Source organism: Mesorhizobium sp. B2-7-1, from assembly GCF_006440735.1.
GTDB lineage: Bacteria > Pseudomonadota > Alphaproteobacteria > Rhizobiales > Rhizobiaceae > Mesorhizobium.
This window is the reverse complement of the sequence record NZ_VFUA01000016.1, coordinates 1-87845: the sequence shown is the minus strand read 5'-3', so window position 1 is coordinate 87845 and position 87845 is coordinate 1. Positions and strand designations below refer to the sequence as shown.

The window sequence follows — 87845 nt, the reverse complement described above, 5'->3', positions numbered from 1 at the left end:
CGTCGACGCCGCCGACGAGCGCGGAGCCGACACCGCCTCCGACCTCCCAGCCCGCGCCGACAACCTCAGACGCGACGCCGCCGACGACGACCACGGACCCTTCTCACAGCGATCACGTCATCCATGGCGGCAAGGGCAACGACACTTATCATATCAACAATGCGCATGACAAAGTCATGGAAGCTAACGGTGGGGGCTTCGACAAAGTGATGGCCTCGGTCAGCTACGCCCTGTCCACCGGCTCGCATATTGAGCAGATCTCCACCGCCAGGACGGGCGGCAAAGCCGCCATCGATCTGACGGGCAACGAGTTCGGCCAGACCATCCTCGGCAACAACGGCGACAACAAGCTGAACGGCGGCGGCGGGTCGGACCTGTTGAAGGGTTACGGCGGCCACGATGCCTTCGTGTTCAACACGGCCCTTGGCCCGAACAATATCGACAGGATCGCCGATTTCAACGTTTCGCGAGACAAGATCTATCTGGACCACGCCGTGTTCGCTGGGCTTCAGGAGGGAGCGCTTGCGGCAGGCAGTTTCCATGCCGGTCATAGTGCGCATGATGCGAGTGATCGCATCATCTACAACAGCACGACAGGAGCACTCTCCTTCGACGGCGATGGAATTGGCGGCCACGCGCAGACTCAATTTGCGAGCCTGGCACCGCATCTCCACTTGGGCGAAAGCTCCTTCCTCGTAACCTGACAAGGCGCCTTGCCGGTAGGAGCGACCAATGCTCCTGCCGGCCGTGGAGACCGGATTTAGGTCCTTCACGGTATAAGCAAGTTGGCAAGGCCGAAGTAATCCGAGCTGAATGGAGCTAGGCTCTCGGCTCTCGGCTGTCGGCGTTCAGCCTTCCCGTATGATCCCTGCGATCGGTAACTGCCGCATCCCCTGGACATCAAGTCCACCTTTGAAATTCCATGATCGCTGCGTCTGCGGGGCCGGAGCCCTCCGCTCACGGGAACATTTTGCCGCGATCGAGGTTGATGGTTGTGGTGGCGGGACAAGGGGTGCGGGAGGATGGCATGCCCAACTACGAGGTCGAAGAGATTTTCGCGGGAAAGGTGATCATCTCACATCGGATCGCTGCGCCAACGCCATTCCGGGCTGCAAAGCTCGCAACGAATCGGGACGTTACGCTGCGGAACTCTGAAGTCCGGTGGATACGGGTCTTTGAGGAAGACCGACGGCACCGGGCCTATGAATACACTGTCATCGAGCGACCGCAGCCTGCATCGCGCGCTGGGCCATCATAGAACCTCGGCGTCCCGTCGGCGTCGCATTTGGAATCAGCTTCCTCCGAGGAGCAATGCTGTAGCTCCGCTTTCCACGCTCAATAGCGGGTAAGATCTCTCGTCCAGCCCAGCGGCAAACCGCCTGCGCGATTATCGTCTACCCCGCATCGGTTGCCGACACCCATTGCCCTGATCACCGCGCCGAACCGGCTGGTCCCCTCATTCGAACAGACGAGGACAACTCTAGGGGCCGCCCGTAGCTTTGATGGCCTACTGAACGCATTCCGCAGAGACGGCGGGCCATGAGAGACCATCCAAGTTCCAGCCATTTCGGGCAGCTGGGGACCGCAGCTTTTTTGGGAGTGGCGAAATGAAGCCGCACCTGGTCTGTGTCGGCGGCGAGGATCACGCGCTCAGAATTCCATTTTTCATGGAGGTGCGCGACAGGGGCTTTCAGATCACGGCGGTTTCAACCTGCGACGGCGCCTCGTTCCTAAGACATGGGATCGCGCACAGGCGCTATGGATTTGACCGCTTCAGCAGCGGCGGCGGGAAAGCAGGCGTGATCAGGATGCTTCGCGGATTGATGGCGGAGCTGCGGCCCGACATCGCGCAGAGCTTCGACACCAAGCCTAATCTGTTGACCCCACTCGCGGCGCGAGGGCAGGTGCCGGTCGTTCGGACGATCAACGGATTGGGCTGGACGTTCTCATCGCATGCGCCGCGCGCGTTGATGCTTCGGCCGGTTTTCTGCGGCCTGCAGTGGCTGGCATCGTCCTGGACTGCAGCGACAGTGTTCCAAAATCGCGAAGATCAGACGTTTTTCGAAAAATATCGGCTGCTCGGATATAGCGAAAAGCGTATCATCGCCGGATCCGGCATCGACATCGGCGCATTCGCGGCTGCGAGGCACCTTGGGCCGTCGGCCGCGACGATGCGTCAGGAATTCGGGCTTCAATCGGCCGAAGTCGTGATGTTCGTCGGCCGATTGACCCGTCAGAAGGGGATTCCGACCCTCCTCAAGGCCGTGCCAAAAGTTCTCGCCAAAAGGCCGAATGCGCGCTTCGTGTTGATTGGGCCCCGGCAATCCGAAGGGCCATTCGCCGTCGAAGAGTCGGAAATTCGACGACTTGGCGCAGATGTAGCCGTGCTGGGAAAACGCCAGGACGTTCCCGCGCTTCTGGGCATGGCTGATGTATTCGCCTTTCCAACCGAATACCGCGAGGGAATTCCGCGCGTACTGCTGGAGGCCGGGCTTGCAGGCCTGCCCATTGTAGCCTCGAGGATGCCAGGCTGCACCGATGTCGTCCAGGATGGGTGGAACGGCTATCTGGTCGCGCCGCGCGATCCGGAGGCATTGGCAGATTGCATCGTCGACCTGCTCTCGGATCGCGAGCGCGCCAAGGTCATGGGTGGCCGCACCGCCGCGCTTGTCAGGGAGCGTTTCGCCCTCGCAGGGGTGGTCGACCAATATTGCGACCTCTACAGGAGCGTTCTGGCGGCCAAGGCCAGGGGCGGCCTTGCGCAATCACCGGCGACGGACCGCGTCGCCAAGCGCCGATTGGGCGAGGCGCGCCGATGACGAGGGATGCATTGCTCGCCGCGGGCGTCGCCTTGTCGTTCGCATCTCAGATATCGGTGCCAGGTTTGCCATTCGGTTACGGCGAGCTTTTCCTGGTGCTCTGGATCATGCTGTCGGTCGGCCGGATATTGGCGGGCGGCGCCATCGAAGCGACACCGGCCTTTCTACAATTGGCGAAGTTCTGGACACTCCTGTCGCTGACTTTGGCGATCGGCACGATCGTTGGGTATTCCACCACGGTGCTTTACCTCACCGGGCTGGCGCATGATGCGATCGCCTATGCGCTGTTGGCGAGCGTCACCTGCCTTGCGGCATTGGAACCCGACGCCGAGTTCCGTCTGCGGCGAAGCGCCTGGTGGATGATCGTAATCGCCGTCGGCGTCTTCATGGTCCAACTCGGACTCGCCTGGGGTTGGATCCACCAGTCCCGAATAGATCCGTGGTACTGGGATCGCCTGCGTGGCTGGTCGGAGAACCCAAACCAGCTCGCCCTCTATTGCGCGGTCTTCGGCCCATTGGCGCTGCATCTCGCTGTGACCACCAACAGCCGTTGGGCCAGGTTCCTCGCGCTCTCCAGCCTTATCCCGATCTTTTATGTCGGACGGCTGACCAAGAGCGACACCTATCTCTACACGACCGCTCTGAGCGGCCTCGTCTTTCTTGGACTGCGGCTCCGCGCATGGTTCGCATCCGGCGCAAACAGAGCCAGTCTTTCCAGGCAGATTGCGCTTTTGCTGATTGTCGGTGCCGTTCCGTTGGTCGTCGCGGCTGCACCATATGCGATCGCCGAGGAGAGCAGCGTGGCGCAGTTCGCCAAGAGCCTCACCAAGGATGGAGGCGGCGAAGCGACCACAGAGACATTTGATCTACGGGTCTTTCTGTGGGGCGAGGCGATCGAAAAGGGATTGGGGTCCTGGTCGCTCGGCCTTGGTCCCGGCCCGCATCTGGAACGTCCGCCGGTCGCGGACAGGCAGTTTTTGGAGCGACCATTCGAAGCCCACAACACAATCCTCGATCTCTACCTTCAGGGCGGTCTGGCGGCGGTCTTGGCTTTGGTGTGGATTGTCGCATCAGCCGCCATGTCCGCCTGGCGAAGCCGGTTCGACGCGCTGTCGGTGCTTCTTGCTTCGGTGGTCGTCTTCAGCATGCCACATCTGACCATCCGCCATCCGATCGTGTGGTTCGCGCTGACGTTCTGTCTGGTTGCGGGGATGCGTCCCGACACCCGGCTGCGCCCCCAGCATGCAAGGGCAGCGTGATGTGTGGGATTGCTGGAATTCTGATCTCTCCGGGGCAAATGGACCCAAGGTCGCTTGAGGCGATCGGGCCGATGACAAGGTCGCTTCAGCATCGCGGGCCGGACGGTGAGGGGCTGTGGATGGATCGTGGCGCCGGCATTGCCTTGGGCCACCGGCGGCTTGCCATCGTCGACCTGTCAAGTGCTGGGCACCAGCCAATGCGCTCCGCCAGCGGCCGATATGTGATCACCTTCAACGGCGAGATTTATAATTTCCGCGACATGCGGCGTGAACTCGAGGGCGCCGGTCAGCAATTCCGTGGCACCGGCGATACCGAAGTCCTGTTGTGCGCCATCGAGATGTGGGGCCTTGAGTCCGCGCTGAGGCGCTGTGCGGGGATGTTTGCCTTCGCGTTGTGGGATCTAAAGACCAGGACCCTTCACCTCGCCCGGGACCGGATGGGCAAAAAGCCGCTCTACGTCGCCCTGGCCGGGCGTGCCCTGGTCTTTGCGTCGGAGCTCAAGGCAATCAGGTGCTTTCCGCTCTTCTCTCCAGAGCTCGATCTTGATGCCGCCGGCGCCATGCTTTCGCAGGGATGGGTGCCGGATCGAAAATGCATCTGGCAGAATGCCTTCAAGCTGCCCCCTGGTTCCCTGGTCTCGGTCACATCCACGGATCTCGCTCAAGCGGGCAGTGCGGCATCGATTTTCCAGCGCGTCGAACACTGGTGGTCGCCGGCCGAAGTTGCCATTGGGGGCCGCAAGGACCCCGTAGACGGCAGCGACGACGATTTAACCGATGAGCTCGACGCGCTGCTTCGGCTCGCAATTCGCGAGCGGATGATCGCCGATGTGCCTCTGGGCAGCTTTCTGTCCGGCGGGATCGACAGTTCCACGGTCGTGGCTCTGATGCAGGCTCAATCCGGAAGTCAGGTGCGCACTTTCACCATCGCATTCGCGGAGGGGGGATTTGACGAGAGCGGTTATGCGGCCGATGTGGCAAAACATCTCGGCACCGAGCATACGGAGCTTCACCTTTCGCCTGAGGCGGCACGCCAGGTCATTCCGGAACTGCCCCGGATATGGGACGAGCCATTCGCAGACGAATCGCAGATACCGACGCTGCTGGTGGCACGGCTCGCGCGCCAGCATGTGACGGTTGCCCTGTCGGGCGACGGCGGTGATGAGTGCTTCGCCGGCTATGGGCGCCACTTCATGGCGGATCGGCTGAGGCGGCAACAAAGCGTTCCCTTGCTGGTGCGGCGCGCGGCAGCCGCGGGCCTGGACTTGCTGGCCCGTGCAGCACGCGAGGATATACTGGGCAGACTGCCCCTTGCCGCAAATGTCCGCCACATGCTGCGCCGCGACCGGCTCAATCGTTTCGCCGGCTTGCTCAGCGCAAGGCATGAAGACCAGCTGTATCAGCGGCTGATAGCGACACCGACCGCAAACCTGGCGCGCCATAATCGGTCCGCATCGGTAGCCGGCGCGCCGAAACTCGACGGATTGCTGTCGCGCGTTCTCTACGACGACATGGTCGGTTATTTGCCAGGCGACATACTTGTGAAGTTGGACCGCGCGACCATGGCCAACGGGCTTGAGGGCAGGTGCCCGTTGCTTGACCACAGGGTTGTCGAGTTCGCCTGGCGCCTGCCGTCGCATGCAAAAGTGCGCAACGGCAAAGGCAAGTGGATCCTTCGCAATCTGCTGCGTCGTCACCTTCCAGACCGGCTGATCGACCGGCCGAAGCAAGGGTTCGATGTTCCGGTTGGTGCATGGCTGCGGGGTCCGCTGCGCAATTGGGCGACCGATCTTCTCGCAGAGATCCGGCATGATGGCGACGTGCTGGACAGCGCCAACGTAGGCGCCTGCTGGCGCGATCACATGCGAGGACAGGATCGCTCACGCGAATTGTGGTCCGCGTTGATGTTTCAGGCCTGGCGCAACGAGGCAAGGCGAGCCCCTCTCGTCATCCCACCACGCGAACTCGACACGGCAGGAGTGTGAAAATGGCAGGTTCCGCCGTCAGCCGGATGAAGCTTCCGCGAGCCGCCGCTCAGCCTGCCCCAGCAGTGGTCGAACACAGGGATCGCATGCGGCCGCCGCGCGAATATCAATCACCTACGCCCACGCATGAACTGACGGCTGTCATGGCACGAAGAAAATGGCTGATCCTTGCCTTTGCGCTTGTGGGCGGGATCCTCGCGGCGCTTATAGGCCTGGCTCGGCCCGTGATGTTCGAGGCCACCAGCCAGCTGATAATCGATCCGCCGTCGCGCAGCTCGCTTGCTCCCGGTGGATCCTCCGCACAGGACCTGATTGATTCCAGTATCGACGATCATATCACCATGCTGTCGTCGCAAGGCCATCTGCGTCGCGTCGCGACGGCGCTGCATGATATGGAGACCGTGGCGCCGGGGCAGGGCACACCAAAAACCCAAACGCCCGGTCGAAACTCAGGTCCGGCGGCGACAACAAGGTCACGTGCTGCCGAGCTCATCGAGCGACTTTGGCCGCAGAGTGCGCAAGCGGCGATCGACCCCGACCTGAAGTTGCTGAGGAATAGGATAAGGATTGGGCAGGAATTGCGCTCGAGGGTGATCTCTGTCGCTTTCGCTGACGAAAATCCGGCGCGGGCTGCCATGGTGGCCAATACATTCTCGCAAGTCTATATCGACGACCTCGCGAAAAAGCGGCAGGCCGAGGATGGGCTGGAACTCAAGGCAGTGGCTGCCAGCCTCCCGGCTGTTCAAAGCGATCTCGTCACGGCGACCGATCGCCTGGAGCAATACCGGTTGAGCCATGGAGCCGTCGATCAAGGTGCGGCCGACAACGCAGCCAGGGAACGGGCTGATCTCAGCCAGCAGATATCGATGTCCAAGGCCGATCTCGCGGCAATGGAATCGCGCCTCCAGCGTATCCGGGATCTTCGCAAACAGGGTGCGCCAGTCGCCTCGTTGGCCGAAGCTATGGGCGTGCCTGACCTGGCCGACCTTGCGGCTCGCCAGGCCAAGGCGCCGGCGGATAAGGATTTGAGTGCGAGGATCGACAACGAGATCCAGCAGGGCCTGGCGAGTGTCGAGACCCAGGCGAGCACCTACCGGGCGCAGGTCGATGCCCTGGAAGATCGAAAAAATGTTCTCGACGTTGTCGTAGCCGACACCGCCAGCCGGCTTTCCGGCTTGCGCGCGTTGGAACCCCAGGTCAACCTGCTAACCCAAAGATACAACGAGCTCCTGAGCCGGCAGCAGGATCTGACGCGGCGCATCGCCGCTCCTTCGGCGGGCGTCTCGATCCTTTCTCCGGCGTGGCCTCCGGCCAAGCCGCAAACCCTCCCGCCGATTTTCCTGGTGCCGCCGGGGATGATTGCGTTCGCTATACTTGGCGCGGCCTTCGTTCTGTTCCGCAGCAGGTTCAATCGCACCCTGCGTGGCGAGGCGGAGACCGAAGCCGCTCTCAGGGTGCCCTGCGTTGGTCTTATTCCTGAACCTGGCAAGATCGTCCTGAAGCAGTTGCGGGAATTGATCCTGGATCAACCCAAATCAGCCTACAGTCGTGCCGTGACGTCGCTTTTGGTTACGGCGGCGCCAAATCAAGCCAGGGCACGTTTCCCACACACCATCCTTGTCACCTCCAGCTTGCGCCATGACTGTGCGAATGAGCTTGCTTGGAGCCTGGCGCTGGCCGCTACACGGTTGGGCCGCCCGGTTCTTCTGATCGACCTCGAGCGCACGCATCATCCGCTCACGCAAGAATTCGTTCGTCAGGGCGGCGGACCGAAGGCTCACCGGTCGTTCGGCGATTTTGTCCGCGATCGCTGTAGTCTGGAGGATGCAGTTGTGAGCGTGCCCGGCGCGGGCGTCGACCTGATGACCGTTGCGCCTGCCGAAGATTTGCTTGAGCTTCTTGCGCGCGCGGACAGCCTCGAATGCAGGGATGAGCTGCAGGCTGAATACAGCCTCGTCATCATCAACGGGCCGTCCGGCCTTGTCGGCCCGGAAGCGAGCCTCCTGACAAGTTGGGCGGACGCGATCCTTCTCGCCATTCGCTGGGACAAGACGTCGCGCGATATCGCTCGCGGCGTTTTGGAGCTGCTTCAAAGGGATCGCGCAAGCTCAACTGCCATCGGGAGCGTCCTTACCCGGGTCAATCTCAAACGGCATGCCAAATATCGGTTCCGTGACAGCGGGAACCTGTTGCTTGCGCGGATATCGTGAGTCCGGCCGCGAGGCGCCATGTCGAGTGCTGAGTCGTGATCGTCGAGCTCTTCGGTCCGCCCGGTTCGGGCAAGACGTTTTTCGCCCACGTTCTTGCCAGCAGATTGCGCGAGGACGGATACCGAGCCGAGGTTGTCCGCAGTTACCGACCGGCGATCAGGTCCGGGCCACTCGATCTGGGCGTCTTCCTGTTCGTCGCAAGAATCGTCTCGGCGACCATCTCCACGGCCCATGTCATTTTTTTCCCGCGAAACGGCGCGTCAAATCTATCGAAATCCCTTCTGATGCTCAGAGCGATACCCCCGAAAAAACCAATCTGGCGTGCACGGATTTTGCAACAGATACTAAAGCTGTCGCACGCGTGGGATCGAGCCAGGCTGGCTCAAGATATTCTCGTCTTCGACGAGGGTTATGTTCAAGCAGTTGGATCTCTGGCGTCGCTCAACGGGAACGCGGACAAAGCCAATCTCGAAACGGTGCTAAGCAATATACCGGTTGCGGATCTCACGATCAGAGTTGTGGTGCCGCGAGCGACGGTGGCGGCTCGTCTTCGCCGGCGCATGGAAAGCGAGCCCCCGGGGGAGCGACTCTTCGAGGCCGATTTCGAAGTCAATATGCGTTCCCTGAGCGTGTTCAAGACGATAAGCGATATGCTTGCCATGTCAGGGCGGGACGTCATCTATGCGAGAACTTCAAGTCAACGCTCGACAATCAAAAGCATGCAGGTCGTCGAGCAGGCGATTATCGCCAAGTACGTGCTGGGGCAAAATGGATGGTGAGCGCCAGCGGGTTGCGCAGTCATCCGAAACACTGGAACTCTACGGACCATAGTCGAGCGCCTTGCAGTCATCCCATCTGCGGATCAAACTCGACCAGCAGCAGATAGTTGCCGGTCGCTAACAGCGCCTCGTCACATTCGCCACCGACAATTCATCCCCCTCATTGCGGACTCGAACAGGCATTGGGACGCTCGCCATCATTCACCTGAATGATGGCGCGGAGCGCCTGCCTCCGTATGCTCTCACCCCAGTCGTCAGCCGTTTCTCGGAATCGCGAACCAATGTCCCACAGCGACTTTCTGAGATCCAGGGAGGGGCGAATAGCAGCAAGCCCGATTGGCAAGATCGTCCGCGCGGCGAGCGGTGTTTCGGCAATGGCGATTGCAGGGCAACTCACCCTGGTCGCCACCATTCCGATATTGGCCCGCCTCTATTCCCCCGCCGACTTCGGGGTCTTCACGATCTATCTCTCAACGGTGAACATACTCGGCGCGGTCGCGGCGCTGCGCTTCGAGCCCTCACTCTACGGGGTCAAGGAAACCGAACAGACCTACGTCACCGTAAAGCTGATCGTGCTGGCCGTATTGACGACTGGTGTCCTGACCTTTGCGGTCGGACAATTGCTTTTGAGCCTGGCGCCTGCGCACCTTAGACATCTGTTCTGGCTCGTTCCGATTGGGATGAGCGGCGCCGCCCTCGTCGAGACGATGAATTGCTGGGCCTTGCGCGCGGGTCTGCTGCGCGATTTCGCTTTCGGCCGGTTGATCCTGCCTGCCACCATGGCGCTGCTGCAATTGGTTTTTGGCCTTGCCCATCTCGGGGGCGAAGCGATGGTGCATGCGCATGTCCTCAGTCAGTTCATTTTTCTCGCGTTCCTGGGCTTTCGCATTCTGAGTTGGGACGACGTGCGTGGCATCTATCGAGCGCCATGGAGAAACGCCCTCGACAAGGCAGCCAGGGAATACAAGTTCCCATTGTTCGATATCCCCGCGACCCTCGGCAGCTATGCCATCAACAATCTTCCGGCAATTCTCGTGGGTTCGTTGTTCGGCGCAGCTTTCGCCGGCTACCTCGGCGTTGCGACACGACTGGTGACCGGGCCCATCGTGCTGATAGCCACCCCGCTAAGCAACGTATTCGTCGCCGAAGCAAACAAGTGCAACGATCGCGGGCATATGCTCGGCGTCGCGCGTGGTCTCCTGATCCTGGTCACGGGCCTCGCTGCGTTGCCGATACTGGCGCTTGGGCTGACTGCTCCGTATCTTGTCGTCCCGCTCCTGGGCGAGGCTTGGATCCCGACGGCTCAAATCATGACTGCCTTGGCGTTCATGGGCGCCATGCAGGCCTTGTCGACTCCGCTTAGCGAAGTTCCCGCCCTGTTGCGACGGCAGGAGGTGCGGCTCGTCGTCGACGCGGCGCGGATGGTACTTGTCTTTGCTCCGCTGCTCGCCGGCGCCAAGGTGGGGTGGGAACCTATCGACGTCATCTATCTCATGGCCATTGGCGGGATGGTTGGGTTTGCCATCAAAACCGCGGTGTCATTGTACCTTCTGAAGCGGAGCACCGAACCGGCAAGGGCAACCCTGCCGAGCCCGCATCCAATCGCGAGGAAACAGCACGATGAGGCTCCTGTTGAGTAGCGGCGCGCGTCGCGAAGGAACCGTGCCTTCCGCAGAACCGGTGACCGCCAGCAAAAGTGAGACGAAACTGTCGGCGCTTAGTCCTGTGCCCGATTTCGCTCACGCTTCCGACGCGACACCCGCACGTCCGTTCATTACCGTCGCCGTCCCGACATATCGCCGGCCGGACACCATTCGACGCACCATCGACAGCGTCGTGGGGCAGGATTTTTCCGACTGGGAACTTGTCGTCAGCGACGACGAAGGACCAAAAGGGCCGAGTTGGCCCATCTTGGAGGAGTATGCACGAAGCGATCCGCGCATCCGAATTGTTGAAAACCAAAGAGGCAGGGGGCAGGTGGAGAACACCAACAACGCCATGCTTGCCTGCACTGGCAAGTGGATCAAGTTGTTGCATGACGACGATTGGCTGGCCCCTGGAGCTCTGAAAAAGTTCGCCGAGGTCTCGACAAAATATCCGTCGGCAGCGTTCATGACCTGTGCGGCTCATGTTGTCGAGGAGAACCGGGTTGTAACGCGAACGGATCCGCCGGAGGAGAACCGGGTTTCGCTCTATTCGAGCCAGGAGTGCCTGACTGATCTCTATCTCGTGCGCATGACACGGAGCCTCGGCATCATACCTTCGACGCTCCTGATCAACGCGGCCGTAATTCACGCCGGATGTCAGATGCGCGCACACAAATCCATCCCTGCCGGCGTCGATCAATTGTTCTTTGTCGATCTGGCCCGTTACGGCGAGATGGTGGCGATCAACGAAGGTCTGATCTTTTATGATGCGACGCACCACCCGAGCATAACGACGTCGAAGAGCTACGAGGACGTGGACGAGGTCACTCTTGCCGTCAAACAGCTCAATTGGCATCTGATCAAGGACAGAAAGGGCCTTCCAAAACCCGAGTCGCTCTTGCGTGCGTTGCGGGTCGCTCGCATCCCGGCCAGGTTCCGACATCAATCTTTGCGAACGACGATGCGAGACGCCGTGCAGATCCTTCGACCGTCCGTCATGAAGATCGCGAACCAGTACGTCCTGGAATATTTGTTCAAAATCCGCCCAAAACTCGGCCCGGTGCAGAACCTTAAACGCTGATGCGACCCTTCAGAGATGCTGGGCCCGTTACAGGAGTGTGCGTAAATGCGTCTAGGACGTTTCACCGTTTCACGGAAACGGCGAAACGTCCTATCTTCTTGTTTTTTAAGCAATTCCGAACGGAAAGCCGCTCACACTTTTCCTAGAATTTCTTTAGACAAGGAGTTGGAGCGGTTCGTCGTTTCCGCGAAACGCTCGACGCAACGTAGAGCGGTGGTGCGTTTTCGCAAGACGCGGCCGCGCCAGATGATCGGAAGGTTTCCTGCACTACGGCAGCACCGAGATGCGCCCCAGAAGAGCGACTAGTTCCGCTTGGCGCCTCGTCTCCGTCTTGGCAAACAGCGAGGCGAGCTGGGTGCGGATCGTGGTCCGGCTGAGCCGGCTGCGCTCGGCAATTTCCAAGGGGGCATCGCCACTCGCCAAGCGCAACGCCAAATGCGTCTCGGCGCCGGTCAATCCGAACATCTTCCGTAGGGTCTCTGGATTGGGCCCTGTTCTCGGCTGGCGATCGAGGAGTGCCACAATGATCGACCCATTGGGGGCGACAACGCCTTCTTCAGTCATGACAACGGGTCGGTCGCCGGCGCTGCGGATCACGATCCAGCACAGCGATCCGGCAGCAAAATGAGCAGGCACGCCAGCTATCAGACTCCTCAGTGCCGCCGATAGGTCACTGGGCGGATCCAGAGAATCCTCACAGGCCTTGAGGATGGTTTCAGCGGCCTCATTCCATTCGAGCACCCTCTTTGCCTCACTCAGCACCAGCCACCCGCATCCAATGCGCTCGAGCATGCCGGTTATCGAATTAAGGCACGGCCGCACATATGCGCCAGTTGTGACCGGCTTGATGGTTTTACGAGAGGCGCTCCGAGCGAAGGCCATGGTTGTTCGGCTGCCAGCCGCGATCGTGCCAGACCTCGCGATCAACCTCGCGTCATTCCGCCCGCTGACCAGATTCATGGACCATCCATCCCTTGCTCTCTATATCTCGGCTATCAGAGCTTGACGACAGACAGCCGGACGATTGGGTGCTGGCTTCATAAGACCTCGGATTTTGGCGGTCTGAAAGCAAGCAGACGTACTAGCTGCCCACTCGACGGCCTAACCTCAATGACCTAGACCAAAGGTTGTAGTTAGGTTGGACGAGTTGTTGAGGAGGTCCAATCCTGTCGCCAACGCACTTGGCCTCGATGGCTGTCCTGGTCGCTACGCTGCTCTTTGAGGTAGCTATTTTCCTCACGGGCGGCGTAGACCCGGCCTTCCTCGAATTTGTTCCCGCTATTGTTGTCATCGCTTTCCTTGAAAACCGTCTGGTGGCGGTCGGATCAACGGTTTTGATGGCGGCTGCCGGCTTGGGTGCCAGGACAATTATGGATGGCCAGTCCCCCGCCGATCAGTGGGTGCGCGCAATCCTGCTTGCGCTTGCCGGGGGGATGATCGCCTTCCTTTTCGATCAGTCCAGGCGAAGCTTACAGGCCGCACTGGACGTCAAGCTCGCCCCGGTCGAAGCTGCAGCGTCGCGTTACCGCGGGGCTTTCGAACGAGCCGAGCTGGGCTTTGCGACTGTGAACGACAGAGGAGAATTGCTGTGGCTGAACAAACGCCTCAGCGTGTTGCTTGGTTACCCCGAAGACGAGCTTGTCGGGCGGCCCATAGATGAAGTTGTCCATCAAGATGATCGAGCGCTACTCAAGAATTCGCTCGTCGCCTTGGTACCCGACGCGCCGTGGTTCAGCTCGGAAACGCGCCTGATCAGAAGCGACGGCGGCACAGTTTGGGCTTGGTTGACGCTTTCTCTTTCTGCGTCGGACACGGTGCCGTCGGACAGCCTGTTTGTGGTCGTAGATGACATAACCGAGCGAAGAGCCGCCCGCGAAGCGCTCGTAGCTCAAAACGAATGGCTCGATCTCGCATTGTCTGCCGGCCGGTTGGGCACCTGGCGAATAGACTATGGCCAGGATGCCATTTCGGGCTCACGGCAGTTTTGGGAAATTCTTGGATTGCCCCAGATGGCATTGCGCCCCCTTTCCGATCTGTCTTCAATCGTCCATCCAGCGGATTGGGATAAGCTCGCATCGCCTCCAGGAACCAGCCGGCGGGGGCCCAATTACGACGTGGAGATTCGTCTCAAGCGACCCGACGGCCAAGTCCGTTGGATCGCCTTGCGGGGACGTGAGGAAAACCATGATGGCCGAGACCAGCGCATTGGCATAGCCGCGGATTTGACCGAGCGCCGTCAAACCACGCTGCTGCGCGCGGCGGTAAGGAAGCAAGAAACCCTGATGCTTGAACTCCGCCATAGGTTTAGCAATCTGTTCCCTGTCATCACCGCGATTGTGAAGATGCAGGATGCGACAGAGGGCAACATCGTCAAATTCAAAGATACCCTCGTCGAGCGAATTCGCGCGCTTGAGGCGACGCACATGCTGCTCACGCGCGGTGCGGATGGGTCATCCACCATTCGGGACTTGGTCGTTCAGGAACTCCAGCCCTTTTCGAAAGATGGCAAGACGATAATCACGGGTCCTGACATCAAGATTTCAGGCGGAGCGGCGGAGAGTTTTGCAATGATCATCCACGAACTCGCAACCAATTCGATCAAGCACGGCGTGCTCGGCGATGCTCAGGGCAAGGTTGAGGCACATTGGGCTTTCGCCGCAGGCGGAACAGGCGACGAGATCGTTTTTGAGTGGATCGAAACGGGCCGCCGCACGGCTCCGATCAAGCGCCAAGGTTTCGGATCGATGGTTCTTGGGGTCGACGGAACGCCCCTTGTCGGTCATTCCTCGCAATTCGAAGTCAGGGAGGACGGGTTTCGATATTCACTTCGGCTGTCGTCCAAGGAAGTTCAAGCGTAGCTCACACCGTTCCCAGCCAGGTCTTTATCAGAACCGCCGCTTCCGTTCGGTTTCGAACGCCCAATTCTCGCATGATCGCCGCCGCGTGGATCTTCGTCGTAGCCTCGGCGATGTCGAGGTCTCGCGCTATCTCCTTGTTGGAATATCCTTCCGCCATCAGCCTTAGTACATCCTTTTGCCGGGATGTTAGTCTTTCGAGTGCGCCGGCGCCGGCGCTGCTCCCATGACGGATATCAAGCGGCTGTTCGTGGCTCAAATGCCGGGACAGGAGCGCCGGCACGTAGATGCGGCCTGACAGAATTTCCCTGACCGCCAGGACGACCTCTTCGTCACTTTGCGATTTCACGATATAACCGTGCAGCCCGACATTGAGAGCGGTCAGGATTTCGGAACGTGAATCGTTTCCCGAAACGATCGCAAAGCGCGTGTTCGGGTAGGCAGCCAAAACATCGCCAATCACCTCCTGAGAGAAGAGCCCTGGCATGTTCAGGTCGAGCATCGCCAAGCTGACGCACTCGTGTTCGGCAAGAAGCCCAATCACGGCATCGAAGCACGTGGCCTCAAATATCTCGACGCCTTCAATGCCGGCAGTCAACGCCAACCGTAAGCCACGCCTGTAGAGACCGTGATCATCGGCGATGACAATTTTGTACATTTTACCCCAACGCAGACACTTTCGGCCCGGGGACTATGGCTCACGTCCAGAACGTTTTTGCCTACGAACTAATTCTGTGACGATGCGGGACCTGTCCGCCAAACCGGAACCCAACAGAAATGTGCCTCTTCCGGCCGGAAACGCTACTCTGCGTTTACCATAATGCAAAGTCGGACCTTGGTCCCTAGCCATGCGGCGTCCGCATCCCGGCGCAGGCTCCAACGCCGCCTGCTGTCCCGATATCGCTCAGTTGGGCGTGCCATTCGAACGCACGACGACAGACCTACAGGCCCAGCGTATTTCTCGGTCAATTCGGAGCGCGTCCGGCAGATCGGGTGGCGGGACCCCGTATAGCCGCACGTGAGCTTCCGGATGCTGAGCTTGATTGTTGGCCTGTGTCGGCCGTGTGTGCGCAGGGAGTATCAAATGAAAGCGGTTATCCAATGCGGTGGAATGGGCATGCGTCTGCGCCCGTTCACATCGGTTCTGCCGAAGCCTCTGATGCCTATCGGTGCCCGGCCGGTGCTTGAATTGCTGCTCAAATGGTTGCGGCGCAACGGCATCGAGAACGTTTACGTGACGACCGGCTACCTCGGTCATCTGATCCGCAGCGTGTGTGGCGACGGCTCGCAATGGAACCTCAAGATACGCTATACCCAGGAAATGGAGCCGCTCGGGACCATCGGCCCGCTCTCTCTGATCAGGGACGAACTGGATGAACCGTTTCTGGTGCTCAACGGCGATGTGCTTACCGACCTGAGCCTCAGCCGTTTCGTGGCGGCGCACCGGGCTCACAAGGATCTGGTCACCATCGCTACGGCAGCGCGCGTCACCAAAATGGACTTTGGCGTTATCGACGAGGTCAATGACACCGTCCAGGTGTTTCGCGAAAAGCCTGCGCTCACGCATCTGGTGAGCATGGGGATTTACTGCATGAATCCAGCCGTTCTGCAGTTCATTCCATCGGGCATCCCCTTCGGCTTCGACGATCTCATGCTGCAAATGCTCCAGGATGGACAGGTCGTGCACGTTTACAAGCACGAGGGACTTTGGCTGGACATCGGCCGCGTCGAAGACTTCCAGAAGGCGCAAACGGTTTCCTGGGAGGAGCAGTCGGCTTCGATCGAGGTCGCCGCGGCTGCAGCCTGAGGCTATCGAGGTCCGCGTGAGTTCGCCGGGAGGTTGGGATGCTCTTGGTTAGTGCCCCCATGCTGGGTGTGCCGGAGAAAGCCGCTTTGTCGAAGGTGATCGACAGCGGTTGGCTGACGATGGGCGAGCGCGTCAGGGCATTCGAAGAAGCGTTCGCTGCGGAGCATGGCGCTGATGACTGTGTCGCCGTCAGCTCCTGCACCGCAGCTCTCCACCTCATTCTCTATGGACTTGGGATCGGGCCTGGCGACGAGGTTCTGGTGCCTTCATTGACCTTCGTGGCGACGGTAAACGCAGTCTTGTATGTCGGCGCCAAGCCGGTCTTCGTCGACATAGAGTCCGATGATGTGCCTCTGATGTCGGTCGAAGATGCGGAGGCAAGCTGCACCTCCCGCACTAGGGCTGTGATCCTCGTCCATTTTGCAGGCTATCTCGCAAACAAACAGGAGTGGCAGGCATTCGCCAGCGTGCGAGGGCTCTATATAATCGAGGACGCCGCGCATGCTCCCGGCCTGAAAGAGGTTGGGACCTTTGGCGCGGGAGCGGCGTTCAGCTTCTACGGCAATAAGAATATGACCACCGCCGAAGGCGGCGTGGTTATTACGCGCGATCCCGATTTACGGGAGAAGATCCGCCAAGCGCGTGGCCATGGCATGACCACCAGCACACGTCAGAGACTGAACAGCCGCACGCCGCAATATGATGTGACCATGCTGGGCTTCAACTATCGCATGGATGAAATGAGGGCTGCCATCGGCTTGGTTCAACTGCGCAATCTGCAAGAATGGAACGAAGTCAGACGCGTCCTTGTCACATTGTATCGGCGTCTTATCGCCATTCGCTGTCCGGCCGTGTCGATGCCGTTTGCCGAACCGCGCACCTCTGCCTATCACATCATGCCGATCCTCTTACCTCGTTACGTCAACAGGCAGGAGGTCATTGATGAACTGCGGGCGCAGGGCATACAGACAACAATTCACTATCCACCTTTGCATCAAATGACGCTCTATCGGGAACTCTTTCCCGGAGTTCACCTGCCGCGCACGGAGGACTTCGCCGACCGTGAACTGACCATTCCGCTGCATCCGCAGATCACATCTCCCGTGGCTGAGGCAGTCGTGGACGCCCTGGCATCCGCCCTCAACAGCTGCGCCCGGGCAGGGACAGCAGCATGAACGCGTTCGGCATGCCCATTGGCCGGCTTGCAATGCGCCGCGTAAGTCATGGACTTGGCCGACGCGCCATGGACATCATTGCCGCGTTCCTCGGCCTGATTGTCCTATCGCCGATGATGACGCTTATTGCAATGGCGCTGCTGCTGGAGGGCGGGCGACCGGTGCTCTTTGTTCAGCCGCGCATCGGCGCCGGCGGTCAGCTTTTCCGCATGTACAAGTTCCGAAAATTCTATCCGCGCTGTGATGCTGGAGGCTTTGCGCTGACACTTGCTAACGATGAGCGCATGACGACGGTGGGCAGGTTTCTCGCTTTCAGCAAGATGGATGAACTGCCGCAGTTGTGGAACGTCCTGAAAGGGGAAATGGCCCTGGTCGGGCCGCGTCCGGAGAGTTTGCCATTCGCCGACTGCTTCAGGGATGGCTACGAAGCTGTCCTGCAATACAAGCCAGGCTTGTTCGGCCCTGCTCAGATCATGTTTCGCCACGAGGCACTTTTTTATCCTCAAGGCGTCGAGCCGACCGCTTTCTACAAGGAAGTCCTCTTTCCGGCCAAAGCCAGGATCGATCTTTCCTACTATGCGCGCCGGACCATCGTATCGGACGCGGCACTGATCGTTCGAGGCGTCTTCATCGTCCTTGGCATGGCCGTGGAGCGTCCAGGCGATACGTGAGCTCTCCTCTGTTCGTTCGCGGCATTCGCAAAATCAGGGTCTAAATGCTGCAGGGGATCGTCTGTCATGACCTACAAGGGCAAAAGAGTTCTGGTCACCGGCGCGGATGGGTTCATCGGATCACACCTGACGGAAGCCCTGGTGCGTGGCGGGGCCGATGTGACGGCCCTGGCTCTCTACAATTCATTCGACAGCCACGGATGGCTGGACGATCTTCCGGACGATATCCGCGGGCAGCTTAAGCTTGTCCGCGGCGACGTCCGCGACAGCGCGTTCCTGAACCGGATCGTCCGCGGCCAGGCCGTGGTGTTTCATCTCGCGGCCTTGATCGCCATCCCGTATTCCTACGCAGCCGCGCAGTCCTATGTCGAGACCAACATCATGGGCACCGTGAATGTCCTGGAAGCGGCTCGCCAGTGGGATACCGAGCGCGTGGTGCATACTTCCACAAGCGAGGTTTACGGCACCGCCTTGACCATGCCGATCAGTGAATCCCACCCGTTGCAGGGGCAGTCGCCGTACTCGGCTTCCAAGATCGGAGCCGACATGATGGCGGAGTCCTACGCGCGCTCGTTCGACGTCCCGGTCGTCCTGCTTCGTCCATTCAACGCATTCGGGCCGAGGCAAAGCGAGCGCGCAATCGTTCCGACCCTTATCAGGCAGGCGATCGACCCAAAATGCCCGGCCATCATGGTGGGGGATACCAGTCCGATACGCGACCTTACCTTTGTGGAAGACACTGCCGCGGCGTTTCTGAGCGCAGGTTCCGCCGAACTCGAATTCGGCCATGCCTACAACGCCGGAAGCCAGCGTGCCGTGACCATTTCGGACGTGCTGGATCTGGTCGTGGAGTTGAGCGGCGCCAACAAGCCGGTCCATCGCGACGAGAGCCGGTTGCGCCCGCAAAATTCCGAGGTCCGGGCGCTGCTGGCGGATTCATCCCGGCTCGAGCGCGCGGCAGGATGGAGAGCGCAAACGGACTTGCGCGAAGGCCTGAAACGGACCATCGCGTGGTGGCGCGCGCGTCTCAACCAGGGGCTGGTGCGTCATGAGATGGGCTACATGACATGAAGCAGCCCGCGCTTCCCGCCGCATTACTGCTGGTTTGCGTTGCCGCGCTTGTCGGCCTGCGGACGGCAGGGGGGCATGGAAGCAACGATTCCACCGGCTTCGTGGCGCCCGTGATGATGGATTTGCCTGACTATCTTCGTCCCGCCGCCGACCCCGCATTCGGCACGAGCATTGTCCGCATCACCAAGCCCGGCGCTCTTGGAAATGGCGTCGTCTGCGGCCCCAAATATTGCAGCCATCGCTATTCGAGCGCCCAAGCCTGGAACGCGGACCAGACATTGCTTCTCCTCGACAATGGCTGCAACGGAATGTGCTTTCTCGACGGGCACACCTACGTGGCGCTGTTTTGGCGCAAAAGAGGGGGCGAGTGCGAGTGGCATCCTCGAAATGCGGAATTGATGATCTGCGTTCAGGACCGGGCGGTCTCGACCTGGGCGCCACGAACCAACCACGACGATATCCTTTTTACATCTCCCGATTATCACGATCTGCAGTTCGGCCCGTCGAAAGGCAATCCCAGCCGGGACGGCAGCCGCATCGCGGTCCGCGCGGTCCGCAAGGACGGCGCGGACGTCGTCTTTGCCTTTGATCTGAACCGGCGGCAGAAATTTCCAGACATCGATCTTTCTCAGGTTCCCGGAACGGCCAGCTCCTGCACGATCTCCCCGCTCGGGACCTATATCCTGTGCTTTCAGAACCTGTTGGACGGTACGGAGCAGCGCGCAATCTTCACGGTCGACGGCACTGTGAGCCAAAGATGGACCGACAACCATCGGCCCGGTCACGGGGATCTGACCGTCGACGCCGATGGCAGCGAGGTCTATGTCGGCGTAAGCAAATCCAACCCCGACAAGTTCCAGGTCATCAAGCGCAGGCTGTCGGACGGGAAAGCGACCTCCCTTACCGCCTATGGCCAGGCGGAGCATGCGTCGGCCCGCGCCGTTGCCAGGGGCGATTGGGTCTTCCTCAGCTTTGGCGGCGATCCTGACGCGGTATCGGCCAATCCTGGCTGGGCTCCCTATGCGCGTGAGGTGATCGCCCTTCGTATCGATGGCAGCGGCGCCGTGCGCCGTATCGTGCAGACGCGGAACCCTCCCGCCGACTATTGGAGCGAGACGCATGCCTCGCCTTCTCCGGACGGCTCCCAGGTGATCTGGTCGAGCAATTGGGGCGTGCCGGGCGGTCCGGTCTACGAATTCGTCTCGCGCCTTGACTGGAGCGAACACAAAAGCCCGAAGGAGATTGTTGCCAATGACCAGCCTTAGCCGGTTCTCCATTGCGGTGCTTGCGGTCTTGGGCACCGCGCCTTTGGCTGCGGCGGCCGATACGTCGACCGTCTATCGGATTTCGCCCGGCGATGCGGTCGAGATCGGAATAGCATCCATTTCCGACCGGACGCAACGCGCCGTCGTCCAGGTGGACGGCACGATCGTGCTGCCCGATGTCGGCGCGGTCTCGGTCGGCGGCCTGACACCGCCGGAATTGCAGACGCGCATGCAAACGATCCTGCCGACCAAGCTCTTTCACATCCGCATGCCCGACGGCCGCGAACAGATAGCGGTCGTAAGGCCGACCGACGTGACGGCGATTATCGCCGAGTATCGCCCGATCTATGTGACCGGCGATGTGCTCACTCCCGGACAACAGGCCTACCGCCCGTTGATGACAGTGCGACAGGCGATCGCGGTCGCCGGCGGTTTCAGCCTGTTGCGAGCCCGGACTAACCAGGCGGGCCCGGACCCGACGGATCTGCGACGCGATTACGAGATGATCTGGGGAGAATATACCAGGGACTACTTCCACAGCGCGCGCCTGCGCGCGGAGCTGGACAAGCAGGAGAACTTCGACACGCAGCCCCCGCAAGGATCGCCTCTTTCCCCAGCGCTGGCGGCGGGGATAGCAAAGGCTGAAGCGGAAGCGCTCAAGCTCTCCCTTGATAATTTTAAGCAGGAGCAGAGCTTCGTCGAAAAGGGCGCCAAGGATGCCGCGACGCAGATCGACACGCTGATGAAGCGCGCGCAGGATGAAGCGGATGGAGTGAAGGCCGACGAAGAGGACCTGGAGCAGGTCACCAAGGCGTTCAAGGCCGGCAACCTGACGAACAACAGGCTGGCCGACGTCCGGCGCGCCGTTCTGCTGTCGTCCAGTCGGGCGCTGGAAACATCGGTCGAGCTGATGAGAACACAGCGCCAGCAGGAAGACTTTGCCAGACAGCTTGAGCGCAACGAGAACCAGAGGCGCCTTGGTCTGCTGAACGAATTGCGGGACACCGAGGTTCGCCTGGCCGACATCGGCACCAGGCTTCGCGCCGCGAGCCAGAAGCTGCAGCCCGCGGGTGCGACCGCTGCGCCTCTGTCAATTGCCGGCGAAACAGTTCGAGCTCAGATGACGATCGTTCGCAATGTCGATGGGCAATGGCGCAAGCAGGCCGCCGACGAAGACGCCGAGGTGACGCCGGGAGATACGATCGAAGTCCGGTTCAGCAACGAGCTGGAAAGCGCGGCGGCGCAATAGGCACTGGTATTTTTGCGCCGATCGGCGGTCGCCTGCATTTGGAGCGGAGGCAAGCCTTGAGCGAGGATATCGACGTCGCTGAGGCCTATGGCAGAGGCAACGCGGTCTTCATGGGAATGGAGATGCTCGTTGCTTGCGGTGCGCTTGTCCCGCGGCCGGAAACCGAGCTGTTGGGCTCGACCGCGGTCAATGTCTTGCATGAAATGAAGCTGCCGACGCCGCGCGTCGTCGATATGTGCTGTGGCGCCGGCAATCTTGCTTGCGCCATCGCCCATCATGTTCCGACGGCGCGGGTCTGGGCAAGCGATCTTACCGATGGATGTGTCGCGGTGGCGCGCCGGAATGTCGTCCACCATGGGTTGGCCGATCGGGTGTCGATTCACCAGGGCGATCTGTTCGAAGCGCTGGCCACGCCCGTCTCTCCAGGCTCGATTGACGTTGTCGTCTGCAATCCGCCCTACATCTCGGAGAAACGGCTTCAGGGCGACCGCTCCCACCTGGTCACTCTCGAGCCGCGCGAGGCCTTCGCGGCCGGCCCTTACGGCATCGCCATCCACCTGCGTGTGGTGAAGGATGCCCTGCGGTATCTGCGGCCCGGCGGCGCCCTCCTGTTCGAGGTCGGCCTCGGCCAGGATCGCCAGGTCGCAAGCCTGTTCGAGCGCAGCAGGAGCTATGAGGGTATCCGCGGCATCATCAACCGCGCCGGCGAGGCGCGTGTCGTACTCGGATATACCAAGTCGCAACACTGAACGCCTCGCAGGTCGGGCTCATCTCCTCTTGCGGGCGATGAACTGCGCTATTCCCTGGATAGAATCGAGGTTCTGCGGCAGGAGCTCACTGTCTTCCACAATGACGCCAAAGGTCTCTTCGATGAAGCCGATGACCTCGAGCACGCCGGTGGAATCGACGATGCCCTGATCGAGCAGCGATTCCGTGGCGCTGAGCGATTTCACGTCGGCGATGTAGAAGTTCGAAGCCAGGAAATCGCGAATTTGTTTGGTGTAAATGTCGCCCGCGGGGTTCGTTGCCAAAATCGTATCCATAACCCACCCTCCGATAAAGACCAAATACGGTCGCGCCATCCAACAGGGCGCTATGACAGAGCCACCTTCTTGAGTTTCCCTGTGTCCGTCCTCGGCAGGCTGGGCACAATGACGATAGACTTCGGGACCATGAAGTTTTCCAGCCGCTTCTGGCATTCCATCTGAAGCTGCCGCTCGCCGACAATCCGGCCTTGCTCGATCACGACGAACGCCTTCACCGCCTGGCCAAGAAGCTCGTCGGGGACACCGACCACCGCGGCCTCCTTGACGCCGGAGATGTTCACCAGCACGTTTTCGACTTCCTTCGGCGCGACCTTCTCGCCCCGGGATTTTATGATCTCATCGGCGCGCCCGATGAAATAGAGATAGCCGTCGGCGTCCATTCGGCAGTAGTCTCCAGTGTAAAGCACCTGCTCGCCCGGCAAGGGGCCGGGCTTGAGCTTCCTGGCGGTCGCTTCCGGCTTGCCCCAGTAGCCCTTCATCACCGTCGCACCCCGGATGACAAGCTGTCCGACCGTCCCGGGCTCGACCCGATGGTCGTTGTCGTCGACGATCCACATCTCGGTGTTGGGGATTGCGATACCGACGCTCAGAGGTTTTCGCGCGAGCTCTTCCGGCGGCAGATAGGTGCAGCGCTTGCACTCGGTGAGCCCGTACATCGAATAGATGCGGGCGCCGGCAAACAGCTCCTGGAGCATGGTGATGTGCTTGAGCGGCAAGGCGGCGGCGGTGTTGGTGACATAACGGATGTTCGAGAAGTCGTGATTCTTCAGCGACCTGAGTTCCGCCAGCGAGGCGAAGATCGTGGGCACCCCGGGAAAACCTGTGATCCTCTCGTCCTTGATGACCTGAAGGATCTGCGCCGGGAAGGCGAAGGAGCGTTCGAGAACCAGCCGAGCGCCGGTGCGGAACGCCATCAGCATCTGGTAGAGGCCGTAGTCGAAGGCGAGGGGCAGGACGTTGAGAATGACCTCGTCCTCGCGAAGCTCCAGATATGACGCTATCGAGGTGCATGCCGTCGTCATGTTGCGATGCGTCAACATCACGCCTTTGGGTTCGCCTGTGGACCCGGACGTATAGATAATGGCGGCAAGATCGATGTCGATCGATTTGCGTGCCGGCGCAGCGGGCTCTTTCACGGCGGCCGTTTCCCAGCGCATCGCGTGCGGCAGCCGGCTGAGCTCGTCGTCCTCGATCGGTCCCGACACGATCACCTTGCGCAGCGAACCGCAGTTGTGCACCGGTCCATCGAACACCGATCGCAGATGCTGGTCGGTGATCAGTGCCGCCGGCCGGCAATCATTGAGCAGGTAGTCGAGCTTCCCGCTTTTGGTGAGCGGATTGACGACGCACACGACGGCATTTGCCTTCAGCACCGCCCAGAAGCTGACGACTGTCTCCATCGTGTTGTCGGCGAAGATCATCACGCGGTCGCCGCGCCGCACGCCGGCGGTCTCCAGACGCCGCGCAATTCCATTCGAGCGCTCATCGATTTCGGCATAGGTGAACCGTTGCCTGTTGCAGACCAATGCCACCTTGTCGCCAAGCCGGCCGGCGGAATGGGTCAAATAATCATGCAGGAGCGGTACGGCATCGTGGATCATGCTGGCATCTTTTCCCGATGCTCGTAGTCGACGTCGATCTTGAGATCCGGGTTCGTCACGCCGGCTGGGCGGGTCGCGACAAACTGCTGGTGGAGAAGCTGCGTCGACAGCACGCCCACCAAAGCCATATTGTCGGAGTTCGACATATCGCCGTCACCAGTTCTGGCCTGGCACTTCCCGACCAGGCGGGCCACCGATTGGGGGTCGAAGACACCGGCTGCACGCAACGCCCTCTCGGACAATGCTTCACGAATGTACGCAGGCGCGTCGGTGGCGAAGAAGCTCAGCGCATTCGGTGCCCGGTAGGGCTGCTTCTTTCGGGCGACGACCTCAGGCGGCAGGATCGGCGCCGCGGCGCGCTTCAGCACGTGCTTCTCGTCGAGGCCGCGCAGCTTGTAGGCATCCGGAAGCGCATTCGCCAAGCTGACGACGTTGTCGTCGAGGAAGGGAAAGCGGCCCTCGATTGAGTGAGCCATCAGCATCCTGTCGCCCTGCGAAGAGAGCAGATAGCTCGACATCAGCGTCCGGATCTCCAGATACTGGTCCTGGGCGAGCGGACTCCAGCGCGGAAATTCGACCGGTAGCGTCGAGATCAGTTCGCTCACCGCATCGCGGCGTTCGGAAGCGGCCCGCATCTCAGGGCAGAACAGGCGCTTGATGGCGCTGGTCGTGCGCCAGCGCGTGTCATGCGCAAAACCGGCTGCGGCGTGGGCCTCCATATTGCGGCCGAAGAATTGCCGGGCCAATGCCTGCTGACGAACCGGTGAGCGTGATAGATACGGATAGAGCCGTTCCAGCAGTCGGGCGCGTTTTGTCGAAGCTGGCTGGCGTCCCCAGAAGCGGCGTACTTTGCCCTCGCGGAACAGGTCATAACCAGCAAACATCTCGTCAGCGCCTTCGCCGGTCAGCACGACTTTGATGCCGCGTTCCCGCACGAGCCTCGACAGCAGATAGAGTGGTGCCGGCGCGGTTCTGAGGATCGGCCGCTCGGTGTGGCGGATCACCTGGGGAAAGACCGCCGCTATATCGCTGCGGGAAACAACTATTTCGTGGTGCTCGCTGCCCGTCATGTCCGCGACGAGCCGCTGGAATTCGGTCTCGTCATATTCGGCATCGGCAAAACGCAGCGAGAAGGTCTGGAAACGCTCGCCGGCGAAGCGCCGTCCGAGCGTGGCGACCAGCGAACTATCCAGTCCGCCCGACAGATAACAGCCAACCGGCACATCGGCCTGCAAAATTCGCAATGCCGTTGCGGCTTCGAGAGCCAGCCGCACCTCCTCGACCGCCTCGTCCAAAGAGCCGCTAAATCGGCCCTGGCCGCGACCGGGGCCTTCCGGGAAGCGCGGTCGCCAAAATGGATATTCTCGCGCCATACCCTTGTCGTAGATGCGCACATGTCCGGGCGGGAGTTCCCGAATGCCATGGAACACGTTCTGCGGAGCGACGGCCGCCCACATGGTGAAGGTCCCATCGATGCCAGCCGGATCGAACGCGCGCGGGATCGCTGCCTCGGCCGCGAAAATGGCTTTGACTTCGCTCGCAAAGAACAGGCGGCCGCCATGCTCGCAAAAATGCAGCGGGCAAATGCCGTAGCGATCGCGCGACAACACCAGCCGGCCGGCGGCCGGGTCCCATATCGCCAGCGCCCATTGACCGTTCATACGCTCGAAGGCTGCCTGACCCCACTCCCGATAGGCGTGCAGGATGACTTCAGTGTCGCTGCGTGTGCGGAACCGATGGCCGAGGGCGAACAGCCTGTCGCGCAGTTCAAGATAGTTGAAAATCTCGCCATTGAAGACGATCCACGCCAGACCGTCGCAGTCGGCGAGGGGCTGCTGCCCGTGCCGAAGATCGACGACCGACAAGCGGGCATGCGCCAGCCCGGCGCGTCTGTCGCGGTAGAGTCCCCGTTCGTCGGGACCGCGATGGGCAACCGCGCCAGCCATGCGCAACAATGCTTCGCGCGAAGGCGGTTCGGCGGTGGCGTTCAGCGCCAGTATTCCGGCGATCCCGCACATCGGCCTCAGTCCACATCCATCGGCACGGACGGCAAGGGCCGGGCATGCAGATATCGCGCCGCCCGGCGCTTCGCCTCGATGTCCTTGAAGATCTTCTCGACCTGGCCGCCGGTGAGGTCCGTAGCGGCTGCGACCTCGTCGGCACATAACCCATGGTTGACGCCGTAGAGACATAGATCCGTCAGCTGGTAAGGCAGCGCGAAGTAGAATTCCTCCTGGCTTTGGGCCATGGAGAATGTGTCGGTGGTCGGCGGCCTACGGCGGATTTCTTCGTCCACCCCGAGATGTTCAGCCAGCTGGTAGACCTGTGTTTTGTAGAGGTGCACGATCGGCATGACGTCGGCGATGCCGTCGCCCTGCTTGACGAAGAAACCCTGGTCGTATTCGAGCCGGTTCGGCGTTCCGGCAACGGCGTAGCCGAGGCGGTCCGCATGATAATATTCGGTCATCTTGCGGATGCGCTGCTTGTAATTGGTCGCCGCGACGATCTGCAGATAGGCCGCCAGGGGCAGCCGAACCGTGTTGACCTCGCCCTCCGGGTTCTGAACCGTAAGGCGGGTGATGTTAAGGCCTTGGCTCTCCAGAACCGAGGTCAGCACTAGCTTGCATTTCCATCCTTCATCATAATCGGGAACGACGGAGCGGATGGCCTCGATCTGTCGGCGATACGCGCCTATGGCATCAAGCGCGGGGGCTATATCTTCAACCAGAGTATCGATGCCGAGCTGGGCTGCGATGACACGTCCAAGCCTCAGCGAGTCGCCGGAGGAATCCCGTTCCGGCATGAATACCCCCAGCACCTTGTCCCTGCCGAAGGCGCGCACGCACAAGCATGCGACGACGGAACTGTCGATGCCCCCCGACAATCCGACCACCACCCCGCGCCGCCGTAGCATGACCAGAACCTGCTCGCGCGTCGATGAGACGATGCGGTCCGCCTCCGCGCCGGCGTCCAATGCCAGTACTTCCTTGGTGAATCCCGAGATCACGTCGACTGGCCCTCCAACTGCAGAGTTTCGGCCGTCGTATATGTTTGCAAAACGGCCTTCTCGATCAGCGGACGGTTGGTCGCGACGTGGGGCTCCACGACCAGATCGATGTGTGTGCCGACGATCGGAACCACTTTCAGCTCACCAAACACCCGATCCCACCCGATGGCGCGGGACATATCCGGGCGGGCGCAGCGAAAAAGGGTTCCTTGGATCGGAAGCGCGGTCTTGGGCTTCACCAGCCAGCGGAAAAACGCCTGCGCCCGCAATACTTCCTGCAGCTCCAGCTTGATCCTGAAACACGCCCCATTGAACTGGCCTTCGGTGTACCGGTCGATGGCGAGCGCGAGGCGTCTTTCGTAGCCCAATCCGACCGCGATCTTCGCCAGGGCACGGCAGGCTACGCGATGGAACGAGATGCGGTTGGACCGCAGCCGGCGCACCGTACGGGTGACCGTGTCCCACAGGCGGCTTCGCTCGCCCTCAAGGCTTGTGTCGAGGATGCCGACGAACTTGACCGACCGTCCGGCCCCCAGCAGACGGACCGCGACCTCCAAGGCGACCGCCCCGCCGAGCGAGTGGCCCAGAAGCCTGACATGTCCCGACGGCTGAGCGCGGCTGACTTGCTGGAACGCGGCGTCCGCCATGCTCGCGAGGTCATTCTGTCCGGCGAGGATGAATGCAAGGCCAGGGTACCTGATTGGAACCACTTTTGCGGTTTTTCCCATGGCGGAAGCAAAGGCGGCAAGACTTGGACCGTAGCCGACGGAGCCGGGAAACAGGAAAAGCAGCGGCGGATTGTGCTCGGGGGCGACTTTGCCAGACGAAGCCGCCTGCGCTGCGACGACAGCCCTCACCATCTCGCCTGCGCTCATCCCGACCGTGAAGCTCTCAAGCCCAAGTTCCTGGCCGGTGAGATTCTCGATCTCCATCACGCAATGCAGTAACTTCAGCGAGTCTCCACCAGCCTCATCCCACCTGCCCACGGCTGCGCGCGTGTTGAGGACCTTGATCCATGCCTTGCCCACCACCTGACTTACTGCCGGATCGAAACCGGGATTTGGCGGATCGGCGGCGGTGGCCGGCCTCCTGGCAAGGAAGTCCATCTTTGCAAGCTTGGCCAGGTCGATCTTTCCGCCACTAAGGCGGGGGATATCACTCACGCGATGGAGCCGCAGCGGCCGCAACGGTTGAGGCAGCGTGTTTGCAATCAACTGGCGCAGGTCACCGACAAAGCTCTGGTTCGCGCCTTCGCTTGGAACGGCGAATGCGACAAGTTCGGTCGCCTCCGTCACGATTGCCACAGCGTCCTGAACCGATGGGGCGGATCGCAGCACCATTTCAAGCTCGGCCGGCTCAATACGTCGCCCGTTGATCTTTATCTGCCGCCCCTTACGGCCAATGATCCTCAGCAGACCATCACCGTCCAACCGCACGAGATCACCGGTCGGAAAAATCCGCTCGCGCGCGTTGTCGGAATCCGGATCGACAGGGATGACGGCGCCGTTTTCCCAGTGCCCGAGGAGGACATAAGGGCTCTTGATCACGAGTTCCCCCGTCTCACCGGGCGGAACGACGTGTCCCTCTTCGTTCACGATCGAGAATGCGATCCCGGGCAAAAGGCGGCCAACCGGCACGTCGGGCTCAGTGTTCGGCGGCTCCGGCGGCAGGAACCACTGCGATCCTGTCGTTTCTGTCGACGAATAGCCTATCTGGACGAGGCAATGCGGCGGGACGGCTTTGCGCAGAAGAGCGATGTCGGTCCAAAGCACTTTCTCGCCCCCCACACGGACAATTCTGAGCGAGCTGAACGTATCGGCAGCCACATCTGCCATCAGAGTTCGAAGCAAGGCCGGCACGAGATAGGTGACGGTCACGCCCTGGTCTTTCATCCTCGCGCGAACGCCGCGCAGGCCTACCGCTTCCAACTCAACAAGCTGCAGGGTGGCGCCGTTGAGAAGGGCCGTCAGAATCTCTCGGCAGCCCGCTATCGTGGCCAGCCCAGCCAGGGGAAGAAAAACGTCGTCCGAATTGACGTGACACGCCTCGACATATTGTTTCACGCGCCACAGCAAGCTGCGTTGGCTGTTGACGATGCCCTTGGGGCGGCCGGTGCTGCCTGAGGTATAGAGAATGATCGCCGGCTCATCGACGGAGGGCCGCGGAAGGAGCGTTGCCAACATGTCTCGCGCGGCGGCCGAATTCGCCCCCATGTCGATCCATTGGAGGTCTTGGGCCAGATCGGGCGGAGGGTCTCCCATGCCCAGCATTGTCCCGAGCTTGGCCGCCGACACGATCTCCTTGACGCGAGGGGTGGGATCCCTCGCGTTAAGCGGAATTGAAACCCGTCCGGCTGCTATCGTCGCGAGCATGGCAACGATGCCCCAGACGGAGGATGGTTGCCAGATTCCTACCGGCTTCCCTTCGGGGACGGCGGTTGCAACCCGGCGGGATAGAATCTCGACGGCGGCGCCGAGCGCCGAATAGGAGAGTTCGTCCGCGCCATCATTGATGGCGATCTTGTACGGATGTTGGCTTACGACGGCTTGCAGCCGCGGGCCGATCCCCATATCCGCAAACCCAGCCGGCAAAGGCGGATATGGCCGCAGGACGGGTCCGCCCCGGTCCAGGGCATAATCAGACACCTCTGCCCATTCGGGCGGCCCCGGCGGAAGAGGAGCCCCATCAAGATCCTGGTCCGCTGCTGGTGCCGTCACATATGCCGGGAGCATGGCTTGCCTGAGCTAAAGATGAAGTTCGGTTATGGCTCCGCCCAAGAGACGTTTCATCGATCATTCTGATGATGCTTCCGAGGATAAAGGGAGGCGAGGGTGGAAATGGTGTGAATCTGGTCACAGCTAACGTTAGGGACACGTCGTGACGCCAAACAGGCCTGTTCTTGTCACCGGGGCAGCCGGTTTCATCGGTTTTCATCTATGCCGGAGACTGCTTTCCGACGGTTGGCAAGTTGCCGGTCTCGATTCCATGAATGAATACTACGACGTGAGCCTCAAGCGAGCCCGACTCGATCGGTTGGAGGAATTTCCGCATTTCCGGTTCGAGCATGTCGAACTCGCCGATCGTGAGCGCGTCTCGGTATTCTTTGCGTCGGTCGATCCGGAAATCGTCGTCAATCTCGCAGCCCAGGCCGGCGTCCGTCATTCGCTTACCAACCCCTACGCCTACGGCGAAAGCAATTTGAGCGGATTCCTCAATGTCCTGGAAGGATGCCGCCGCGCCTCAGTCGGCCACCTGGTCTATGCGTCCTCGAGCTCGATCTACGGCGGCAGCACGCGAATGCCGTTCTCCGTGCACGATTCCGCCGATCACCCGCTCAGCCTCTATGCCGCCAGCAAGAAGGCCAACGAGCTGATGGCGCATGCCTACAGCCATCTGCTCGGACTGCCGACGACGGGATTGCGGTTCTTCACCGTCTATGGGCCATGGGGCCGACCGGATATGGCCTTATTCATCTTCACCAAGGCCATACTCGCGGGCGAGCCTATCGATGTCTTCAACCATGGCAACATGCAGCGTGATTTCACCTATATCGACGACATCATCGAGGGGGTAGTCCGCGTCATGCAGCTGCCTGCGACACCCAATAGGGACTGGAACAGCGCGACCCCTGACCCGGCGACGAGTAATGCGCCCTTCAGGATCCACAACATCGGCGGCAGCTCGCCGGTTGAGCTGAACCATTTGATCGAACTGCTCGAAGACGCGCTGGGCAAAAAGGCGAAACGCAACGGCATGCCGCTCCAGCCCGGTGACGTGCCTGCGACCTGCGCCGATGTCAGCTCACTTGAGCAAGCGACCGGCTTCAGGCCGAGAATTCCGATTGAGATCGGCGTCCGGCGTTTCGTGGAATGGTATCGGGAATTTTATCAAGTCTGATCGGGACTGCTTCGGTCCCGATGCAGTCCCAGTTGGCGACTCCGACCGAAAATACGCCCTCGCAATCATCCAACTTGGCAAGATCACAAGGAAGAATACGGGATTTGTCAGCGCTCGCGCCGTCTGGAGGTGAGGAACATTCAGGCTGTCCCGCGATTAGAGCCGCTTCCTGGCTCCTTGCAGCCCGGAAGTTCAGCAATTGCGAGGACAAGCGGAAGGCGAGCACCATGGGTTTTTTCTCGAAAGACATCAAGACGTTGGACGACCTATTCGTTCACGCACTCCAGGACATCTATTACGCGGAGCAGCAGATTCTAAAGGCGCTGCCAAAGATGATCGAGAAGGCTTCAGACGGCAATTTGAAGGCTGGGTTCGAGAAGCATCTTCGCGAAACGGAAGGCCATGTCGCGCGGGTCGAAGAGGTCTTCGAGATGCACGGCCAGAAGATTAAAGCGATCGATTGCCCTGCGATCGACGGCATTCTCGAGGAGGCTGACGATGTCAGCGCCGATGTCGACGACAAGGAAGTCCTCGACGCTGCGTTGATCGCGTCGGCTCAAGCCGTCGAGCACTATGAAATGACTAGATATGGAACGCTGATAGCGTGGGCCAAGCAACTCGGGCGAGACGACTGCGCCGCTGTCCTGGCCGAAAACCTCAAGGAAGAGAAAGCGGCCGACGACAAGCTCTCGGAAATTGCCGAGCGTAGAGTCAATGCCATGGCGGCGGAATGAAGGCCGGCTGGCTGCGTCTCCCAACCCTCCGAGGAATGCAGGAAGGGAACTTTTGCTTTGATTGCCGGTTGCGCCGGGTGTGTTAACATATGTTATGGGCAGGCCCGTGCGTCGATACAACATGATCCCGATCGAGACCCAAACAGCGGCTCCAAAGCGTTCAACGCTCGACGAAGAACTGCTTGCTGCGTTTGAGATCGTCGCAGACGAACCTGCCCCCGACCGGCTTTTTGAGTTGGCGCGGGAATTGGAAACAGCTGCTCGGATGGCGGCCAAAAAAGCCAACGGCAAGCTACACTGAAAGAGCCCCAATGCGGCCGCAGCGGCAGCCGTGTCAGATCCTGTCTGGCGGTGATGGGTCTTTAGTGTCAAAGCTTGAGTTCGATGCTGCAGGAAAACTGCTTGCCGAGCTCACACTGGAATGGATGCGTAGCGGCGGCACTATGCCTCGGCACGTGCTGGCGAGCGGCGTGATCCTGCCTCCCAAAGCGAAGATCGATCGCTAAAAAATGACAGCGCTCGAAATCTTTGACGACGGCTGGACGTCTATTGAAGCTGTAACAGGAACCTACCTGTTCGCGGCGCATTAGCTTTGGTCATCCAATCCAAGCTATCCTCCAGGAGGCGTTTTTGCGGACGATGAATTCCGGCTCGTCAGCCCTCCAAAGGGAGGCGACGATCGTCGATCTGATCCCGGCCTTGAGAGCTTTTGCGCGCACCTTCTGTAGAGACAAGACCGACGCGGACGATCTCGTGCAGGAAACTCTGCTCAAGGGCATAGCGCATATCGATCAGTTCGAACCCGGAACGCGGATGAAGTCGTGGCTGTTCACGATCATGCGCAACACGTTCTATACAAAGCACAAGGTCTATATGCGCGAGGCGCCAGGAGCGATCGATTGCGCATCAGCCCATTCAATCAGCTATGGCGACCAGGAATGGCATATCCGTAGTCAGGAGGTTCACGCTGCTATCGGCAAATTGCCACCTCAACAGCGCGAGGTCTTGGTGCTGATCGCCATCATGGGCGTGAGTTATGAGGAAACAGCGAGCATCTGCGGTTGCGCTATCGGCACGATCAAAAGTCGATTGAACCGAGCCCGCCTGTCATTGATTGAAGATTTGGGTGAGACTTCTTCAGCCACCGCCGTGGACACCGCGCCCAATATCCCGGTGCTTTCCAGTTCGCCCTCCAGCCGGCGTTAAGTGCAAGAACGCATAACGTTTTTGTGGAACAGACGCTTCTGGGTCTATTGCCACGCCGTCCGTTGGCGCCCGAGCTCTCCGTTGAATTCAAAGACACGCCTAAGCCAACTCAGCGAACGGAACGAAAGCGAAATCCGGGAATTAGCTACAGGCATTCTCAACCCTGTCCGCAGGAGGAAAGAAATGGGACGAGGTATTCTGCTCTGGCTGCTTGGCGTTCCGATACCGATCATTATTCTTTTGATGCTTTTCGCGCGTTAGGAGCGGGCAAATGACGAACGCTTTTTCCGCAGTCGGCGAACCCGCGGCAATCGAAACAACGACTTCCGCCGTCAGCTGGGGGCCTATCGTGGCGGGCGCCTTCGCGGCGGCCACTTTGACCGTCATCCTCATGCTCGTCGGTTCAGGCCTTGGCCTGACGATGATGTCGCCATGGGGGAGTGCCTCGCTGACGACATTTGCGGTCTCGACGGCCATCTGGCTTGTCATCGTTCAGTGGCTGTCATCCGCGCTTGGCGGCTACATTGCCGGGCGGCTTCGCACCAAATGGGTCAACGTCCATACCGATGAGGTGTATTTCCGCGATACTGCGCATGGCTTCCTGGCCTGGGCCTTGGCCACCCTGCTGGTGGCCACTGTCCTTGGTTCGGCCATCTCCGGAATCGTCGGGACGGGCGCTAAGGCCACGACGGCCTTGCTGAGCGGCGCCGCCGCCGGTGCAACTGCGCAGGCCTCATCGGCGCCATCGCCATCCGCCAATGACTTGTCTGGCTACTTCGTCGACTCATTGTTCCGGCCGACCGACGCATCCGCTGCAACACCGCCCGCAGCTGGTACGTCTCAGAACAATGCCGATGCGGCTGGGCAGGCGACGCGTATACTGACAATCAGTGCGGCGAACGGCGAAATGAGCGCGGACGACAAGGCCTATCTCGTTCGTCTCGTGGCGTCGCGGACGAGCCTTCCACAAGCCGACGCACAGAAGCGGGTCGACGAAGTCTTGGCGCGGATCGATGATGCCAAGAACAAAGCCAAGGCGGCCGCCGACAAGGCGCGCAAGGTAAGTGCTACAACTGCACTGGTCGGAGCTTTGTCGCTGGTGATCGGCGCCTTCATCGCGGCGGTTGCGGCGGCGCTTGGCGGCAGGCAAAGGGACGAGGACGAGGCCCGCTTTTCGCGAGCCGGCTGAACTTTCTTAAGGGCGCCTCCGAGCGAAGCTATATGTTGCGCGAGCCTTTGCTATGCTAGCGGTTGATAATGGCCCAAAGCGGTATGGCAGCGGTGAAGCTTAGACCACTTGGGGCGGTCTGCAGATCCACGATTGCCCCAAGTTCGTAGGGCAAAGTCCGCTCCAGCACCTCGAAACCAAAGCCGTGGTGCTCGACCGGCTGCAAATCGGGCACGCCGTGCTCGGCCCAGATGAAGTGGAGCGTATCGTCTCCTAGGCGCCACTCGATCTCGATGCGGCCGGCGCGGCCGGAAAGCGCTCCGTATTTCAAAGCGTTTGTAGCAAGCTCGTGGACGACTAGCCCGAACGTCTCGGCCGCCTTGGGGGTCAGCGGCAGGGCAGGGCCGTTGATGGTCAGATTATCGCCTTCGCGGCCACCGGCGGCGCGCAACTCCTCCGCCACGATTGACGCCAGATTGATGTCGAGCGACGGGTGGCGCGTGACCGCCGCCTGCACGCGAGCAAAGGCATTGATGCGTCCTTCCAGATGCGCGGCGGCTTCTTCTAGGCTGTCGCTCTTTTCCATCGTGTGGCGCACGATGGAGCGGATCACCGCAAGCGTGTTGCGCGTGTGATGCTGCAACTCGGCGAACCTCGCCAGCTGACGCTTCAGGTCCGTAATGTCCTGGCCGATCCCCCCGATATGAGCGACCTTGCCTGCGTCGTCCAGCATGGGGAAATCGGCGTCGCGCAGCCAGCGTATCTCGCCATCCAGCGGCCGGCAGATGCGATATTCGAAGGTTGCGCGCTCGCCCTTGCGTATGCGCTCGATCGCGGCCTGCACATGCTCGCGATCTTCCGGCACGATCAGCTCCAGCCAGGTGGTGAAATTGTCGCCGGCCAACGCCTTTTCGCGGCTCATCCCGTAAATCGAGTCGAAGGCCGCCGTCAGATATTCCCATTGCAGCGTCCGGGCATTGCGGACCCACAGCACGTCCGATGCAGCGTCACCGAAGTCGCGCAGGCCCTCCTCGCTCTCGCGCAATCGGGTCTCGGCGCTTGCGCGGTGGCGAAGCGCCGCCTCTACCTCGCGCAGGCGGCGTTCCAGGCTTTCATTGGGAGGGCTCTTGGACATTACTCCTCATTGGCGTCGAGATGCGTGCCTTCATGGTCTAGGTGCAGATAATTGGCATTGAATAGCGCGACGCTCTGCAGGGCCTTCAGGTTCGGAATGGTCAATGTCCGGTCCTTCAGCACAATGAGGTTCGAGGCGCGCAATTCCTGCAATGTGCGGTTTACGTGGACGGTGGACATGCCGAGCGTGTCGCCGAGTTCGGTTTGCGTCAGCGGAAACTCGCAACTGGAATCGCTGGTGCAGCCGGCGGCCTCGAGTCGGATGAACAATTCGCACAACAGATGCGCCATCCGCTCCAACGCATCGCGCTGACCGAGATTGACGGTCCATTCGCGCTGGATGGCGGCCGCCACAAGCGATTCCCACCACAGTGCCTGGGTGATGCGTGGATGGCCCATCATCATCTCGTCGAAGGCCGTGCGCGATATCTCCGAGATCACCACCGGCGTGACGGCGCCGATCGAATGATCCATCTCTTTCAGGATGAACACGTTGAGATCGCAAAGATCGCCGGGCAGGAAGAACGCAATGATCTGTCGGCGGCCGTCTTCCAGTGTCTTATAGCGGCAGGCCCAGCCTTCGTTGATCAGGTTGATGTACTCCGGCTTCTCGCCTTCATGGATGATGTCCTCGCGCGCGCTGAAGCGGCGAACGCGCTGGCCTCCGATCTTGGCAAGCATGTTCTTGTCGGCTTGCGAAAGCCGCGTGAATTTCTCGAGCTTGCGAATCAGAGGTCGCCTCATCCTTGTCCTCTTGCCCGGTGATACACACAAAGGTCCGGCCGCAACCTTACCTATGTTAATGTCGCCCGTTGCGGGACGCTTCGAATGGCAGCCTTCGCGAGGCATGCCATGGACGAGAAGGTCGCGGGCGCTCGTGTTCTGATCGTGGAAGACGAGTACTTTCTGGCGAATGATATCACGCAAGCGCTGACGGCGCTTGGGCTTACGGCCGTAGGGCCGGTGGGGAACAGGACATCGGCCTTGCAGACTATCGTCGAAGCGGGCATCGAAGCCGCCGTGGTCGATATCTATGTCGAGGCCGGTGCCGACTTTGCGGTGGCCGATGAACTGGTGATGCACAACATTCCGTTCGTCTTTGCCACAGGCTACGGTGCGAAGACGATCCCGACGCGCTTCGCCGGCATCGCCATCTTTGAAAAACCCTACGATACGAACGAGCTAGCGCGCCACCCCCTGGACGCGTCAGCTCTTGTCGGCGCCTTCACATGAGTGAAGGATTTCCTGGCTGTCTGTCTGTCAGAGGCATTTCAGGTCGAAGCTGACGGCATGGCCGTGCCTGACGGCCGACCTTGCAATCATGTTGCTCAATTGCGGGCCTTCGACCGAGCAATCCGGCATGACGGTCATCAGGGCCTTGGTGGCTGCGGCGACCGATACCGGCGAGCGTTTCGTGGAACGCGTTTCCATATAGTGATCGATGAGTTCGTTCAGTCGTACAGGATGATATTTGATCACGCCGCAACCTCCCTAAGCCGCGCCTTTTTGGTCTTGCAAGGGATGATTGCGCTAAGTTTCGCGGCCATGCATTAACCCATGAGATGCAAGGCTAAGATTCTTTTCACGATAGGTGCCGACCTTGACCGGTGAGGAGAAAGGGCCCGCCACGCCTGGGGGTAGAGTTAGGCGGGCCCTCCGGCTCTTTTGGTTGCCACCGTTTCTTAAGCCAGGGGGGAGATTTATAGAAAGCCGAACAGAGTCGCTTTAACCTGCGTTATTGTCGGGACTCCTCACAAGGCGCAGATGTCTTCGTGCCACCGGTGAACCGGCTGAAAGGGCACCTGGGATCGCGCTGAAGCGCTCAATCGAACGACAAGAAGAACAAAAATGATCTCCGCCCCCAACCCCTATGATTTCGCCGACATCAAGTCCGTCGCGCGTCAGCCGCTGCAATCCGACCCCGCTTTGTCGGTCGAGGATATCGTGCGGTCGCTCCACGAAGATCTGCACGAGGGCGAAACGTGTCCGCCGGCTTTGATCGAGGCCGTCAAGAAGGTTTTGAGCGACACGCCGCGTGGAGATGGATAGCCAATGGCGGCTCTCGATGCGTCGCCATTGAGCGACGAAGCGATTGCCTCATATTCCTTCGCGTCCACTGGCTTCGCCACGCCTACGCGGCGTGATTGGCAACCAGTCAATTTGTGCGCCAGTGCGAGATGGATACCGACCAAACCGTCGAGGCGCTGAGACATCGCCTTGAAAAGGCGGAAGCTCTCCCGGGGGAAGCAGAGGAGCGCCTGCGACGCGCACTGGAGGCTGGCCGGACGGAGTACTGGGATGGGACGCGGCGACCGATCCGGCCCGACGCTCCAATTCCCTCGCCGAACTCGATGGGCTCAATCCGGGCGAGACCTGGCACAGCGCAGCGGAAAGCTTTGTCCTCCTCATCCAGACGACCGCGACCGGCACGTGAAATGGTGGACGCGGCGCGCAAGAGCCGCACGGGGTGCCATACCGAAGTTCGCATCATCAGTCCGGGGACGACGAGATTCGCTGGATAAAAGAGCGCGCCGCCCCGACCCGCGACCCAGTCACCGGTGACTTCCGGATCATCGGTTTTACATGGGACATTACCGAGACGAAACGCGCCGAGATCAGCCTCAGTGCTGGCGAAGACCCGGAAGGCGTTCCTGCTGAAATTAAGCGACGCGCTGCGCCCGTTGGGCGCCGGCGCGCCCGAGGGCGGAAAACGGCAAGCCGCGCCGGCGCGGTTTCGGCAGCGAGTTGATCGAAGGCCGCATTCCTTAAGAGCTCGGCGGCGAGGGCAGCTTTTCCGATCGGCGCCGGTGGGGCCAACTGCCATCTGGAATTCCCCCTCAAGGAAGGGGCAAGCATATTGGAGACAGACGCGCCGCAGCGCGCCACGGTGTTTGGAGGAGCACTGGATATGACCGGAGAACCTGACCTTAGCGGCCGCGTCGTGCTGGTCGTGGAAGACGAATATTACATCGCCACCGACGCGTCGCGGGCCTTGCAGGGCGCCGGCGCCGAAGTCTTCGGTCCGTTCCCCTCGGAAGAAGCGGCGCGAGCCGAAATCGCGGTCCGCCGCCCGGATGCAGCGGTGCTGGATATCAATCTGGGCTCTGGCCCATTGTTCAAGCTGGCCGACACCCCTTTCCGACCTCGGCGTCGCTTTCGTCTTCATCACCGGCTACGATCAGGAGATAGTGCCGGAACGATTCAGCCATATCGAGCGGCTGCAAAAGCCGGTGCAACTTCGGCAGATTGTTGGCGCGATTGCGAAAGTGCTGCCAGAGCGGGAATAAATCCACCGCACCTGCCACATCCCTTGGAACGTTAACATATGTGAATCGTTTACCGCCTAAAGGGGCGGTTCGATGGAAAATGGCCATAGCCCGCAATTGGACGATTACGTCCGCCAACTCGTGGAAACGACTGGCATCACGAAAGCCGAGGCGCTGGAGTTGATCTATTTGCTCGGCCTCAATTGGGCTTCCCTCGTCAGAGAGGCCAAGGCCATCAAGGCCACGACGGCGACTAGCCCGGGATCGCAGATCTAGGTTTGCGGGCGGTGGCGCGTCAGCTGCCTACCGTTACGCATCGCAAGAGCCCTGATGAATGCCACGGCGCCGACGTCACAGCCATGCCTGGATGGTCCGTTGGAATAATGATCGCCATGGCCTGCTTTAGAGTGAGGTCGTATTTGTCGGCGAACGTCTGGGGATCATACGCATCCTTCCAATCGCCAATCGGTTTCATCGTCCGCGCCTATCTGTTGCGGCTACATCAACGTGGCCCGGCTCGGAAAGTTCAACGTCATGCTCAATTGACCGAAGCGGATGCAGGTCGTTTGCCTGCCTCCGATCCAGGGCCGCCGGACCTAACGGCCGACGGAAACCACGACCTTCAGGTGGCGCAGCCATCTTTTGTTGTTGATGCGATCCTCTATTGCGTTGAGGATGTCGGCAAAAACATGCCGAGGAAGCTCCAAGCCTTCGATCGTTCCTTTTTGGTACTGCCGATTTTCTAGCGATTATATATTTGACAAACGGGTAATGCGATAACGAATCCAAAGAGTTATCTATACGTTAATTCTATCCCGCACCTACTTCCACGACTAAGCCGCCGAAGGACGACGAGCCGAAGAAAGGCGTGAAAAACGCTAGCCGTTAACAGGTGTTAGGGCGGCGGAATTATCAAATGATAATTGCGGGCAAAGGAGCGTCGCGCTCTCGCGCCAACCTCTCAATGAGGCGGCGCTGGCGGGCGATCAACGCCTCGCCTTCGCGGACGTAGCGCTGTGCCATTTCCAGTAGGTTTCGTCGGCGCGCCCGTTGAGTATCGCGTTATCGCCGCCTAGTCTCGTTAACTTTGTTGGCCAGATCCCTCTCGGTCGTTGCCCCGGCTTTGAAGGCAGCAATGAGGACCGTTCCTAACCATTCCCGTTCCGCAGTGTCGGCGTCGGCTGGGAGGAGCTTTTTCAATACCCGCGCAAGCATGGCCATATCATCAGGGCCGATGAACTCCTTGGGCGGTATATGCATGGCACACTCCGGAACCGCAGCGGCCCAGCCTGCTTATAAGGTGACACAGGATTTGCGGGCCGGGCCTATCCAGCGGCTTGCACCCCTGGATACCTTATTGCTGCATCCGCTCTGCGGCATTTCCTTAACAAATGATATGCGGGCTGGAACCGTCATAGCCCTGTTGCATGAAAGCCACTCGATCATCCGGGTTTGTCAAATGTCGCCGATTTTCTATCCCGGCCGCCGGGTTTTTACGGGTCGTGGCCGCAATGGTTGCCTGTACGGCCCTGGTCCTTTCAGCCTGACCGATACGGTGACCTAAGCGCTATCCGTTGTCGCAATCGCCATCACGGGAGTCGTGCTCCTTCAGGGCTATCGCGAGACTGCCGCCATCCATGCGAAGCTTGATGAAATCATCGTTGGACTGGAGGAGACCAGGAATGATGGCATCGGACTTGAGCATGCCGACCCGAAAGAGATTAAAGTTGAAATTGGATGAGTTGGAAAGGGAGGCGGGGGCCACCGACGCTTGAAGCGCGGGCCGGGGCGAAGACCAAGGAGATACCGACAATGCGTTTCTTTCGGAACAACGGCCTGCTCATCGTTGTCTTCTCAATCTTCCTGGCATGTTTGATAGGTCAGGCCGTGTCGGGCTATTTCGCCGACCAGCAAGACAGAACGATGCATGGCCTGGCAAGCCAGTCCTTTACGTCCTTTCTCGGCTCGGGCGAGTTTCTGGAGAGCGTTTTCGAGAATTGGGAGAGCGAGTTCCTGGAGAAATGGGCCTATGTTTTTCTCACCGCCTATCTGGTGCAGCGCGGTTCGGCCGAGTCCAAGGACCCGGATGCGGATTCGCCGGAAGACAAGAATCTCGCCGATCATCGCGCAGACCCGAATGCACCTTGGCCGGTAAGGCGTGGCGGAGCCATTCTTTGGCTCTATTCACATTCGCTAGGCACCGCGCTCTTCCTGATTTTTGTCGCTACATTCGTGTTCCATCTTTGGCAAAGCACACGTCACGCCGCGGAGCAGGCTGCTCAGCACCACCAGCCGGCGGAGACCATTCTGGCGCATCTCATTTCAGGGCAGTTTTGGTTCGAAAGCTTCCAGAACTGGCAAAGCGAATTTCTGTCGACGGGAGTCCTTGTATTGCTGGCAATTTGGCTGAGAGAGCGCGGCTCTCCGGAAAGCAAGCCCGTACACGCGCCGAATGCGAAGACTGGCCACTGACATCTTAGTCCGCTATTTGCCGGACTCGTCCGGTTGCCTGTGGAACATCCGGCTTGCCCCGCTGTTCGGCATCATGGACGGTCTGCGCTCGCGTCGCAACCAAAGTGATCTGAAATCTTCTCCAAGCCCGCCGACGCGCGGAGCGTCTGATCGGCGAAACCGGCTCGGCCATCGCCGGGAGCCACATTTGCTGCGGCAGTCCCGACTGTTGCTGGATCGGATCGGGTGACACTAGCCTTTGTCCGCCTTGGCACACTGCACAAGGCGCTCGGCAAGGAGCCCGCAGGAAATAGCGTCAAGCCTTGTCGCCTAGGAAAATCCTTGCATCCTTTGCGGCGGCGACAAAGGCCTCACGCGCCACCCGGGGCGGCTTGCCGTCCCGCAAAACCGACAAACATGCCTTAATTGCATGATGTCGCGCGCTGGACTCCGGCTTCGGCCAAGTGTGCAGAAGCACCTCGGCTGCGTCCAGCACGCTGACCACAACCCGATCACGATCGACCCGGCCTGGCTGCACGATAACCGGTTTGCGAAAACGTTTGGTGCGTTCCGAACGCATGATCGCTTTGCCGCTGACCATTTCGCCCAACAGAAGCGCTCAATTGCCGTCTCCATCAACAACCTATGTTAAGGCGGCGCCGTCGAACGTGTAGCAAAATTACTGGGCCTTTGTGCCCTCACTTAGGCCCGGCCCGGCCTGCGTTCCTGTATCTCGGGCAAACTCGCAGGCCGGGCGTCGTGCGTCAGTCATTTCACCAGCCAGCCTCAGCCAGGCGTCACGATGCGGACCGGCACCGACTTTGCTGCCGGCACATGTGCCTTTTCGGCTCGGTGCCATAGTGGAATAAGCGGATTGAGCTCAGGGTAATAACCTGCGCAATCTCCGCACGGAATTGGGTAGGGCGTCACGCGCAGCCCGCGGACACGGCGCTCGACGCCGTCGTCTGCGGCGGATTCCAGATCGATCTCCTCGCCGTCTTGCAGTCCTAGCCGCTCGATATCGTGCGCGTTCATGAGCAGCACCATCCGCGTTCCATTGATGCCGCGCAGCCGGTCACGATAGCCGTAGATCGTAGTGTTGAACTGATCGTTCGAGCGAACGGTAATCAATGTCAGCACGTCCGATCGCGAAACATTGATATCGGGATCCGTCTCCAGCATCGTCGGCGGTTTGAAGTTCGCCTTCTTGTTCGGCGTCTGCCACACTCGCTTCGAGGCCTTGATGTCGCGATGAAATCCGCCCGGCATCAGGAAGCGTTTGTTGAAATCCTTGAAATGGTCGGGGAAGCAGCGCTCGATCTCGTCGCGCACGCGCGCATAGTCTGCCACCCATTCATCCCACGGAATTGAGCTTCTCCCCGCGACCGTCGCCTTTGCAAGCTCGGCAACTATGCGCGGCTCGGAGAGCAGGTTGGCGCCCGCCGGCGGACGATAGCCAAAGGAACCATGGATGCAGGCGGTGGAATCCTCCATCGAGACATGCTGCTCTCCAGCAGCCTGCAAATCTTTTTCGATCCGTGAGAGGCAGGGCAGCAGATAGGTGACGGCTCCCGGTATCAGGTGACTGCGGTTCAGCTTCGTGGCGATCTGGACATGCAATCTCAGATGCCGCCAAGCGTCTTCGACAAGACCGGTCTCGGGAACGGCGCGCACGAAATTTCCGCCCAGCCCGATGAAGGCCTTGACCGAGCCGTCGATCACGCCTTCGCATGTCTCGACGGTGTCGCGGCCTTTCTCGCGCGGCGGATCGAACTGGTAGAATTCGGCGAATTTGTCGAGCGGCACCAGCTCGGGTTTTTCGGAGATGCCGACGGTGCGTTGGCCCTGGACATTGGAATGGCCGCGAAGCGGAGACACGCCGGCGCCCGGTTTGCCGATATTGCCGCGCATCAGCAGCAGGTTGCAAAGCATATGGACGTTCTCCGTCCCGTGCCGGTGCTGTGTCAGGCCCATGCCGTAATTGCCGATGACCGCCGACGCTTTGCTGTAAACGTCCGCCACATGCTCGAGATCGGCGCGCGCGATGCCCGAGCGCGCTTCGATCTTTTCCCAAGATGTGCGCCGCAGATAGGCTTCGAACTCATCGAAACCGTGCGTGTGTTCCTCTATGAAGGCCGTGTCGAGAACGCGCTGTGCGCCGGCCTTCTTCGCCGCGTCATCGAGCGCCAGAACGGCTTTCGCAATGCCGGTCATGGCGGCGATGTCGCCGCCGCCGCGGATCTGGAAGAAATCGCTGGACATCCTAGTGCCGGCGCCCGGCGATAGCATCTCGACCGGACTCTGCGGATTTTTGAAGCGCTTCAGGCCGCGCTCCGGCAATGGGTTGAAAGTGATGACGGGTATGCCGCGCTGGCGCGCCTCCTCGATCGGGTGAAGCAATCGTGGCGCGCTCACGCCGGTGTTGTGGCCGAAGAAGAACATCAGGTCGCAATGGCTGAAGTCCTCCAATTGCACGGTTCCGACCGGCGAGCCGATGGACTCGGGCAGGCCGACCGAGGTGGACTCGTGGCACATGTTGGAGGAGTCTGGCAGATTGCCCGAGCCGTAGATTCGCGCGAACAGCTGATACATGAACGACGCCTCGAGCGAGGCGCGGCCCGAGGTGTAGAACACCACCGATTTCGGATCGAGCTTCCGGAGTTCTTCGCCTATATCGCGGAACGCGGCTTCCCACGACACCGGCTCGTATTTGTCGGTGACCTCGTTGTAGCGCATTGGCTCAATCAGCCGGCCCTGTTTTTCGAGATCATGATCGGGCCAGTCGAGCAACTCGTTCACGGGATGGGCCGCGAAGAACTCCGGACCGCAGCGCCGTTTCGTCTGGTCCCAGATCGTGGCCTTGGCGCCGTTCTCGCAGAATTCGAAAGGACGCGGCTGGGCAGGCTTTGCCCAGGAGCAGGAGACACACATATAGCCGTCGGCCTTGTTCTGCTTGAGCAGCGTGTTCCAAATGCCCGACATCAGCAGGCCTTCGCCGCGCGCTTTGCGGATCAATGATTTGAGGGATCCCCAGCCTCCGGTCGGGTGATCGTACTTGCGGATTTCAACATGGTCGGAGGTGGAGGGCTGCATGGCGGGGCTCGGTGGTTATCGCTTTAAGCCCCAACCTTTCCGGTGCCACTATGTTCCGGTTGAGAGATATCATCGGCCAGGTTGCCGCGTTCTTCCAATGGAACAGGGCAGGGCCGGTCAGCTAGGATTTATTCAACGCGCTCGATACGACCCTTATCAAGGCGAAAGACGCCGTTCTGGCCGCCTTGTTGTTCAAAGTCGGTTTGCAGTTCATCCCATGTGCCGAGATACCGGCCGCAGTCGGTGCACGTGATTTTCGTGGACGGAACGGCATTCGCCGGAATCCGCAGCCTTATTGTAAGGCAGTACGGGCATTCGAGCATGTGGTCGAGATATCTCGGGACTTCCGACATCGATTTTCTCCCTCAATATGGCGGGAGCATCAAAGTTGGCTACCAAACGTTCGCGTGCCATGCGAAGGCGAACGACGATAGAACGATGCGCATCTGCTGGTACGCATGCAATAACATGCGATAGTCCCTCGGAACAAACTCCGACTAGATGGTTTCGCCAGATCGAGGATTGTCCCATGACATCTGAGCGCCTCGTGATCTCGCGCAAAGGTGCTGTCCAGCGGTTGGGTTCGGGAGATCGGCATAACTGAGAAACAAGCGATTGAAGTCGGTATGCTGCCGGGTGCTCAATGTGGCCTCGCTCGTTCGCGAGGCGAAAGTGCTGCTGCGCTTACGCTGATATCACCGCCAGAATTCTGAACCTCAACCCAATTGCGACTTAGGTCGCATCTCGTAGCGTATTAGTCCGGCAGCTGAAACAATCTGACGCCAGTCTCATTTGATCCCGAGACCGGCGAGTAACGAGTCCCTTCATTGCCGGTCACGATTGCAAGCACCCGCTTCGCAGGTGGTGGCGGGTGCTTGTTTTTAAGAAAGTGCAGCCGCATGCATTCGGGGAATTGATTGCAAACCTCTTTTGCTATCCTTCTCCTAGCATGCGCAATCTGGGTCGTTTTCGTATTCGCCAGTGAACCGATCTGGCCGCAGCACCATCTGGGAAAGATGGTGATCCTGTTGCCACCAGATGCCACCACCACGTCGTCAATCAAGGCGACGAAGCACCCGCATTTGCCGGATGCTGTCGATATCAGCCGGATAGGGCCGAGACCTAGATAAGGCGCTGGGCCGCCTGTTCCCTGGCGCAGCCGGCCGTCGGCTGAACGGATGTGGGTGTTCGGTTTCTTCAACGCTGATGGGCGCGATCGCCACAATTTTTCCGCCCTCGTCGAGGTTGGGCGTCGTCACCAAGAGCAGTCGCGTCGGCGCCTCTCGGCTAGGGCTTGCGGGACGATTACTGCGACCTGGCGTGGAACCGTCTGGTCGCTGGTTGGTTGGCTGAATATGAAGCGACGCGAGAGGTCAATGCTCGCCACGCAAAAATGCCTAAAGGTGAGGAGGCCAGTATGGCTTCGCGACGCAACGGTGCTCCCGGCACTACCGAGCAAAAGCCGCGCTGGGAAGGTCCGCCCGAAAATCGGCCGCCCGGCTATCTGCCCGCGCAAGACAATCCGGACAAGGATCGCGATGCTGCGGGTGAAAACCTGAAAGATCCCGATAGACGCGGACTGCGCGATGCCGTGAAAACGAAACGGAGCAAATAGCAGCGCCGCCTGCGCGATCACCTTCCGGTGACCGAATCAATTTGGTGGAACATTCGCCTTTTCGCCCTGTTGGATTTCCACCAGCAGCGCGGAAAGGAGCATCCCATGGACAATCCGCGATCCACGGCCAGCATAGCCGGCCATCCTATACACCCAATGCTCGTCACCATCCCGATCGCCTGTTTCGTCGGGACCTTGCTCACCGATATCGCCTACTGGCGAACAGCCGAAATGACCTGGGCCAATTTCTCGGCCTGGCTCCTCACCGTTGGCGTCATCGTCGGCATCCTGGCCGCCATAGCGGGGCTTACCGACTTTCTAGGCGGCCGCAAGATACGAGACCAGCCCACCGCGTGGCTGCACATGGCCGGCAACCTCGTGGTGCTCGTTCTGTCCTTCTTCAACATGCTGATCCACACGCGCGACGCATGGACGTCCGTCGTGCCGACCGGGCTGATCCTGTCGGCGCTGGTGGTGATCATCCTGATCTTCACCGGCTGGCTCGGCTGGGCGCTGGTCTACCGGCATCACGTAGGAGTGGCCGATGAGACGGTTTGATAGCGCGATAAGAAGGACGACGGCGGCGCTTTGCTGTGCAATGGCCCTGGGCGTTGCCGGCTGCAGCGACGACAACACCGACCCGAACACCCAGGTCGGTCCCAATCCGAAGCTGCCGGAGATAAACCAGTACCTGTTCCCGCCGATGCATCTGGCCTCGGTGGTCGGCTGGAAAAACGACGAAAAGCCGACTGTTGCGCAAGGCCTGCAGATCGAGGCGATGGCCAAGGGGCTTCAGCACCCGCGCTCGCTTTACGTGCTGCCCAATGGCGACATCCTGGTGGTGGAGTCGAAGGCGCCGACCGAAGCATCGGTCAAGCGGCCCAAGGACATCGTCATGGGTTGGGTGGAAGGCTGGGTCACCTCCGGCGGCGACACCGGGCCGAGCAACCGCATCACGCTGTTGCGCGACACCAATGGCGACGGCAAGCCGGACTACAAGGGCGTGTTCCTCGACCATCTCAACTCGCCCTTCGGCGTGGCGCTGGTCGGCAACGATCTCTATGTCGCCAACACGGACGCGATCATGCGCTATCCCTACCAGCCGGGCGACACCAAGATCACGGCGCCGGGCACGGTGCTGACGCAGCTGCCAGGCGGGCCGATCGATCACCACTGGACGAAGAGCCTGGTGGCTAGCCCTGACGGTTCGCTGCTCTATGTCGGCGTCGGCTCGAACAGCAACATCACCGAGAACGGCATCCAGGCCGAAAAGGACCGCGCCGCGATCTGGGAGGTCGACCGCGCCACTGGCCGCTCGCGGATTTTCGCCAGCGGGCTGCGCAACCCGAATGGGCTATCGTTCGAACCGGAAAGCAAGGCGCTCTGGACGGTGGTCAACGAGCGCGACGAGCTCGGGCCGAACCTGGTGCCGGACTACATGACCTCGGTGAAGGACGGCGCCTTCTATGGCTGGCCCTACAGCTATTATGGCCAGCATGTCGATCCGCGCGTGATGCCGCAGCGGCCGGACATGGTGGCGAAGGCCATTCCGCCGGACTACGCGCTGAGCTCGCATGTCGCGCCGCTCGGGCTTGCCTTCTACACCGCAAGCAACCTGCCGCAATCCTATCGCGGCGGCGCCTTTGTCGGCGAGCATGGCAGTTGGGACCGCTCCCGCTTCAACGGTTACAAAGTGGTCTTCGTGCCGTTCAGTGGCGGGCATCCGAACGGCATGGCGCAGGACGTCGTCACCGGCTTCCTCAACGACAAGGGCGAGGCGAGGGGCCGTCCCGTCGGCGTAGCCGTCGATAAATCCGGCGCGCTGCTGATTGCCGACGATGTCGGCAACACGGTATGGCGGGTGACCGCGGCGGCGCCGGCTTCGTGACGAGCTATTACGATCGCTAGATTTGAAACGCTTGATACGTCAGACTCAGCCTTCGTCCTTGGTTTTCCGGGCTTCATCCTTGGCCTTCGCTTTCCCATGTTCTTTGGCCAGGTCTTTTGCTTGTTTCGGGGAAACGTCGGTTTGCTCGGCTATCCGCAGAGCTTCCTTGTCCGAAATGCGATGATCTTTCGAAGGGGTATTGGCCATCACAAAACTCCATGGGGTTGATTACGGCAAACGCCGTTCCCAAGGCGAACCTTCAGGTGACTTTTATGTTCCAGGCTGCTGCAGATCACCTCAAAAAGTGGGCGGCTGCGGTTGGTGAGCAACCCCTTTGCCGTGCAGGAGAACCCTGCAGTGGAACCTGCGCTTGGCCAGCATGTTGTTCCATCAGGTAACCCCCGTAGCAGGCACCCGAGATGGCCAACGAAGTCCCGACGAACAAAGCTCGACAAGGTAGAACCGGCACGCACGTGCTTTACATCCTCATCGGAGGATTGCTTTTGGCCGGCGTCGCGTGGGGCATCGCTGAATTGTATGGGGAACAGGCTAAATCACCGTCGACGCAGCAACCCAGCCAGAACTCAACTGCCCCAGCTTCCGACACGTCATCGGATCCGGCAATGTCGAAGACAGACACTGTGAACGGCCAGCCGGCAGATCAAAGTACCCAAGTGGATAGGAATCCAACGCCCCAGTCCAGTACAGGTGGCGACCAGCCGCGAACGCCGCCTTCGCCGCCCGCTTCGCCTTAAGCGAATGATGCCGTTCGCGGCAAGTTATGCTCGATCCACTTTGTACTGTTGGTCCCCCATCTCCAGTCCGCGCCGCTTTGGACCTACAGGCAGAAGTGTATGCGGCACGCCGCCGAACCACTGTCGCCCCTAAATCTCGTCAAACCGGCTGCCTTCCCGGGATGGATCGCGCGACAAAACGCGTTCTTCCTCATCGTCTGGAAGAGCTTCGTCGCTTTCCTGGAACGGGTTGTCATCGTCTTCTTCCGGAAGGTCTCCCTCCGGTTCGGCATCGTTCTTCGGGTCGCCGTTCACCGCGACGCTGTCGGGCAGGATTCTGCCGCCCTCGAGATCGTCCCAATCCTGTTGCTCGATGGTCGGAGCTTCAGTTTCCTCGGGCTTTTCAGGCCGCTTCCTGTCTTGCGGGTCCATGGTCTTCTCCAATGTTGAGCCTCGTCTGGAGAACCTCGCGCGGGAAAAGTTGTTCCGACCGTGCCATGGATTGCCAATGCCATCGATGGGGGGAACGGCATGGCGCGTTGCGACTTATCGTGCGGAACCGGGAACTTTCATGCTTCGCAAACTCGATCTCAGAAGCGGCACACCTGTCTGGTCTGCCTATCGCTCATCCGCGGTGCCGGCGGATCGGCTGACCCGAGATGTAAAGACCGACGTCCTGATCGTCGGCATGGGCATCAGCGGCGCCATGATCGCCGAGGCGCTGACCCGCGATGGCCATTCCGTGATTTGCATCGACAGGCGCGGGCCGCTGAAAGGTTCCACGGCGGCCACGACGGCGCTCGTCCAGTTCGAGATCGACCAGCCGCTCATAACGCTGTCCAATATGATCGGAGGCGATGCCGCTCGGCAAGCTTGGCGGCGCTCACGACTGTCGTTGCTCAACCTGCGCGGACGCATCGCGGAACTCAATATCAGCTGTCGGGCGGCAGGCACGCCGTCGCTTTATCTTGCCGGCAATCGGCTCGATGCGTCGGACCTGCGCCGCGAGGCGCAAGCACGTCGCGACGCGGGCATTGGAGCGTCCATCCTGACACGCCAACCGCTGAGAGAGACTTTTGGGATCGACCGCGCCGCAGCAATTCTGAGCCATGGCAATCTGGCGCTCGATCCGCGCAAATTGACGTCCGGACTGCTGAGCGCGGCCCTGCAACGCAAGGCGCGTTTCCATGCGCCGGCGGAAGCGACTGCGATCGAGGGCAATCGGCTCGGCGTGACGGTGGCGACCCGGGATGGCCCTATGATTAAGGCCCACCATCTTGTTCTCGCAACCGGATACGAACTGCTCGATATCGTGCCGAGTACCGGCCATCGCATCATCTCGACATGGGCGATCGCGACGCGGCCACAGCCGAAAAAACTCTGGCCGCTCGCCGCCATGTTGTGGGAGGCGTCAGATCCTTACCTTTATGTCCGTGCCACATCCGACGGCCGCGTGATCTGCGGCGGCGAAGATGAGGAGTTCACCGACGAGGAACGGCGGGACGCCTTGACCGCGCAGAAGACGGATCGACTGGAAAAGAAGCTCGCGAGCATCTTTCCGCAGCTCGACACGGCGGCTGAATTCGCCTGGAGCGGTTCCTTCGGAGCCACGGGCACCGGACTGCCCATCATAGGCACCCTGCCGGGACATCCGCGCGTGCAGGCGGTGATGGGCTACGGCGGAAACGGGATTACTTTTTCACAGATCGCGTCCGAGATCGTCTCGGCTTCCATCGCCGGCAGGGAGGATACGGATGGAAGCCTCTTCGCGTTCAAGGCCTGAACTTCCAGGCTTACGCTCGGCAGATCGGGCTACTCGATCTGCTCGAACGTGCATTGGCGCGGCGCCTTGTCCGGCCGCCAACGCAGCAACCTTGTGCCATGCCGGAAGCGATCGCCAGTGACATGATCGAAACGAACCTCCACCACGAGTTCCGGCTTTACCGGCTCCCATTCACCGCTGCGCTCGGTGCTCCAGCGGCTAGGCCCCCCTGGCGCCTTGCCGGTGAAGCCCGACCCTCCGCGCAACGCCTCGAGCTTCGTCGTGAGCGCCGCGCGGTCATCGTTGGATATGGTGGATGTAAAGCCGACATGGTCGAGCTGCTCATTGTCATTGTAGAGGCCCAGCAGCAGTGAGCCGACCTGCCGCTTGCTGTTCAGATAGCGGAAGCCGCCGACCACGCAATCGGCTGTGCGCAGTCGTTTTACCTTGACCATCGCGCGCTCGCCCGGACGATAAGGCTCGTCGAGCCTCTTGGCGACGACACCATCGGTCGAGCCATGACCAGCGCCTCGCAGCCATTGCGTAGCCGTGGCGACGTTCGTGGTGGATGGCGAGAGCCGAAGCCCGCCGTGGGACGCCTTGGCCAGAAAAGTCTCCAAAGCCTTGCGCCGATCGCTCAAAGATCGATCGAACATGGTCTTGCCGCCTGGGGCGACGAGCATGTCGAACAGGATCAGCTGCGCCGGCGTCTCCAGGCTCAGCTTGCGGATGCGGCTCTCGGCCGGGTGCAGCCGCATTTGCAACGCGTCGAAGGAAGCACCACCGTCGATCTCGATGACGATCTCGCCGTCGGCGACGAAATCCTCGGCGTCGAGGCTTTGAATCGTCGCCATCAATTCGGGAAAGTAGCGACCAAGCGGCTTTCCGGATTTCGCCCTGAGATCGACCGCCTTGTCGTCTTTGAAGGCAAGGCAGCGGAAGCCATCCCATTTCGGCTCGTATTGCCAAGAACCATCTCCCTCCGGCAACACGTCAGCGGATCGCGCCTCCATCGGTTGCGTGTCCAAGGGTAACGGAAAGTCGTTCCTTTTCGTCCCTACCATCGTTCTTCCGTGTCATGGTGCGGCAGGTCAATGCCGCAGCAAACCCAAGCGAGCCGCTGGGAGGAGCCATAATTATGTCGTGGCTCAAGCTCGGCCGGCTCGTCGAAGCTCCCGATATGCAGCGCGACCTCGTGCGGATTCGCGTCGTAGGCGAGGGTAAGCGGTGTACCGCAGGATTGACAGAAGCTTCTCCGGGCGATTGGCGAGGACCGGCGATAGGTTGGTTCCGTGGTCAGCCAGGAGAGGCCGGCCACAGGCACCCAGGCTAATACAGCGAAGGCACTCCCGGTCGCACGGCGGCACATATCGCAGTGGCAATAATGCACGCGCGGTTCGCTGGTCAGGCGGTAGCGGATGTTTCCGCACAGACACCCGCCATTTCGCTCGACGGCTGCGTTTGGCATAAACACGTCCGGTTCTTCCATCGAGTTTGAACGCCTTATCGAAGCTGCGGTTTCGGTAGAACAGGATGTTAGGCGTCAAGCTCGATCAACGCGATGCCGAGGGCTCGTCGTTTCGTGCGCCGCAAATGCACAGGCGATTCCGTCACGGTGACTTCGAGTGTCGGCTTCACTATGCCTTCGAGCAGATGCCCGCCTCGGGTCGATCCGTCGCTTAGGCCTAGCACTGCGTGCAAATGCAGGCTTGGCTTGCCGCTGTCGTCGATGGCAATGTCGCCGATCGCGCTCAGCACTTCGCATTGTTCGTCGACCGGGATATTGCGGTAGGATTTCGAGCTGAAATCGAACCAGCCGACCTTAGCCTTCTCGAAAGCGCCGATCGCTGTCAACGAGGCGCCGGTAATCCCCTTTTGCCCGGCGAAGCCGGTAAGCGACGCAAAGGCTTCCTCGCCCGGATCGAGCACGACCACGAATATTCTTTGCCCGGAGGCTTCAGCAACCAGCTTCGATTTCATGACGCCCTGCCGACGGAGGTTGATTATATCAGAACTCGTGGCTACGCCGCATGTTCCAGCCGGTTGCCGGAAGCTTCGTGAGGTTGCAGCTCACAGCACTGCCGCTCACGCTTTGGTGAAGCTTCCCGGTCGTGGGCTGGGAACAATGCAAAGGTTGAAAGGTTAGCGCCCGGACGAGCCCAGCCAGGAGCGAGCCATGTCCCAACCCACAGTCCTCCCCAGCAACGGTATCAGCCGAAGAAACTTCATGGCAGCCACGGTCTCGGCGGCTGCAGTCGCGCCGGTGCTTGCTCCGCCCGCGCAGGCTGAGGCGCGGGACACGGCCCAGCCGAAACTGAGGCAGCCGGTTGTGACCTCGCTGCGCATAAACAAGCAGGCCCATCAGCTTTCGCTCGATACCAGAACCAGCCTGCTCGATGCGCTTCGCGACCACGTCGGGCTCACCGGCACCAAGAAGGGCTGCGACCACGGCCAATGCGGCGCCTGCACGGTGCTTGTCGACGGCAAGCGTGTGCTGTCTTGCCTGAGCTTCGCCGTGATGAACGAAGGCAAGGACATCACAACAGTCGAAGGGCTCGCTTCCAGCGATGGCAAGCTGCATCCGATGCAGCAGGCTTTCATCGACCATGATGCGTTCCAGTGCGGCTACTGCACCCCGGGCCAAATCCTATCGGCGATCGGCTGCGTCAATGAGGGCCACGCGGGATCCGAAGCTGACATCCGCGAATATATGAGTGGCAACATCTGCCGCTGCGCCGCCTATCCCAACATCGTCGCCGCTGTCCTGCAGGCACGCGACGAGACGAAGGGAGCCTGACATGCGACCCTTCATCTACGAACAGCCGACCGACATTTCCGCTGCGGTCGCGATCGCCTCACGCTTCACCACCAAGGACGACCAACCGACACGCGCAAATGCGCAGTTCATCGGCGGCGGAACCAATCTTGCCGACTATATGAAGCTCGGCGTTGCCGAGCCCGGCCGGCTGCTCGACCTCAACCGGCTCGAGGACCCTGGTCTCAGGCAAATCCGGGTCACCGATGACGGTATCCGCTTCGGCGCCCTGGTGCGGATGGGGGAGGCCTCCGACCACGCGGAGGTCAAGCGCCGCTATCCGGTCATTGCCGACAGCCTGCGGCTTGCCGCCAGCGGCCAGATCCGCAACATGGCGAGTCTCGCCGGCAATATCCTACAGCGCACGCGCTGCGAATATTTTCGCGAGACGTCCTGGCACTGTAACAAGCGCGTGCCCGGTTCGGGTTGCGCGGCAATGGAAGGGTTCAATCGGCAGCACGCGGTGCTGGGGGGCAGTGATGCCTGCATCGCCACCTATCACGGCGATTTCGCCCAGGCGCTGATCGCGCTCGATGCCGTCCTTCATGCCGAAGGCTCGCGCGGCGCACGAAAGATACCATTCGCGAAGTTGCATCGGCAGCCTGGCGACACGCCTCATATCGAGACCGACCTCGCCGCCGACGAGATTGTCAGCGCCATCGAAGTGCCTGCGATAGAGTGGGCGCGACGCTCGCTCTATCTGAAGATCCGCGACCGTGAATCCTATGCCTTTGCGCTGGCTTCAGCCGCCGTTGCGCTCGACCTCGACGGCGACAATGTTCGTGAAGCGCGCATCGCGTTGGGCGGCGTGGCGACGGTGCCTTGGCGCGCCCGGGCGGCCGAAGAAGCCCTGCAAGGCAAGAAGCTGGACGAGACATCGGCAGGAGTTGCGGCGGATGCGGCCTTCGCCGAAGCACAACCGCGCCAGCACAACGCATTCAAGATCGAACTCGGCAAGCGAACGCTGGTGCGCGCGCTGCTCGAAGCCCGCGACATGGAGGTGTGACCATGGACACAGCTGCTCCAAGACCCAAAGAGAACCAGGGCGCACCGCTGCCGCGCATCGATGCGCGCCTGAAAGTCACTGGACAGGCGCATTACCCCGCCGACTTGCCCACCGCCAACATCGCCTATGGCGCGCTGGCGACCAGCAGCATCGCCAGAGGCAAGGTGACGAAGCTTCATCTCGACGATGCCCGCGCGGTGCCCGGCCTGCTCGACATCGTCACCTATGGCGATATGGATAAGGTCGACAAACCGAAATTCGGCAATTCCGGCGCCACCTCGATCGGCCCATTGCATGACCGGACGATCTTCCATGACGGGCAGATCATCGCGCTCGCCGTCGCCGAGACTTTCGAAGCGGCTGAAGAGGCGGCGCAGCTGATCCGCGCCGAATATGAGGACGACAAGCCAACCGCCAGCTTCGACAGCCCCGGCACGAAAACCGTCCCGGCGGCTGGCAAGAGCCCATTGTTCAAGGAAGACGTCAAGGCAGGCGATTTCGACGCGGCTTACGCTGCCGCAGCGGTCAAGATCGACCAGCGTTACTCGACGCCTACCCAGCACCACAATCCGATCGAGTTGTTTTCAACGACCGCGTTCTGGGAGGGCGACCAGCTTGTCGTGCACGAGGCCTCGCAGAACGTCACCGGCTGGAAAGTCGAGCTCGCCAGGCAATTGAAGATCGATCCCGGCAAGGTACGCATCGTCAGTCCTTTCATAGGCGGCGCCTTCGGCTCGAAAGGACCGATGACGCCTCGCACCGCGATCGTGGCCGTTGCCGCCAAGCGGCTCGGACGTCCGGTGCGTTGCGTGACCAGCCGCATGCAGGCGTTCGGCATCCAGACCTATCGGGCCGAAACGCGGCACCGCATCCGCATCGGCGCCGGCAAGGACGGCCGTATCACCGCTTTCGCGCATGAGGGCTGGGAGGTTACGTCGCGGCCCGACCTTTATGTCGTCGGTGGCACCTCGGCGACTGGCCGGATGTATGACTACGGTTCGGTGCTGACGCATGTCTCGCTGGTGCAGGCCGACCGCAATACGCCTGGCTATATGCGCTCGCCGCCCGAAACCCCTTACGTCTACGCGCTGGAGAACGCCATGGACGAAATGGCGGTGACGCTCGGCATGGATCCGGTCGAGTTCCGTCGCATCAATGAGCCGAAGACTGAGCCGATCGGCAAGAAACCGTTCTCCAGCCGCTCGCTGATACAGTGCTACGATCAGGCGGCAGAGGCGTTCGGATGGGCCAAGCGAGATTCCAAGGTCGGCGCGATGCACGACGGCGACTGGCTGATCGGCATGGGCTGCGCCACGGCCATCTATCCGACAGCGGTAGCCCCATGCGCGGCACGCGTGCGGCTCACAGCTGACGGCGAAGTTCGGGTGCAATGCGGTTCACATGAGATCGGCACCGGCGTGCGCACCGTGGCCGCTCAGATGGCGTCGGAGCGGCTCGGCGTCGGCATCGATAAGATCAGCGTCGAAATGGGCGACAGCAGCCTGCCTCCGGCTCCGGTCTCCGGTGGGTCGATCTCCACGGCCAGTGTCTGCTCGGCGGTGCTCAAGGCATGCGACGCGATCCGCACCAAGCTCTATGCCGCCGCGACCGCCGAGGGTGGTCCGCTGGCCGGTTCCCATAACGAGGAATTCGACCTCGCCGACGGAAAGATCGTGGCAAAGGGCGGTGCGTCTGCCAAGGTCGAGGACGTCCTGAAGACCATGCAGGTCGGCGCCATCGAGGAGTATGTGGAGTTTGCGCCGAAGGGCGCGACGCCCGAGGCGCTGAACAAACTCTATGCCGGCACGCCGGAATTCCACGGCGCCGACCAGGATGAGGACTCCGTCAAGTACGCCTTCGGCGCCGAGTTCGTCGAAGTCCGCATCAACAGGTACACGAGGGAAATCCGCGTGCCGCGCATCGTCGGCGCCTTTGCCGCCGGCCGCATCATGAACACCCGCACCGCGCGCAGCCAGCTTATGGGCGGCATGATCTGGGGCATCGGCCAGGCGCTGCACGAGGCGACCGAAGTCGACAGGCGCTATGCCCGCTATGTGAACCGCGACCTGCAGGACTATCTCGTGCCGGTCAATGCGGACATCAAGGACCTGCAAGTGATCCTGGTGCCGGAGGTCGATCACGCGGTCAATCCGGCCGGGGTGAAAGGCCTCGGCGAACTCGGCAATGTCGGCACGGCCGCGGCCGTCGCGAGCGCGGTCTATCACGCGACCGGCAAGCGCATCCGCGACCTGCCGATAAGGATCGAGCACTTGCTCTCATAGGCGCGCGCCTGCCAACTAGATGCTATCTTTCAGGAGCGGTTGCGGGCGCTGTATAGCGCCTCCGCACGGCGTCGATCACGAGCTTGCGGCTTTCGTCTGCCGACAATGTCTTGTTCTTCTCGGCCTCCGTCGTCTCGCGGGCGAGGTCCTTGTCCCTGATCTGCTGGCGGAACCATTTGGAATAGTCGCCGGCGCGCAGGTGGTAGTCCCAGGTCTTGTCGTCGATGCCTTCCGCCATCTGCGCGAAGATGATGAGATTGTGGGCTCTAAGGTTCATCGCCTTCTTCGGCCCAGTGAAATAGAAGCTCCCAGCTTCGTCGAGTTCGCCTTCGGCGTATTTTCGGCTATGGCGCTTGAGCGACTGACTGGGCTCGATCGCCTTGACCGTGAACGGCTTCTTGTCGTCATGCGGCCGCCAGAACAGCACCCGGTCGCCCTTGGGCAGGGGAATGTTCTTCGGTGCCTTGAGCCCTGTTTCCTTGCAGAAGGTCTTGATCACGCCCTTGGCCTTGGGTCCGAGCGCGATCACCGCCGTCACCAGCCGCAACGCATCGGTGGAAATCGCTTCGGGATGGACGGTGATCAGCACCGTGCCGGGCAGCTCAATCGAAAGCACGGATCGCGTGTCTCCGCGCCGCTTGGGCATCAAATGATGCGCCTCGTCGATGATCAGCCAGTGCGGCCTTGCCGTCCGGTAGCGGACATTGCCGAGGCCGGGCAGCAATTCGGCGAAGAAATCGGGCCGCTCGTCTACCTTCAGCGCCAGGCCGTTGACCACGACATTGGTCTGCGGCTTCTCGATCAGTTCCAGCAATTGCTCCTTGTTCGGAGCGGTCGAGCCGTTGCCGAGCGGCACCGCGCCTTTCAGCCCGTCATAATCGCCCTCGGGGTCGAAAATGCAGAACTGCAGGCCTTTCTCGACCAGCCGCTCGGTGAGCGCCGTGGCCAAGGTCGATTTGCCGATGCCGGAGCTTCCGGCGATCAGCACCGTCTCGGTCGGCGACAGGTAAATCTCGTTGCCACGCGAAGTCCCGAGCAGCACGCCGCGCGAGCGTTTCTTGGACAGCAGGTGATCGCGCTTGATCAGCTTGCGGATCAGCTCCTCGACGCCTTTGCCGCGCTGTTCCTTGGTGATCAGGTCCGCGGTTTCCTTGACGGCGGGCAAGGCATTGGCGACTGCGATGCTGCAGCCGGAGGCTCTGAGGAAGGCGTGGTCGTTCTCGGCATCGCCGACGGCGACGACATTGTGCGGCGACAGCTTCAAATCTTCGAGCGCAGCCGCCAGGCCGGTGGCCTTGTTGATGCCGGAGGGCAGGATCATCACCGCGCCCTTGTTGAAGATGATCTCCAGATCCAGCCCGAGCTTCTTGATGACGTCGAGCACGGTGGCCTGATGCGGCTCCCAGGTGGCGACGATCGAGCGGCCGACCGACAGCGGTTTCACGCCGCGTCTTTTCAGTCTGTCGACGAGATCGGCGGAAGGCGAGGGCGAGATCGTGCGCTCTTCCTCGCTGGCCGGCGTGTAGACCAGCGCGCCGTTTTCGGCGACCACCTTGTCGAAGAGCGAAAGCTCGGGAAAGACTTCCTTGAGGTCGGGCAGCTCGCGGCCGGTGACTAAGATGAGCTTGCGGCCGGATTTCTTCAACTTTTCCAGCGCCGCGACCGTGCTTGCGTTGACCAGCCCGTCGTGCGCCAGCGTGCCGTCATAGTCGGTGGCCAATGCCATGAAATACATCGGTGTAGCTTTCGTTCTCATTGCGTCGATGCGTGAGGCGCAAAGTCCCGGAATGCCGAAGAACGCGTCGAAGGCCTAAAGGCTCCGCTTCATGGACGGAACTCACCCATCGGCTTCGACGGGGACACAACACAAGCGATGAAATCGTCGCCAATGCTGCTCGCCATGGCAATCGCCCGGAATGATAACTGAGGCAATGGCTCGCTTCAGCGGAACTCTGTCCGTTTGTAGCCGTTTTTCCGCACTACTTTGGCTGGCGGTGCAGGTTTCACACCTGGCCCGTGAGCTGCGTTCCAGGATAGAGAGACCTTGATGTTTCACATCGGCATATGGATGCTGGTCATTGCCGGCGTTCCCGTGATCCTGATCTTGATCTGGATGTTCTCCATAGCCAGACGCCGAAGCGCACGAGCGCGCAACGCGAATCGTTCAGAGACCGGAGCGGATGGCGGCCATACCAACGTTTCATAGCTTGCCAGGTCGGGAGACTCAGCCCGCAGGCAGGGCATAGGCTATAACCTCGTCGCCGACCTTGGTTTCCATGAAATGATGGCCGCCAGGTGCGATGACAATATATTGCCTGCCATCGACCTCGTAGGTCATCGGCGTCGTCTGGCCACCGGCGGGTAGATCGGCCTGCCACACCTGCTTACCGGTCTTGATGTCGATCGCGCGCAGCTTGTTGTCGGTGGTCGCGGCGATGAAGATCAGGCCGCCGGCGGTCACCAGTGGACCGCCATTGTTCGGCGTTCCGATGGTGAGCGGCAGCATGGACGGAAGGCCGAATGGTCCGTTGTTGTCGGCGCTGCCGAGAGGCTCGTCCCACAAGGTCTTGCCGGTCTTGAGGTCGATGGCGCGGATGTGGCCATAGGGCGGCTTCGAGCAGAGCAGGCCGGTGGACAGGCGCCAGCCCGCATTGACGGCAATGGCGTATGGCGATCCAGACTGCGGGTCGCCGATGTCCTTGGCTTTTTTCGAACTGCCACCTTTGTCGATCGGCTTGAAGCCCATCTGATCCGCTTTCTCGCGCGGGATGAGCTGGTTGTAGTTGGGCATGTCGTTGTAGTTGGCGATAAGTACGCCGCTGTCTGTGTCGACGGCGACGCTGCCCCAGTCCGAGCCGCCGTTATAGCCGGGGTATTCGATGAACGGCTGGTTCACCGTAGGTGGCGTATACTCGCCTTGATAATACGCGCGATGGAATTGAATGCGGCAATAGAGCTGATCCAGGGGGCTCATGCCCCACATGTCCTTTTCGGTCAGCGCCGGCTGGTCGAGATGCGCATAGCCGGAATAGGGCTGGGTCTTCGAGAGCTCGTTCGGCTCGACACCGCCCGAAGGAACCTTGCGTTCCTCGACCGGGAAGAGCGGTTTGCCTGTCTTACGGTCGAGCACGTAGATCTGGCCCTGCTTGCTCGGCACGATGATGGCCGGGATCTTGCCGGTCGCGGTCGGGAAATCGACCAGCGTCGGTTGCGAGCCGAGGTCATAATCCCAAAGGTCGTGATGCACCGTCTGGAAATGCCACACCGGCTTGCCCGTCGTGACGTCGATGGCGACGATCGACGAGTTGTATTGGTTCTCGAAATCCTTGCGGTCGACACCGTAATAGTCGACCGCGGCATTGCCGAGGGGCACATAAACATAGCCGAGCTGCGGATCGGCGGCAGCAACGGTCCACATGTTCGGCGTGCCGCGTGAGTAGGTGTCCCCGGCGGGCGGCGCACCGGTTCGATCGGGATGCCCCATATCCCAGGCCCAGGCCAGCTTGCCGGTTGTGGCGTCGTAGCCTCGGATGACCCCGGACGGCGCGTCCTCGGCCTGTCCGTCCTTGACCTGAGCGCCCACCACGGCGATGCCGCGCACGATCGTTGGCGGCGCGGTGACCGAGTACCAGCCCGGGACCGTTTCACCGATGCCCTCCGTAAGGTCTACACTGCCTTGCTGGCCGAAATCGGCGCAGGGCTTGCCTGTCTTGGCGTCCACCGCGATCAGTCGAGCATCGAGGGTCCCTACGATGATCCTGGTGGCGCAGGCTTGATCGGCGCCGGCACCCGGCACCGCGAAATAGGCAACGCCGCGGCAGCTTGCTCCGTACGGGATAGCCTTGTCGGAAACCTTCGGATCGTAACGCCACTCTTCCTTGCCGGTCTTGGCATCGGCCGAGATCAGGATGTTCTTGGCCGAGCACGCATATAGATGGCCGCCGATCTCGAGCGGCGTGTTCTCGGGCGAATACATATCCTTGGCTGCCTTGCTCGGCATGTCGCCGGTATGGAAAGACCAGACGCGCGTCAGCTTCGAAACGTTGGACGCTGTGACTTGGTTGAGCGGTGAATAGCGCGTTGCAAGTTCCGAACCCCCATAGACCGGCCAGTCGTTGCCGACCTGATGGATCGCGGCGTCCTGCGACGCCGCCACGCCGTTCGGCGCGGACTGCGCGGCGGGCGCCGGCGGTTGCGCCGGTTGTGACTGCGCCAAGGCATTCATGTGCAAGAAGCCGAACGCGCCCAGTGCAATGACCGGCAGCAGCAGGCTTGTCACATAGGCGGCGTTCCTGCTGCCTCGGCTGCCGATGTCGCGGAAGGCCGGAACGGCAAGCAGGACGAAGATGAGGATAATCGTGGGAGCCAAGACGCGCGGCATCAGCGCCCAGCCGTGGAGACCGACCTCCCAATAGGCCCAGGCAACCGTTGCGAGCCATGTCAGGATGTAAAGCCAGACACCGGCCATGTTTCCTGCCAGCAGCAGAATGCCCGCGAGCAGCAATGCGATGCCGGCGGGCAGGTAATACCAGGAACCGCCGAGCGCGATGAGCCAAGCGCCGCCGCCGCCGATCAGCAGGCCGAGAATGACCAATAGGATGCCGACCAGCGCTCTCCACCAGTAGGCGACGCCGCGATGGCGCAGAGGACGATAGGGGTTGTTTGCAGCGGCGTCGGTCATGGCATTTTCCAGCGTGAAACAGATCGTGATGTCTGGCGAACGCATGCAGCGAGCAGTGGTTGCGGATTAAATTCGAGCCCCGGCGTCGCTGCCGGTCACCATTCTGTGATCCTTTCGCGACTTCGGAACCTTCGTGGCGAAAGCACCGTTAGGTGTCGTCAACTCTGAGTTTGCCTTCAGCAGAATCGGCGAGGGGATGCCGCAGATCTTCTCGAAAAACGCCAATGGCGTTGCGCGCTTTGTCATCTGGGGAAGTTGTGCCGCTCTGCTGATCGCCGCCGCGATCGGGATAATCCTGCCCCGTTCGGACTTGGTAACGGGAGTAGGTGAGCCATTGGGGCAGCCGGTGCCGTTCAGCCACAAGCACCATGCCGGCCAGCTCGGCATCGACTGCCGCTATTGCCACAGCGGCGTCGAAACCTCGCCTTCGGCAGGTCTGCCGGCCACCGAAGTCTGCATGACCTGCCATTCGCAGCTTTTCACCAATGCCAATATGCTGGCGCCGGTGCGTGCGAGTCTTGCCAGCGGCAAGCCGATCGAATGGCAGCGCGTCAACAGCGTGCCCGATTTCGTTTTCTTCAACCACGCGATCCATATCAACAAAGGTGTCGCCTGCGAGACCTGCCATGGCGAGATCGACCAGATGCCGCTGACCAGGCGAGCGCATACGCTGAGCATGGAATGGTGCCTCGGCTGTCATCGCAATCCCGGGCCTAATCTGCGTCCGCCGCGGGACGTGTTCCTGATGCATTGGCAACCGCCTGAGGACATCGCCGAGATCAGGCGACAGCTGATCGGCATGCTCGACATCCATCCCGAGACGATGACGGATTGCTATGTCTGTCATCGCTGAAGCAAAGGCCCCGCCCGCCATCGACATCGCTACGTTGCGCCGACGGCTGACAAGCGACGGCGACCTGTGGCGCAGCCTTGACGAGATCGCCGGCACGGCGGAATTCCGGCGCTTCGTCGAAGCCGAATTTCCGGCAATCGCGGAGCGCCTCCCGGCAAGGCCGAACCGACGGACGCTGCTGAAGCTGATGGGTGCCTCGCTTTCGCTTGCCGGGCTGGCCGGCTGCAGCAGGGCGGAGAGCATCGTGCCCTATGTGCGCCAGCCGGAAATGCTGATCCCCGGCAAACCAGCCTACTACGCGACCACACTGTCGAGCGACGGCTTCGGTATCGGCGCCATAATCGAGAGCCATGAAGGACGACCGACAAAGGTCGAGGGCAATCCGGATCATCCGGCATCGCGCGGCGCCACCGACGCGGTGATGCAGGCAGCGGTGCTAACACTGTTCGATCCCGATCGCTCGCGCATGCCACTCAAGGATGGCGAGCCGGCATCTTATGGCGATTTCCTGAAGGCAATGGCGGGGCTCGTTTCGCGATGGACGGCATCGCAAGGGCGGGGCGGAGCGCTGCTGGTTGAAGCGACGACCTCGCCGACTCTTGCGGCGCAGTTGGATGCGCTGCGAGCACGCTATCCGGAATTGAAAATCTATCGCCATGATCCGTTGGCGACGCCGGCTGCGGGGGAGGCGTCACATGCGCTATTCGGCTCTGGGCTGACGCCGCTCTACCACTTCGACCGTGCCGAGACGATCTTAAGTCTTGACGCCGATTTCCTCGGCGAGGGACCCGGGCGGCTGGCCTATGCGCGCGACTTCGCTGCGCGGCGACGTGTGCGCAGTCCGAACGACCGGATGAGCCGGCTCTATGCGGTGGAATCGACGCCGACGATCACCGGCGCGGCGGCCGACCACCGCTTTGCGGCCAGGCCGAGCGAGATCGAAGCTTTGGCTGCCGGGCTTCATGCCACACTGGAAGGCCAGGCCGTTGCTTCCGTGCCGCCCGTCTACACGGCATGGATGGCTGCGCTGGTCGATGATCTGAAGGCAGCCGGCCGCAGCGCGCTGGTCGTGCCGGGTGCGCATCAGAGCGTGTTCGTTCACGCTGCAGTGTTTGCCGTCAATGCGAGGCTTGGCGCGCTCGGCAATACGGTGGAGTTTATCGAGGCGCCGGATGCGCCGCAGGTCGATGGCGATCTGGAGGCGATGTGCGAAGCGATTGCGCACGGGGCGATCGACACGGTCGTCGTGCTCGGCGCAAATCCGCTGCACACCGCGTCGGCAGGCCTCGATGCGCGCAAGGCTTTCTCCGACCTGGAACTGCTTGTCCATCATGGGCTCTACCGCGACGAGACGGCATTCCCGGCGCATTGGCATGCACCGGCAGCGCATGCGCTCGAGAGCTGGAGCGACATCCGTGCCTATGACGGCACGGCCTCGCTGGTGCAGCCGCTCATCGCGCCGCTTTATGACGGCAAGACCGGGCATGAGCTGCTCGCCGTGCTTGGCGGGCAGTTCCAGACCGATGCGCTTCCGCTTGTCCGGCAGCATTGGGCAGGGCTCGATGATGACGCGTGGAAAAAGGCTCTACGCGACGGCGTCATAGTGAACAGTGCCGCCAGGCCGGTATCCGTCACAGTGCCGCCGGACTTGGCGGGACTGAAGCCGGCGGCAAACGCAGGCAATGGCATCGATATCCGCTTCGTCGCTGATCCCTGGTTGCGTGACGGGCGTTACGCCAACGCCTCGTGGCTGCAGGAGCTGCCGCGACCGCTGACCAAGATAGTGTGGGGTAATGCCGCGCTTGTATCGCCCGCCACCGCCGAGCGACTGAAAATCGGAAACGGCGATGTCATCAATGTCGCCTCAAATGGCGCGGACGTCGATGCGCCGGCCTGGATCGCGCCCGGCCATCCGGACGAAACGATAACGCTCTCCTTCGGCTTCGGGCGAAAAGTCGGTTCCGTTGCCGCGCTGTCGGAAGGCTACGACGCCTTCCATCTGCGCCGTGCTTCGGAGTGGTTCGCGACCGGCGCGACCATCGCGCCCCGCAAGAACAGCATGCGTGTCATCACCACGCAACAGCACCAGGCGATGGAAGGTCGCGCCATCGTTCGCCACGCGTCGCTCGATGCATTCCGGCAGACCCCGGATTTCGTGCGCAAGGATGCGCCGCCAAGCCCAACGGAATCGCTCTACCCCGAATGGCACTACGACCAGGAAGCCTGGGCAATGGCGATCGATCTGTCGGCCTGCATCGGCTGCATGGCCTGCGTTTCGGCCTGCCAGGCCGAAAACAATATTGCGCCGGTCGGGCCGGACGAATGCGAGCGAGGGCACGAGATGCATTGGTTGCGTATCGATCGCTACTACGACGGACCGGTCGATGCCCCCGATACGTTCTTCCAGCCGGTGCCGTGCATGCATTGCGAGAAGGCGCCGTGCGAGGTGGTCTGCCCGGTCAACGCCACCGTGCACACGCATGATGGTCTGAATGCGCAGGTCTACAACCGCTGCATCGGCACGCGCTATTGCTCGCAGAACTGCCCCTACAAGGTGCGTCGCTTCAACTTCCTCGATCACCAGTCTTTCGACAAGGACGAGGCCGGGCCGGAGCAGGGCGTGCACAATCCCAATGTCAGCGTGCGCTCGCGCGGCGTCATGGAAAAATGCACCTATTGCGTCCAACGCATCAGCGCCAAGCGCATCCAGGCGCAGATCGAGAACCGCGATATCGCCGACGGCGAAGTGGTCACCGCCTGCCAGCAGGCCTGCCCGACCCAGGCCATCACCTTCGGCGATCGCAACAGGAAGGATGCAAGGGTCGTCCGCGAGAAAGCCGCGCCGCAGAACTACGCATTGCTGGAGGAACTGAACACGCGGCCGCGCACCACTTATCTCGGCAAGATATCCAATCCGAACAGCAGGCTTGCCAAGCTGGGTGAGGCGACCGATGGCTGACACCAGCGCAAACAGTCCGGTCGTTTTGCGCGGTCGCCACGATTTTCCCGAGATCAGCGGGCGCATCGGCTCGATCGTGCTCAACGGCCGCCTGCCGCGGCATTTCTGGACCGCGTTCTTCCTTTGCTTCCTGCTGGTTTTGCTGCTGCTCTATTCGATCACCTACCTTATCGCCGTCGGCGTGGGCGCATATGGCATCAACATGCCGGTGGTCTGGGGCACGATGATCTCCAATTTCGTCTGGTGGATCGGTATCGGCCACGCCGGCACTCTCATCTCGGCGGTGCTATTGCTGCTGCGCCAGCCATGGCGCGCCTCGATCAACCGTTTCGCCGAGGCGATGACGCTGTTTGCGGTCGCCATGGCCGGGCTGTTCCCGATCCTGCATCTCGGCCGGCCATGGTTCTTCTACTGGCTGCTGCCGCTGCCCAACGTGCATATGCACTGGCCGCAATGGCGCAGCCCGCTGGTTTGGGATTTCGCGGCGATCGCGACTTATGCGACCGTATCGCTGCTGTTCTGGTACATGGGGCTTCTGCCCGACCTCGCGGTGCTGCGCGACCGCGCCAGATCACGGCCGGCGCAGCTCTTTTACGGCATATTGGCGCTTGGCTGGCGCGGCTCGGCCCACCATTGGGCGCGCTACCAGGTCGTCTATTTCCTGCTCGCGGCGCTTGCGACGCCGCTGGTCGTCTCGGTGCATTCGATCGTCTCGCTCGACTTCACCTTCGCCATCACGCCCGGCTACCACTCGACGATCTTCCCGCCCTATTTTGTCGCCGGCGCGCTGCTCTCGGGCTTCGCCATGGTGCTCACTATCGCCATCCCGCTGCGCTGGGCTTTTTCCGTCGAAGACCTGATCACGCTCAGGCACATGGACAACGCCGCCAAGCTTATGATCGCCGCCGGTATGGTCGTTGCCTATGGCTATGTCTCGGAGGCGTTCTTCGCCTGGTATTCCGGTGAGCCTTACGAACGCGCCATGATGGTGCAACGCGCCATCGGCCCGTACGCGCCGATGTTCTGGACGATGCTCAGTCTCAACTGCGGCGTCCTGCAGCTTCTGTGGTTCACGCGCGTCCGGCGCAACATGCCGCTTTTGTTCGCGATCGCCATTGCCATCAACGTCGGCATGTGGATCGAGCGCTACATTATCGTCGTGACCGGGCCGAGCCGCGATTACCTGCCGTCGGCCTGGGGCCAGCAGTCGCTGACCTGGCTCGATTTCGGCATCCTGTTCGGCTCGGTCGGCACTTTCTTCGCGCTGGTATTCCTGTTCATCCGCATCCTGCCGGCGATCACCATCTTCGAGGTCGAGGAACTGGCCGAGGAAGAGGGCAAGCTCAAATGAGTCTCTACGGTCTCATGGCTGTGTTTGCCGATCCCGAAGCGCTCGTTGAGGCGGCGCGTGGCATGCGCCAGCGCGGCTATCGTCGCATAGATGCGTTCTCGCCGTTTCCGATGAAGGAACTGGACGGGATACTGGAGATCCCGAAGACACGCCTGCCTTGGGTCGTGCTCGCCGGCGGTATTGCCGGCGCGGCTCTCGTTTATGCTCTGATTTGGTATTCCGTCGAAGTCGATTATCCCATCAATGTCGGCGGGCGACCGCTGCATTCCTGGCCGCCTTTCGTCGTCATCGCCTTCGAAGCCGGCATCCTCGGCGCCGCCTTCGCCGGCTTTCTGGGCGTGCTGGCGGCCAACGGGCTGCCCCGCTACTATCATCCGGTCTTCAACGCCGAGAGCTTCAGCTACGCGCGCGGCGGCAAGTTCTATCTGCTGATAGAGGCGGCCGACCCGCGATACCGCAAGGGCGTGACCCGGGGCCAGCTGACGCGGCTGGGTGCCGAAACGGTCGAGGAGATCAAAGCATGAGCGGCCTGCGCCTCACGCTCATGCTCGGCGCGCTGGCCATCGCCGGCTGCCGGCAGGACATGGAGGACCAGCCGCGCTACGATCCGCTGGACGCGAGCAACCAGTTCGCCGACGGCATGTCGGCACGCACGCCGGTGACGGGCACCGTCACGCGCGACGCCGATCTTTCGCCTGTCCCGGACAAGATCCCCTATCCGATCACGATCGAGCTGCTGCAGCGCGGCCAGCAGCGTTTCGATATCTTCTGCTCGCCCTGTCACGGCCGCACCGGCGACGGCCACGGCATGATTGTCCAGCGCGGCTTCCCGGCCCCGCCGAGCTACCATCAGGATGCGCTGCGTAGAGCCTCGGACCGGCACTTCTACGACGTCATCACCAACGGCTATGGCGCCATGTACTCCTATGCCGCACGCGTGCCGCCAAAGGACCGCTGGGCGATCGTGGCTTATATCCGCGCGCTGCAATATTCGCGCGACGCTCCAGTCGTTAAACTTCCGCAAGCGCTGCGCACGCGGCTCGAAGCGGAGGCATCGCCATGAGCCGCCGCGAGCAGTGTCTTGTGGCCGTCGGCATCGCGGGTCTTGTCTTCTGCGCTCTTGGCGCATCGCTCGATGCCAGAGCGATGCTGGGCGCCTGGTTGGCCGCAGCTCTCTTCGCCCTCAGCCTGCCGCTCGGCGCACTGACCATATTGATGGTGCATGGGCTGACCGGCGGGCGCTGGGGCGAGGCGGTCCGCCAGCCGTTGCGGATCATGACCGCGCTGCTGCCGTTTGCGCTCATCTTGCTGCTACCGGTGCTGATGGGACTCGACTTGATCTTCCCATGGGCCGGCGCCGATCCCACGACGGTGTCCGAGAAGGTTCGAGAGAAGCTTGCCTATCTCAACGTGCCGTTCTTCCTGCTGCGCTTCGCTGTCTGCGCGGCGATCTGGCTCGTTCTCACTTGGGTGGTGCTCGGCTCGACTTCAGAGGGTTCCGGGAAGGCTGGCAACGGGAGGAAATATGCTCTTGGCCTAATCCTCCACGCGCTTGCCGTCAGCGTCTTCGCCATCGACTGGATGCTTTCGATCCAGCCGGAATTCACCTCGACCATCTACGCGCTTTGTGAGGCATCCGCCGAAGTCGTCGGAGCTTTCGGCCTGGCGATCCTCGTGCTGGCGGCGAGGCGGGCCGTGGAGGTCATGCCCGGCGGCGAGGAAGATGCCGCGCTTAGCGAAGACCTTGCCAACATGCAGCTCGGATTCCTGCTGACCTGGATCTACCTCATATTCATGCAGTGGATCGTTGTCTGGGGCGGCGACCTGCCCGACGAGATCGGGTGGTACATCATTCGCGCGACGGGAGGCTGGCAGTATCTGCTATGGCTGCTGATTGCCTTGCAGGTGGCCGCGATTGCAGGCTCGCTCAGCCGACCGCTCAAGCGCAGCCATGACGGCCTGATCTGGCTGACGGGTTTGGTCCTGGCAAGCCATTTCGTCGATGTGTTCTGGCGCATCCGCCCGCCACTCCTTTCCGGCGGTCTGCTGGCACTGTGGCATGATGCTGTCGCCTGGATTGGATTGGGTGGGCTGTGGCTCGCCCTGTTCCTTTTCCTGCTCCGCCGGCCGGACAGGCTCGTCTGGTGGAAGCGGGAGGTCGCCCATGGCTAAGGCGCATCGCCATCCCGAGACGCGCGATGTCCAGCTGCGGATGCTGCTTGCTTTCGGTGGCGGGCTGTTGGTGTTTCTCGTCTTGGCCGCGATTGGCATGAAGCTCGCCTTCAACACCACACCGAGGTGGCTGCCGCAGCCCGCGAACGTCAGCCCGGAAGCTCCAGACTTGCAGACCGCGCCAAGGCAGGATCTTGTCAATTTCCGCGCCGAGGAGGACCGACAGCTGAAAATACTCGGCTGGGTCGACCGCAATGCCGGGATTGCTCGCATTCCGATCGACGACGCCATGCGGGCAATAGTCAGCAACGGGCTGCCGGATTGGTCGCAGCAGCGATCCGCAACGGCTGGTGCCGATGGCTGCGCCCTGGTCGCAGCGGCCGCTCCCCGCGCTCCGCAGGCCCAGACTTGCCGACAGCAAAGCGGGACAGAGCGATGAGAAGCTTATTAGCCGCTCTTTGTCTGTTCGTCGCCGGCGCGGCCCCTGCCGCCGAGCGACCGACATTCGATCCGAAGCTCGGCGCGCAATTAAGGCTGGACCGCGAACTGGTCGACGCCAGCGGCCAGAAGCGGCCGCTTGGCGAAACGCTGGACGGCCATCCGGCGCTGGTCGTCTTCGGTTACGACAAATGCCCGAACCTATGCGGCGTCACCCAGCAGGCCGTTGCCTCCGACCTGAAGAAAACATCGCTTCGCCCGGCAGATTACCGCGCGCTGTTCATCTCGATCGATCCCGAGGAGACACCGGCCGACGCAGCCGCGGCGCAAGCCGAAATCGCTTCCGCAGCCGGTCCGGCAGGCCAGTCCGCCTGGCGGTTCCTGACGAGCAGCGATGGCGCCGGTGCGGCGCTCGCCAATGAAGCCGGCATCACGTTCGACCGGCGCAAAGGTATCGATCAGTTCGTCCATCCGATCGCCGTCATTGCGCTCACACCGTCGGGCCGAATTTCACAGGTACTGCCGGCGCTGACCTTCGCGCCGCGCGATCTCGAGCTTGCGCTGGTCGAGGCGTCGGAGAACAGGCTCGGATCGATTGCCGATCACGTCTTCCTGCTCTGTGCTGGCTTCGACAATTCGAAAGGCCAATACACCCCAGCGATCTGGGCGGCACTGAAAGTGGCGAGTCTGGCAACGCTGTTCGGTCTCGGCGCGACGGTGCTCTGGCAAAGCTGGGGGAGGGCTAGGTGAGCTTCGGCATCCCCTTCTTCCCCCAGGAGGCTTCCTCCGAAGCCGGCCAGGTCGACGCGCTGTTCTACACGCTGCTCGCTTTCTCAGTCGTTCTCGGGCTGGCGCTCACCGGTCTCGTCGTCGGCTACGCTGTGAAATATAGGGTCGGCTCCAAAGCGGATCGAACAGGCAAGCGTTCCCGAAGTCTGCCGCTTGAGATGAGCTGGACGATCGCCAGCCTGGTCATTGCCTTCATCTTCTTCGGCTGGGGCGCGACCCTTTTCGTTCGCCGCGACCATCCACCGGCCGACGCGCTCGAGATCAGCGGCCTTGGCAAGCAGTGGATGTGGGAGTTCAGGCAGCCGGGCGGCCAGCGTGAGATCAACGAATTGCATGTCCCCGTCGGCAAGGCGGTCGTGGTGTCGCTTGCCGCGCAGGACGTCATCCACTCCTTCTACGTGCCGGCGTTCCGCATCAAGCAGGACGCGGTACCGGGCCGCACCACGCATATCTGGTTCATCGCCACCGAGCCCGGCCGCTATCACCTGTTCTGCGCCCAGTATTGCGGCACGCAGCACTCCGAAATGGGCGGCTGGGTGACCGCAATGGCGCCCGAGCAGTATGCCGCTTGGCTGAACAGTCAGGGCGAAGGCGAGACGCTTGCCGCAAGCGGCGAGAAATTGTTTCGCGCGCTGGGCTGCTCCGGGTGCCATGGTGCAAGCAGCAAGGTCAGGGCGCCGTCGCTTGACGGCATCTTCGGTCGACCGGTGGCGCTCGACAATCAACAGACGGTCATCGCCGACGAGCGTTACCTGCGCGACTCCATCCTCAACCCGAAGAAGGAAATCGCCGCCGGCTACGAACCGATCATGCCGAGCTTCGACGGCCTCATCGACGAAGGCGAACTGCAGATGCTGCTTGCCTATCTGAAGTCGCTTTCGCCGCAACCAACGGCTGGAGCCAGGTCATGACCAACGCGGCGATGCAGGGCACCTATCTGGGGGAAGGCAGCGGGCCTCGCGCGTGGCTTCTCACAACCGACCACAAGCGCGTGGCGTGGCTTTACCTAGTCTCGTTGACTGCCTTCTTCTTCCTTGGCGGCGCCATGGCGGTACTGATGCGGATCGAGCTGGCGACACCGGCCGGCGACCTCGTCTCCGACGATGTCTACAACCGGCTGTTCTCACTGCATGGCATCATCATGGTCTGGTTCTTCCTGGTGCCGTCGATTCCCGCGACGTTGGGCAATTTCCTTTTGCCGCTGATGATCGGCGCGCGCGATCTCGCTTTCCCGCGGCTGAACCTCGCCAGCTGGTATGTCTTCATCTTCGGCAGCCTGTTCGCTCTGTTCTCGGTGGTGGCTGGCGGCGTCGACACCGGCTGGACCTTCTACACGCCGCTGTCGACACTCTATGCCAATGGCTGGGTCTCGACGGCGGCGTTCGGCGTCTTCATCGTCGGCTTCTCGACGATCATGACCGGCATCAACTTCATCGTCACCGTGCACACGCTGCGTGCACCCGGGCTCACCTGGTTCCGCCTGCCGATCTTCGTCTGGACGCTCTACGCCACCAGCCTCGTGATGGTGCTGGCGACCCCGGTGCTCGCCGCCTCGCTGATCCTGATCGTGCTGGAGCGCGTCTTCGGCATCGGCATCTTCAATCCGGATCTCGGCGGCGATCCGCTGCTCTTCCAGCACCTCTTCTGGTTCTACTCGCACCCCGCCGTCTACATCATGATCCTGCCCGGCATGGGCGTGGTGTCGGAGGTGCTGCCCTGTTTCAGTCGCCGACCGCTGTTCGGCTACAAGGCGGTGGCGATGTCGTCGATGGCGATTGCCGTCTTCGGCTTCCTGGTCTGGGGCCACCACATGTTCGTCAGCGGGCAGTCGGCCTATGCCGGCGTCGTCTTCTCCTTTCTATCTTTCTGTGTTGCAATTCCTTCGGCGATCAAGGTCTTCAACTGGAGCCTGACGCTGCGCAAGGGCGAGATCAGCTTCGAGACGCCGATGCTCTATGCGCTGTTCTTCCTTGCGCTGTTCACTTTCGGCGGGCTGGCGGGGCTGTTCCTTGCGTCGCTCGCGGTCGACGTGCATGTCCACGATACCTATTTCGTCGTCGCGCATTTCCACTACATCATGGTTGGCGGCATGGTGACCGCTTATATGGCCGGCCTGCATTTCTGGTGGCCGAAGATGACCGGCCGGATGTATTCGGAAACGGCGGGGCGCATCGCGGCAACGGCCACGTTCGTCGGCTTCAACCTGACCTTCTTCCCACAATTTGTGCTTGGCTTCGACGGCATGCCCCGGCGCTATCATACCTATCCGCCGGAGTTCCAGTTCTGGAACGTGTTGTCCTCGGCCGGCGCGGTGGTGCTGGCGATCGGCTACCTGATGCCGTTGTTTTATCTGGGCTGGTCGCTGTTTCGCGGCGCTCGCGCAACCGACAATCCGTGGGACGCCACCGGGCTCGAATGGCAGACGAGCTCGCCGCCGCCACCGCATAATTTCGAGACCATGCCTGTCGTGACACGCCCGGCCTATGCCTACGACATGAAAGGGCTGGAGCACGAACGCTTCAGCCCGCACCGGGAGGAGGCGGCTCGATGAGCGGCACAGAAAGCATCGCTTTCGACACACCCCGGCGCGAACGGAGCGCTGACAATTTTGCCATGTGGGTGTTCATCGGTTCCGAGGCGATGCTGTTCGGCGCGATCTTCCTGGTCTTTCTCGTCGCGCATATCGATTTCGGCCCCGCCTTCGCGGCAGCCTCGAAACATCTTTCGCTGCCGCTCGGCACCTTCAACACGGCCGTCCTGATCACCAGCAGCTTCACCATGGCGCTGGCCCATAGGCTTGCGTTGCAGAGGCGCTGGCGCGCGACGGTCTGGGCGCTGGCCGCGACCTCGGCGCTAGGTACCTGCTTCCTGGTCGTGAAGGGGATCGAATACGGCAAGGAGATCGACGAAGGACTTGCGCCACTGCTTGGCCTGCCGTTCCGCTATGCCGGGCCGGATCCGACCCATGCCGAATTCTTCTTCGGCCTCTATTTCACGATGACCTCGCTGCATGCCCTGCATCTGATCGGCGGCATCGTCGTGATCGCCGGCATGGTCGCACTCTGGCGGTCAGCCAACCCGGCCAACCGGCTGCGCCGGGTCGTGGCCGTCGGCCTCTACTGGCACTTCGTCGACATCATCTGGGTATTCATGTTCCCCGTGCTTTATCTGATCAACCGATGAGCGAATTGCGAAAACTCACCTTCGGCTATCTCGGGCTGCTCGCGCTGCTGGCGCTGACGGTCGGCTCGTCGCTTTTCGACCTCGGCGGCTTCAATGTCGCCCTCAACCTGGCGATCGCCGCCGCGAAGGCGGTCCTGATCGCCATGCTGTTCATGCATCTGACAGGCATGTTGCCGCGGCTCGCCGTTGCGGCCGCCGGGCTTTGGCTCATCATCCTCTTCGGGCTGACGCTGATCGGACGATAAGAGAGCGATATCAATCGCCCTTTGGCACGCCGACATAGTTTTTCGTCTTGAAGAGCCCGGCCAGATGGGCGGCATTCGACGCCGCCATCTTGATCATGCCGGCGACTTTTTCTGGGGTCTCGGGAAGATCGACGAAGTTGACGTCGCCCATCGCTTCTCCGACCCAGTACACGCCGCCATTGGCGGGAACGGTGAAGCCGACGTCGTTGAGCGCCTGATAGCACTCGGCATGGCAATGATGCGCGCCATCCTCATTGCCGACGATCGCCACCAGCGCGACCTTGCCGGCGGCTGGCATGCGTCCGCTGTCGTCGGTCTCGGACAGGAAAGCGTCCATCCTCTCCATCACGCGCTTGGCCACGCTCGACGGCTGCCCCATCCAGATCGGCAGGCCAAGGATGAAGATGTCGGCTTCGAGTATCTTTTTCCGCAGTTTCGGCCAGTCGTCGCCTTCGCCCATATCCGAAAGCACGCCGGGCTTAATGTCATGAACGAGGGCGCGAGCGGTTTCGCATCCGACGTCATGACTGGCCAGCGCCTTAGTCAACTCCGCGAGCATTCTGTCGGTGGAGGATTCCTCCCCGTCAGTCGGCATCTTGAGCGTGCAATTGAGCGCGAATGCGGTGAGAGACATCATATCTTCCTGTTGGTTTGAAGCGACTGTGCCTTGCCGATCCGAGCATCTGACGGCGAGTGCCTGAGCACAGCAATTGCGGCCGGCGCCGCTAGGTGTCCAACCGCGAGCGCTCCGATATGTTCCTCCGGTTGTCGCGCAGCTTTTCGATCTCTTCCGGTTCCTTATCGTCGATTTCCGCCACGGCGTCGCTTGCCGTCCGGCTCGATTTGATCAGTTCGTCCAGTTTGGCTTGTAGGGCCTGCGTGTCGCGATGCTCAGCGCGCTGTATCAAGAGCGTCATCGCCCAGGTCGCAAGCGTGGCGATGCCACGCCAGTCGAGCGTCTCGCGCTCGAAAACGAGCCACGCCGCGGTGAAGCCAGCCAGGACTAGAAATGCCGACGGTCTAGCGGTCAGCGTTCCGATATTGGTGAGCGTCTCTCGAATTTCGAATTTTGCCATTCCTTCGAAGGGCGGGTGGTAGCCTTGGTTCCAGCTTGCCCTACATCTCGCTGTTGCCGATAATACCGGCTTCACCCTCGCTTAGATCGGTGAAGCGCACAGGTGCACCGCTGCCAACCATCTCCTCCGCCGGACGCATTTCCTCTTGCGGAAGGAACACGGCTCCGCCGGCCTGGAGCGCCTGGCGGATCCTCAGAAGTTCGTCGGCCGTCGGAATTCGATCGCCATTCTCGAAGGTGCGGATTGAAGCCTCGCTGAGGTTGCACTTGGCGCCCAGACGGACCTGCGACCATTTCAACAGGGCACGCGCCGCACGCGATTGCCCGGGCGTCAAGCAGCCCATCGCAGCCTCCTATTTGTTCAGTCCGTTCGCCATGTCGAGGTGATGCTGAAGGTGCGGCAGCGTCGCCGCGGCCCATGATTTGAGATCCGGCTGGTCGCCGTTGTCTCCATATCGCTTGAACAGATCGACCGCGTCTTCGTGGCCGTCGACCTGAACCGAATGATACTGTTTGTTGAAATCGTCTCCCTGGCGTGCCTTCAGATCATTCAGTGTGGACTGCTGTTTGTCCGTCATGGCGGAGGGCAGATTTGCCTTGACCTTTCCGCTCGCAACAAGGCCCTTCAGTTCGGCGGTCGTCTTCTCGTGATCCGTGATCATTTGTTGCGCAAAGGTCTTGGTGGCTGCGTCGGCGCGTTCCAGCGCAAGCTTGCTGGACTCGATCTCGAACATGTCGCTGGTGGCGGCTTCGGTCACGAAATCCTGGGTGGACGGCGCCATCCCAAGGACCGAGTTGACGCCGGTCTTTTCGGTGGTGGACGTCGATTGCGCCCAAGCCGTCGTGGAAAGGACCGCCGCCGCGGCCACGATCATCAATTTGTTCATGTCTGTTCTCCTGCTTCGGCCCTAACAGCGCGTTATCGGCTTTGTTCCTTGCCGGTCCGCCCAAGTCGGGCCTCCCGCACTGTCGGCCTCAATCCTGATGCCTGGACCCACCAGCGCCGCTCTGCTTGTTTGCGTCCCGCAGCAGGCGGACAATGGCATCGACGGGGGACGGGTCGGGTGTGGGTTGGGTTTTCCAGCGCCACAGATGGCGAAACAAAATCCTCAAGCTTGGCATCGCAACAGCCTCCTGCGCTATCAAACCTGGAATCAGTTGCGATGTTCCTTTCTCCGCTAACGAACGGCCGCGGCGACAAGAAATGCGACGGCGGCTACGACCACCAGCGCCACGATGACCAGCACGGGGCCGTTCCTGCGCGGCTGCAGGTTGGGCGCGTTCTCCGGCGGTCGCATCGCGTCGGCGAAGCTCGCCTGGTTGGTGAAGTTGGGTTTTCGCGGCTTGGTCGGCTGAGCGGAAGTCGCGACATCACCAGCTTCAGCGTCCGCTTCCTGCGGTGCTGCCGCCGGGTCGAATCCCGGGGTCTTGTCCTGCGTCCTGCCGGCCTGGATTTCGCCGCGAGCCTCGGCGGGTGTGCGTTTGTCGAGTGACATTCGGCGCCTCCTTTGCTCCCAAACCCGCAGCCGGCCACGCTGTTCCAACCGGGCCGTCAAGGGAGGAGGCGAGCCAGACAGCTCCATTCGAGTACACGGGCGTTACGGCATCAGGCGTTCGCCGATTCTTGAACCCGGACGGAACTTTTGGAACCGGGCAGCTTTATTCTCGACACCAGGACAAGAGGCAGGAATGCAAGTTCTCGACACAGCGATACATGCCAGTCCCGGAACCGTGACGGTCGAATTTGTCGGCGACGGCGGGGAAAAGATCGCCGTCACCATGATTGTGTCCGACCCATTGCTCGGCGACGCCGCGCTCATTGATCGCGCGCGAGAGATGATGGTTCAGTGCGCGGCGTTCGGCCTGCTTGCGCAAGGCAGCCAGGACGACAACCCGGATAGCATCCGGCCGGGCACCGAGAGGTCGAGCGATACCGGCCAGAATCTCTACACATTCGAATATCGCGAGGCTGGCAATTTGAGGCGGCTCGACGGCGTTGAACTGCCCACCCTCGAAGCAGTCCATGATGAAGCACTGCGGTCGGCGATCGATTTGCTCGACGATGCGGCTGCCGAACCCCGCCAGGACGGCTGGGCGGTTCGGGTGCGTGGCGGCGACGGTAAGGTCGTCCTGTCCATCGATTTCGATGAGGCGAGGCGGGAAAAGGCAGCCGCCGCAATGTGATGGAGCTTATACCCGTGAACGATCGGACGATAATCCCCTTTATGTCGCTGCACGCGATTGCTGCCGCAAGGGGCGACGGGCTGAGGCCGGAGTTCCTTCGTCTGCTCGACGCCCGCGCGGCCTTGTCCCAGCCCGATGTGATCGAACTTCACCAGCAGACGGGCCTGAACCAGGCTGGCCCAAACCCGGTCGGCAACCCCGAAACCGCTCCGAAGCAAAGTGTGGTGCGTTTCCCGGGCCGGCGGAGTACGATCAGCCGTGCGTCAGGAAGAGGTGAGCGCGTCAGAGGAGGTCGCCATGGCAGAGCCCCTGGCACTAATCATTGAAGACGAATACCTGATCGCTTCGGACGTGGCCAACGGCCTGAAGGAGCGTGGTTTCGAGGTGGCCTGCGTGGCGTCCGAGCGAGCAGCCTCGGCCTGGCTGGACGACAATAAGCCGGACCTGGCCATCATCGACATCCAACTGCTCGACGGCCAGCGAGGTGCCGCCGCTGCCCGCCTCAAGGAAGCGGGCGTGCCTTTCGTCGTCCATTCGGGCTATGATCCGGAGTTCCAGGCGCCGATCTTTCATGGCGCGCCCTATCTGCCGAAGCCGGCGCCGATCCGGCATCTGGTCGAACTGGCAAGCCAACTGGTGGGGGATCGCGCCGAACTATAGACGAGCCCAACTCAACGAGCTCATTTCAGCCTGGCGCGGCGCTATCCTTGCGGAACCGCGCCACGGCCTCGATCAGCAGGTTGTAGTCGACAGGTTTGGTCAGCTTCGGCGTGTCGCGAAAACTGTCGGGAAAAACGGTGGCGCTGTCATAGCCGGTGAGGAAAATGAAGGGGACACCGTCGCGTGTCAGATGCTCGGCCAGAGGGAAGCTTCGCTCACCTCGAAGATTCACATCCAGAACCGCGCCGTGCAGGGCAATTCCGTCGATTTCATCCAATGCCTGTTGAACAGTAGGCGCCGGTCCGACCACGGTGCATCCAGCGCCGATCAATTGCTCTGCAAGGTCTTGCGCAAGCATAAACATATCCTCGACAACGAGGACGTTGAGACCCGATAGGAGCGTGTTTGTGTTCATTATGTGCCACAAAGCAAAAAATGCTACGGGCCTGCGTTTGGCCCCAGCGGAATTTCTATATCGCATTCAAGCCCAGTTCGCTTGAATCGCAGATCGACCTTACCTCCCATCTCATATTCTAAACTTTGCTGGATAAAGCTTGTTCCGAAATTCCTCTGCTGCGGCTCCATGACGGCAGGACCGTCGATTTCCTTCCAGCGGATCGACAGCAGGCCTGATTTATCGGTGGTCCATGCCACATTGACGCGACCGTCCTCCGTCGAGAGCGCGCCGTATTTCGCCGCGTTGCTGGCGAGCTCGAAGAACACCATGCCGAGCGTTGCGGCCATGCTCGCGCGGAGCTGCAATGATCTTCCACGGATGACGATATTTTCGCGCAGCTTGTCGCTGTAGGGCGACAGCACCGCCCGCAGCAACTGCTCGAGATCGGCATCCGTCCAGTTATAGGAGGACAGCACTTCGTGCATCCGGCCCATCGCCTGCAGCCGCTGCTGGAACGAGGCTGAGAAATCGCTCACCGAGCTCGCCGTGCGTACCATGCGCGACGTCAGCGCGGTCACCGTGGCCAGGATGTTCTTCACCCGGTGCTGCAACTCATGCAGCAGCCTTTCCTGACTGCGCTCGGCCTCCTTGTGGCTCGATATGTCGACCAGCGCCGCTATCGCGCCGCGTACCTTGCCCTTTTCGTCGAAAAGCGGATTGGCCGACATCATGACGTCGACGACGGCGCCATCGTCACGCAGGATCCGCGCTTCGTAGCCGGGCACTGCCTTGCCGATGCGCATCGCCTTGAGCAGTGGCTGGTCGTCGGCGCCCACTTTGGTGCCATTTAGCGTCAACGGTAACGCGGCGGGCATGGATATCAGCTTGTTGCCGGTAGCGCGCCAACCGAGCAACTCCGCCGCGCGCCGGTTGGCGCGGATCTCCGCGCCAGCGCCATCCTCGGCGATGAAGATGCCGATCGGAACTAGGTCGAGCAGGGTTCCGAGGCTTTCGATGCGGTTGCGCAGGTCATGCGAGAGCACGCCGATCCTTTCCTCGGCCTGCGTGATCTGGGTGACGTCGACGAAGGTGATGACGACGCCCGCTATGATATTGTCGACCGTCCGGTAGGGCAGCACCCGCATGATATAGGTCTGGCCGTTCTCCGTACCCTCGACCTGCCGCTCGATTGTGCCGAGCCTTTGCAGCACCTGTTCCATATCGGCCTGCAGGCCGTCGGCGGGGAAGCGCGGACGGACATGCGCCAGCGGCCGGCCGACATCGCTTTCCACCAACCGGAACATGTCGCGCGCGGTCGGTGTGAAGTTCTTGATGCAGAGGTCGCGGTCGAGGAAGACGGTGGCGATCTGCGTGCTTTCGAGCAGGTTCGCCATGTCGTTGTTGGCGCGGGTGAGTTCGTCCACGCGCAGACTGAGCTCGGCATTGACTGTGTTCAACTCCTCGTTGATCGACTGAAGCTCCTCTTTCGATGTCTCGAGTTCCTCGTTGGACGACTGCAGCTCTTCGTTGATCGAGGAAAGCTCCTCGTTCGAGGATTTCAGCTCTTCATTGGAGGATTCGAGCTCCTCCGTCGTGATCTGCAGCCGCTCCTTGGTTTCCCTCAGCTCCCTTTCGAGCTGACTGATATTGGCGCTTTCGACATCGTCGGTCGTGTGAACAGGCTCGTCGTCGGATTCCGCCTTGATGCCGCCGACATCTCGGAAGACCAGCATATAGAGCGGGTCCGACGAGCCGTCCGAAGGCAGCGGCTGGACAGCTAGGCTGATCGTCTGGCGACCGCCATTGGTCCCGACGGTGATCTTGCTCTGGATCGCCACCTGTCCGGTGCTGGCCGCCTTGTGGAGGGCGGCGCGCAAATCCATGCGCAAGCCCCGCCTTGCCATGGAAAAGACGTTGTGGTCGGGAGCGCCTGCGGCGAGTTCGAGATATTTCCCCGTGCCGCCCGAACTGTGCGCCAGTTCCCCGACGGCGTTGACCACCACATAGGCTGGCGCAAATCGTTCGACGAGAAGACGCTCCGCCATCTCCTGCAAGGTTCCGTTCTTCTCCCGCTGGCGTGCATTGGGCGCGGTCTGCCTTGCCGCCGCAGCGAGCGGGAATTCTGGCAACCGATGTGGAGTTACCCCGCCGCGCTTCTGGAAGATGCGGCTCATCTTGTCGACGGTCGAGAACAGGCGGGCGTGCCGCGTGACGTTTTCCGAGGATCCGAGGAAGAGATAGCCGTTGTCGCGCAGCGCGTAGTGAAAGATCGGGACAATCTTTTCCTGCAGCTCCGGGCCCATATAGATCAGAAGGTTGCGGCAGGCGATCAGGTCGAGCCTGGAGAAGGGCGGGTCACGCAACACATTATGCGCGGAAAACAGGCAGACTTCGCGCAGCTCGGCCGAAACGCGGTAGGTGCCATCCTCGCGTGAGAAGAACTCCCTGAGCCGCTTCGGCGTTATGTCCGTCGCGATCGTTGCCGGATAGCGGCCCGCGCGAGCGACCTCCAGCGCGCGCTCATCGATGTCCGTGGCGAAGATCTGCAAATTGGGCGAGGCTGCGCCGCGCGGCGCGTTCTCCTTCAAAAGCACGGCGATCGAATAGGCCTCTTCGCCCGTCGCGCAACCCGGCACCCATACGCGGATCGTCTCGTCGGGCTTGCGGCCCTCGAACAGTCGAGGAATGACTAGCCTTTCCAGCGCATTGAAGGCGTGCTCGTCGCGGAAGAAGTTGGTGACGCCGATCAGCAGGTCCTGGAACAGAAGGTCAACCTGCTGCGGCTCGTCCCGCAGCCGCTTATAGAAGAAGGTCGGATCGTCGATCTGCAGCACCTGCATGCGGCGCTGGATGCGCCGCAGGATCGTGTTGTCCTTGTAGCCGCTGAAATCATGGCCGGTGCGCACACGAAGCAGCGCCGCAATGCGCGAAAGCTGCTCGGCGACATCGCGCTTGCGGCGGTCGCGCTCGCTCTCGGTGTGGTTGAAGTGGCGGAAATAGCCGATCAGCTTGCCCGCCATCTCCTCGGCGGGAAGCACCATGTCAACCAGGCCGCTCTGGACGGCGCTGCGCATCATGCCGTCATATTCGGCACTTTCCTGCGCTAGTGTCAGACCGCCGTGCTCCTTGATCGCCCTCAGCCCGATCGTGCCGTCGCTGCCCGTCCCAGACAGGATGATGGCTGCCGCATTTTCCGACTGCTCCTGCGCCAGCGAGGTGAAGAAATCGTCGATCGGCGTGCGCTTGGCGCGCGTGGTCGTCATCTTGGCCACGTGAAAACGTTGGCCGTTGACCGTCAGCGATGCGCCCGGAGGGATGACATAGATGTTGTCCGGCTCGATTTCCGCCCCTTCAGCGGCGGTGTGCGTCCTGATGGCGGTCGAGCGCTGGATGATGCTGGCGAGCACACTTTCGTGCTCGGCGTCGAGATGCTGAATAACGACATAGGCAAAGCCGCTGTCGACCGGAACCTCCGGGAAGAATTTCTGCAAGGCCCCAATGCCGCCCGCCGACGCGCCGATGCCGATAACGGGAAAGGAGGCAGGCTCTCGCGCGTCCGCGGTGGCGGGCTCGGGCGAGCTAGTCCGCGGCTTTCTTTCCGTTGCCTTCCTCGGTGACCGCGCCATCGTCTGCTACCTGCACCCGCCTGCTTTCCAGAATGCGCTCGATGAGAGCGGCATCCGCTTCGTATTCCTTCGCTCGCCTGCCCAGTTCGAAGGCGAGTTCACGTCGATCCTTCGTCCTCTCCCGCTCGGCCATCCGCCGGGTGAACGCGGCCCGCTGTTGATGTGAGCGGAGCAGGCTCCACAGGATCTCGTCCGCCTCGATCGCCTGCGCCTCCATCACTGCGTCGGCGGTAAAGGCATGCCCGGTATGGCACCGATAGCGCAGCATGTCACCGTCTTCGATCTGCCACAGCGGCCCGTGGCATTCCGGGCATGTAAACACCGACAACTCGCCAAGTCGATCTTCATCTTTCATGGTCGAATGCTCCTGCGCGGCGAGGGCCGCCTCCAACCTGATCACCGGCGAGGCCGGAAAGGTTTTACCGGCCGGTTCCGCCACGAGCTTTGCCAGCAAAGCGCCGAGTTCCGCCGCCGGCAGGCAGTGATCTATCTCGACGTAGCGCAGCGCGCTTTCCACCATGGCCGGCACCAGCGCATCCTTGGAATGCTGGACGACCGCCAGCCCGCCGACTGCCTTGACGGCCCTTAGCCCGGCGGTGCCGTCGGAAAGCGCACCCGACAGCAACACGCCGACAACGCTGGCGCCGTAGCTCAACGCCGCCGAGCGGAATAAAGGATCGATGGCCGGCCGTGCAAGGTTTTCGCGTGGGCCGCGCCTTAGCAGCATATGGCCATCATGGAGGAGAAGGTGGGAGCCGGGTGGCGCCACATAGATGCAGCCCATCGTGAAGGCAGCACCGTTCCCGGCCGGCACGGCACCGAGCGGTCCCGCCCGGTCGAGGATTTCGGGCAGGTAGCTGACCTGGCCGACATGCACCACGACGAATACGGCCGCCGGCAGGTCGGCGGGCAGATCGCTGACAATCTGCTTCAGGGGCTCGATCCCGCCGGCCGAGGCGCCGATGACGATGATGTTGTGGTTTTTCGGGCCTTTGGAATGGGCCATTCCGCGACGAGCCTCCAGATTGGGCTGTGAGAACCGTTCCGTTGCGGTGACGGCGCCATCGCGGTTCAGCGACCGGTCAGCTCTTTAACAACGCAATCCGCGCGATGTTCCATGGCTGCAGGTCCAAGCGCCTCTCCGTCGTCGCAAAAGATGGCTGGAACATAGGAGATCGCTGGCAGTTCGGGTTCGCTTCGGACGCCGTGCCAGGCGTCTGTGAAGACGGGTGGCAACACCTGGTCGGCCCGCGCCTGTCCCTCGCAGGCGTGGGCTTCGGGCCCCGGCAGGATCTGCCGCGCCGCAGTGCGGATGTACCGCCAAGAACCACAGGAGACAGCAATGAAGCATCAGACCTCATACGAACTTCAATCGTTGGCGGTCGTCGACCGGCTTGGATTGATCCCTCTTGCAACGAGAACGCAGCGGATCGAGCGGTGGGCGGACCTGCTCGACCGCAATCCCCTGCGCTGCCTCGCGGCGCTGACGGGCACCGAATATGTCGATCCCGGGGTCCGTGAACGGGTGCGGGCGGACGGATCGCCGCTCGCGGTTGCGTTCGATGATCCGTTGCTGCGCGCGGCCGGGTTGCAATCGGACACCTATGGCGAGGCGAAGCGCTTCTTCGAACTCTCCGATTGGCAATTGCATGACGTCGTCTGTAGTTGCCATGCCGGCGCCACGATGCAGGCGAGTTGGGCTGCCGCGCGGGTGCGCAAGATCGTACAAGGCAACTGGGTTCTCGCCTGGCTCAGGAGCCGCTTCGTGCATTGAGATAAACGTGTCGTCCGGCGAGCAAGGGCCGCCGGACGAGGCGGTTGAGATCAGAGCAGGCTCCGCGCGAGCGCTATTCCAAGCGGGGTGGCGCCGATCCCGAAATACGGCAACGATCCGGATCAGCCACCTTGGTCGATAGCGTGCGGCGACGGCTGCTGGGCGCCGCCGCTGGGGCGTTTGCTTGTCTGGTCAGCCCAAAGCCAAAGGGCGATCATCACGATCAGCAGAGCCGCGACAAGTGTAACGATACGACGCATTCGCTGGTCGCCGTGCCTTCAGCCGCCGGGCCTGTTGGCGGCCGGATCCGAGCCGACGCCAACCGCCGGATCCGGCGTCACCGGGCCGCGCTCGGCTTCCGAACCTTCCGACTCGATTTCCTGGACGGCTTGATCCCAATGCTCCTGCTCACGCCCATCGGGGCGGCCTTGCCGTTCCCAGATCTCGTGGGCACGTTGCCTGATGCGCTCTTCCCTATCCATGCCGACCTCCTCTCGCGCCTGAACTGCGCGCTTACCAGCGCCGAATCGAGTGCCGGGAGGTTTGTTCCATCGGATTTCGAGTGGATTGAATGCGAGCACAAAGCGTCGCGGGAACGTCGCCTTTGGAATCCCGCCGTTCCGGTGGCCCCTGGCACGGTTGGCTGTGAGGGCGATGACAGTTTACTTGTTCGCGCGAATTTTCTGGCGCGCGTTGATTCCGCCCGTTGAGGTGGTGTCGTTCTCGACATCTCCCTCGACCGTGTTCTCGCCATGCTCCAACTCGTCGCCCTCCTTGATGGTGCCCTTGGAGGTCCCGATGCCGGGATCGTTCTCCATGTCGGCGTCGCTCGGCTTTTTCGATTTTGGGTGCTGGCTTCCGCTCATGGCCGTTCCTCGCTAAACCCTCCGAACCGGAAGGGACGCAGAATGTTCCGACATCAAACGCCGAACGGATAAGTGTCCGGCATCCCTTCTGCCGCGTGCTCGGGTCCGAGCGGCGTGACGGCGCTGGTTTCATCGAACCACGCAAAGGCATCGAACTGACGCGCCAGCGAGGCGTCGGCATAGTGGCTGTGCAATTCCGTTTCCGGCCGGTAGATCACGCCGATGAAGCGTTCCAGGCGGCGCTCGGTCAGGCGGTCGCGCAGGTCCGGGTCGCGTCCGAGGTCAAGCAGGAACCGGCCGATGCCGGCGTCGTGGCAGAGCCGCTCGTAGCTGTCTTCGCGAGAGGGCCGCACCGATTTGATTTCCATCTCGCCGTCCCAATCGGTCGCTGCCGCGACGGTGCCCGCATGCGTGCCGAAGCCGATGAGCGCCGCAGCATCGCCAAACCGCTGCCGGCAGAGCTGGCCGACATTCAGTTCGTCGCGCGAGATACCCATTTCGGTGTAGCGCGCATCGCCGATATGCGAATTGTGTGCCCACACCACAGCTTTCGCGTTGGGGCCCCGCGTATCGAGGATATGCTCCAGCGTTTCGAACATATGAGTATCGCGCAAATTCCAGGATTGCGGGCCGCCATAATACATGGTGCGGTAATAATGCTCGGCGGAGGCGACGAGACGGGCATTCTGCGCGGCGTCGAAAAGGTCGTCGCCGTCTTGTCCGGTATCGTCAAGCTGCCTCGCCAGCATCTCGCGGCATTGTTCGAGAACCGCTTCCTCGCATTCGCGGTAACCCCTGGTCAGCGCGGCGCGGCCATAGGTCGACGGCTCGGTCTGCCAAGGTGTCAGGCAGCCATAGCGTTCCCGCGCAATTCTCGCCGCTTCGGGATCGGTGCGATCGAGATACTCCAGGACGGCGGCGATCGAGCCGCGCATGTTGTAGATATCGAGGCCGTAGAATCCTGCTTGCGGCTGGAGTGCCTTGACCTTGTGATTGTGCTCGCGCAACCACTTCACGAATGCTGCGACGTCAGTGTTGCGCCACATCCAGGTCGGAAAGCGCTGAAACGGTCGTTCGGCGCCACTGGAAGTGCCCTTACCTCGAACGTAGCGGTCGATCGCAGCCGCATCTGGCCAATCGGCCTCCACGGCCAAGATGGTGAAGCCATGCCTCTCGATTAGCCTTTTGGTGATTGCCGCGCGCGCCCGGTAGAATTCGGATGTGCCGTGGCTGGCTTCGCCGAGCAGGACGATCCGCCGGTCCGCGAACCGGTCGAACGGTTCGGCAAAGCCGGGATCGTCGAAGTCGGGCAGCGGCTCGGCGGCTGCGGCGATCATTTCCGGGAGGCTGCGCTGGCGCGCCAGCGGAACCGCGCGGATAGTCGTCGGACGGCTTTCCTCTCGCCAGCCCTGTTCGCCGATGAGCGGGACGAAGCGCACCCCGCCGAAATCCTCCTCGCTGTAGGTCGATGCGCCCGTGCGGGTCACCTTGAGCAGGCGCTGCTCGTCAGGATCGTCGCTCACCGGAATGACCAGCCTGCCGCCGACGTCGAGTTGCTGCTGCAAGGCCAGTGGCGCGCCCGGACCGCTCGCCGCCACCACGATGGCGTCGAAGGGTGCCGCTTCCGGCCAGCCTCTGGTGCCGTCGCCGGTCCGAACTTCGATGTTGCCGTAGCCTAGTCTCTGAAAGCGGCGCCGTGCGGTCTCGGCCAGCGCCGCATGGCGTTCGATCGTGTAGACATGGTCGACGATGCGGCTCATGACAGCCGCCGCATAGCCCGATCCCGTGCCGACTTCGAGCACCTGGTCGCCCGCACCGAGCTGCGCCATCTCCAGCATGAAGGCGACGACGTAAGGCTGCGATATCGTCTGCCCTTGCGCGATCGGCAGCGGTCCGTCCTCATAGGCGAATTCCTCGTAGCCGGGATCCACGAAGACTTCGCGGGGAACCTCGCGCATCGCCGCCAGGATTTCCCGATCATGGATGCCGCGCCGGCCGAGATGAACATCGACCATCCGACGGCGCTCGCGGGAAAGATCGAGCATCGGAATTCCCTCCTATTCTCCTGCCTCCATCATCGTCTTTGCCGGCTCCCGGGCGACGTTTTCCTCGATCTCGCCGCGGCCCGGAGTCTGAGGCAGCGCCTTGCGGAAGTTCTTGGCGTAGTCGGGTGGCATTTTCGGCGGCATCATCGGTTCATAGGCGTCGACCAGCGCCTCGATGATCACCGGGCCGCTGGTGGCGAAAGCCTGGTCGAGCACGCGCTCGACCTCATCCGCCCGCTCGATGCTGAAGCCCTTTCCGCCCATCGCCTCGGCGGCCTTGGCGAAATCGATCGGCTGCAGCTCGCAGCCGAATTGCGGGTTGCCGAGGAACATCATCTGTTCCCAGGCGATCTGGTTCAGCATGTTGTTCTTGATGACCAGGAGTTTCAGCGGGATGCCGTAGCGCACCGCCGTTGAAAACTCGCCGAGCTGCATGGCAAGGCCGCCGTCGCCGACGATCGCCGCGACCGGGCGACCGGGAAAGGCAACGCCTGCGGCGATCGCATAGCTGAGACCGCAGGACATGGAGGCAAGCGCGCCCGAGACGCCGAAGGCCTGTCCAGCGCGGAGATCGACATGGCGGGCGGCAAGCTCGGTGTTCTGGCCGGAATCGGTGGCCAACACGCAGTTCTGCGCAAGGCGTTCGCCGAAGGCGCGTGCGATGCGCTGCGGCTTCAGCGGATGCGCCGAGCCATCTTCAGACTGGCGCATCATCTCGCGCCATTTTTGCATCGAACTCTGTGCTGTCGCCAGGAATTCGCTGTCGCCTTTCTGCTTCAGCCGCTTGTTGAGGGCGCGCAATGTCTCGGCCGCGTCGCCGACCAGGCCGGCCTCGACGGGGAAGCGCAGGCCGATGCGCTGCGCGTCGCAATCGATCTGGACGCCACGCGCTTTGCCCGGCTGCGGATAATATTCGATGTAAGGGAAGGTCGAGCCGACGATGAGGACGGCATCGCACGTCTCCATTGCCTCCTGCGAAGGCAAGGTGCCCAGGATGCCGATGCCGCCAGTGGTGTAGGGATGGTCGTCCGGCAGCACCGCCTTGCCGAGCAGCGCCTTGACGATTGGCGCCTGCAGAAGCCGTGCCGTTTCTTCGAGCTCCGCCGTCGCGCCTATCGCACCACGTCCCGCAAGGATCGCCACGCGCCCCGCGCCGTTGAGAAGGGCCGCGGCCTTGTCCAACTCCGCATCTTGCGCCAGGCAGCGCGGTGTGAACATGTCCTGCGGCGTGTGCGCCGGCCGGTTGCGCTTGGATCGCTTGGCCGCGTCGGCGGGCTGCTCCTGGATATCGCTGGCGATCGAAAGATGGGCGACGCCCTTGCGGGCGAGCGCCGTGCGGCAGGCGAGGCTTGCGACGTTCTCCATATGCGCCGCGTCCGAGACCTGGACGTTGTAGACGCTGACGTCGTTGAAGACGCGGGTAAGATCGACATCCTGCTGCGTGAAGGTCTCGATCAGGTCATGGAACTGCATGCCGGTGATTGCCAGCACCGGCGCCTGGTCGAGCTTGGCATCGTAGAGACCCGTCAGAAGGTGGGTGCCACCGGGTCCGGATGTTGCCAGGCACACGCCAAGCCTGCCGGTCCATTTCGCGTAGGCGCAGGCCATGAACGCAGCCGATTCCTCATGCCTGACCTGGACGAAGGATATCCTGTCCTGGTTTTTGCGCAGCGCTTCCATGACGCCGTTTATGCCGTCGCCCGGAAGACCGAAGACGACTTCGACGTTCCAGGCGATTAGTGTGTCTACAAGGATTTCGGCTGCGTTCGGCATGGTGGGGCTCCGCTTCTTGGCGCCCCAACCGTCAATCTTGCAGTTGGTTCCCTCGATGGCGGCAAAGCCGCCGCAAAATCGTCCAGTCGCCCAAGCGGTCGAATTGTTTACGATCAATAGCCCCCGATGATCGGCAGGATCTCGCCGGTGATGTAGCTCGAGCATTGCGGCGAGGCCAGGAACACATAGGCCGGCGC

General features: G+C 61.5%; 80 protein-coding genes and 1 pseudogene. 50 read left to right on the top strand and 31 right to left on the bottom strand.

Annotated features, from left to right (window positions below; genetic code table 11):
• From FJ471_RS35540 to FJ471_RS09335, 8 genes are all read left to right on the top strand, one after another.
• Positions 1-704, top strand: a 704-nt coding sequence (locus tag FJ471_RS35540; protein ID WP_181179278.1) for a calcium-binding protein, incomplete at its 5' end; no start/stop codon positions are given.
• A 903-nt stretch (positions 705-1607) separates the two neighbouring features.
• The gene (locus FJ471_RS09365) at positions 1608-2819 is read left to right on the top strand and encodes a glycosyltransferase (protein WP_140802890.1); all 1212 of its coding nucleotides are present in this window, start codon (positions 1608-1610) and stop codon (positions 2817-2819) included.
• A gap of 11 nt (positions 2820-2830) precedes the next feature.
• A complete protein-coding gene (locus tag FJ471_RS09360; RefSeq protein WP_246684664.1) occupies positions 2831-4078 on the top strand; it encodes a polymerase in 1248 nt (415 codons plus the stop codon).
• Complete coding sequence (gene asnB / locus FJ471_RS09355) at positions 4078-6063, top strand: asparagine synthase (glutamine-hydrolyzing) (protein ID WP_140802888.1); 1986 nt, start codon at positions 4078-4080, stop codon at positions 6061-6063. The genes FJ471_RS09360 and asnB (FJ471_RS09355) overlap by 1 nt, the downstream gene beginning before the upstream one ends.
• A 2-nt stretch (positions 6064-6065) precedes the next feature.
• A complete protein-coding gene (locus FJ471_RS09350; RefSeq protein ID WP_140802887.1) occupies positions 6066-8273 on the top strand; it encodes an exopolysaccharide transport family protein in 2208 nt (735 codons plus the stop codon).
• Positions 8274-8308: 35 nt separating this feature from the next.
• Entirely contained in the window at positions 8309-9052 is a 744-nt protein-coding gene (locus tag FJ471_RS09345) for an AAA family ATPase (protein ID WP_140802886.1), read from the top strand.
• A 281-nt stretch (positions 9053-9333) separates the two neighbouring features.
• The gene (locus FJ471_RS09340) at positions 9334-10692 is read left to right on the top strand and encodes a lipopolysaccharide biosynthesis protein (RefSeq protein ID WP_140802885.1); all 1359 of its coding nucleotides are present in this window, start codon (positions 9334-9336) and stop codon (positions 10690-10692) included.
• A complete protein-coding gene (locus FJ471_RS09335) occupies positions 10673-11779 on the top strand; it encodes a glycosyltransferase family 2 protein (RefSeq protein WP_140802884.1) in 1107 nt (368 codons plus the stop codon). The genes FJ471_RS09340 and FJ471_RS09335 overlap by 20 nt, the downstream gene beginning before the upstream one ends.
• Positions 11780-12046: 267 nt before the next feature.
• Here FJ471_RS09335 and FJ471_RS09330 read toward each other — a convergent pair whose 3' ends face one another.
• Positions 12047-12739, bottom strand: coding sequence for a helix-turn-helix transcriptional regulator (locus tag FJ471_RS09330; protein ID WP_246684663.1), 693 nt, complete (start codon positions 12737-12739; stop codon positions 12047-12049).
• Positions 12740-12969: 230 nt separating this feature from the next.
• On the opposite strand from FJ471_RS09330, the gene FJ471_RS09325 reads away from it, so the two are divergent.
• Complete coding sequence (locus FJ471_RS09325) at positions 12970-14637, top strand: PAS domain S-box protein (RefSeq protein ID WP_140802883.1); 1668 nt, start codon at positions 12970-12972, stop codon at positions 14635-14637.
• A 1-nt stretch (position 14638) separates the two neighbouring features.
• Here the strand turns inward: FJ471_RS09325 and FJ471_RS09320 are convergent, their stop codons facing one another.
• Positions 14639-15292 carry a response regulator transcription factor gene (locus FJ471_RS09320; protein ID WP_140802882.1) on the bottom strand — a complete coding sequence of 218 codons (654 nt, stop codon included), beginning with the start codon at positions 15290-15292 and terminating at the stop codon, positions 14639-14641.
• A 426-nt stretch (positions 15293-15718) separates the two neighbouring features.
• Between FJ471_RS09320 and FJ471_RS09315 the strand changes: the two genes are divergently transcribed.
• The 7 genes from FJ471_RS09315 to FJ471_RS09285 all read left to right on the top strand — a co-directional run bounded on the left by FJ471_RS09315 (position 15719) and on the right by FJ471_RS09285 (position 22621).
• Positions 15719-16441 (top strand): NDP-sugar synthase, encoded by a 723-nt coding sequence (locus FJ471_RS09315; RefSeq protein WP_041003405.1) that lies wholly within the window; start codon positions 15719-15721, stop codon positions 16439-16441.
• 38 nt (positions 16442-16479) lie between these two features.
• Positions 16480-17616: a DegT/DnrJ/EryC1/StrS aminotransferase family protein gene (locus tag FJ471_RS09310; protein ID WP_140802881.1), complete on the top strand. Its 1137-nt coding sequence runs from the start codon at positions 16480-16482 to the stop codon at positions 17614-17616.
• A complete protein-coding gene (locus FJ471_RS09305; RefSeq protein WP_140802880.1) occupies positions 17613-18287 on the top strand; it encodes a sugar transferase in 675 nt (224 codons plus the stop codon). The genes FJ471_RS09310 and FJ471_RS09305 overlap by 4 nt, the downstream gene beginning before the upstream one ends.
• Positions 18288-18353: 66 nt before the next feature.
• Positions 18354-19358, top strand: a complete 1005-nt coding sequence (locus FJ471_RS09300) for an SDR family NAD(P)-dependent oxidoreductase (protein ID WP_140802879.1) — start codon at positions 18354-18356, stop codon at positions 19356-19358.
• On the top strand, positions 19355-20623 hold the full coding sequence (locus FJ471_RS09295; RefSeq protein ID WP_140802878.1) for a hypothetical protein: 1269 nt from the start codon (positions 19355-19357) through the stop codon (positions 20621-20623). The genes FJ471_RS09300 and FJ471_RS09295 overlap by 4 nt, the downstream gene beginning before the upstream one ends.
• Positions 20610-21872: a polysaccharide biosynthesis/export family protein gene (locus tag FJ471_RS09290; protein WP_140802877.1), complete on the top strand. Its 1263-nt coding sequence runs from the start codon at positions 20610-20612 to the stop codon at positions 21870-21872. The genes FJ471_RS09295 and FJ471_RS09290 overlap by 14 nt, the downstream gene beginning before the upstream one ends.
• A 56-nt stretch (positions 21873-21928) precedes the next feature.
• Positions 21929-22621 (top strand): class I SAM-dependent methyltransferase, encoded by a 693-nt coding sequence (locus FJ471_RS09285; protein WP_140802876.1) that lies wholly within the window; start codon positions 21929-21931, stop codon positions 22619-22621.
• 18 nt (positions 22622-22639) lie between these two features.
• On the opposite strand, the gene FJ471_RS09280 is transcribed toward FJ471_RS09285, so the two are convergent.
• Genes FJ471_RS09280 through FJ471_RS09260 form a run of 5 tightly spaced genes read right to left on the bottom strand, consistent with a single transcriptional unit; the run spans position 22640 to position 30096 of the window.
• Positions 22640-22915, bottom strand: coding sequence for an acyl carrier protein (locus FJ471_RS09280; RefSeq protein WP_140802875.1), 276 nt, complete (start codon positions 22913-22915; stop codon positions 22640-22642).
• A gap of 50 nt (positions 22916-22965) precedes the next feature.
• Positions 22966-24519 (bottom strand): AMP-binding protein, encoded by a 1554-nt coding sequence (locus FJ471_RS09275; RefSeq protein ID WP_181179276.1) that lies wholly within the window; start codon positions 24517-24519, stop codon positions 22966-22968.
• Positions 24516-26537 carry an asparagine synthase (glutamine-hydrolyzing) gene (asnB, locus tag FJ471_RS09270; RefSeq protein ID WP_140802874.1) on the bottom strand — a complete coding sequence of 674 codons (2022 nt, stop codon included), beginning with the start codon at positions 26535-26537 and terminating at the stop codon, positions 24516-24518. Before asnB (FJ471_RS09270) ends, FJ471_RS09275 begins: the two co-directional genes overlap by 4 nt.
• A 5-nt stretch (positions 26538-26542) precedes the next feature.
• Entirely contained in the window at positions 26543-27526 is a 984-nt protein-coding gene (gene nadE, locus FJ471_RS09265; RefSeq protein ID WP_140802873.1) for an NAD(+) synthase, read from the bottom strand.
• Positions 27523-30096: an AMP-binding protein gene (locus tag FJ471_RS09260; RefSeq protein ID WP_348643325.1), complete on the bottom strand. Its 2574-nt coding sequence runs from the start codon at positions 30094-30096 to the stop codon at positions 27523-27525. Before FJ471_RS09260 ends, nadE begins: the two co-directional genes overlap by 4 nt.
• A 307-nt stretch (positions 30097-30403) precedes the next feature.
• Between FJ471_RS09260 and FJ471_RS09255 the strand changes: the two genes are divergently transcribed.
• The 5 genes from FJ471_RS09255 (at position 30404) to FJ471_RS09230 (ending at position 34552) form a co-directional block, all read left to right on the top strand.
• Complete coding sequence (locus FJ471_RS09255; protein WP_140802871.1) at positions 30404-31423, top strand: NAD-dependent epimerase; 1020 nt, start codon at positions 30404-30406, stop codon at positions 31421-31423.
• A gap of 227 nt (positions 31424-31650) precedes the next feature.
• A complete protein-coding gene (locus FJ471_RS09250) occupies positions 31651-32157 on the top strand; it encodes a ferritin-like domain-containing protein (RefSeq protein WP_140802870.1) in 507 nt (168 codons plus the stop codon).
• A gap of 121 nt (positions 32158-32278) precedes the next feature.
• Positions 32279-32458: a hypothetical protein gene (locus tag FJ471_RS09245; RefSeq protein WP_140802869.1), complete on the top strand. Its 180-nt coding sequence runs from the start codon at positions 32279-32281 to the stop codon at positions 32456-32458.
• A gap of 338 nt (positions 32459-32796) precedes the next feature.
• Complete coding sequence (locus tag FJ471_RS09240) at positions 32797-33363, top strand: sigma-70 family RNA polymerase sigma factor (protein ID WP_140802896.1); 567 nt, start codon at positions 32797-32799, stop codon at positions 33361-33363.
• 271 nt (positions 33364-33634) lie between these two features.
• A complete protein-coding gene (locus FJ471_RS09230; protein WP_140802867.1) occupies positions 33635-34552 on the top strand; it encodes a hypothetical protein in 918 nt (305 codons plus the stop codon).
• A 55-nt stretch (positions 34553-34607) separates the two neighbouring features.
• Here the strand turns inward: FJ471_RS09230 and FJ471_RS09225 are convergent, their stop codons facing one another.
• Both FJ471_RS09225 and FJ471_RS09220 read right to left on the bottom strand, forming a co-directional pair.
• Positions 34608-35666 carry an HWE histidine kinase domain-containing protein gene (locus tag FJ471_RS09225; RefSeq protein ID WP_140802866.1) on the bottom strand — a complete coding sequence of 353 codons (1059 nt, stop codon included), beginning with the start codon at positions 35664-35666 and terminating at the stop codon, positions 34608-34610.
• Positions 35666-36409, bottom strand: a complete 744-nt coding sequence (locus FJ471_RS09220) for a Crp/Fnr family transcriptional regulator (RefSeq protein ID WP_181179274.1) — start codon at positions 36407-36409, stop codon at positions 35666-35668. The genes FJ471_RS09225 and FJ471_RS09220 overlap by 1 nt, the downstream gene beginning before the upstream one ends.
• A 108-nt stretch (positions 36410-36517) precedes the next feature.
• Between FJ471_RS09220 and FJ471_RS09215 the strand changes: the two genes are divergently transcribed.
• Positions 36518-36898: a response regulator gene (locus FJ471_RS09215; RefSeq protein ID WP_140802865.1), complete on the top strand. Its 381-nt coding sequence runs from the start codon at positions 36518-36520 to the stop codon at positions 36896-36898.
• A 27-nt stretch (positions 36899-36925) separates the two neighbouring features.
• Here the strand turns inward: FJ471_RS09215 and FJ471_RS09210 are convergent, their stop codons facing one another.
• A complete protein-coding gene (locus FJ471_RS09210; protein ID WP_140802864.1) occupies positions 36926-37144 on the bottom strand; it encodes a hypothetical protein in 219 nt (72 codons plus the stop codon).
• Between the two features lie 369 nt (positions 37145-37513).
• Here FJ471_RS09210 and FJ471_RS09205 point away from each other — a divergent pair, with 369 nt between their 5' ends.
• The 6 genes and pseudogenes from FJ471_RS09205 to FJ471_RS09180 all read left to right on the top strand — a co-directional run bounded on the left by FJ471_RS09205 (position 37514) and on the right by FJ471_RS09180 (position 41403).
• Positions 37514-37714, top strand: a complete 201-nt coding sequence (locus FJ471_RS09205) for a hypothetical protein (protein WP_140802863.1) — start codon at positions 37514-37516, stop codon at positions 37712-37714.
• An 859-nt stretch (positions 37715-38573) separates the two neighbouring features.
• On the top strand, positions 38574-38987 hold the full coding sequence (locus FJ471_RS09200; protein WP_210242009.1) for a hypothetical protein: 414 nt from the start codon (positions 38574-38576) through the stop codon (positions 38985-38987).
• Between the two features lie 37 nt (positions 38988-39024).
• On the top strand, positions 39025-39207 hold the full coding sequence (locus tag FJ471_RS09195) for a hypothetical protein (RefSeq protein WP_140802862.1): 183 nt from the start codon (positions 39025-39027) through the stop codon (positions 39205-39207).
• Between the two features lie 143 nt (positions 39208-39350).
• On the top strand, positions 39351-39677 hold the full coding sequence (locus FJ471_RS09190; protein ID WP_181179272.1) for a hypothetical protein: 327 nt from the start codon (positions 39351-39353) through the stop codon (positions 39675-39677).
• 706 nt (positions 39678-40383) lie between these two features.
• Positions 40384-40672 (top strand): annotated as a pseudogene (locus tag FJ471_RS09185) (hypothetical protein).
• 71 nt (positions 40673-40743) lie between these two features.
• Positions 40744-41403: a DUF6766 family protein gene (locus FJ471_RS09180; protein ID WP_140802860.1), complete on the top strand. Its 660-nt coding sequence runs from the start codon at positions 40744-40746 to the stop codon at positions 41401-41403.
• A 295-nt stretch (positions 41404-41698) separates the two neighbouring features.
• Here FJ471_RS09180 and FJ471_RS09175 read toward each other — a convergent pair whose 3' ends face one another.
• The 3 genes from FJ471_RS09175 to FJ471_RS09165 form a co-directional block, all read right to left on the bottom strand.
• Positions 41699-41983: a DUF982 domain-containing protein gene (locus FJ471_RS09175; protein ID WP_224667336.1), complete on the bottom strand. Its 285-nt coding sequence runs from the start codon at positions 41981-41983 to the stop codon at positions 41699-41701.
• A 185-nt stretch (positions 41984-42168) separates the two neighbouring features.
• A complete protein-coding gene (locus tag FJ471_RS09170) occupies positions 42169-44475 on the bottom strand; it encodes an FdhF/YdeP family oxidoreductase (RefSeq protein WP_140802859.1) in 2307 nt (768 codons plus the stop codon).
• Between the two features lie 128 nt (positions 44476-44603).
• Positions 44604-44828 (bottom strand): hypothetical protein, encoded by a 225-nt coding sequence (locus FJ471_RS09165; RefSeq protein WP_140802858.1) that lies wholly within the window; start codon positions 44826-44828, stop codon positions 44604-44606.
• 1064 nt (positions 44829-45892) lie between these two features.
• On the opposite strand from FJ471_RS09165, the gene FJ471_RS09160 reads away from it, so the two are divergent.
• The 3 genes from FJ471_RS09160 to FJ471_RS09150 all read left to right on the top strand — a co-directional run bounded on the left by FJ471_RS09160 (position 45893) and on the right by FJ471_RS09150 (position 47978).
• The gene (locus FJ471_RS09160) at positions 45893-46090 is read left to right on the top strand and encodes a hypothetical protein (protein WP_140802893.1); all 198 of its coding nucleotides are present in this window, start codon (positions 45893-45895) and stop codon (positions 46088-46090) included.
• A gap of 105 nt (positions 46091-46195) precedes the next feature.
• The gene (locus FJ471_RS09155) at positions 46196-46648 is read left to right on the top strand and encodes a DUF2231 domain-containing protein (RefSeq protein WP_140802857.1); all 453 of its coding nucleotides are present in this window, start codon (positions 46196-46198) and stop codon (positions 46646-46648) included.
• Positions 46649-46688: 40 nt separating this feature from the next.
• A complete protein-coding gene (locus tag FJ471_RS09150; protein WP_246684665.1) occupies positions 46689-47978 on the top strand; it encodes a sorbosone dehydrogenase family protein in 1290 nt (429 codons plus the stop codon).
• 45 nt (positions 47979-48023) lie between these two features.
• Here the strand turns inward: FJ471_RS09150 and FJ471_RS34725 are convergent, their stop codons facing one another.
• Together FJ471_RS34725 and FJ471_RS09140 are read right to left on the bottom strand one after the other, a co-directional pair.
• Positions 48024-48185, bottom strand: a complete 162-nt coding sequence (locus FJ471_RS34725) for a hypothetical protein (protein WP_181179270.1) — start codon at positions 48183-48185, stop codon at positions 48024-48026.
• A gap of 677 nt (positions 48186-48862) precedes the next feature.
• Positions 48863-49144 carry a hypothetical protein gene (locus tag FJ471_RS09140; RefSeq protein ID WP_140802854.1) on the bottom strand — a complete coding sequence of 94 codons (282 nt, stop codon included), beginning with the start codon at positions 49142-49144 and terminating at the stop codon, positions 48863-48865.
• 139 nt (positions 49145-49283) lie between these two features.
• Between FJ471_RS09140 and FJ471_RS09135 the strand changes: the two genes are divergently transcribed.
• A complete protein-coding gene (locus FJ471_RS09135; protein ID WP_140802853.1) occupies positions 49284-50495 on the top strand; it encodes an FAD-binding oxidoreductase in 1212 nt (403 codons plus the stop codon).
• 29 nt (positions 50496-50524) lie between these two features.
• Here the strand turns inward: FJ471_RS09135 and FJ471_RS09130 are convergent, their stop codons facing one another.
• Positions 50525-51538, bottom strand: a complete 1014-nt coding sequence (locus FJ471_RS09130) for an ATP-dependent DNA ligase (RefSeq protein WP_140802852.1) — start codon at positions 51536-51538, stop codon at positions 50525-50527.
• A 472-nt stretch (positions 51539-52010) separates the two neighbouring features.
• Entirely contained in the window at positions 52011-52454 is a 444-nt protein-coding gene (locus tag FJ471_RS09120) for a PPC domain-containing DNA-binding protein (protein ID WP_140802850.1), read from the bottom strand.
• A gap of 247 nt (positions 52455-52701) precedes the next feature.
• Here FJ471_RS09120 and FJ471_RS09115 point away from each other — a divergent pair, with 247 nt between their 5' ends.
• The 3 genes from FJ471_RS09115 to FJ471_RS09105 are packed head-to-tail and all read left to right on the top strand — an operon-like array spanning position 52702 to position 56577.
• Positions 52702-53271 carry a (2Fe-2S)-binding protein gene (locus FJ471_RS09115; protein ID WP_246684660.1) on the top strand — a complete coding sequence of 190 codons (570 nt, stop codon included), beginning with the start codon at positions 52702-52704 and terminating at the stop codon, positions 53269-53271.
• 1 nt (position 53272) lies between these two features.
• Positions 53273-54295, top strand: coding sequence for a xanthine dehydrogenase family protein subunit M (locus FJ471_RS09110; protein WP_140802848.1), 1023 nt, complete (start codon positions 53273-53275; stop codon positions 54293-54295).
• Between the two features lie 2 nt (positions 54296-54297).
• Positions 54298-56577 (top strand): xanthine dehydrogenase family protein molybdopterin-binding subunit, encoded by a 2280-nt coding sequence (locus FJ471_RS09105; protein ID WP_140802847.1) that lies wholly within the window; start codon positions 54298-54300, stop codon positions 56575-56577.
• Between the two features lie 22 nt (positions 56578-56599).
• Here FJ471_RS09105 and FJ471_RS09100 read toward each other — a convergent pair whose 3' ends face one another.
• Together FJ471_RS09100 and FJ471_RS09095 are read right to left on the bottom strand one after the other, a co-directional pair.
• Positions 56600-58312 (bottom strand): HAD family hydrolase, encoded by a 1713-nt coding sequence (locus FJ471_RS09100; RefSeq protein ID WP_140802892.1) that lies wholly within the window; start codon positions 58310-58312, stop codon positions 56600-56602.
• Between the two features lie 489 nt (positions 58313-58801).
• Positions 58802-61258, bottom strand: coding sequence for a membrane-bound PQQ-dependent dehydrogenase, glucose/quinate/shikimate family (locus FJ471_RS09095; protein ID WP_140802846.1), 2457 nt, complete (start codon positions 61256-61258; stop codon positions 58802-58804).
• 133 nt (positions 61259-61391) lie between these two features.
• Here FJ471_RS09095 and FJ471_RS09090 point away from each other — a divergent pair, with 133 nt between their 5' ends.
• From FJ471_RS09090 to FJ471_RS09035, 12 genes are read left to right on the top strand one after another with little or no spacing between them, the layout of a single operon-like run.
• Complete coding sequence (locus tag FJ471_RS09090) at positions 61392-62111, top strand: cytochrome c3 family protein (protein ID WP_140802845.1); 720 nt, start codon at positions 61392-61394, stop codon at positions 62109-62111.
• Positions 62095-65070: a TAT-variant-translocated molybdopterin oxidoreductase gene (locus FJ471_RS09085; protein WP_210242008.1), complete on the top strand. Its 2976-nt coding sequence runs from the start codon at positions 62095-62097 to the stop codon at positions 65068-65070. The genes FJ471_RS09090 and FJ471_RS09085 overlap by 17 nt, the downstream gene beginning before the upstream one ends.
• On the top strand, positions 65063-66421 hold the full coding sequence (nrfD, locus tag FJ471_RS09080) for an NrfD/PsrC family molybdoenzyme membrane anchor subunit (RefSeq protein WP_140802844.1): 1359 nt from the start codon (positions 65063-65065) through the stop codon (positions 66419-66421). The genes FJ471_RS09085 and nrfD overlap by 8 nt, the downstream gene beginning before the upstream one ends.
• Positions 66418-66945 carry a DUF3341 domain-containing protein gene (locus FJ471_RS09075; RefSeq protein ID WP_140802843.1) on the top strand — a complete coding sequence of 176 codons (528 nt, stop codon included), beginning with the start codon at positions 66418-66420 and terminating at the stop codon, positions 66943-66945. Before nrfD ends, FJ471_RS09075 begins: the two co-directional genes overlap by 4 nt.
• Positions 66942-67484, top strand: a complete 543-nt coding sequence (locus FJ471_RS09070) for a cytochrome c (RefSeq protein WP_140802842.1) — start codon at positions 66942-66944, stop codon at positions 67482-67484. Before FJ471_RS09075 ends, FJ471_RS09070 begins: the two co-directional genes overlap by 4 nt.
• Positions 67481-68593, top strand: coding sequence for a hypothetical protein (locus FJ471_RS09065; RefSeq protein ID WP_140802841.1), 1113 nt, complete (start codon positions 67481-67483; stop codon positions 68591-68593). The genes FJ471_RS09070 and FJ471_RS09065 overlap by 4 nt, the downstream gene beginning before the upstream one ends.
• Positions 68586-69032 carry a hypothetical protein gene (locus tag FJ471_RS09060; protein ID WP_140802840.1) on the top strand — a complete coding sequence of 149 codons (447 nt, stop codon included), beginning with the start codon at positions 68586-68588 and terminating at the stop codon, positions 69030-69032. Before FJ471_RS09065 ends, FJ471_RS09060 begins: the two co-directional genes overlap by 8 nt.
• Positions 69029-69781, top strand: coding sequence for an SCO family protein (locus FJ471_RS09055; protein ID WP_140802839.1), 753 nt, complete (start codon positions 69029-69031; stop codon positions 69779-69781). The genes FJ471_RS09060 and FJ471_RS09055 overlap by 4 nt, the downstream gene beginning before the upstream one ends.
• Positions 69778-70731: a cytochrome c oxidase subunit II gene (coxB, locus tag FJ471_RS09050; RefSeq protein ID WP_140802838.1), complete on the top strand. Its 954-nt coding sequence runs from the start codon at positions 69778-69780 to the stop codon at positions 70729-70731. The genes FJ471_RS09055 and coxB overlap by 4 nt, the downstream gene beginning before the upstream one ends.
• The gene (ctaD, locus tag FJ471_RS09045) at positions 70728-72371 is read left to right on the top strand and encodes a cytochrome c oxidase subunit I (RefSeq protein ID WP_140802837.1); all 1644 of its coding nucleotides are present in this window, start codon (positions 70728-70730) and stop codon (positions 72369-72371) included. The genes coxB and ctaD overlap by 4 nt, the downstream gene beginning before the upstream one ends.
• Positions 72368-73003: a cytochrome c oxidase subunit 3 gene (locus tag FJ471_RS09040; RefSeq protein WP_140802836.1), complete on the top strand. Its 636-nt coding sequence runs from the start codon at positions 72368-72370 to the stop codon at positions 73001-73003. The genes ctaD and FJ471_RS09040 overlap by 4 nt, the downstream gene beginning before the upstream one ends.
• Entirely contained in the window at positions 73000-73248 is a 249-nt protein-coding gene (locus tag FJ471_RS09035; protein WP_140802835.1) for a cytochrome C oxidase subunit IV family protein, read from the top strand. Before FJ471_RS09040 ends, FJ471_RS09035 begins: the two co-directional genes overlap by 4 nt.
• 10 nt (positions 73249-73258) lie before the next feature.
• Here the strand turns inward: FJ471_RS09035 and FJ471_RS09030 are convergent, their stop codons facing one another.
• From FJ471_RS09030 to FJ471_RS09010, 5 genes are all read right to left on the bottom strand, one after another.
• Positions 73259-73882 carry an NAD(P)H-dependent oxidoreductase gene (locus FJ471_RS09030; protein WP_140802834.1) on the bottom strand — a complete coding sequence of 208 codons (624 nt, stop codon included), beginning with the start codon at positions 73880-73882 and terminating at the stop codon, positions 73259-73261.
• 91 nt (positions 73883-73973) lie between these two features.
• A complete protein-coding gene (locus tag FJ471_RS09025; RefSeq protein WP_140802833.1) occupies positions 73974-74324 on the bottom strand; it encodes a low affinity iron permease family protein in 351 nt (116 codons plus the stop codon).
• Between the two features lie 40 nt (positions 74325-74364).
• A complete protein-coding gene (locus tag FJ471_RS09020; protein ID WP_140802832.1) occupies positions 74365-74667 on the bottom strand; it encodes a helix-turn-helix transcriptional regulator in 303 nt (100 codons plus the stop codon).
• 9 nt (positions 74668-74676) lie between these two features.
• The gene (locus FJ471_RS09015) at positions 74677-75210 is read right to left on the bottom strand and encodes a DUF4142 domain-containing protein (protein ID WP_140802831.1); all 534 of its coding nucleotides are present in this window, start codon (positions 75208-75210) and stop codon (positions 74677-74679) included.
• A 291-nt stretch (positions 75211-75501) separates the two neighbouring features.
• On the bottom strand, positions 75502-75819 hold the full coding sequence (locus FJ471_RS09010; RefSeq protein ID WP_140802830.1) for a hypothetical protein: 318 nt from the start codon (positions 75817-75819) through the stop codon (positions 75502-75504).
• A gap of 193 nt (positions 75820-76012) precedes the next feature.
• Between FJ471_RS09010 and FJ471_RS09005 the strand changes: the two genes are divergently transcribed.
• Together FJ471_RS09005 and FJ471_RS09000 are read left to right on the top strand one after the other, a co-directional pair.
• Positions 76013-76507, top strand: coding sequence for a hypothetical protein (locus FJ471_RS09005; protein ID WP_140802829.1), 495 nt, complete (start codon positions 76013-76015; stop codon positions 76505-76507).
• 297 nt (positions 76508-76804) lie between these two features.
• On the top strand, positions 76805-77167 hold the full coding sequence (locus tag FJ471_RS09000; protein ID WP_140802828.1) for a response regulator: 363 nt from the start codon (positions 76805-76807) through the stop codon (positions 77165-77167).
• Positions 77168-77192: 25 nt separating this feature from the next.
• Here FJ471_RS09000 and FJ471_RS08995 read toward each other — a convergent pair whose 3' ends face one another.
• From FJ471_RS08995 to FJ471_RS08985, 3 genes are all read right to left on the bottom strand, one after another.
• Positions 77193-77525, bottom strand: a complete 333-nt coding sequence (locus FJ471_RS08995; RefSeq protein WP_181179268.1) for a response regulator — start codon at positions 77523-77525, stop codon at positions 77193-77195.
• An 80-nt stretch (positions 77526-77605) separates the two neighbouring features.
• A complete protein-coding gene (locus FJ471_RS08990; RefSeq protein ID WP_140802826.1) occupies positions 77606-81190 on the bottom strand; it encodes a CheR family methyltransferase in 3585 nt (1194 codons plus the stop codon).
• The gene (locus tag FJ471_RS08985) at positions 81144-82196 is read right to left on the bottom strand and encodes a chemotaxis protein CheB (protein ID WP_140802825.1); all 1053 of its coding nucleotides are present in this window, start codon (positions 82194-82196) and stop codon (positions 81144-81146) included. Before FJ471_RS08985 ends, FJ471_RS08990 begins: the two co-directional genes overlap by 47 nt.
• Positions 82197-82532: 336 nt before the next feature.
• On the opposite strand from FJ471_RS08985, the gene FJ471_RS08980 reads away from it, so the two are divergent.
• On the top strand, positions 82533-82964 hold the full coding sequence (locus tag FJ471_RS08980) for a hypothetical protein (RefSeq protein WP_140802824.1): 432 nt from the start codon (positions 82533-82535) through the stop codon (positions 82962-82964).
• 278 nt (positions 82965-83242) lie between these two features.
• Here the strand turns inward: FJ471_RS08980 and FJ471_RS08975 are convergent, their stop codons facing one another.
• From FJ471_RS08975 to FJ471_RS08960, 4 genes are all read right to left on the bottom strand, one after another.
• Positions 83243-83446, bottom strand: coding sequence for a DUF2934 domain-containing protein (locus FJ471_RS08975; protein WP_140802823.1), 204 nt, complete (start codon positions 83444-83446; stop codon positions 83243-83245).
• Positions 83447-83626: 180 nt separating this feature from the next.
• Positions 83627-83830 (bottom strand): hypothetical protein, encoded by a 204-nt coding sequence (locus tag FJ471_RS08970; protein ID WP_140802822.1) that lies wholly within the window; start codon positions 83828-83830, stop codon positions 83627-83629.
• A gap of 53 nt (positions 83831-83883) precedes the next feature.
• A complete protein-coding gene (locus tag FJ471_RS08965; protein ID WP_140802821.1) occupies positions 83884-85875 on the bottom strand; it encodes a protein-L-isoaspartate(D-aspartate) O-methyltransferase in 1992 nt (663 codons plus the stop codon).
• A gap of 12 nt (positions 85876-85887) precedes the next feature.
• Positions 85888-87648 (bottom strand): thiamine pyrophosphate-dependent enzyme, encoded by a 1761-nt coding sequence (locus FJ471_RS08960; RefSeq protein WP_140802820.1) that lies wholly within the window; start codon positions 87646-87648, stop codon positions 85888-85890.
• Positions 87649-87845 lie beyond the last annotated feature (197 nt).

Coding starts and splice junctions, on each gene's coding strand:
- FJ471_RS09155 (WP_140802857.1), top strand. CDS start 46,196: ATGGACAATCCGCGATCCACGGCCAGCATAGCCGGCCATCCTATACAC.
- FJ471_RS09110 (WP_140802848.1), top strand. CDS start 53,273: ATGCGACCCTTCATCTACGAACAGCCGACCGACATTTCCGCTGCGGTC.
- FJ471_RS34725 (WP_181179270.1), bottom strand. CDS start 48,185: ATGGCCAATACCCCTTCGAAAGATCATCGCATTTCGGACAAGGAAGCT.
- FJ471_RS09320 (WP_140802882.1), bottom strand. CDS start 15,292: ATGTACAAAATTGTCATCGCCGATGATCACGGTCTCTACAGGCGTGGC.
- FJ471_RS09005 (WP_140802829.1), top strand. CDS start 76,013: ATGCAAGTTCTCGACACAGCGATACATGCCAGTCCCGGAACCGTGACG.
- nrfD (WP_140802844.1), top strand. CDS start 65,063: ATGGCTGACACCAGCGCAAACAGTCCGGTCGTTTTGCGCGGTCGCCAC.
- asnB (WP_140802874.1), bottom strand. CDS start 26,537: ATGTGCGGGATCGCCGGAATACTGGCGCTGAACGCCACCGCCGAACCG.
- FJ471_RS08965 (WP_140802821.1), bottom strand. CDS start 85,875: ATGCTCGATCTTTCCCGCGAGCGCCGTCGGATGGTCGATGTTCATCTC.
- asnB (WP_140802888.1), top strand. CDS start 4,078: ATGTGTGGGATTGCTGGAATTCTGATCTCTCCGGGGCAAATGGACCCA.
- FJ471_RS09085 (WP_210242008.1), top strand. CDS start 62,095: ATGTCTGTCATCGCTGAAGCAAAGGCCCCGCCCGCCATCGACATCGCT.
- FJ471_RS09095 (WP_140802846.1), bottom strand. CDS start 61,258: ATGACCGACGCCGCTGCAAACAACCCCTATCGTCCTCTGCGCCATCGC.
- FJ471_RS09230 (WP_140802867.1), top strand. CDS start 33,635: ATGACGAACGCTTTTTCCGCAGTCGGCGAACCCGCGGCAATCGAAACA.
- FJ471_RS08990 (WP_140802826.1), bottom strand. CDS start 81,190: ATGGCGCGGTCACCGAGGAAGGCAACGGAAAGAAAGCCGCGGACTAGC.
- FJ471_RS09075 (WP_140802843.1), top strand. CDS start 66,418: ATGAGTCTCTACGGTCTCATGGCTGTGTTTGCCGATCCCGAAGCGCTC.
- FJ471_RS09280 (WP_140802875.1), bottom strand. CDS start 22,915: ATGGATACGATTTTGGCAACGAACCCCGCGGGCGACATTTACACCAAA.
- FJ471_RS09030 (WP_140802834.1), bottom strand. CDS start 73,882: ATGTCTCTCACCGCATTCGCGCTCAATTGCACGCTCAAGATGCCGACT.
- FJ471_RS09350 (WP_140802887.1), top strand. CDS start 6,066: ATGGCAGGTTCCGCCGTCAGCCGGATGAAGCTTCCGCGAGCCGCCGCT.
- FJ471_RS09205 (WP_140802863.1), top strand. CDS start 37,514: ATGATCTCCGCCCCCAACCCCTATGATTTCGCCGACATCAAGTCCGTC.
- FJ471_RS09130 (WP_140802852.1), bottom strand. CDS start 51,538: ATGGTAGGGACGAAAAGGAACGACTTTCCGTTACCCTTGGACACGCAA.
- FJ471_RS09180 (WP_140802860.1), top strand. CDS start 40,744: ATGCGTTTCTTTCGGAACAACGGCCTGCTCATCGTTGTCTTCTCAATC.
- FJ471_RS09225 (WP_140802866.1), bottom strand. CDS start 35,666: ATGTCCAAGAGCCCTCCCAATGAAAGCCTGGAACGCCGCCTGCGCGAG.
- FJ471_RS09220 (WP_181179274.1), bottom strand. CDS start 36,409: ATGAGGCGACCTCTGATTCGCAAGCTCGAGAAATTCACGCGGCTTTCG.
- FJ471_RS09335 (WP_140802884.1), top strand. CDS start 10,673: ATGAGGCTCCTGTTGAGTAGCGGCGCGCGTCGCGAAGGAACCGTGCCT.
- FJ471_RS09010 (WP_140802830.1), bottom strand. CDS start 75,819: ATGTCACTCGACAAACGCACACCCGCCGAGGCTCGCGGCGAAATCCAG.
- FJ471_RS09170 (WP_140802859.1), bottom strand. CDS start 44,475: ATGCAGCCCTCCACCTCCGACCATGTTGAAATCCGCAAGTACGATCAC.
- FJ471_RS09240 (WP_140802896.1), top strand. CDS start 32,797: ATGAATTCCGGCTCGTCAGCCCTCCAAAGGGAGGCGACGATCGTCGAT.
- FJ471_RS09300 (WP_140802879.1), top strand. CDS start 18,354: ATGACCTACAAGGGCAAAAGAGTTCTGGTCACCGGCGCGGATGGGTTC.
- FJ471_RS09020 (WP_140802832.1), bottom strand. CDS start 74,667: ATGGGCTGCTTGACGCCCGGGCAATCGCGTGCGGCGCGTGCCCTGTTG.
- FJ471_RS08980 (WP_140802824.1), top strand. CDS start 82,533: ATGAAGCATCAGACCTCATACGAACTTCAATCGTTGGCGGTCGTCGAC.
- FJ471_RS09160 (WP_140802893.1), top strand. CDS start 45,893: ATGGCTTCGCGACGCAACGGTGCTCCCGGCACTACCGAGCAAAAGCCG.
- FJ471_RS09140 (WP_140802854.1), bottom strand. CDS start 49,144: ATGGACCCGCAAGACAGGAAGCGGCCTGAAAAGCCCGAGGAAACTGAA.
- FJ471_RS09150 (WP_246684665.1), top strand. CDS start 46,689: ATGGCCCTGGGCGTTGCCGGCTGCAGCGACGACAACACCGACCCGAAC.
- FJ471_RS08960 (WP_140802820.1), bottom strand. CDS start 87,648: ATGCCGAACGCAGCCGAAATCCTTGTAGACACACTAATCGCCTGGAAC.
- FJ471_RS09105 (WP_140802847.1), top strand. CDS start 54,298: ATGGACACAGCTGCTCCAAGACCCAAAGAGAACCAGGGCGCACCGCTG.
- FJ471_RS08975 (WP_140802823.1), bottom strand. CDS start 83,446: ATGGATAGGGAAGAGCGCATCAGGCAACGTGCCCACGAGATCTGGGAA.
- FJ471_RS09035 (WP_140802835.1), top strand. CDS start 73,000: ATGAGCGAATTGCGAAAACTCACCTTCGGCTATCTCGGGCTGCTCGCG.
- ctaD (WP_140802837.1), top strand. CDS start 70,728: ATGACCAACGCGGCGATGCAGGGCACCTATCTGGGGGAAGGCAGCGGG.
- FJ471_RS09015 (WP_140802831.1), bottom strand. CDS start 75,210: ATGAACAAATTGATGATCGTGGCCGCGGCGGCGGTCCTTTCCACGACG.
- FJ471_RS09175 (WP_224667336.1), bottom strand. CDS start 41,983: ATGGTCAGCGGCAAAGCGATCATGCGTTCGGAACGCACCAAACGTTTT.
- FJ471_RS08970 (WP_140802822.1), bottom strand. CDS start 83,830: ATGAGCGGAAGCCAGCACCCAAAATCGAAAAAGCCGAGCGACGCCGAC.
- FJ471_RS09200 (WP_210242009.1), top strand. CDS start 38,574: ATGACCGGAGAACCTGACCTTAGCGGCCGCGTCGTGCTGGTCGTGGAA.
- FJ471_RS09115 (WP_246684660.1), top strand. CDS start 52,702: ATGGCAGCCACGGTCTCGGCGGCTGCAGTCGCGCCGGTGCTTGCTCCG.
- FJ471_RS09165 (WP_140802858.1), bottom strand. CDS start 44,828: ATGTCGGAAGTCCCGAGATATCTCGACCACATGCTCGAATGCCCGTAC.
- FJ471_RS09315 (WP_041003405.1), top strand. CDS start 15,719: ATGAAAGCGGTTATCCAATGCGGTGGAATGGGCATGCGTCTGCGCCCG.
- FJ471_RS09305 (WP_140802880.1), top strand. CDS start 17,613: ATGAACGCGTTCGGCATGCCCATTGGCCGGCTTGCAATGCGCCGCGTA.
- FJ471_RS09070 (WP_140802842.1), top strand. CDS start 66,942: ATGAGCGGCCTGCGCCTCACGCTCATGCTCGGCGCGCTGGCCATCGCC.
- FJ471_RS09260 (WP_348643325.1), bottom strand. CDS start 30,096: ATGGGGATCGGCCCGCGGCTGCAAGCCGTCGTAAGCCAACATCCGTAC.
- FJ471_RS09060 (WP_140802840.1), top strand. CDS start 68,586: ATGGCTAAGGCGCATCGCCATCCCGAGACGCGCGATGTCCAGCTGCGG.
- FJ471_RS09040 (WP_140802836.1), top strand. CDS start 72,368: ATGAGCGGCACAGAAAGCATCGCTTTCGACACACCCCGGCGCGAACGG.
- FJ471_RS09275 (WP_181179276.1), bottom strand. CDS start 24,519: ATGATCCACGATGCCGTACCGCTCCTGCATGATTATTTGACCCATTCC.
- FJ471_RS09055 (WP_140802839.1), top strand. CDS start 69,029: ATGAGAAGCTTATTAGCCGCTCTTTGTCTGTTCGTCGCCGGCGCGGCC.
- FJ471_RS09000 (WP_140802828.1), top strand. CDS start 76,805: ATGGCAGAGCCCCTGGCACTAATCATTGAAGACGAATACCTGATCGCT.
- FJ471_RS09245 (WP_140802869.1), top strand. CDS start 32,279: ATGATCCCGATCGAGACCCAAACAGCGGCTCCAAAGCGTTCAACGCTC.
- FJ471_RS09065 (WP_140802841.1), top strand. CDS start 67,481: ATGAGCCGCCGCGAGCAGTGTCTTGTGGCCGTCGGCATCGCGGGTCTT.
- FJ471_RS09340 (WP_140802885.1), top strand. CDS start 9,334: ATGTCCCACAGCGACTTTCTGAGATCCAGGGAGGGGCGAATAGCAGCA.
- FJ471_RS09100 (WP_140802892.1), bottom strand. CDS start 58,312: ATGTATTTCATGGCATTGGCCACCGACTATGACGGCACGCTGGCGCAC.
- FJ471_RS09330 (WP_246684663.1), bottom strand. CDS start 12,739: ATGAATCTGGTCAGCGGGCGGAATGACGCGAGGTTGATCGCGAGGTCT.
- FJ471_RS08995 (WP_181179268.1), bottom strand. CDS start 77,525: ATGCTTGCGCAAGACCTTGCAGAGCAATTGATCGGCGCTGGATGCACC.
- FJ471_RS09290 (WP_140802877.1), top strand. CDS start 20,610: ATGACCAGCCTTAGCCGGTTCTCCATTGCGGTGCTTGCGGTCTTGGGC.
- FJ471_RS09365 (WP_140802890.1), top strand. CDS start 1,608: ATGAAGCCGCACCTGGTCTGTGTCGGCGGCGAGGATCACGCGCTCAGA.
- FJ471_RS09250 (WP_140802870.1), top strand. CDS start 31,651: ATGGGTTTTTTCTCGAAAGACATCAAGACGTTGGACGACCTATTCGTT.
- FJ471_RS09325 (WP_140802883.1), top strand. CDS start 12,970: ATGGCTGTCCTGGTCGCTACGCTGCTCTTTGAGGTAGCTATTTTCCTC.
- FJ471_RS09195 (WP_140802862.1), top strand. CDS start 39,025: ATGGAAAATGGCCATAGCCCGCAATTGGACGATTACGTCCGCCAACTC.
- FJ471_RS09295 (WP_140802878.1), top strand. CDS start 19,355: ATGAAGCAGCCCGCGCTTCCCGCCGCATTACTGCTGGTTTGCGTTGCC.
- FJ471_RS09215 (WP_140802865.1), top strand. CDS start 36,518: ATGGACGAGAAGGTCGCGGGCGCTCGTGTTCTGATCGTGGAAGACGAG.
- FJ471_RS09135 (WP_140802853.1), top strand. CDS start 49,284: ATGCTTCGCAAACTCGATCTCAGAAGCGGCACACCTGTCTGGTCTGCC.
- FJ471_RS08985 (WP_140802825.1), bottom strand. CDS start 82,196: ATGGCCCATTCCAAAGGCCCGAAAAACCACAACATCATCGTCATCGGC.
- FJ471_RS09310 (WP_140802881.1), top strand. CDS start 16,480: ATGCTCTTGGTTAGTGCCCCCATGCTGGGTGTGCCGGAGAAAGCCGCT.
- FJ471_RS09025 (WP_140802833.1), bottom strand. CDS start 74,324: ATGGCAAAATTCGAAATTCGAGAGACGCTCACCAATATCGGAACGCTG.
- FJ471_RS09120 (WP_140802850.1), bottom strand. CDS start 52,454: ATGAAATCGAAGCTGGTTGCTGAAGCCTCCGGGCAAAGAATATTCGTG.